The organism is Aestuariimicrobium sp. p3-SID1156, from assembly GCF_025144225.1.
Taxonomy (GTDB): Bacteria; Actinomycetota; Actinomycetes; order Propionibacteriales; family Propionibacteriaceae; genus Aestuariimicrobium.
In genome coordinates, this window is the sequence record NZ_JALXXB010000001.1 from 339995 (window position 1) to 452749 (window position 112755).

Below are 112755 nucleotides of genomic sequence, written 5' to 3' on the forward strand. Positions count from 1 at the left end.
GCGAGTCCGCACGGCATTGATGGGGCCATCACCCCGGAGCTGCTGGAAGAACGGGTTCACTTCCCCCCAAGGCAAGCGAACCTCACTAGACCCGGCCGCGGCGACAGAACGAGTGGGGTTCCCGTCCCGACAAGCGCGGACAGGGCCCAACGAAGGGTGGTACCGCGGGGTTCGCCTCGTCCCTTCAACCGACCGAGTTGAAGGATGCATCGATGACCACCCAGCCTCCCGCTTCCGCGCCGTCCGGCTACCGCGCTGTCCCCGCGCAGGTCTCGCTCCCGGACGTGGACCACGAGGTGCTCGAGCTCTGGGCGTCCCAGAAGACCTTTGAGCGCTCACTCGAGCAGACCAGGGACGCCGAGCCCTGGACCTTCTACGAGGGCCCGCCGACCGCCAACGGGCAGCCCGGCACCCACCACGTCGAGGCGCGCGTGTTCAAGGACGTCTTCCCCCGGTTCAAGACGATGCAGGGCTTCCGCGTCGATCGCAAGGCCGGCTGGGACTGCCACGGACTGCCGGTCGAGCTCGCCGTCGAGAAGGAACTCGGCTTCAACGGCAAGCCTGACATCGAGGCCTACGGCATCGAGGCCTTCAACGCGCGCTGCCGCGAATCGGTGACCCGCCACGTCGGCGCCTTCGCCGAGCTGACCACCCGCATGGGCTACTGGGTGAACATGGACCAGGCCTACTGGACCATGGACCCCAACTACGTCCAGGCGGTGTGGTGGGCGCTGAAGCAGGTCTTCGACAAGGGCCTGCTGGTGGAGGACTACCGCGTCGCGCCCTACTGCCCGCGCTGCGGTACCACCCTGAGCGACCACGAGCTCGCCCAGGGTTATGAGGACGTTGTCGACCCCTCGGTCTATGTGCGGATGCCGCTGACCTCCGGGCCGTTGGCCGGCACGGCGTCCCTGCTGGTGTGGACCACCACCCCCTGGACGCTGGTCTCGAACACCGCCGTCGCCGCGCACCCCGATGTCACCTACGTCGCGGTCACCAATGGCACCGAGACCCTGGTGGTCGCCGAGCCGCTGGTCGAGCAGGCGCTGGCCCCCACGAAGGTGGAGAAGGGCGAGGACGCCCCCCAGTGGCAGGTCGTCGAGCGCTTCACCGGCGCCCAGATGGAGAACTGGACCTACCAGCGTCCGTTCGACTTCGTCGAGTTCCCCGACGCGCAGCCGGCACGTCCGGAGACCGGCACCCGCTCTCACTTCATCGTGCTCGCCGACTACGTCACCACCGAGGACGGCACCGGTCTGGTGCACCAGTCCCCGGCCTTCGGCGCCGACGACATGGCGGTCTGCCGCCGCTACGGCCTGCCGATGGTCAACCCGGTGCGCCCCGATGGCACCTTCGAGGAGTCGGTGCCGCTGGTGGGAGGGCACTTCTTCAAGTCCGCCGACCCGCTGCTGGTCGCCGACCTGAAGGCCCGCGGCATCCTGTTCCACAAACTGGACTACGAGCACTCCTACCCGCACTGCTGGCGCTGCCACACCGCGCTGCTCTACTACGCGCAGCCGTCCTGGTACATCCGCACCACCCAGATCAAGGACGCGCTGCTCCGCGAGAACGAGAACACCACCTGGTTCCCCGAGAACATCAAGCACGGCCGCTACGGCGACTGGCTGGAGAACAACATCGACTGGGCGCTCTCGCGCAACCGCTACTGGGGGACGCCGCTACCGATCTGGCGCAACGACCTCGACCCCGCGCAGATGGTCTGTGTCGGGTCGCTGGCTGAGCTGTCCGAGCTGGCCGGACGCGACCTGTCCGCGCTGGATCCGCATCGTCCGTTCGTCGATGACATCACCTTCACCCGCGAGGGTGTCGAGGGGACCTTCCGTCGGGTGCCGGAGGTGATCGACGCCTGGTTCGACTCGGGGTCGATGCCGTTTGCGCAGTGGGGCTACCCGCTGGCCGAAGGGTCGGTGGAGGCCTTCCAGCGCGCCTACCCGGCCGACTTCATCTGCGAGGCGATCGACCAGACGCGCGGCTGGTTCTACACGCTGATGGCCATCGGCACGCTGGTCTTCGACCAGAGCTCGTACAAGACGGTGCTCTGCCTGGGCCACATCCTGGCCGAGGACGGCCGCAAGATGTCCAAGCACCTGGGCAACATCCTGCTGCCGATCCCACTGATGGACAAGCACGGGGCGGACGCGGTGCGCTGGTTCATGGCGGCGTCCGGATCACCGTGGAGCGCGCGTCGCGTCGGTGACACCGCGCTGCAGGAGGTCGTCCGCAAGGTGATGCTGACCTACTGGAACACGGTCAGTTTCCAGGCGCTGTATGCCCGCGCGAATTCCTGGACCCCGGCCGAGTTGAGGGCCCCGACCCACGTCCTGGACCGCTGGCTCACCAGCACCACCCAACAGCTCGTGCTGGACGTCACCTCGGCCCTGGAGGCCTTCGACACCCAGGCCGCCGGCCAGCTGCTCGCGGAGTTCATCGACAACCTGTCCAACTGGTATGTGCGCCGCTCCCGGCGCCGCTTCTGGGAGGGGGACCCCGGGGCGTTGTCGACCCTGCACACCACCCTGGTCACACTCACCCAGCTGATGGCCCCCATGGCGCCGTTCGTCACTGAACGCGTCTGGCAGGACCTGGTTGTTGCGACGGATTCTGACGCCCCGGAGTCGGTGCACCTGTCGCGCTGGCCGGTGCCCGATGAGTCTCTCGTCGACGCCGACCTCGCCCAGGCGATGGCCGTCACCCGTCGACTGGTGGAACTGGGCCGCTCGGCACGCGCCGAGTCGAGGATGAAGACCCGTCAGCGACTGGCCCGCATCCTGGTGCCCTCCCAGGCCTACAGCCGCCTGGATGAGAGCCTCCTGGCAGAGCTGCGTCAGGAGCTCAATGTCATGGAGGTCGGGTCCTTCGCCTCCGCTGGTGACCTGGTCGACTACACCGCCAAGGGCAATTTCCGCGCCCTGGGCAAGCGTTTCGGCAAGAAGACACCTCTGGTGGCCGGTGCCATCGCCAAGGCTGGCGCCGCCGCCCTTGCTGCGGCCCTGGCCGAGCACGGCCGGGCGACGATCGACTTCGACGGCGGCACCGAAGTCACCGCCGAGGAGGTCATCCTCTCCGAACGTCCCCGCGAGGGCTGGAGCGTGGTCAACGAGCAGGGCGAGACCGTCGCGCTGGACCTCGAGCTGACCCCCGAGCTGGTGGCCGCTGGCCTGGCTCGCGAGGTGGTTCGCTTCGTGCAGGACGCTCGCAAGTCCTCCGGGCTTGAGGTCTCCGATCGGATCACCCTGGAGTGGGCGGCCGAGGGTGAGCTGGCAGACGCGATCGAGGCGAACGAGGAGACCATCACCGAGGATGTGCTGGCCACCTCGATGTTCCGACTGGAGTCGACCGGCGAGGGCTGGTTCGAGGACCCCGACCTCGGGCTGGCGATCCGGATCGCGAAGGCCTGAGAGGTGAACCTGCTTCGTGTCGCTGAACCTGCTGCAACAGGTTCAGCTCCACGAAGCAGGTTCAGCTGTGTTCTGGGGGAGGAGAGGTCAGGCCAATAGGTCCTGGTACTCCTCATGCTTGTCGATGTAGCGGGCGATGAAGGGGCAGGTCGGCTTCACCTTCAGCCCGCGCCCGCGGGCGTCGTCGAGGGCGAAGCGGACCAGCTTGGTGCCGTAGCCGCGCCCCTCGAACTTCGGGTCGACGATGGTGTGGGGCATGTCGATGACGCGCCCGTCCTCGTGGAACTCGATGTAGCCGGCCTCGGTGCCGTCCTCAGTGCGGAGGATGTAGCGGTGGCGAGCGTCGTCGCGCTCGATGGTCTCAGTGTGCGAATCCATGGGTCAACGGTAGGACGCCGTCAGCACCCGCGTGGTGAAGTTCGGCACAACGCCCACCTCCGGGCGTCCCCCCAGGCGCGGCGCGCGCCCCCCACACTCGGCACCCCTTCTTGCTACTACGCACCGTAAAAGCAAACTCGGACCAGCGTTGTCGCTGGTCCGAGTTGCAATCTACGGCGCGTAGTAGCGGTGTGGGGTGCGTGTGTCGTGGGTCTCAGGCGCGCGCCAGGACCCCGGGGTCATCGGAGTCGATGACCAGCTGGCCGTCGCGCACGTGGACAGGCATGGGGTCGGTGATGCCGCCGACGAACTTCCCGTCCACCTCATTGCGGAACGCCATGAAGGTCCAGTTGCCGAGGCTGTCCTCCACGACCTTGCCGACGTAAAGGCTGCTGTCGGTGAGTTGCTGGGCACCCGCGACGTCCCATGGGCCGAGTGGGCCCTTTCCTCGCGCACACCAGACCCCGCCGGTCGTGCCGGTCGCCACCTTCTCAGCCGCCAAATCGGAGGCCAGACAGTCGAAGATCAGGAACCATTCACCATCGCGCTCCAGGACCTGCATGACCTCCAACTGGCCGAAGCCCTGGCCAGGCTCCGACAGCGGAGGCTGCACCTGCCAGGTCTGGAGGTCTTGCGAGGTGACATGCCCGATCACTCCACGATCGTCAGGTGCGCCATGGTTGGCGCGCGCCGTAACGTAGAGGTGCCAGCCGTCCTCCAGGCGCAGGAGCCACGGGTCGCGGAAGGCTTCGTCATGCCAGGTTCCATCGTCCAGCTTCTCGTACCAGCGGGGGTCTGCTTCGGCGATGGGTCCGGGAAGACGCCGCCAGTGGAGGAGATCCTGGCTGGTGGCCAGGCCCAACGACTGGACATTCTTGCCCTCGATCAGACGAGTGCCGGTGTAGGCCATGAGCCAGGATCCGCCGTCCAACCGCGCGACTGAGCCGGTCCAGATCGCCTGTTCGTCGAAGGCCGGCGGGTCGCTGTGGACCAGGGCGTCCTCAACGCGTTGCCAGTTGCGCAGGTCGGTGGACACGGCATGGCCGACGCCTGCCCTGTAGTGACGAGCGTGGGGATCGTGCAGGGCATTGGATGCGTACAGAAAGAAGAGATGGTGCTTCTCGTCGTCATGTGCCGTCCAGAAGTCCCAGACGTAGGCCTCAGGAAGGGAAAACACGCCCACCTCACCCCTTCACGCCGGACGAGGCGATCGAGCTGATGAAGGCTCGCTGGAAGGAGATGAAGACCGCCAGAACTGGCACGGTGATGATGGATGCGTAGGCCATGATCTGTCCCCAGGACACGTTGAGTTGCTTAAAGTAGTCGATGCCGACCATGGCGGGCCGCAGTTCCTCGGACTGGACGACCATGAGCGGCCACAGGTAGGAGTTCCAGGCCGGCAGGAAGGTGAGGATGGCGACGGTGGCGACGGCCGGACCGGCCAGCGGCATGACGACCTTCCAGTAGATCTGGAACCAGTTCGCCCCGTCGACGGTCGCGGCCTCGTCCAGCTCACGGGGGATCGAGTCAAAGTACTGGTAGAAGAGGAAGATCGAGAACGCGTTGGCGATGAACGGCACGATCTGAACCTGGTAGGTGTCGAGCCAGCCCTGCGACAGGCCATTGGCGTCCAGCCAGGGGAGCTGGTTGCACCACCACAGCAAGGGCAGCGCCATGGTCTCGAAGGGCACGATCAGCGTCGCGATGATGATGCCCAACACGATCCCCTGCCCACGAAAACGGACGCGTGACAGTCCGAAGGCAGCCATGGAGTTGACCAGCAGTCCGAGGACAACGGTGACCACGGACACGATCACCGAGTTGAGCAGGAATCGCGCGAACGGTACTCGTTCGAAGACACCCACGTAGTTCTCCAGACTCAGCGACCCCACTGGCAGGAAGGCCTTGACGGAGTCGAGGTCGGCAAAGATCTGGGCGTCCGGCTTGAAGCTCGAGACGATCATGAAAACCAGCGGCAGGCCGAAGACCAGGGCCAGCAGGATTCGCAGGACCAGGAGCAGCGGACCGAGCCACTTCTTGGGGCGCTTGCCCACCGGTGCAACGGTTGAAACGCTCATCGTCGTGCCTCCTTGTTTCGGGTCAGGTAGCGCTGGAGCAGCGAGACCGTCAGGACGATGGCGAAGAAGACCAATGAAATGGCTGAGGCATAGCCGGTCTGCTGCTGCTGGAATCCTGTGCGCACGGCCTGGAAGACCACAGTCGAGGTGGAGTCCAGCGGACCACCCTGGGTCATGATGTTCACCTGCGTGAAGAGGCTGAACGCGGCGATCGTGATGGTGATGAGGATGAAGGTCGCCGTCTGGCGCAGGCCCGGCCAGGTCACGTTGCGGAACTGTTCCCAGGCGTTGGCGCCGTCAATGGCTGCCGCCTCGTAGAGCTCCCCGGGAATCGTCTGGAGGCCCGACAGCCAGATCACCATGTGCATGCCGACCGCCTGCCAGATCGACAGCACGATGATGGCGAACAGGGCGGTCTTGGGGTTACCCAGCCAGTCAGGGCCGGTGATGCCCACCTTGGCCAGCAGGACGTTGATCAGGCCATTGGGCTGGTACATGAACAGCCACAGCATCGAGACCACGACCATCGAGGTGACCACAGGCAGGAAGTAGACGGTGCGAAAGAAGTTGATGCCCCGCACCTTGGCGTTGATGAGCATCGCCAGTACGAGGGCGATGCCCGACTGCACCGGCACAATCACCGCCGCGAAAATCACGGTGTTCCGCAGGGACTTCCAGAAAGTGTCCGAGCCGAACAACCGGACGAAGTTGTCAAAGCCGATGAACTTTGCCGGTTCGGGGGAGATCAGCCGAGCGTTCGTGAAGGCAAGGCCGAAGGTGAGCAGGATTGGGATGATCAAGAAGACGATCATCAGGATCAGGGCGGGTGTCAGCATGACCCAGCCGACCTTGGCCGGCTGGTGGGCGAAACTTGCCCGCAGCCGGCGAGGTGCCGGGGTGGTGGCGCTGGTCATTGGAGTCTCCTCGGGGGATGCGGGCCCCTCATCGGGGCCCGCATCTGATGGATCACTGGAAGTAGTTGTTCGACTTCTGGTTGTCGTCGATGTTGCGCACGGCCTGGTCGAGCGCCTTCTTGGGATCAGCCCCGTTGAGGATGTCCTGGGCGGTCTTGGTGAACTCCGTGGCGATGAAGGGGTAGCCCGGGGTCTCGGGGCGAACCACGGCGTACTTCTTGGAGAACTGGCGGAAGATGTCGAACTCGCCGCCTGCCTCGTAGCCCTTCACCTTGGCAGCTGCCGCGTCCGTGGCCGGGATGGTGGCGGTCGCTTCAGCAACCGCTGCGACGTACTTGTCCTGGGCGGCGAACTTCATGTACTCCATAGCGCCTTCCTTGGCGCCGCAGGTGGCCGAGACCGCCCACTGCCAGGAACCGCCACCGATCTTGGGGCCCTTGCCGAGGTCGACCGGAGGCATCACGACGAGGTCTTCCTTGAAGGCCTTGCGTGCCTGGGACGCCGACCAGGAGCCGTTGTACAGCACCGCGCTCTTGCCGTTGATGAAGTCCTTGGTCGGATCGGCTCCGGACTTGGTGGCGATGTACTTGTTGGTGACCAGGCCGCGGAACCAGGTGGCCCACTCAACGGCAGCTGGTCCATTCAGCGCACCCTCGGCGCTCTTGAAGTCGCTGCGGTTGATCAGGTCTCCGCCGGCGCTCTGCAGCATGGGGGAGTAGGCATAGGGCCACCATTCACCGGTGGATCCGGTAGCGAAGTCGGCGGGGTAGGCGTACTTGCCGGTGGCCTTCAGCTTGGCCATGGCCTGGTTGAACTCGTCCTTGGTCCAGGGCTTGTCCATGGTCGGGACGCGAATGCCTGATGCTTCCAGAACGCTCTTCCTGCTGAACATGGCAAGTGCCACGTCGTAGTACCCGTAGGCGTAGGCCTTGTCCTTGTACTTGCCGACGACCGAGGGCAGGAACTTCGAAAGGGTCTCATCCATGCCCTCGAGTGGGGCGAGGTAGCCGGCCCATGCCCAGTTCGGCACGTTCGGGCCGTCGGTGTCGAGGATGCAGGGCAGCTTCTTCGACGAGGCTGCTGCGACGACTGACTGGTTGTAGGAGTCCTGTGGGAAGGCTTGGACCTTGACCTTGTACTTGGATTGGCTGGCGTTGTAGTCGGTCACGATCTTGGTGATCGCGGCGAGTTCTTCCTTGTTCCCGGCGTTGTGGGTCCACAAGGAGATCTCGGTCGTTCCGTCGGCTCCCTTGGTGGCGCCCTGCCCTGACCCGCCGCCCTTCGTGCACGCCGTTCCGCCGACGAGCAGCGCAGCGGCCACGCCCAATGTTGCAACCTTGCGAATGATGTTCATTTGACGTCCTCCGTCACGCTGGCTCCTCGCCTCAGTGCGAGGTGCTAAATGGTTTCAGCAGGACGACGGTAACTCGCCGGAACACCAGTCGTCAACCCTTTGCTAAAAGGTTTTTTCAACGACGTTCGTTGGGTTTCGCACCGGCTCGGGCTAGGATCGCCGCGAGAGAGGGAGGACCGTGTGAGCAAGCGAGTCACGCTGGCCGATGTTGCGGAGTTGAGCGGGATGTCGCCGACCTCGGTGAGCCTCGTGCTGAATGACCGACCCGGGTCACGCTTGTCCCAGGAAGCGCGCGACCGGATCCACTCTGCCGCTGCTGAGCTGGGGTACCGTCCCAACCCTTCTGCGCGAAGCCTCAGGCTGGGGAAGACAGCGACCGTGGGCTTCATCTCCGACGACGTCACCGTGACCCGCTACGCCTCGGCCATGATCCGAGGGGCCTTGGACGTCGCCGAGCAGCATGAGCACACCGTCCTGATGACGGAGGCAGGTTCGGACCCCCGACGTGTCCGCGAAGCCGTCGACGTCATGATGGGGCAGCGCCCTGATGGGCTGGTCCTCGCCCTGATGGGATCGAAGGAGATCGACGTGCCGCCCGGGGTGGGCAATGTGCCGGTGGTGGTATTGAACGGGGTCAGCGCCTCTGGGCACCCCTCAGTGCTGCGTGACGAGTACCGCGCTGGCTGTCAGGTGGCTGAGCACCTGCTGGGCAGGGGGCATCGGAGAATCGCCATGCTCGGCGACGCGGACGAACTGCGCTGGAATCGCCGACTGTCGGTGTCCATTGGCGATCGTCTCCGGGGCCTGGAGGAGACGATCGCGGGCGCCGGTGCCGAGATCGTCGATCGACACTTCACCGAGCGCTGGGAACCCGATGAAGGCTACGTGGGGATGTTGGCACTCCTGGATCGCTGGGAGAATGCCACCGCTGTGATCGCGCTCAACGACCGGCTGGCCTTCGGCGCCTACCAAGCGATGCAGGAACGAGGGCTCACCGTGGAGCGGGACATCTCGGTCATCTCCTTCGACGATGATGTCCTGGCGAGTTACCTGCGGCCGGGGCTCACGACCGTCCGGATCCCGTACATGGAGATGGGCCGGGAAGCTATGCGGATGCTGCTGGGCGAGGCACCCCCGGAGCATCGCCTGGTGCACATGCCCCTCGTGGAGCGAGGCTCGGTCGCGAACCTCAGATGACGCCCACCTCCGGGCGTCCCCCCGGCGCGGCGCGCGCCCCCACACTCGGCATCCCTTCTTGCTACTACGCACCGTAAAAGCAAACTCGGACCAGCGTTGTCGCTGGTCCGAGTTGCAATCTACGGCGCGTAGTAGCGGTGGGAGGTGCCTACGTCAGCGCTTGAGCTTCCGGTCGGCGTCGGTCTGGATGGTGGTCAGGTTCGGCTGAGCCGTCCCCTGGCCGATGGAGAAGACCGGGGAGTTCCAGGTTTCCCAGTGGGCCGGGTTCTTGGCGTCGCCGAGGGCCTTGAGGGCACGCAGCTCGATGATGTAGTTGCCCGCCGGGGCGTGGACCTCGGTGGCCTTCTTCTTCTTGCCCACGACGTAGGTGCCGTCCCACGCCAGGGCCGTGAACTGCTCGTCGCGGCCTTGCTCACCGGTACGAACCACCGGCTGGGTGCTCAGCAGCGCACCCTTCGAGCCATCAGCATTGGCCTTGTAGACCCACAACTGCAGGTCGCTGACCGGGTACTCCAGATGGAAGAGCACGTACGGGACGTCCTCGCCCTGCATGCTGAAGTTGTGGCCGGCACCCACCTTGGCGATGTCGTCCTCGCCCTCGACCGTGGCCAGCCAGGGGAAGCCGACGCCGATGTCCTGGATCGCCTGGAGCGACTGGTAGTCACCTGCCATGCCGGTGTAGGGGACGCGCAGGGTCGAGCCGTTGTCACCCTCGAGCACGACCCATCCGCCGTACACGTAGCCGTTCGGGGCATCAGCCGGCTGGGAGATGGTCACGTTCACCTTCGCCTTGCCACCGGCCTTGACAGTCACGGTCTTCGGAGCACGGAAGGTGGCGGGCAGCAGGTCGAACTCGGGGTCCGAGGGCTGCGAGGCGCCGACACCGTCGAGGTTGCTGATGGTGTAGGTCACCGGCACCTTGGCGGTGTTCTTGATCTCCAGGGTGATGGTCTTCGGCTTCCTGGCCTGCTCACCGAGGGTGATCTTGCCCGGGCTCACCGACTGCTTGGAGGTGATGGCCTGCACCACATCGGCGAGGCCTGCGCCTTGGCGGATCACCAAGTCCGGAAGACCGCTGCCGGGGTCGAAGCTGAACAGAGCCGGATCGGCCGTGTTCTGCAGCAGCTCGCGCACCAGGGTGGTCTTTCCCTTCAGTTCGGGACGCGCCTCGAGCATCAGCGCCACCAGGCCCGCCACGTGCGGGGAGGCCATCGAGGTGCCCGACTTGCTGCCGTGGCCGCCCTGCTCCAGCGGGATGGGGGCCCAGATGTTGCCACCGGGGGCGCCCAGGTCGGGCTTGGTGGTCAGGTCGGCGGCCAGACCCCAGGAGCTGAAGTCGGAGACGAGCCCGCCGGCGGGGTCCTGGGTGGTGTGGGTGAAGTCACCCCAGGTCATGGTGACCTCACCGGCCAGGGCTGCGTTGGCCAGGGCCGTGCCGTCGGCCTGGCTGATCATGACCACCGGGATGGTGATCGGGACATCGCCCTCGACGGTGGGGTTGATGACGCCGGGGGCGTTGTTGTACATGACCAGCGCGGCGGCACCGGCATTCTGGGCGGCGAGGGCCTTCTCGTAGAAGCTGCATCCGCCACGCTGGATCATCAGAGCGGTGCCGGGCCCCACCGGAGCCAGCGGGGCACAGCCCTGCGCCGGGGTGCCGGGCGCAGCCACGGGCTTGACTGCCAGCGTCCCACTCACCGGAGGTGTCGGGGCGCCGGTGGCGGCACCGTAGCCGATGGTCATGCCGTTGCTGGTCTTGAAGGCGTTCTGGGTGATGTGAGTGTTGTCGAAGCTGGCGACCGACAGTGCGTTGGGGGAGATGCCAGGGGCGCCACCGGAGAACATGCCGGAGTCACCGGAGTTCCCGGCCGAGGTCACGACGATGACGCCCCTGCGGGTCAGGGCGTCGGTGGCCTGGGCGGTGGGGTAGCTCGGCCAGGTCATGAAGGAGAAGCCCAGCGACATGTTGACCACGTCCATGCGGTCGTCGGCGCTCTTCTCCATGGCAGCCATGATGATGTCGGAGTCGGAGGATCCGGTGCAGCCGAAGACGCGGTAGGCGCCCAGGGTGGCCTTGGGTGCCACGCCACGGGTGCCCTGCTTGGCAGTGTTGCCGTCGGCGGCAGCGATGCCGGCGACGTGGGTGCCGTGGCCCTCGCAGTCGTCGGGGTCGGCGTCCGGCACGGGCCGGGAACCGTCCTTGCTGGCGTCGTAGGCGTCCCCGACGAAGTCGTAGCCGAAGGCAACCTTGGCGGTGGGGAACCTGGTGCTGTTGGGGCTTCCGTTGCCGCCGAAGTCGGGGTGGTCGTAGTCGATACCGGTGTCGATGACGCCGATCTTGATGCCCTTGCCGGTCAGGCCCAGCTCATTCTGGGCGACATTGGCCCCGGTCAGGTTGATGGCGGTGGCCATGTCCGGTCGGGCGGTCGCGGCGTTCGTCACTGGACGCTGCACCTGGACGACGGGGAAGACCTTCACCACGCCGGGAGTCGCTGCCAGTTCGGCCACTGAGGCGTCGGCGACGTCGACGGTCATGCCGTTGAAGGTGGTGGTGAAGGACCGGGTCATGGTGACCTTCAGTCCCTTGCCCTTGGCGGCGTTGATCACGTTCTTCTGGTTCTGCTTCGCGGCGTACGCCGAACCGCCCGCGCTCGTGGTCGCGCCCTCCACCTGGACGAACCACTTGTTGGGGACCGCAGAGGCGCCGGCCTGCTGCTTGACGGTCTTGACGTAGTCGGACAGGCGTCCGAGGTCGATCTCGGCCCGAGCCGGCGCCGCGAAAGCGGTGGCGACAAGGGCGGATGCTGCCGTGGCGGAAACCAGTCGGGTGGCCATCCGCTTGCGTGCAGGCGTCATGGAATCTCCTCACATCGTCGGGGGACGTGAGGGGAACCTATCCCCGGGGTTCGAGCGGCGCGAAGGAAACGCAGATGTCAGTTGTCGAATCGTTACGTTGCTGAAGGGTCAGCCCTGACGGGGGGTATTCAGAGCTGGACGTTGTCGTCCTCGACAACCGGGGAGCCGATCTGGTCCAGGGCAGCCTGCATCTGGCGCATGACTTCGAGGGTGTCATCCAGCGGCATGATCGGGCTCTCCGTGAGTCCCTCACGGATGCAGCGGTTGACCTCGAGGAACTCGTAGCCGTACCCACGTCCCTGCACCTCAGGACGGATCTCGCGGGATTCGCCGTCCAGAGGGTGGATCAGCGCGGCGGTGGGGTGGTGGAAGCGTGGGGGCACCTCGGCCCAGCCCTGCGTCCCCATGACGACCATGCGGCCAGGGCCGGGAGTGCGCAGGGCGGCCGCCAGCGTGGCGAAGCGTCCGTCATCGTAGGTGACCAGCATGCCCATCTCGGCGTCCGCGCCGTTCTCGTAGTGGGTGCCGTGGGCGATGACTGTGGTGGAGGTCCCGAGGAAGTCCTGGGCGAAGCTGATCGGGTAGACGCCCAGGTCGAGGACTGCTCCTCCGCCCAGCGAGATCTCGAAGAGACGGTCGGTGGGGTCGTAGCCGCGGAAGGCGCACAGGTCTCCCTGGACGCTGCGGATCTCGCCGAGCTCGCCAGAATTGACCACCTCGTGGAGGGCGCGGACGGCCGGTTGGAAACGGGTCCACATGGCCTCCATGCAGAAAACATTGGCGGCGCGGGCTGCGTCGATGACTTCCTGGGTGCCGGCGAGGGTGGCGGTGAAGGCCTTCTCGACCAGGATCGGCTTGCCGGCGGCGATGGCGGCGAGGGCCACCACCTTGTGCTGGGGGTGGGTGTTGGCGATGTAGATGGCATCCACGTCGGGGTCGTCGATGAGGTCGCCGTAGGAGCCGTGGCTCGTGGCGAAGCCGTACTTGCCGGCAGCCTCTTTGGCGCGCTCTGGGGTGCGGGAGGCGATGGCCTGGAGGGTGACCTCCTCAGGGATGAGGTGCAGGTCCCCGACCACGGAGTCGACGATGCGACCGGTGCCGATGACTCCCCAGCGGATGGGGGCAGAGGTGATGGTCATCGCAGTCCCTTTCGTTGCTGCTGGAGGCGCTGTGCCTCGATGTGCCGACGGCGGAAGCTGTCAGCGATGGCGCTCCCGGAGGGAGCGATGAAGATGGCGATGATCATCGGCCAGAACTCGCCGAAGATGATCAGGGCCGCGATGGCGATCGGGAAGGCCGCCCAGGAGATGAGGCGCAGGGCGTTGACCCAGAGGGGCTCGTCGGCGGGAAGGTCGAGCCCATGGGACTCCGTGCCCTTCTCGGTGCGTGCCTCCAGCGCTGTCTGCATCCGCTCCTCGAACTCCTGGGTCGTGAGCCGTCCGTCGGCGTCGTGTCCCTGGAGACGCTCAACCGAGGCGTCACGCTCAACGGACCCGATGCGACGAGGCGAGGGAGCGGTGGTCATGCGCTCAGACTACTCACCCCACTCGGTGGGCAGGCGCAGCTTCCTCGCAGGTCTCCCTGGCGTGACTGACCGCAGTCGATTCAGGTGCTGGACTTGAGGCTGCCTTGGTGGGAACCATCGAACCGGAGATCGAAGATGTCTCTGTGAAGCCCAAGTGAGAGCATGCGAGCATGGACGTGATCGCGTTGGCGCGGCAGGCGAAGCACCGGTTGTGGGTATTGAGAAAGAGATGGCGGCGAGCGAGAAGACGTGTGCCCCTGCACCTCGCCACGGCATTCGGCCCCCTCTGGAGCCGTCTTCATCCATACCGATTCGACCCGAACCGGTATCTGGGGGAGCGCACCAAGCGTTGGCCACACGATTTCTTGGCCGAAGAAGTCACTTCGCGTGGCGATCAGGAGGGGGCGCTCCCGCGTCGCGTCTTCGTCGTCTGGACGGGGACGAATGAGTTGACGCCAAATCGAGCCAGAAATTTGAGAGCGCTTCGGGACGTCATCGGCGTCCCGGTGGAGTTCATTACCCCTAAAAATCTGCGTGATTGGGTTGTTGACGATCATCCTCTGCATCCGGCATACAAGAACCTGTCGCTCGTGCACCAGTCCGACTATCTTCGCGCGTACCTTCTGCACCATTACGGCGGGGGTTATTGCGATCTGAAGCGTCCGTTGGCGTCGTGGGCCCCCGTTTTTGAAGCCATGCGGTCCCGGCCTGACGTGTGGCTCACGTCCTTTTCGGAAAGAAACGCGTTTGATCCGGCGCGCTTGAGCGGAAGGCTCGGGTTTGACGTGTCGATGAACTACACGCGGTTGGTGGGCTGCAGTGCGATGATCTGTCGCTCGGGCACCGCGTTCACGCGTGAATGGCTAAGCGAGGTAGAGCGCCGCCTCGATGTGCTCGAGCCTGAACTGGCGTTACATCCAGGAGGAATCCGCAACGAGGCTGCCGGATACCCGGTGTCATGGACGGACCTGCTGGGGAAGGTCTACCACCCCCTGCAGCTGAAGCACTTGGACCGCGTGCAAGCGGACGATCGCCTCCTTCTGGAGTTCCACGATTATCAGTGACTTGCGAGGACGAGGGGTCGGCCTAAGCCGTGCGCCACGCCTCACTGACGTCTCACTCCAGTCCTGGCTGCGACCAGGGAAAGTTCGTGATTTCGATCATGGCGCCCCTCGGAACCCAGCCCATGAACCGTGGGCCGAGCAGTAGCCTTCACGTCGCGGTAGGCGTCGCTGAGGTGATCGTCAGAAAGCCTGTCCAGGGCGAGCCAGCTGTGACTCGTGGCGCCGATCGGGTGATTGGCTAAATCCAAGGCCGCTGCTACGCGCCTGACTCTGTGGATTAGTTGTACTTCCGAGTATTAAGAGAAATCCAGTACATGCGGGTCGGCGGAAGTGGCTCCCTGGCCTCGCAATACCGTGGTTGGCATGGTCCAAGTGGCAAAGCGCTGCCTTCTAAGAGTCGCCTTGGCAGGATCAGCTTCGCTATCAACGAAGAACCGGCCATCGTTACGGATCGTCCAGACGCCTCACGCTCTGCGCGCGTGCCTTATGCTGTCCCGCGCCGAACGGGCCTTTTCGATTAACGCTTCGAGCTTTCCATAGCGTCTTGCCCAGTAAGTGGCCTGCTCCGTGGCTGCTTGGGCGATCGGCGACTGGTTCTGGCCAAGGAAGTATGCGACTTCGTAGTCACCGCACATTCCCTGTGCGATGGTAAGTGCGTGGTTGGGGTTCGCCTCCAGCATTACTTCACGCGTCGTGCGCATGACGTCAATCCCGGTATGGTTCTTCTTGTTGAGCGAGCTCGCCTTGATCCGGTAGTGCATAAGACTCGTCGGCACCCTCTGGGCGACCCCCCCGCGCTGCAGAAGCAACCGCACCCAGAACTCCCAGTCCTCGAAAATCTCGCGTGTCTGCTCGTGGAAGCCTCCGAGCATCTCCCAATCGCTCCGTCGGAACATGCTGGCAGCAGAAATGGTGCACTTTTTTGCCATGTCTGGGCCTGTGGTCTGTGGCGGGGGTATGACGAGCGAGTGCCCGCACTCGAACTCTTGGTAGGCGGCACATGCGATGGTTGTGTCCGGATGGAGCTGGAGTTGGAGTGCCAAAGGAGCGATATGCCCAGGGTCAAGGTAGTCGTCCGCCCCCATTGGCAGTACAAAATCGCCGGAGCCGGCGGCGATGGCTGAGTTGATGGCTGCTGCGGGGCCACGGTTCTCAGTCCGGATGAGGCGGACTCCTCGCAGCCCATCGAGTGCGCGGATGGTCTCGGGTCGCGTAGATCCGTCGTCGACTACGACCACTTCGACTGAGTCCTGGGCCAAAGCTGAATCCACCGCTCGCCGGACGTGCTCAGGCCTGTCATTGAAACACGGTATTGCGACGGTCGTCCTGCTCATGGAGACATTCTCTCATGACGGTCGGGCCGAGGGCTCCGCCGGTGAGCCTTCACTCACACGTACCCGGATGCTCTCTGGCGCAGCGTGATTGAATATCCTCCATGGTGAGCATTCTACGGCAGGCGAAGCATCAGGCGTTTGTGCTGTCCAAGCGGATCCGCTGGCTCTCGAGTGACGTGCGTCTGCGCATCGATGACAAGCGATGGGCACGCGCGCAGGTGAGGAAGCCTTTCGTTTACAACCCGGTCTACTATCCTCACACCTTCCTGTTGCGCCAAAGCATGCCCTTGGAAGATGTCCGACCCGTACCCAATAAGCTATGGGTCATTTGGCTCGGGGATGGAATGTCTCCAGCGTGGAAGCGCTCATTGGAGACCCTCCAGAAGCAACCGGGGCTTGACGTCCAACTGATCACGAGCTTCTCGGATGGGCTCATCGCTGGGCATCCGCCTCATCCAGCGTGCGCGGATCTCAACGTCATGCATCAGTCGGACTACCTGAGGGCCTACTTGATGCATCATGTGGGAGGGGTCTACGTCGACGTGAAACCGGTCCAGTCTCGACTGGCCGAGGTTGTCGATCGGCTGAATCAGAATAGCAACGCATGGGTTGCGGGCTATCGAGAAGTCACCTCCAACTATACGCCAGACTTGCCCCACAATCTAGGTGACCATATTCGCAGGAATTATCGGGCGGTGATGGGGCCCAGTGCGTTTGCGTGCCGGCCAGGGTCACCTTTCACCGGGGAGTGGATGCGGGAGCTCAATGCAAGGCTGGATTACTACGCGGGCGCGCTGCGTGAAGCTGGGTGCGGCAGCGGGAATGCCTACGATCGTCCTCCCAACTATCCCATCCGATGGAGTGAGATCCTCGGCGACATCATCCAGCCGCTGAGTATGAAGTACCAGTCCCACATGCTCTTCACCGACGACATCAAGCCGCAGTTGCACAACTACCGCTAGGTTCTGGCGCTGGCCAGGAGGGCCCGTTGGAGTGGGCTTCAACTAGACTCATGACGATCCGTGTGGGTCGGCTAGTCGGAGGAAGGTGCAGATGGCCAAGATCGTCATGAAGTTCGGTGGTTCTTCGGTGGCGGACGCCGAGTCGATCAAGCGGGTCGCCCGTCGCGTCATGCGCGCGAAGCAGGCCGGCAACGACGTCGTCATCGTCATCTCCGCCATGGGGGACACCACCGACGACCTCATGGACCTCGCCCTCCGCGTCTCCCCGCAGCCCGCGCCGCGCGAGCTTGACATGCTCCTCACCACTGGCGAGCGCCAGTCCGCCGCTCTCCTGGCCATGGCGCTCAGCGACTTGGGTCACGAGGCCCGCAGCTACACGGGCTCCCAGGCCGGCGTCATCACCACCAGCGCGCACGGCAACGCTCGCATCATCGACATCACGCCCGGTCGCGTCGAGAAGTCCTTGGACGAAGGAGCCATTGTCATCGTCGCTGGCTTCCAGGGAGTCGCGCAGGACACGAAGGACGTGACCACGCTGGGTCGCGGAGCGTCCGACACCACTGCCGTCGCACTCGCCGCCGCCCTCAACTCCGACTTCTGCGAGATCTACTCCGATGTGGATGGCGTCTTCACTGCCGACCCCCGCATCGTTCCCGGCGCCCGCCAGATCCCCGAGATCACCTACGAGGAGATGCTGGAGATGGCTGCCAACGGCGCCAAGATCCTCCACCTGCGCTGTGTCGAATACGCTCGACGGGAGAACGTTCCGGTGCACGTGCGCTCCTCCTTCTCCGAGAAGCCGGGCACCTGGGTCAAGGACATCAACGACATGGAAGGAACGGCCATGGAGCAGGCCATCATCTCCGGCATCGCACACGACCGCAGCGAGGCCAAGATCACTGTCGTGGGCGTCCCCGACGAAGCAGGTCGAGCGGCCCACATCTTCGAGACCATTGCCGGTGCCGACGTCAACATCGACATGATCGTGCAAAACGTCCCGGAGGTTGGCACCAACCGCACCGACATCTCCTTCACCCTCCCCATGACCGACGGCAAGAAGGCGATCGATGCCCTGCGTGCGGTGCAGGCCGAGATCGGTTTCGAGGACTTGCTCTACAACGACCAGATCGGCAAGGTCTCGGTGGTGGGCGTCGGGATGCGCTCCCACCCAGGCGTCACCGCCAAGTTCTTCAACGCCCTCGCCGGTGCCGGCATCAACATCGGCATGATCTCCACCTCCGAGATCCGCATCTCGGTGGTCGTGCCCGCTGAGGACGTCGACGATGCCGTTCGCGCCGCCCACACCGCCTTCGGCCTTGACGCCGAGGGTCAGGCGGTCGTCTACGCGGGGACGGGACGCTGACCGAGAACAAGGGACGCCCCGAGTCCGCCTCAAGGCAGTCCAACCCGTTCGACTCGGTCTGGTTCGACCTGTACAACCCTGCCGGAGGCTTCAACCCGCCGCCGCAGGAGGGAATGGCGACCCAGTACCACCCTCGTCCGCAGGCCAGCGATCCGCTGAGGGGACGCCCACCGGCGGCGCTGCGTCCGCAGCCTTCGTCCGGCGATTGGTCTGTGCTCCACCCACCTACGGCCACGCCACAGCCCGAGCCGAGCGAGGACCCCCAGGAGAACACGCTCTACGTCCCCCTCCATGACTTCTTCGGCGGTCGCCCGCCCGAGGATGATCCGGTTCTCGGGCCCTGGCGCGGGGAGGACGCCGACCCCTCCCAGCAGGAGACCACCGTCCTGCGGCGGGTGGAACCGGCTGCGCACACCGCCCCAGCCGAGCCGCAGGTGGTCGGGCCGACCGGCCCGACCGAATCCGGCGGTGAAACGCGCGGGCTGGTCCGCAGCTCGGCAGTCATGGCCGCAGGCACGATGGTTTCCCGGGTGCTCGGCATGGTTCGCACCGCGCTGATCGCCGCAGTGTTTGGTACTTCGCTGGCGGGCGATGCCTTCCAGATCGCGAACACGCTGCCGAACTATGTCTACATCCTGCTCTCGGCCGGCGTGTTGAACGCTGTCCTGGTGCCGCAGATCACCAAGGCGCTCAAGCGTGAGGATGGCGGGAAGGACTTCGTCGACCGCCTCGTCACGGCCGCCATCGGGGCCGTGGTGGTCGTCGCGATCCTCGCCACTCTTGCAGCGCCGCTGCTGGTCAAGCTCACCTCGGACCTGCCGCCGGACAGCCAGGGCGTGGCGATCTTCTTCGCCTACCTCTGCCTCCCTCAGATCGCCTTCTACGGCCTGTACACGCTGCTCGGCCAGGTGCTGAACGCACGGGGCCAGTTTGCTGCGTTCATGTGGGCTCCGGCGCTGGCCAACATCGTCCAGATCACCGGGCTGGTGTGGGTGCTGGTGGCGTGGGGCAAGGCTGGCCAACTCGCTGCGCCGCCCGCCACTCTGCTCTGGATCGTGGGCGTCTCGTCAACATTGGGCATCGCCGTACAGGGGCTGTCACTGGTCTACCCGCTCATCAAGGGCGGCTTCCGATGGACGCCCCGTTTCGACCTGCGTGGGCACGGCTTGGGGCAGGCGTCAAAGATCCTGGGCTGGACCTTCGCCGCTCTGGTCATCGCCCAGATCGGCGGCTTCATCGTCCAGCGGATCATGACGGCCATTCGAGGCAATGACCTCAACGTTCCCTCGGTGCTGGCCCGCGACCAGGCCTTCCAGATCTTCATGCTGCCGCACTCGTTCGTGACGGTGTCAATCCTGACGGCCCTGTACCCGGCGTTCAGCCGAGCGTTCCAGGACGGCGACGACAACCGCATGCGCCAGTTGATGACCCGCTCGCTGACGATGCCAGCGGTGGCAGTGATCCCCATGAGCGCCGCGATGATCGCCCTCAGCTACCCGATCGTGCGGGTGCTGCTGCCGGGGTCTGGCACCAACCATGCTGCCGTTGCCTGGATCCTTTCAGCAATGGCGCTGGGCACGATGGCGTTCGGAGTCACCACCCTGCAGCAGCGATTCTGCTTTGCCCGAGAAGATGGGCGCACCAACCTGTGGCTCCAGGCGCTGCTCACCGGGGTGCAAATCGCCATTGCTTTCACTGCCTTCCTTGTGCCCAAGGAATGGGCGGTTTTCACCATCGCGCTGGGTCAGACCATCGCGAACACGGTCGCCGCGGTCGCCTTCGTCCTCGTGGCGCGCAAGCAGATGGGCGGCTACGACCTGCGCCCGGTGATCAACCTCTACGTCAAGGTCGGTCTCTGCTCGCTTCTTGCCGCACTCGCGGGCGGGGTCGTGGTGTGGGCTCTCGGACTGGTCGGTGGGGGACTAGTGGTCGCGCTGCTGCAGCTGATGATCGGGGGTGGGCTTTTCCTGGTGGTGGCCTGGTTCACCCTTCGTCGGGCTGGCATTCCCGAGGTGGACGAGCTCCTGGCTCCAGTGCTGCGCCGTTTCGGACGCGCCTGAGTCCCTGCTCCTGCCGCCTGGGCTAGCCTCTTTCCATGAATCTCGAGAAGGTGGTCTTCTCCTTCGTGGTGTTGCTGGCCGGCACCCTGAACTTCGGTTTCTTCGTCGGTGACCTGGGTGACGTGAACCTCCACAGCCCATGGGAGTTGTACTCAGCAGTTGTCGTGAACATCATCGCTCTGGTGCTGAAGTTCGGCGACCGGACCCAGATCGGCGCCACCCATCTGGCGACCTCTCTGGTGGCCTCCCTGCAGCTCGTGGGCGCTGCCGCCTTCCTGATCTACTGGTCGGCCCAGTCCACACCGTTGGAGCCCGCCGAGATCTCCACGGTCGTCTCGCTCTCGGGTGGGGCCCTGCTGGCCAACGTGGTCTCGATCATCCTGCTCGTCATCGAGACAATCTCCTTCCAGCGCCGCTGAGGGCCGCATGGCCAACCCGCTGCTCCTGCTCCTGAGCCAGTCGCGCTATCGTCGTCGACGCGGACGCCTGCCCGTGCCGGTGCCGTACGAGACCCCCACATCCGATGCGATCTTCGTCATGTTGCGGCGCCTTCGGAAGCCGCTGGTGGTGCTGGTCATGATCCTCGTCGGCGCCTCGGTGGGCCTGTCCCAGATCCCCGGGACGGATGGCAGCAGGCTCACACTTTTCGAGTCGTTCTACTTCATGACCTACACCGCGGCCACCATCGGCTACGGCGAGATCGTGCAGCTGTCCACCGCCCAACGGATGTGGACGACCTTGGCGATCTACGTCACCGTGTTGGGCTGGGCCTACGCGATCGGCACCGCACTCACCCTCCTTCAGGACCCCACCGTGCGGGACGCCTTCGCCACCCACCGCTTCGCCCGCCACGTTCGTGGACTGCGCGAAGAGTTCATCATCGTCGTCGGGTACGGCAAAACCGGCCGCCAGGTGGTGCTGGGGCTCGATGCCCATGGGCGACGAGTCGTCGTGGTTGACGAGGACGAGAACGCCATCAATCGCCTCGAGACCGAGAGCCTCTTTGCAGACGTCCCGGGCCTGTCCGCTGATGGGGGAATGCCGGGCGTCCTCGGCTTGGCCGGGCTCGGTAGCCCATTGTGTGCCGGCGTCCTCGCGCTCACCAACGATGACGACACGAATCTCGCGGTCGTCATGGCGGCCTCACTCCTGCGCGACGAGGTTCCCGTCATTGCGCGGGCGCACCACCGCGTCACTGCGGAGCGGATGCGAGCGTTCGACACCGGCGCTGTGATCGAGCCGTCGGACAAGTTCGGAAGCTATTTGATGCTGGCCATGCAGCGTCCCGCCACCTACGAACTGGTCACCACGCTGATGGCGGACGAGCGCCCCACCACGACGCTCGTTCCCCACATCCCCACAGATGGCCGCTGGGTTGTCGCCGGGGAAGGCCCATTCACGGACGAGGTCTGCCGCGATCTTCGCGCAGCGGGCCTTGAGGTGGACGTCGTGGACCCGAGGCGGGATCACCCGGATGTGTCAGGCGCTGTGGGCTTCATCGCGGGAAGCGATACCGACACCGTGAACGTCGCCCTCGCCGAGCAGGCGCGTGACGACAACCCGGATCTCTTCGTGGCGGTCCGACAGCACTCGTACGCCTACCGAGCCCTTCTCGAAGCCATGCAGGTTGACGCTGTCTATTGCGCCAGCGATCTGATGGCCAATGAGGTGCTCGGTCGCATGGTGACCCCCCTGCTGTGGGAGTTCGTCGAGTACGCGATTCAGCAAGATGAAGCGTGGGCATCCGGACTCAATAGGCGCCTCAGAGCATGCTGGGGAGACCAGGCTCCCATGCGACGGGCCTTCACCCTTGACCGATCCGGGGCTCCGGCGGCTGTTCGCTGGATGCAGCATTCACCGTTGACGGTGGGAGATCTGGGGAAGCATCCAGAGGACCGCGATTCCCCGCTGGGGGCAGTGGTTCTGATGATCATCCGGAGCAACGAACGCATCTTCGCGCCCGAGGACGAGGTCGCGCTCAAGCGCAATGATCGTCTGCTGGTGGCGGGAACGCGGCGGGCGCTCGACGAACAATGCCAGATCCTCGACTACGACTCGGTGGTCGAATACGTTTCCACTGGGCGAAGTGTTCCGGACGGGTGGCTGTGGCGGCGTTTGACGCGCAGTAGAGGACGCAGCGACGCCCACACCGAGAGCCTTCGCCGTCGCTGACGTCATGAGCTTGGCCGGGGGTTGTCGAGTCGCAGGGAGCCCAGTTCCACGAGGCGAGCAAACTCCGGTTCTTGGTGCCGCAGCTCCGCCATCGTGCCACGTCCCTTCAGGCGGCCGTGCGAGAAGAACAGAATCTCGTCTGCATGCTGCACTGTTGAGAGTCGATGGGCGATCACGATGACAGTGATCTGGCCATGCAATGACTTGATGGTCTCGGTGATCTCGTGCTCGGTCTGATTGTCGAGGGCACTGGTGGCCTCGTCGAGGATGAGGACCGAGGGTCTCGCATAGAGGGCGCGCGCAATTCCGACGCGCTGGACCTGGCCGCCGGACAGTCGGGCGCCGCCCTCACCGATGCGGGTTTCCAGGCCGTGAGGCAGAGAGGCAACCACCTGGGCGAGGCCTGCACGCCGGACGGTTTCGTGGAGATGCGTCTCATCGACCGTCTCAGGAGATTCACCGAAGGTGATGAGGTCGCGAAGTGAGGCATCCCACACGTAGACCTTTTGTGAGACGACGGCGACATTGGCCAGCCATGAGCGGGGGTGCTCCGTGATGTCGACCCCATGCACGGTGATGGAGCCGGTGGTGGGTTCGAAAAGCCCGGAGAGGATGTCGGCGAAGGTTGTCTTTCCAGCGCCCGATGAGCCCACCAGCGCCACCGTGCTACCGGCCTCAATGCGCACGTCCACTCCGGACAGAACATCGGAGCCTCCATCCGGGAAACGAAAACTCAGGTCCTTGACCACGATGTCATCCGGCGGAATTTGGACGATCACTTCCCCAGTGCTTCGCGCGAGGCCCATGTCCACGCTGAGCTCGTGAACTTCCTTGCACACCAGTTCCAGTGAGGAGCGCCCCGCGCGAACCCCGTTGAGGGTGGCGACCAGTCGATTCAGGGCGGGGACGATACGGATTGTCGCAGCTGCGAACATCGCCAGCATGCCAAAAGCCGTGGATTCGTCGTGTGTCAGGAAGAGGACGACAGCGATGAGGATGATCCCCAGGATCATGACGACCTCGAAGATGTACTTGGGAAGTTCGCCCAGAATCACGCTGTCCCGGTTGAGGGATGCGGCGTTCTGTCGATTCTCGTCGTAGGCCTCCGTGAAGAGCTGCTGCTTCCCGAAGATGCGACTCTCCCGGAACCCCTCGATGGCCGGATTGACGTAGCCCCACGCAGCCGTGTTCAGCTCCAGGCTTCGCAGCGCCACCCGTAGGGCCCACGGCTTGAGGACCCTGGCGACGAGGAGAGCAGCACCACCGAAGACCGCCAGGGCGGCCACCGATGCGAGGGGTGCGATGAGAAGGAGGGTGAGAAACAACATCACCATGGTGAGACCGTCAACCAGAATTGTGATGTACCCCAGGAGTACCGACCCGAAGGAGGTGGGAACAGCGGAAGTCACCACCTGGAGAATGGTTGCCTTGGAGCGCATTCGGTGCGCCAAGTAGGGGCTCGCCACATATCGACGGAGCATCTCACTCTGCGCGGCCGCCGACGCCTTCTGCGTCACGCCGATGCTCCACCAGCGCAGCACGATGGTCAGCAGGTTCTTGATGATGAAGGCCAGACCGACCCCAGTCGCCAGAACCAGCAATAGCTCCTGCCGGTCGGACGTGCGAACCATGGGGACCAAGTAGCGCTGAACCAGGGGCGGAACGTCTTGTGTCGTGAGCATCTGGGTCAGAGGCAACATGGCGCCCACGGCAAAGATGTCCAGTGCAGCCACGAGCGCTGTCGCCACGACCAGCATGACCACCCTGCGGCGCATCGGCCAGGGGACCAGCGTGAACAACGTGCGGAGCAGCTGCGAGTCCTGTCTCAGCTCGGTAGCAGCGCCTTGGCGTCTCCTCGACACGAATCACCTTTCATTGACGTGTGAAGCTGGAACCGGGTGAGGCCGAACGGGCCTCAACTGTCAGCTGCCCTTGACGTACTCGGCCATCGTGTCCGTGCGCAGAGCCGCGGACATCTTCTTCAACTTGTCCCAGTCAGGCGAGACGTACCATTGCCCGTCCCTGCTCGTGCCAAAGGGCCCGATGGGCGCCTGAAGCGACTCGATCTGCTGGCTGCTGGTGATCCGCATCTGGGTACCAAGGTCAAAGATCTTCTTGTTGGTCAGTCCGGGATCCACAGTGAAATTGGGCCCCAGCGTGGTGATCGCGTCGCGGAACTTCTGCGGGTCCGCAAGAGTGCCCTTCGACAGGAGCTTCTCGATCACCGCCTTGATGACGTCCCGCTGCCGCTCGGCTCGATCGAAGTCGCCGTTGGGCAGGTCGTATCGGTTCCGGACAAAGAGCAGCCCCTTGGCGCCGTCCAATTCCACCATCCCCTTGGGGAAGTGGACGCCGTCGATGGTGGAGTCGTATCGGTTGTAGACGGACACTCCGCCCAAGGAGTCGATCACCTTCATGAAGCCGTCGAAGTTGAGCCAGACGGTGTGGTCGATCCGAACATCGGTGAGCTCCTCCACCGTCCTCACAGCCAGAGGCGGCCCACCCCATGAATACGCTGCATTGATCTTTGCGGTTCCGTGGCCAGGGATCGGTACCCAGTAGTCACGCGGAATCGAGGTCAGGTACATGCCCTTCCGGTTGCCCGGGATGTGCAGGACCATGAGCACGTCGGAACGTCCACGCTCATTGGGCGTGCGCGCATCGGCTCCCATCAGGAGAATGTTGAGCGGCGCATATTTCTCGCCCTCTTTGACCTGCGTCTCGTCCGGCCGTCCGCTGTACACCGGGGGGGCCAACTTCTGCTCTCTCTTGACGGAGTTCATCCCGTCCACGATCGACTTCCCGTACCAACCCGCCACAACGGCCAGCCCTGCAAGGATTGCGCCCAAAACGACCAGGATCGTGAGCAGTAGCCAACGGTCACGGAGACGCTTGCGTGGCTTGATGCCGCGTTGAGGAGGTGGGGCTGAGGTGGCCTCGGCTTCCTCCTTGAAAAGGCTCAAGTCGTCATTGCTCATGGGACAGATCTCCCTAGCTCGGAACGCTGTATTCGATCCAGTATCTCACCGAGCATGGCATCGAGCCTGGCCGCGCACTCGGCGGCGGCCTGGTCTCCTCGTCCGAAGGGATCCCTGATCGAGTCTCCTGATTGTCTGGTGCGATTCCTCCACAGGTGCTCCGTGGCTGCGCTGAGGGGGACCTCCAACGGCATCGTGCGCATCTCGCGCGCCACCTGCCCGATCAGGAAGGTGCGGCGAGCCAGGACCGGCCACTCATCCAGCACGTACTCGCGGTGGCGCTCCGACATGGCGATGATCAGGTCGGCCCGTTCCGCGATCCCTTGGGTGAGCTGTCTCGCGCGGTGCCCAGCCCAGTCGACGCCTCGTGGCAGTCGTGCCGCCATCGGTGGATCGATCGGGTGCCCCACCAATGCGTGGGTCCCCGCTGAGGTGAACTGAGCTCCAGAGATCCCCGAGGAGTTGGCAAGGAGATCCGCGTAGGCAGAACGACAGATGTTGGCGGTGCACACGAAGAGGACTTGGAGTGGCCGCGTGCCGCGACCTGAACGCGGTCTGGGCGGTGTTGCCGCTGACCGCGGGTAATCTCCCTCGAACCGACGAGGCGATATGTGGTCTGCCGGCATCCGGTTGTCATGGTTGGGGCTCTCCGTCATGGTGCACTCCCTCCAGAGTCACGATGCCCATGGTGTGTAGCTGGTCCAGGAAATCCACGACGCCCGTGACCGCTTCTTCGGCCTCCGCCGGCCAGCGCTCCCGGGCCTGGACGAGCGGGTCCACATGTTCGGCAACATCGTGGAAGATGACTGCGGCGACCTCATCAAGAACGACGATCTCGCCATCGGGCAGGTTCATGGCATGGATCCTCCCGGACCCATCCTCGAGCCAGGCCACATTGGGGTGCAGGGTCCACATCACCGTTCTCCGCTGTCTCGACCCAGCAATTCCCGCGCGGCCCGCCTGAACCGCGCCACGTAGGCCGCGCGGAGCTCTTGTCGGGTGGGTCGATGCCCCAGCTCGAGCGCCAGGCGATCCGCATTGACCCGGAGCGCTCGGGTTGCCACCGCCAACTTGCCGAGGGGCGTGGGCGCTGCGCGCAGTCGGGCGGCCCATTCAGCAATGCGGCTGTGCTGCGAATGACGTGAGAACTGGTCCCACAAGCTGTAGCTGGAGGAGAGTCGATGTCGGTCGAGTTCACCAATCGCAGCCGCCAGAGCCACCTCCGCCTTGAGGTCATGGGCGCGCGCGCGTACTGCACTTCGCTGGTCGTCGGTGGCCTCGTCCCACGCACGCCGCTTGTCGCTGTTGTCCGGAACACCCGACCGGGCCGCGTGGAGCAGAATGAGGAGCCGTTGGTCGAGGACGCTGGGCACCGCGATGGGGCGATGGGCCACCTCGATGGTCTCTCGACGTGTCCACAGGTCGTCGAAGGCCTGCTCCGGACCGGTGCCGATGCCCGGAAAGAACCGATGGATGTCCGCGTAGCCCAGATGCTCAGACCACATGGTGGCGGCATGCTCGAAGGGGGAACCAGTGGCGAAACTGGTGTGCATCATGCATCCCCGGGCTTCCAAGGACTTCAGAAAGCGCCGCGCATCCTGAGGTCGTACCAACACGTCCGCATCCGTGGAAGAGCGAGCAACAGGCTGCCCGTCGGCGTCCCGCTGCAGGAGGTCAGGGTGAAGAGCAGGGCCCTTGACGTGCAGCAGGTCGATTCCCTCGGTGTCCGCCACGAACTGCAGGAAGGCGTGGGTGAAGTGCACACGCAAGTGCAGGGGAAGCGTCGACGGACTACTCATCAGCAATCCACCACGTGCAGGAGCTGGGCAGCTTCAAGGTGCTCAAGGGCCTGCCGCACACGTTCCGAAGCGCTCCCGGACCCGGGTGCTCCGAACTCGTCGACACAGGCCCGGGTGAGCCGTTCGGCGGATTGGGGAGTGCGCTCGCACAACGTCATCACCAACTGGGACAGCGGGCTCAGATCCAGCAACTCGACGTCGGTGAGAACGAGTGCACCGTCCTCAGTCACCAGCATGTCTGCCACGGACGGGTGCCATGCGTAGCACCTCATGGCGTCCCCAACCATGATTCTGCTGCGCCCAGCAGCGTGGTGTGCTCCGAGTACGTCCAACGCTCGGCGCCCCCCGTCCCCTCCAGCAGTCCAGCAATGACGTGCAGCGCGGAGGGCAATTTGCTCAGCGACGAGGTCTCGTGGACCATCGCCCGGATCGCCTCGACGGTGTTGAGGCGTTCTACCTGGAAGTCCACTCCCTGGCGTCTGTCGAGCAGCACCAGATGGCGCAGTGTGGGCGTGGCGCCTGGCCTCGCGAGCCCCAGAGCATCCGGGGAAAGCTCCACTTTGGGGCCTGGAACCGCCGGCCGCGTGGACAACGGCTTCTGGTAGGGATGGATCCGGCCCCCGGGGTCCACGCCGACTGTTTCGTCGGTGAGGTATCCGTATCGGTGGGCGAGGGTTCGGGTGAGAGTGGACTTGCCTGTCCCGCCGGGAGCCACGAAGACCAGCGAATCGCCCGTGCGGGGGTTGCTCACCCCGCCCGCATGGAGCAGGAGGAGTTGACCGATCCGGGCATCAATGACGGCATGCGTGACCTCCTGGGTGAGCCTGGGCATCAACGTCTCGGCGGCGTCGCTGGTGACGACATCAGAGCTCGATTGCCCAAGCCGCAGACGAACCCATCGCAGAGCCGGATCGTCCCCATCGTGGCTGACCGTGGCGCGCGACCAGGCGTGGCGGATCTGGGCCCAGAGTGCAGCGTCAGCAGCGTCGCCGTACTGGCCCTCCTGCATCTCAAGGCCAATGCGGGCGCCCAGACCTTCCACGACAAGCCGACGGGTCACGACATCACCCTCACGTGCTCCTCGAGTCGCCCGGCGGCCGAGGGGGGCTCGAAGCCGGTCGCAGCAATCTTCGCGAGATCGAGGGTACTGTGCACCGGTCGCGGTGCCACCTGCTTGCCCCCGGAGTAGGCAGCGGTCGTCACCGGCGTGACGTCCTTGGCGGAGCGTCCGCGCAGTTCGAAGACTCGAGCCGCGATCTCCGCCCAGCTGTGAACGGGGCCCGAGTTCGTCAGGTTGTAGGTGCCATACTCAGCGCCGCTTCGGAGCAGGTGCAGCACGCCCGCCGCCAAATCTTCCGTGAACGTCAAACGACCGTACTGATCAGCGACGACCGAGGGCGACACTCCCTTGTCAGCCAAGGACGCCATCGTCCCCACGAAGTTGCGTCCCTCTCCGACCACCCAGCTGGTGCGCACGATGTAGTGCTGGGGCACCGTGGCCGCCAGCAGGTCCCCGGCCGCTTTCGTCTGTCCATAGACACCCAGCGGGCTGAATGGTTCGTCCTCGGTGTGCTCCGTCTTCACGCCGTCGAAGACGTAGTCGCTGGACACGTGGACCAGAGTCAGCCGGTGTGCTCGTGCTGCTGCTGCCAGGTTCGCCACCCCGGAGACGTTCACTGCCCAAGCATCTCGACGCCCTTGCGGAGTCTCCGCCAGGTCCACCGCGGTGTACGCGGCCGCATTGATGATCGTGTCGACGGTGGACCAGTCGTGGTTCGCGACAGCTTCAGAGTCGGTGATGTCGAACTGCTCGGACGTCAGCATCAGGGCGTCCGGAAGCTCTTTCGCGAGGGCTCGGGCCAATTGCCCTCCCGCCCCGGTGACGACGGTGCGCTTGCGCCCCATCGGCGTGACGTCGGCCAGGATCGGATGGTTCTGGTCAGCCGCCGAGATCTCGGCGTCCTCCCGAGCAATGGGCCAGTCGATACCGAGTGCCGGGTCGAAGAGGTTCACGTAGGTGTACCTCTCTCGGGCCTCGGCGCTCCAGTGGTCGTTGACCAAGTAGCAATAGGCGGTGCCGTCTTCCAGGGCCTGGTAGCTGTTCCCCACACCGCGCGGGACGAACACCGCAGTCTCTGGCCCCATCTCGACTGTCACCGTGGTGCCAAAGCCCTCACCCTCGCGCAGGTCAACCCACGCGCCCATCATCCGCCCGGTGGCGAGGGAGACGAGCTTGTCCCACGGTTCGGCATGGATGCCACGAGTGGCACCACGCGAGGCGTTGAAGGAGATGTTCTGCTGGACCGGGCCGAAGTCAGGAAGCCCGTGTGCCGTCATCTTGGCTCGCTGCCAGTTCTCCTTGAACCAGCCGCGGTTGTCCCCGTGGACTGGCAGGTGGACCACGAGCAGGCCCTCGATGGGGGTCTTCTCCACGCGAAGCTCGGCCATCACTGCCCCTTGGCCGCGTACTTGGCCTCGGTGGCCTGCTTCATGGGACGCCACCAGTCCTCGTTCTCCTGGTACCACTCGATGGTGGCGGCCAGGCCTTCACGGAAGTTGGTGTACTGCGGGGCCCATCCGAGCTCTTCGCGCAGCTTGGTGGCGTCGATGGCGTAGCGCAGGTCGTGCCCGGCCCGGTCAGTGACATGGTCATAGGCGTCACGGGGCTGGCCCATCAGTTCCAGGATCATTTCGACGACGGCCTTGTTGTTCATCTCCCCATTCGCGCCGATGAGGTACGTCTCGCCTGGCCTGCCGGCGCCCAGAATGCGGTGCACCGCCGAATTGTGGTCGTCCACGTGGATCCAGTCGCGAACGTTCTGCCCGGCGCCGTAGAGCTTGGGCCGGACGCCGTCGATCACATTCGTGATCTGGCGTGGGATGAACTTCTCCACGTGCTGGCGAGGTCCGTAGTTGTTGGAACAGTTCGAAATGGTCGCGTTGACCCCGAAGGACCGCACCCAGGCCCGGACCAGATGGTCCGAACCCGCCTTGGATGCGGAGTAGGGACTCGACGGGTTGTAGGGAGTCGTCGCGGTGAACTTCGCCGGGTCATCCAGTTCGAGGTCGCCATACACCTCGTCAGTGCTGATGTGGTGCAGCCGCTTGCCGTGCTTGCGGACGGCTTCAAGGATGGTGAAGGTCCCGATCAAGTTGGTATGGATGAACGGATAGGGATCATTCAGCGAGTTGTCATTGTGACTTTCAGCGGCGAAATGGACGACGATGTCATGGTCACCGACCAGCTTGTCCACGAGACCAGCGTCGGTGATGTCGCCCTCCACCAGAGTGCACCTGTCCTGCGGTAGGCCCTGGAGCGAGGCTGGCTGCGCGGCGTAGGTGAGGGAGTCGAGCACGGTGAGGATGTCGTCCGTGCTCTCCAAGGTCTGGTGGACGAAGTTTGCGCCAATGAACCCTGCTCCACCGGTACACAAGATGGCAGTCACAACGTTCATCCTAGCCAGCAACCGCGTTCTCGGGTTGAGCGACGACTATGCCAACGCTGTTGTGACATGCTGGCCCCATGCGCGGAATCATTCTGGCCGGTGGTACCGGCTCACGTCTGCATCCGGTAACGCTGGGTTCCAGCAAGCAATTGGTGCCGGTGTATGACAAGCCGATGATCTATTACCCGCTTTCCACCCTGATTTTCGCGGGCATTCGCGAGGTGCTCGTCATCACCACCCCGCACGAGGCGAGCAATTTCAAGCATCTGCTCGGTGATGGATCACAGTTCGGGATCTCCATCCAGTACGCAGTCCAGCCCGAACCCAGGGGATTGGCGCAGGCCTTCACGATCGGCGCGGACTTCATCGGCGATGACAAGGTCTCCCTCGTCCTGGGTGACAACCTGTTCTACGGGCCGGGGCTGGGAACCCAGCTCAGGAGCCGAGCCGATGTGGACGGGGCTGCCGTGTTCGGCTACTGGGTGGCAGATCCCACCGCGTACGGCGTGGTCGAGGTCGACGGGAACGGTTTCGCCGTCTCCATTGAGGAGAAGCCCGCGCACCCCAGGTCCAACTATGCAGTGCCCGGTCTGTACTTCTATGACAATGCAGTGGTTGAGATTGCTCGCAACCTCACGCCGTCGGCGCGCGGAGAGCTGGAGATCACCGACGTCAATCGCGTGTACATGGAACGGGGAAAGTTGCAGGTGACTCTGCTCCCGCGGGGCACCGCCTGGCTCGACACCGGCACCTTCGACTCGTTGAACGATGCGTCCAACTTCGTGAGGACGATCCAGGCGCGTCAGGGACTCCAGGTGGGCTGTCCGGAGGAGGCTGCCTGGCGTCGAGGTTTCCTGTCAGACGAAGAACTGCTTGAGCGCGCGGAGCGCTATGCCAAGTCCGGCTACGGTGCCTACCTGAGGCATTTGGTGGATCTCGGCCGCTGAGCCTAGTAGGCCCCGTCAGATCGAAAGACCGCCGACACCGTCTTGCCAAGGATTGCCAGGTCCTGAACAAAGGACCAGTTGTCGACGTAGTACAGGTCAAGCCGGACGGTGTCATCCCAGGACAGATTCGATCGACCCGAGACCTGCCACAGCCCTGTGATTCCCGGGCGCACGTCGAGACGGCGGACCACATGGGCCTTGTACTGGTCCACTTCCCGCTGTAGGGCTGGGCGCGGCCCCACCAGGCTCATGTCCCCACGGACCACGTTCCAGAGCTGTGGGAGCTCGTCGATCGAGTAGCGCCTGATGAAGCGACCCACCGTGGTCACGCGAGGGTCGTTCTTCATCTTGAAGAGCGGGCCGGCACCGTCGTTCTCTGCCGGCAACGATTCCTGGACCTCATCGGCACCGACCACCATGGAACGGAATTTGAGGCAGTTGAAGGGCTGACCGCGACGACCCACTCGGGGCTGTCGGAACAGAATGGGGCCACCATCGCCCGCCTTCACGGCGATGGCAGTGAGCAGAAGGATCGGGCTCAGGAGCAGCAGAAGCACAACGGATGCGGAGAGGTCGAACACACGCTTGAGGCCGCGTCCTGCCCGCTCAGCCTGTGGCTTGGCGATGCGGAGCAGCGGTACGCCCGCAACAGCGTGGAGGTTGACGCGTTCCGAGGCGATCTCAGTCAGTGACGGAATGACGATGAGCTGGGCGTCTTCCTGCTCGAGCTCACGGGCCAGCTGGTTGAAGTGATGGGGGCGTCGAAAGGAGCCTTCGGTGAAGACGACGGCGTCCACCCTGGACTGCCGTGTGGCGAGCACGACATCGTCCGGAGTGCCCATCACCGGAACGTCGAAAGCCCCCTCGTCACGGTCATAGGTCAGGGCGCCGACCAAGTCATATCCCACCCAGCGCTCGCGCCTCATCACCCGGTTCAGTTCGTTGACATGGACGCGGTCACCCACGATGAGCATCGGCACGCGGAGGTACCCATGGCGACGCATCCAGTGAAGGGTCTTGCGCACCAGATAGCGGGTCCCCACCAGTGCCGGGATCCCCACGACGAAGAAGAGAAAATAGAAGGCTCGCGAGAGCGGATATTGGAACAGATAGGCGCTGGCTGCCAGGAGCCCCGCAGTCATCAGTGAACCGCGAACAACGGCTCGATACTCCGTGGTTCCGGCTCCAACATGCTGGTGACGATAGCCGCCCGCGAGATGGATCATGAACAGCCAGCCGACCACGATGGCCGCCACCAGAGGGTTGACCAGCGCAGCCACATCCGGGGCCCCACCGAGGATGGGCATTCGGGTGCGGAGCTGAATTGCCACCTGCGACGTGAGAATGATCACCCACGTGTCATTGACCACAAGTGCACTGACAATCAGTGAACGTCTCCAAGGGGAACTGAGATGCTTGACCGTTGCCAGCCCGCGTACATCGGACGCCGTCAACAGATGCCTCCTCGACCAGCAGCGTCCCCCTTCAGTGACACTGTCTCCAAGCCATTATGGCATCATGGCGGATGATCCGTTTGGGTCCGAAGTGCTGCCGTTCATTGGCTGGAAATAGCTGGAGGAATCCTTCATGACCCTGCTTGACCTCGTCCGGTTACTCAGGAAGAACGCGTTGGTCCTGTTGATCGGTGGGCTCCTGGGTGGTGGTCTCGCGGCGGCGTGGACGTTGACCAGACCCACCGTCTTCCGAGCACAGGCGGTCGGTCTGGTGGTGGCCGGAGACTCCATGTCGGTGGCGAACGCAGCGCAGAGCGACCTCACGGCACAGGCAAGGGCGGGCGTGTATTCCAGCCTCATCACCACCCGCGCCGTGGCGGTGCGCGTCAATCAGGAGATGAAGACCGTGGGCGTCGCGCCAGGTAGTTACACGGCCTCTGTGCGGCCCGGCACGGGGTTCATCCAGATCTCTGCGGCCGCGCCCTCGGCTCGCTCAGCACAGGCGACAGCTGACGCAGCCTTGAAGGCGCTGACAGCAGAGGCACTCCGGATGGAAACCTACGCCCAGGCGGAGCAGCGGGGAGCAGCTGCCAAGGATTTGTCGAAGCTGACGAGCATCCACATCCTCCCCTATGAGCAGGCTCTGGCGCCCGCAGCGCCAGAGCGCCCCGACCTCATCCGCAATCTGATTCTTGGGTTTCTCGCGGGGCTCTTGCTCGGTCTGACCTACGCGTTGGTCAAGCGTCAGCTCGACGTGAGGGTGCGCACGAAGAAGGATGTCGAGGAACTGACCGGGAGGCCAGTACTGGGGCTCATTCCTGACTCCAAGGACTTCCGTAAGCAGCGTCAGGGGAAGGGTGTGATGGAAGTGGGCGGGGTTGCCGGCGAGGCGCTGCGGAAGCTTCGCACGAACCTGCGCTTCGTCCACGTCGACAACCCGCTCACCAGCATCGTCGTGTCCAGCGCCAATCCGGGCGAAGGCAAGTCCACGGTGGCCTCCAACATCGCTCGACTGCTGGCGCTTTCTGGGCAGCAAGTCACTGTTGTCGACTGCGATCTTCGGCGCCCCACGCAATCAACGATCTTCGGGGTGGACCCAGGGATCGGCCTTTCCCAGGTGCTGGTAGGCGATGTGAACCTGGAGGACGCGGTCGTCGAGACCGGGGTTTCTGGCCTTCGCCTCCTTCCCGCGGGTCGGATCCCGCCCAATCCCAGCGAGCTCCTCGGGTCCCAACGAATGGTTGACCTGCTCGAGGAGTTGCGCCGGACACAGATGGTGATCATTGACGCACCACCGATGCTGGCGGTCACGGACGCCTCTGTCCTGTCGGCGGTGACTGACGGAGTGCTCTTGGTGGCCGTGGGTGGTAGGACTGAGCGGGAACATGTCAGGGTCTGTGCTGAGCAACTCGGGATGGTTGGCGGAGCGCTCTTGGGGACTGTGCTGAACCGCCTCACGCGCGGTAGCTTCGGTGACGCGAGCTATGGCTACGGCTATGGGTACGGAAAGGGTTACGGCACGAAGGGTGGGTATTACGCTGCTGCAGCACCCGAGATCGGCATGGTGATCCCAGCTGCCATCGCTCAGCGGCCGTCAGGACGCACGGATCTTGCGGTCGATGACGAGCCGAGCGGCGGGTTTACCAGAGTGGCCGCACGGATGTCCCCTCGCGATGCTGACGGGCGCAGGCAGTGAGTTCCTCCGGCGTGGGCAATCCCACGCGTGTGGGGAGGCCGTCAGATGTCGACGGACAGCCGATGACCCGCGCGCTGGCCAGTCTGGTCGCGATGGACTTCCTGCTGGGATTGGCTCTCACGTGGGATCGCTACCCACTGCCGGGGGTCAACCAACCGACAGGCATCCTCGTCATGGCCCTGGTGATCGCCCTGGGGGTCACCCGACGACCGACGCGACGCGTCGCGGGCCTTGGGAGCATCGCCCTGGTGTACTCATTCATGGTGGCGTGGGCCATTGCTGTATCGGCGCTCAACGGGTTCCCATGGCAGATTCGCGCCACGAAGATGATGATCCTGCTTGCGTTCGGAGCAACGATCGCAGTGGGCCGGATCCATGCCCAGTCCCTGATCACCGGCTATCTGGTGGGGGCGCTCCTGAATGCTGGCTTGTTCTATGCTGGGTTTGCCCCGAACAATTACCCGCCCTACCTGACAGGTTTCATGACGGACAAGAATGTCGCAGGCCTGGTGTATGCGGTTCTGCTGATCGTGGGGCTGGTTCTTTTCACCCGCCGTCGCGGGCAGCTCATGCATGTCGCCGTATTCGCAGTTCTGCTCTTCCTGACGGGTTCGCGTACATCCATGGCGGCAGCAGCCGTCGCTCTTCTCTGGGTAGCTGTTCGAAACAAGTTCAGCGTGGTTCCGCGCCTGGTGCTGGCTGGCGGGATCATCTGGTTCCTTCAGTTCGTCGAAGCCCGCTTTGCTCGAATCGGGGTCTTCGCCAACCGGGAGGGCACAGATTGGTTCAGGGAGCAGGTGGATCTCGCCACGGAGGCAAAGTTGGCGCGATCCCCGTGGTGGGGGGATGGCCTCGGCACGGCATGGGTCGACGTGGGCAGCGCCGACTTCATGTTCTTCCACAACTCCTATTCCGCCCTTCGCATCGAAGGAGGATGGGTCATGGTCGCCATCATGCTCTATCTCGTTGCGTACAAGGGGATGGGGCTGCTGTCCACTGCGCAGGTGCCGCGCAACCTCGCCCTTGTGGAGGGGGGTCTGCTGGTTCTCCTGGTGACGGCCTCCCGACTCGGAGAAGTGTTCTTCACGACACCAGCTCTCCTCCTCCTCGGCCTTGCCTGGGGCTGGAGATTCGGCGTGGAGGAGGTATCCGACACCAAGCCTTCACTGTCCGAACAGCGTGTCGACTTCTCGTCCCAGGGCTTCAGCAAAGCGTGATTCGCTGAAACCCTGTGCGTGGAGCTCGATGCTCGCGGGGTCCCATTCCCTACCCCGACTCTCTCGCACCGCTGTGGCGATTGCCTCAGGAGTGGGGTCTGCGAAGAACAGCCCAGAGATACCCTCTTTCACCGTGTCCAGATAGCCCCCAGCTCCGAGGGCGATCGTGGGGACGCCAAAGGCTGCGGCTTCCAGTGGGGTCAGCCCGTAGTCCTCGAAACTTGGAGCGACCAAGGCGGATGCGTGCTGGTAGACCCAGGAGAGTTCAGCGTCGCTGATTCCTTGGAGCATTCGGGCGTTCGTCGGCAGCTGGCGCCGAAGTTCGGCTTCCAGGGGGCCTTTGCCAACAACCACCAGCCGTTCGGTGGGTAGCTCGCGGAAGGCATCCAGGACGTGCGAGACATTCTTGTAGGGAAGAAGTCTGGAGACGACCAGGAAGTACCCGGGGCCCCAGTCAGACAGCGCAGTCGGCCGAACACCTTCCGCCGCGGAGGTGAGGGCTGGCGGCGCTGGCACGACCTGTGCCTCGATTCCGTAAACGTGTCGAATGCGTTGACGAATGACTGTGGAGTTGGCCAGATACTTGTCGGCGCTGGCTGCAGCCTGCTGGTCCCAGCGGATGAGCGCCGGACGAATGGCAGCCAGTGCCCACCCGATGGGAGACCGCCAGGTGGGCTTCCCCAAGTACTCGTCGGCGAGGTACAGGAACCGGGCAGGGGAATGGCAATAGACGAGCTTCTTTCCATTTGTTGAGAAGCCGTGGGCATACCCAGTGGTGGAGACCAGGAGAACATCGGCATCGATGGTTGGGGTGCGGTCAATGCCCCAGGGATAGAGGGGCAGACCGAGCCGGTGATCGCGTTGAAGCAAACGGATCCGCGAGAGTGTCTCAGAGGTGAAGATCTTCGCCTCCGCGAACTCCGGAAAGGTGGTTTCCGGGGTGTAGATCGTCGTGTAGATGGGTGCCTCTGGGAAGGCCCGATGCATGGCCAGGACTACGCGCTCGGCTCCCCCCCGCTGGGTGAGGTAATCATGCGCAATGGCGATCCTTGGTCGGGGCATCAAAAGTCAGCCCGCGTCTCGTGTGGGCGCTGATAACCGCTGACAGCCGCGCTCTCGACCAGAAGCGCGACAAGCTTGTGGCCAACGTAGGTGGGCAGTATGGGCGCAAAGAATTGTACCGTTGCGGACGCCGCGCGAAGACGACCTCGGTCGAGGTGTGCGGCACTGAACGATACTACTTGGTTCCAGATTCCCCTTCGGCCAGCCTGGGGCGACAGGATGGCTGACCCATGCACTTCTTCAAATGTTCTTCGCGCCGCTCCGGAGTGAAATGCTCGCTTCACTCGCGACCAGACATCCGCCGCTGCTCCGGTATGCAAAACCTCTGCTCCTCTGACCAAGCGAATCGTCACCCCTTCGCGCGCCAGCCGGTAACCCCAGTCGACGTCCTCCCAGCCATAGGTGCGATAGGAGGCGTCATATGGCCCGACCTTGCTCCACAGGTCGCGGGTGGTGGAGACGTTCCCTCCCCACAGGCGCCAGAGCTCCGAGGAGGGTGTTTCATATGCGCCCGATTGGAACCGCCGGTCTGCTTCTCTCCCGTAGATCCGTGCGTAGGCGTTGTCCGGCAGAACGTTGAGGCACAGACCGATGGATCCGCCGGGCTCCGCTGCATGGCTCATCTTGTGCTGACGCACATAGTCGGGCTGTGGCACCAGATCGTCATCACAACGGATCAAGACATCCCCCCTGGCCTCCGCGAAGCCGGTGTTCAAGGCAGCGACGCGGCCGCGGTTCTCGGGAAACACGATGCTGCGAACGGCGAGGTGGGAGTATTTGGCCACCACGCTGGCCGAGTCGTCGATGTCACCGTCGATGACGACAATCGCTTCCCACTCGGGGTCGTCCTGGGCGGCGAGAGCCGACAGCAAGGCAGGGAGTCGAGCGGCTCCCCCACGGCTCGGTACGACGATGCTTGCGAGCGCCATCAGATCTCCCTACTCAGCGCGGACATGAGCTTTGCGATCCTTCGTGCTCCACCTTCGGGGGAGTAGTGCTCCCTCCATCTGGCAAGGGATCGGGCCCTCAGATCCGGAGCACCGGGATCCGTCGCCGCGCGCACGATCACGTCCGCCAGTTCATCGGGCCGGCCAGCTCGGGCCACCCACGGGTACTCGGCTCCAGCGACCTCGGGAAGAGCCCCGGCGTCGGAGATCACGAAGGGTACTTCGGCGGCCATGGCTTCTGCGACCACGAGCCCGAAGGACTCCGGCGCGATGGACGGTACGACCAGCAGATCCACCGAGTTGAAGAAGTCCTCGCGGTTCACCCAACCCGGACGATCCACCAGGTGCCTTACCGGCGCCAGCGCCATTTCGACCTCGTGCTCGGCCTTGGGAGATACGAAGCGTGGCTCCCCTGCGAGTAGGAGCCGGTACATTTCTGGATGCCGCTGTTCGATTAGGGTGAGCGCTTGCGCCAGGGCGACCACGCCCTTGTCCACCGAGGGACGCCCCAGGAATCCAAGCACGAACGGTTCTCCCGGCTGCCGAGTCCGCTGTGAGGAGGGCAGCGGTTCGGTCCAGTTCTCCAGTGCGGTGCTGCCCGGGACCTTGCCACTCAGGCTGTGTGATGGCACCAACACTCGCCGCGCCCTCCACGAGGCCAGGCGTGCGGCGAACACCTGTGACCCGTGTGGTTCCTGATGCAGGTGTACGATGCGATTGCCGTGCCCAGCAGTGGCCAGCGCAGGACGCAAGCCGTTACACCACAGCAACCCGTGGCGTTGCCTGCTGTCCCAGCGTCGCAAACCCCGAAGGTAGTCGACGGTACCCCGTCCGTGGATGGTGGTAGCCGGAAGGCCCTCGCTCATTGCCGCCCGAGCCACCTCGTCGGGTTCCGCTGGGGTGACAACTGAGACCTCGTGCCCGCCCTCACGCAGGGCACGCGCGATTGCCAGCAGCATGACCTCGCCGCCGCCGATCTCGCCATGGTTGGCAGCCAGGGTGACCTTCATCGCCACACCTGCTCGTAGACGTCCACGATCCCTCGCTTCATCCCCGCGACGGTCGGCCAGTTCTCAGGCAAGGAGGGGCGCCGCCAGAGGTCCTTAGCCTGATTCATCATCAGGTTCGACACCCGCGTGGGGTCCCGGGCTTCCGTGAGGCAGTCCCGAGCGAGAAACTCCGGATTTCCACCGACCGGTGTGGCCACCACGCCGAGCCCGTGCGCAGCTGCGTCCAGCAGCGTGTAGGAGGCGTTCTCCCACGCGGAGAGCTGTACCACCACGTCGTGCGATGCGAGAGCCTCGCTAGCGCAGACATGTCCGGGGAAGGTCACATTCTGCAGGCGGGCCGAGGCTGCCTGCTGCTCCAGGGGTTCCCGCAGGGGCCCGTCGCCAGCGATTGTGAGGCTTATCTGGGGAAGTGACGCCTGGACGTGTCCGAAGGCTTCCAGGACGAGATGGATGTTCTTCTCATGAGACAGCCTCGACAGGGAAAGGAACCGCGTCCCGGGTTCGCCCTTGCGCTCGACTGGGCGGTCGATGCCATTGGGGATCAGCACCACTCGGGCGCGTGGGCGCCACGTGGACTGGACCAGTTCACACGTCGACCGGCTCACTCCGATGATGGCGTCCGTTCGCTGGCACCGGGCCCAGTGCAGGGCGCGTTTGAGGGTGGCCTTGACTGCATTGGCGTTGTAGAGGGTCCGATCCGCTGCGATTCCATGCTCTGTGGAGACCAGCTTGGTTGGGAGACCGGCGCTGGCCGCTGCAGACAGGAGATCCGCGCGGGCGAGGTGGGAGTGCACCACCTGCGGCTTCACCTTGTTGATGGCTGCCCTGAGCCGCCGCACCGCCGTCCAGGTGCTGACGCCTTCCCCCATCTCGGTGGGCAGGACCGCTACACCCCGGTCGTGGAGCGCGTCCAACAGGGCCCCCTCGGGTGCCGCCACGACGACGTCCCAGCCCGGAAGCCCGCCTGTGGTGGCATCCAGCACGTGCCTGGCCACCCCAGCCAGGTTACTGACCGGCGTGACCCACAGGGCGGTGCTCATGTCAGAACCACTTTTCCAAACGGTCAAGTGCTGTCCAGAAGCCCTGTCCGTTGTTGGTGTGGCCCATCCAGATCTCGGGGATGAACGAAACCCCGGGGGAGAGCTCCTCCAGCTGTCGGGCGAGCACTGGCCAGTCCACCTCACCCTCACCGATCTGCGGGCCCTCCCCGTCGACGCCCTCGGCGTCCACGATGTGCAGATGGTCGCTCAGCGGGGCGAGCTTCTCCACGTACTCGCTGAAGGGACGCTTGTGGAAGTTGGCCGCCAGCTTCGAGTGCGAGACATCGAAGGTGAGGCGCTGGCCGTACTGCTCACAGAACTCGACCGTGTCCTCCAGGCCCATGAACAGGTTGTGGTACTGCTGGCCACCCATCAACCAGGGGTAGGGCGGGAGGGTCTGGGCAGTGAGGCGCACGTCGGTGGTGTCGAGGCGCTCGATGGCCTGGGCGATGCGGGCATACATCGCGGGGCGCTCTGACGGGTCCACGAAGCCGTCAGCGGTGAAGCCGCCCATGGTAGCGATGAACACCGGCGGCGCGTCGAGGGTGAAGTACTTGGTCAGATTGCGGGTGATGTCGAGGCATTTCTGCGTCTCAGCGATCGACCGCTCCCAGACCGCGTCATCCGGGCTGGCCAGGTTGACGATGAAGTCGCCCGCATAGAGGTCGGGCAGGTGGACCGTGAAACCCATTGGCAGGCGCCCGTGGAAGATTTCGTCAATGTCCAGCTCCACGTCCTTGTAGGACATGTGGAACTCGATGAAGTCGGGGTTGGTGCCCTCGATGAGCTTGGCGAAGTCGTGGTAGCGCACCGGCAGGCCCCAGGGCCGACGGAAGTGGTAGTTCCGCCCCTTCGACACGGTGTCGGTGAGATCGCCGGGGTAGAAGAAGTCGCCGGCCTCGACGGTGCGCTGCGCGATGCGGCCCAGCAGCTCGTCCAGCTTGTTGGGTTGCAGGCCGCGTCCGGGGGACCTCACATCCACCATCCCGCGGGTGATGGTGGTGCCTGCCTCAATGCGCTGGGAGGCGACCAAGGACTTGGCCAGATTCACCCGATTCATCGATTCACCAGTGGAGACCACGCGGGCCTCCCCGTCTCCGAGGGATTCCTCGAGTTCGCGGATGCGGGCGACCATGTCGCCGAATTCGTGGGGGAGCAGGGAGACCTTGTGGTCGTTGCCCTCCAGCGTCCGGTCGGTGGTGAAGTGCTTCTCGATGATGCGGGCGCCCAGGGCGACAGCCGCCAGCGGGATGTGGTAGCCCCGCTCGTGGCCGGAGTAACCGACTGGACCGCCAGAGATCTTCGCCAGCCGCGTCAGGTAGCGCAGGTTGATGTCCTTGAAGGGCGCCGGGTAGGTCGACTGGCAGTGCAGCATGGCGAATGGTGACCCGGAGTTTCGAAGCAGCTCGGCGGACTCCTTGATCTCCTCCTCGGTGCTCATGCCGGTGGACACGATCAGCGGCAGCCCCGTGGCAAACATGTCCTCGAGCAGGGCGTGGTTGGTCATGTCCGCGCTGGCGACCTTGAGACCGGGCACGCCATAGTCAGCGAGGACTCTCACACTTGGCGTGTCCCATGGCGTGCAGAGAATGTCCAGGTCGCGGACCTTGCAGTGATCGAAGACCTCCACCATCTGGTCGGCGTTGAGGGAATACTTGCCGAGCAGGTTGAGCGTGTACTGGGCGCCGAGGTCCTCGCCGCCGCTGGCTGCGCCGGACTGGCGGTAGAGCGCGTCCATGTCGCGGAGCTGGAACTTGACGATGTCGGCCCCAGCATCGGCAGCGAGATCGACCAGGTCCTTGGCGAAGGCCACGTCGCCCTGGTGGTTGTTCCCGATCTCGGCGATGATCAGGGTCGGATCCTCGGCCGAGACACGGTGGCGTCCGATCTGGAAGGCGCGGCGGTCGTTGGAGGCCACCGCCACGAATCGGCCGGAGGCGTCCACCAGCGGTACGTGGCTGATCGCGCCGGCGATCAGCTGGTCAATGTCCCCATGCGGAGCATCAATGGACGCTCGGACGCAACGGTTGTTGGCAGCCTTGCCCGCAGCAGACTCGAGCGAGGCATCAGGGGAGGCGAGTAGCCACCGCCGGATGTCACCGTCGGAGAGTGAGCCGACCAGGTGGCCGTGGTGGTCGGTGACGAATGCGATGCGGGACTTGTTCGTGTCGATCCTGCCAAGGGCGGTGCGGACGCTGTCGTCCTCAAGGATGGTGAAGGCTCCGATGTGGCGGTCGATGATCATGCGTTGTCCTTACGATCGCCCGTGGCTGCCTGCAGCCCGAGCAGGATCTGTTCGGCGGTCGCGAAATCGTGGCGGGTGTCGATGTCGGTTCCCTCGACATCGTTCATGACGAACAGGGCAACCTGGCCCCCGAGGCGGTTGTCGCACTGTTCGTAGATGTCCGTTCGGGTCAGGTAGACCGAGCCTGTCTCGCGATATCTAAGTTGCTCTGGGGTCATGTCCTGCCGGCGTGGGCGGTGTTCATAGTCATACTCGGCGGCGACGTGAGGGGCATTTCGCCAGATGAATGGCGGAGCGGACACCACGCCGACCATGGAATCGGCGCCTGCGCGGGTGAACTCGTCGACGGCGCGGGCCAGCGTCCCGGGGAGGCGAACGGGCGATGTGGCCTGAAGCAGCATCACCGTGTCTGGCCGTTCTGCCTGCTGGGTCAAGGTGTCGATGACATGTCGGACGACCGGTTCCGTGGCGGTCGCATCTTGTGCGAGCTCGACGGGTCGCTTGATGACCTCCGCGCCGTACAGAGTCGCAACCTCCGCGATCTCATCGTCCTCGGTCGAGACGATGACTCGTAGGTTGAGCACCTCGAGTGCTGACTCAATGGTCCAGGCAATGAGCGGTTTTCCTGCGATTTCCAACAGGTTCTTGCGCGGGATGCCCTTGGAACCACCCCTGGCCGGGATGACGGCGACGAGTCGGCTCACGGACGCCCTCCAATCGAGTCGCTGCCCCTTGCGCGACGGTGTCACTCTTTACACAATACCTTGCCGAAACCGGCGTGCCCCCCATCAGCGGCCGATCGTTACGCTCCCACCAAGAGTGCTACTGCTGGGCCGGAAGGGTTTCGTTTCCCACGAGCCAGCGGACCCAACTGGCAACTATGTTGTCAGCGCTCACGGTTCAATCCACAGCTCACCAATGCGTCGCGCTGGCTCCCGGTCCGGCTCTCGATACCGCGTGGGCTCTGGATCGCCCCAACGGGAAAGTTCGTACCTGTCCCACAGCTCTTCCAGCCATCGCGGCGGCTGGGAATGGAAGACCCACGAGGGCACACCGCGAGCGGCTGCCTCCAACACCCCCGTGGAAAAGGCCGCAACGACCGGGCGGTCGATAGTGGTCAGCGCTCCGCCCTCTGCAAATTCCATGCCCATTCGCTTCCAGACACGGTGTTGAAACCTGGACAGCTTGTCCTCCTCTCGCGGATGAGGCCGGTACAGAGCGCGGGTCTCCCGCCAGAACTGTGTTGTCGATTGCGTCATGGAGAGCCGCGAGAGCTCCGCGCCGTGGAGCTGGCCGAGGTAGACGGGAGTCATGAACCGGCTGATGTGCTCTGCCGGGTTGGCAGCCGCAGCGTTGAGCATCGCCGAGCCGGTGACCTGGATATCCAGATCCGATCTTCCTTCGCGAACAAAACTGGCATCGGCCTCCGACCACGCGAGGTAGCGAGCTCCGAAAGGTGGCGGGGGAGCGAAGGGGGTGAGGACCCCATGTTGCACTACCCATTCGACCAAACCACGGGACGTGGCCAGTTCATGAGCCCACGCCCCGACCGCCAAGTGATCGCCAATGGAAGCGACGGAGGTCAACGCCGCCAGAGCGGCCTGCTGATCGGATTCCGGGAGGCGCCTCCACCCCTTGCCGGGAAGTGTTAGCTGCAAGTGCGCTGGCGTCGCGACAATGACATCCACGTCGCCGGCCTCAAGCGGTGCGAGGAGCGAATGGTGGTTCGTCGGGGACGTCGAGTCGCAGGCCACCAGCAGCCGAGGCCTAGGTCCCCTGCTCCAGAGGTGGAGTCGGAGTGTCTGCGGGGAGGGAGCGCTGAGGCGGTCCTTCAGGCCATGAAGGCGACGGCGGGACTGCTGCCACCGCTGCCAGGAATCCTTGTCGGTGAACGTCAGGCCCACAACTGTTCCACCTGTCGCGCGCGGTGGACGAAGGTGTGGTGGGCGAGGGTGCGCTGCTGTGCCCGACGGCGAATCGCGTCGCCCCATCGATCGTCGCTGATGCATCGGCCTGAGAGGTCGATGAGTTCCTCAGGAGAGTCGTAAACGAGTACCTCACTCCCGGGTTCATACAAGTCAGAGACGTCAGCGCGGTCGATCAGCTGGACACCTCCAACCCCCGGCACCTCGAAGGTCTTCATGGTGAAGCCGTCCTGGTCAAAATGAATGTTGAGTGCCGCCGGCGCCCCAGCCGTCATCGCATAACCCTCTTCACGTGGCACGTCGCGCAAGGAGTGGACCTTGGGGCGAGACCATTCCCACGTGCGGGCGCGGTCGAAGGGGTGGTGGCTCCAGGAACGGCCCACTGCGGTGACGGGGACCCGCGCTTCGCACAGTGCTTCAACCAACTGCTGTCGGCGGGGGTATCGAGCACCGACGAACAGGATGCCTGGAACGTAGCGGGCATGCCGGGGAGTCATCGAGTCATCAAACGCATTGTGAACGTGAATGCAGAGGCGTCCCTCTGTGACCAGTTGCTGAGTGTCCAGCGTGGAATAGCTGATCAACTGCGGGAATCGGTCCAACGATTCGGAAGTGTGACGTGTTCGCCGCACCTCGTCCCACAGCCACAGGATGGGTCGCGCCCCCACCCCCTGAACCGCATCAAAGACGGGGTCGGCGATATTGTCTCCCCGCAAGAAGAGTACGACGTCCGGTCTGGTCTCACGGATGAGGGTCGCGGTGGGTTCGTTGGCCTCGGCTCCTGCATGGGGGGCCCGCGCCAGCCGCGCCGGGAGCTCCACCCTCAGTTTGTGGCGGAATTTTGCACCGGCCGTATCCAGCCGGTCGAACTCATCAACCATGACCTGATAGCCGAGCCGGCGGAATCCGCGGGCGATCGACTGCCCGTACCCATGAAAGGTGGGGGTGACGAGAAGCAGCTTGAGATCTCTCAATTGATTCCTAATCGTCGTCTCGCACTGAATTTGGGTCAGGCAGCCTTGCCTACGGGCCACATGCCGGGCTACTAAGATCATGCCATGACACGCGTGGCGTTGGTGACTCCTTGGAACGTCAACGACCCCCGTGCTTGGTCTGGCGTCGTACAACCGATGACCCAGTCGCTGGCCCAACATTGCGAGCTAGTGCCCGTCAGTACTCAGGCGGTCCCGGATGCGCTGTTGGATCGGGCTCTAGCCCGTCTGCTGGATCGTCGTTGGGGGCGCAGTTATCTGGTCGGCCACGCACTCGCCACCAGTCTCAAGCGCGGTGCTGCACTGGATCGACGACTCAAGCAGGTGAGTCCCGATGTCGTAGTGGCAGTGGCGGCCTCACAAGACATCGCCTTCTCCCGGTCGGGTATTCCCGTGATCCAGGTGTCCGACACCACCCTGGAAGCCATCTCCGGCTACTACGGCTTGTTCACCGATGTGCACAGCATCTCTCAATGGCAAGCCCAGGTCATCGCAGCGTTCTCCTCTCGCCGAGCTAGTCACACCCTGGCAGCGACGGACTGGGCTCGCGAGGCTCTGGTGCGCGACGACAAGATTCCGCCCCACGCTGTTTCAGTGGCCCCTTTTGGTCCAGCTATTCGCCCAGGTGGCAAGCTGGGTCCACGGCCCTCGAGGGGTCCGACAAAGGTGCTCTCGGTCGTCAGCGATTGGGATCGCAAGGGCGGGGATCGAGTGGTGAGGGTATTCGAGGCGCTGCGAGCTCGCAATGTGCCCTGCGAATTCACGATTGTGGGACGAACCCCCCAACTCCCTTCGGGGATCCATGCCCCTGGGGTCATTGGACGCGATGAGCTGGCCGCGATGTACAGGAGCCACGACGTGCTGCTTGAACTCGCCAGAAGCAACGCCGCCGGGGTGACGCTGACGGACGCGGCAGGCTTCGGACTCCCGGCGATCGCCACAAGGACGGGGGGAGTGCCGACCATCGTTGCCGATGGCGTGAGCGGAATACTGGTGGACAACACTGATGAGGCAGCGATCACGGCGGCCGTGGACGCGATTGCCCAAGGTCGCTCAGAGCTGAACCATCTGTCGCGCGGAGCCGAGGAGAGAGCGGCAACGGTCCTCAACTGGGACGCCTGGTCCGCGACGGCTCTTCGCGTGGCGGAAAGCGTGGTAGGAGGGCCTGACGCATGACAACGTGTCTCGTGCTGACAAGCGGTAAAGCCTCCGACGGACCGTATGGCGTGGATCAGCTGGAAAGGTGTGGGGTTCGCCTCACCGAGGTGAGCACCGCGAGGACGCGCATTCATCGGAAGATCGCCGACGTGCTGCACCACCGTTCCGGAGCACCAATTGACAAGGCGGTTCGGTCCCTCGGCCTGGCCGCCCGGGCAGACATTGTGCTCGCCTTTCTCGAGGCGCAGGCCGTCGCTCCGTCGTGGGCAAGCGCCCATGGGCTGCCACCCTACTCGTCCACCCCCCTCACGATGATGGCCTGCTGGCTCGCTGACGAGTTGCGCGCCGCAAGTCGGGAAAAGCGCCGGGCAGTCGTGCGGAAGTATCGTGGGGTCGACCTCACGCTCGTCTGGAGTGCCAACCAGCTGGACATCCTGCACGATTGTGGGTTTCCTCGCGAGAAGATCGAATCCATTCCATTCGGGTTTGCGCCGGGTCTGTTCCCGCCGCGGAGCGATTTCAGCGTCCATGGGCCCCTCGTGGCGGTCGGATCGGATCGAGGACGCGACTATCCCACCCTATTGGCCGCCATGCAGGGATCAGGGCTCGAGCTGGACTTGATCTGCAAGGAAAGCAACCTGGAAGGGGCCACCGTCCCTTCGGGGGTCAACTTTCGGGGCACGATCCCCTACGGCGACTACCGCGCGGCTCTCGCCAACGCCGCTGTGGTGGCAGTCCCCACCAAGGTGATGGCCTACCCCACGGGGCAGACCGTCGCACTGGAGGCGGCAGGAAGCGGCGCTTGCGTTGTGGTCACCGATACACCAGCGATGAGGGAGTACTTCAGCGATGAGACAGCGGTGATGGTTCCGCCCCATGACCCCGCGGCTTGGCGTGCGGCACTGGTCGAGCTGTCACGCAATGACACGATGCGCGCGCGAATCGCATCGGCAGGCAGTCAGCATGTTCACTCACGATTCACCTATCTACAGATGTGGCGGCACGTAGTCGAGCTGTGGCGCGAGCGGTCATGGATCTAGGTCGGGGGCCTGGCCGCGGGGGTGGGGTCGTCCGCTCCGGGCCTTCCAGCCGCGGTACACGAGTCGACACTCCTGCTCGAGGGTCGCGAGGGGTCTCACGTCAGCGCCGCGAAGCCTCCTCATGCAGTTCCATCCAAAGTTGATGAGGGACGCTGTCAGCAGCGCGAGGGCCAGCGGGGCGGCATGTCCCCACTTTGCCTCGTAGACGAACTGGCCGTCGGTCACCCACTGCCGGCGTCGTTCGGGATCGCTGGAGCCACCACCCTCATGATCAACAACGATGGAGGGGAGGACTACTGACTTCACGCCTTGGGCCAGCAGCCGTCGCTGGAGGTCTATTTCCTCTGAGTTCATGAAGTAGCGCTCGTCAAAGCCACCGATGCGGCGGAACTCCTCCGCGGGGATAAGCATGCAGGCGCCGACAACCCAGTCCACGGATGTGCCTTCTGGAGAAAGCTGTTTCGGGTTCACGTGGCCAACCAGCGTGTTCCACAGAGACGTGTCCCGCAGGCGTGCCAGCGGCGTCAACCAGGCGAAGAAGGCTTGGCGGCTTCGCGGCCAGAACTTGCCCACGGCTCGCGGGCGGCATGATTCCCTGATGCTGGGGCTCGCCACGGCGGGTTGCCAGGGCTCCGCGCTCTTCACGAGTGCCGCCACGAAACCAGGATGGATGGTCAGGTCGCTGTTCAACACCAGAAGGAGGTCCCCGCTCGCCTGCGAGGCGCCCAGATTCACAGTGCTTCCGAACCCCCGGTTCGCCGACGCGCGAACAACCTCGACCCCCTCGACGGGGGGAAAGGGGATGGGTGAGCAATCATCAGCCACGATGATCTGGGTCACGGGTTCGTCCCGTAGGGAGTTGACCAATGGCAGGGTCTCAGCTGGGTCACCGTAGAAGGGGATGATCGCGCTGATTGTGCTCATAGCGGGCTCCGGGTGCCATGTCGGAGGGACTCCAACACTCTGCTGAGCTGAAACGTGGCCCCTCTGACGGCGACACGGAGACGGCCTTCGCGTGTTGCCTTGGGGAGCTGTTTCGCCCAATGCCAGAACCAACGTGCGGACGTCTTCCAGCTCGCCACGGGCGGGGTATTGGGCCGATGCTTGAGATACAGCCGCACGTGAGCCTTGCCATAGCGGTATTGCTGGCGAAGCAATGGCTTCCAGCCTGGACGCAATCGGTAGTCAATGCCTGCTTCTGGCACGTGGGCCATGCGGAATCCCGCGTCATGCATGCGCCAGCCAAAGTCGACGTCCTCTTGGCCCAGGTGTAGTTCTTCATCGAACGGTCCGATGCAGCGGATCACCTCGCGATGGAAACCCATGTTGCCGCCGGGCAGGAATGGCTTGAAATTCATGGAGAGCGGCAACCCATCGGGGAACCATACTGGTTCTGGGTCCGAGGAGCCGGGAGTGAAGGCGTGGAGGGGTCCGCTGGCGGCGTCGGTTCGTGCAAGGGCATTGCGCATCGCGGCGACCCAGGTGGGATGGACGCGATCATCACCATCGCAAATGAGGATCAGCTCCTCCTGGGTTGCTTCTATGGCGGCATTCCGCGCGCCGGCGACGCCCGGCCTATGCGATGAGTCAGTGATAAAGATGCCACCATGACGGGCAGTCCACTCCTCAGCAATTTTCCGCGTGTCGTCACTGGACCCGTTGTCGCTCACGACCACGCGAAAATCGAGGTCAGTCTGGGCGTCCAGTGCCGCGAGCTGCTCTCCCAGAGTCGAGGCCACGTTCTTCGCCGGGATGATCACCACTACTCGCTGGTTCAATGTGGCCCTCCTGATCTTCGACGGGATCTCGAGTCGTGAACGATGCCAGTAGCGCGGGTGAGCACGGCGTCCAGAGCGAGCCCAGCCGCATCGCTGGAGTGCTCACGAAGGATCGCCTCGCGCAAAGTATCAGCGCGTCGTTGGGAGACGCTCGGATCTGAAAGGTTCTCCCGGATTGCCTTCGCGAAGACTTCTGCGTCGTCTGTCACCCAGGAGTTGCTCTCAAGAGCAGGGATTCCCTCTGCGCCAACAGTTGTCGAGACAACCGGAACACGGTGTAGCGCAGCTTCAATCGTTTTGAACTTGACTCCAGCGCCGATCCACAGCGGCACGACAGCGAGGGAGGCCTGCTCGTATTCGGCGGACAGGTCCTCGACGAAACCCCTGACATCGTAACCCTTGGCAGACAGCTGCTGAGCCAAACCGTCAGCCATGCTGCCGACCAACCTGATCTCCAGATCTGGAACATCAACGAGTAGCGGGCGGACGTGCTCGTCGAACCATTCCAAGCCGTGCACATTCTCGTAGCGCCAGCTGGAGACGAGCAGCAGACGGCTCCGGGCCGGACGACGGGAAGGATTCGAGGGCGCTCGCACCGGAGCCGGGACGACCATGGCTTTGAGTCGGCCCTCCAAAGAGAGGAGTCGCGCGTCCTTCTCGCTGAGTACCACCACCACATCCGCGATCCTGCATATGCGTCTTTCGACGATGCGGGAAACCCAGACCGCAACATGATGGCGCACTCGTTGTTTTCTGGAGGTCGCGTGGCGCGCATACCGGCGATGCGACTGGGACATCACGTCGTGGAGGACGATGACTCGCGCAGCGTGGCCGTTCAAGCGTTTTAGCAGTCCTACTTGGTCAGCAGTGTGTTGCCACTGAAGAACGATCACGTTGGCGGATTCGATGAGGGCCCGCGCCCGGCCATCCGCCCGCAGTGAGTCCGACACCTCCAGGTCTCGGAGGGTGGGGAACCACGCGCGAAGCCTCCACCACACCCTCGACGCCAGGCGCGGAGCCCGACGCGGAACGCGGTTCAGGGCGACCGATGGGATGATCGCCTTCCCCAACTCGCTGGTTAGTGACCGGCCGGGGATCACCAGACACGTGACATCCGCATCTCGGGCCCATCGGCGCAACTGGGCCGTCGCGAAGTTCTGGCCCGCATTACCTGCGTGCAAAACCGGCACCACGTGCATGATGTTCAGCAGGCGCGGCCGATCCACCGCCGTGGCATCACGTTCTGTCTCGGTTATGCCCATAACCCTTCTGCGTCGGTCCGTGCGCGGCACTGTCAATGTCCAGCACCCTAGTCCTCGCTTGCCAGACCGGACCTGGGGGTGACGTTGTCAAGAGATCCACTTGTTTCCGTCATCATCCCATGCTTCAACATGGGCCGCTGCCTTGATGAAGCGGTCAGCAGCGTGACTGCACAGACCTACCCGGCGATAGAGATCGTGATCACCGATGACGGGGCCACCGACGGTGAGACACTCGCCAGCCTCCGGAGACAGGAGGAAGCCGGCATCACTGTGCTTCGCCAAGCCAACGCGGGACCCGCAGCCGCGCGCAACGCAGCCCTTCGGGTTGCTCGCGGCGAATTCTTCATGCCGCTCGACGACGACTTGATCGAGCCGCCATACATCGAGGAGGCTGTTCGGGCGATGGCGGAGGATCCCGAACTGGGCATCGTCTATTGTCGCGCGGAGATGTTCGGCTCCGTCTCGGGTGAGTGGCGGTTGCCGCACTTCAACTATCCATACCATCTCCTGTGGAATGCGATCTTCGCGTGTGCCCTGTTCCGACGCGAAGACTGGCAGACGGTGGGCGGCTACAACGAAGACCTCAAGGGACGCGAGGACCACGACTTCAGCCTCAGAATCCTTGGATTGGGAAGGACTGTCCACAGGTTGGAGGGTGTCTACTTCCGTTATCGGCGAGGCCGGCCGCATAGCGTCAACGACGCCATTCACGCCCGCAGCGCTCGAGACCGCATGATCAGCACCTATGCCACGATGTTCCGGACGAACAGGCGGGTCTACCTCGACCACGCCGAGGATTTCTTCACCGGAATCTTCGCGGTCGTGGACGAGCGGAACGAGCTGTACCAGAGGTACAGGCATCTTGAAAAGCTGCGTCGTTCACGTCTCGGTTCCGCAGGGCTGGCGCTATTGAAGAGCTTCTACCGTCACCCCCGCCTCTCCCGCAGGAGTTCCGCGGAGGCCGGCCGCGGCCAGTGATGAATTTGGGCGAGTAGCCTCTATAATCGGCCCGTCAAGCGCCCATGAGGGGCGCGCCCTGTCTCATGAGGTGAACACCGGTGACCCTGCTCGACATCGTGCGTCTTCTCCGTCGGCGTTGGATGACGCTCTTGCTTGGAGGGCTCATTGGGCTGGCGCTTGCCGCGGCCTACTCCTTCGTCCAACCCGTTGAGTACACCGCCTCCGCAAGCGGCTACATCGTGAGTGGCTCCTCCACGCGAACCATCAACACCGACCCCACGAAGGCCCAAGGGATCGCCGATTCCTACCTTCCCCTGGCCAACACCAAGGCCGTGCGGCAACGCATTCAGAACCATCTCAAGAACGATCCCTCGGGGGCCCGAGAGGGCAGCATCCGTGCCTCGATGCTCCCGGGGACCAACGTCGTGTTGATCACTGCCGGTGGGGATACCCCGCAGAAGGCGCAGGCTGTTGCCAACGCAGGGCTACGTGCCTTCGCAGAAGAGGTCAATCGGCTGGAGAGTCTCAACCCGGCGGCAGCCTCGGTGGGGCCCGATGGAAAGCTGGAAGACATCCCCACCACCGCGCGTCCCCGGATTGCCTTGGTGGGGTTCGAGCCGGCCGAGCTACCCAGCACCCCCTCGTCGCCCAACTGGCTGCGGAACCTTGCCGGTGGGCTGGTCGCCGGCCTCGCTCTTGCGCTCGTGTGGATCTACCTGCGCAAGGCCCTGGACGCCCGGGCCCGCGTCGGGGATGAGGTTGAGCAGCTGGCCGATGCAAGCGTCCTGGGCGTCATCCCCCAGAGTCCCGAGCTGGGCAAGCAACGCAAGAAGGGCAAGGACGTCGCGGCCATGGGTGTGGCAGGCGAAGCCCTCCGATCGCTTCGCACCAACCTTCGCTTCGTGAAGGTCGACTCCCCCCCGAAGGCCATCGTGGTAACGAGTGCGAACCCGGGGGAGGGCAAGTCAACGGTGGCAGCCAACCTCGCGCGCGTCTTGGCCGAGTCCGGCCAGCAGACGGTCATCGTTGACGCGGACTTGCGGCGTCCCATGCAGGCAACCGCCTTTGCCCGCGATGGGAAGGTTGGTCTCACTCAGCTCCTGGCGGGCCAGGTGCGCCTGGCCGATGCGCTCCAGGAGACTGATACGGCCAATCTCAAGCTGCTCCCCGCTGGTCGGATCCCCCCAAATCCCAGTGAGCTATTGGGGTCACGCCACATGAGCGAACTGCTCAAGACCCTGGGGCAGCGCTACACGGTGATCATCGACGCCCCGCCGGTGCTGCCGGTCACCGACGCTGGTCTGCTCACCGCCTCCAGCGACGGTGCGCTGCTGGTGGTGCGGGTGGGCAAGACGTACAAGGACCAGGTGTCGCTGGCCGCCAAGATCATCCGAAAGGCGGGCGGGGACCTGCTGGGCACGGTGATGAACGGCGCCTCCAAGCGCGAGCTCGGGGAAGTCATGTACGGTCACGGCGGCTACGGTTCCACCTCCTACGCTTACCAGGAAACCGAGCAGCCCAAGAGGCGCGGCAAGAGGGTTCGAGAAGAGCCGCTGGATGATGACACCAGGACGCATCCTGTCGTGACCGACGAGGACCCCATTCGGCCCAGCCGCTCACTGCCGGAGTTCTAGCCCCAGCTCGGAGGAATGTGCGAAACCTCACGCCGTGATCTCGAGACTTGCCTTGAGCCCGTCCATGGGCTACTGTCCTCAACAGCGCCCACTTAGGGCTGAGTCTTTATAAATCAGGGGAGACCATGTCGAACACCACCAGCGGCCTGTCCCGCCGCACCCTTGCCAAGGGCGCTGCTTGGAGCGTGCCCGTCGTTGCCGTCGCCGGCGCCGCGCCTGCGTATGCGAGCTCGCCCACCAAGCCCGTTATCGAGGTCTCGGTGGTGCCAGGCAGCGGCTACAAGCAGCCCGGCAACAAGTGCAAACCCATCTTCAAGGGTTATCGAGTGAGCTTCAACCTCAAGAACACGGGGAACACCCAAGCAACGCTGACCCTGACCGGCGTGGACGCAACCGCCGATGGTCAGGACATCACCGGAGAATCGACCTTCGCTTACGGTTTCGTCGTGGGTGGAAAGTTGGTGAAGTCTGTCACGCTCGAGCCGGGCGAGGTGGTCGAGTTGAAGCTCGGATTCAGCAATGCGCCGACCAGCGAGGGCAGGACTCTCGAGGGAACGATCTACTACACTGTCGAAGGGGTAGCAGGTTCCGCCAGCTTCAATGAGGAAGCGAAGGAGCCCCTCTGCTGAGGCTGCGGATTATCGCGCTGAGCGACGGACCATCTTTGGGTGTCCGTCGCTCGGTTTTTGTTCGCAATCTGCTGGAGAGCGCCGCGGGGCTAGAATCGCTCCGTGTTGCATCCTTTCCACCTGCTCGCGCCGCTGCTGCTTGCGACGGTGTTGGCGACGAGTGCTCTGAGCAAGTTCCGCAGTCCCGGTTCGGCTCGGCAAGCCTTCCGCTCTTTGCGTCTCCCTGAATGGCTGCTCAAGGTTGGTGCCGCTGACGCCTTGCCGTGGGGGGAGTTGGTGCTCGCGGTGGGTCTGATGGTGCTGCCAGGCGGTGTGGGGGTCGTGGCCAGCGTCGCCGCCCTCCTACTCATGGTGGTCTACCTGGTCATCATCGTGCGAGCACTTGGGTTTGACGAGGCTGTGACGTGCGGATGCTTCGGAGAGCTCGGGCTGGGTGACGTGACGTGGCGCACCGCCGTCAGAAACGTGTTGCTCGTGGGGTTTGGGGTGTTTGCAGTTCTCGCGTCCATTCGGGATGACCAATCACCAGTCGAGCGTTGGATGCGTGCCTCCTCCGAGGACTGGGGGTGGTTGTCCCTGATCGTGGTCGTACTTGCCCTCGGGTGGCTCATTACGGCAGGCTCCCGCAAGGTGGAGCGCGCCGAGCCGAGCGTGTCCGACGCTGGCGCACAAGAGCTGGAGTATGTGCGCGTGCCCACGCCTTATGCAACTGTCGCGCGGCCAGATGGGACGAAGGTGACCCTCCGAGAACTCTCAGGCTCACAAGCGCAGCTTCTGATATTCGTGAGCAGCACGTGCGGATCATGTGTGGAAGTGCTGCAGTCCATCCCGGCGTGGACGGATCAGCTCGCGCCGGCCGTGGCAGTACGCGCCGTATTCGCGGCCTCGGGCCCTGACGGTTTGGGAAGTCGCGACGAGTCTCTGATCAAGATCCTGCCTGAAGCGCTCTTCGACGTAGATCACTCAGCCTCTCACGTTTTGAACATCGAAGGTACGCCTTCAGCAGTGCTTCTGGGGACTGACCTCCTGCTGGCGGGCGGGCCGGTCGCGGGCCAGAGCGACGTCAGGCAGCTGGTGGATGACGTGTCTGTCGAGCTGGAAGCGGCGTACGCGATCTAGTCCATCGGGATCGGCACTCGGCCGCCAGTACGGCGCCCGCGGCGCCCCCGAGCGCGTTGGCGGCGACGTCCCAGATACTCCCCTCGCGGCCGAGAGGGAGTGCCGCCTGCGCAATCTCGATAGCCCCCGAAAGAACGAGAATGGCCGCCGCGAGTTGCCACCACCTGGCGTGAGGCAGGGCGAACATGGCCGTGAAGGCGACCGGCACCATGAGCAGGACATTGAGAATGACGGCCAGAGTGTCCATGGAGATATCGCGGAGAACCGGGAAGCGCCACAACTGCAGGCCGCTGTAGTAGAGCCACACCACGAAGCGGTTGAGTTGCCAGCCGATGGGAAGCAGTGTCAAGGCGGCGACACCGAGGAGGGACAGCGCCAACAACGGCCAGGAGATGCGATGGACATGGGCTGGCGTCGCATCCGGCATGGGTCCATCATGCCAGTCGGGAGGAAAACCAGATCCTGTGCCAAGTCCTAGAGTTCAGGGGCCGGTCAGCTTCCCGTGTGCGGTCTGATGGAACGCCACGCTGAACGTATCCCCCACTCCGCATCGGCGGGAAGCACCAAGGAACCTCATAGCCCTGCTCACCCTCGACCCCACGGGGGACCGCCAGCCGCACAACACAAAAGAAAACCGGTGAACCCTCAGCCTAGGGGTTCACCGGTTTCCTACGTCCTGAGCCAGGACAACCGTGCGCGAGAGAGGATTTGAACCTCCACGTCCCAAGGGACACTGGCACCTGAAGCCAGCGCGTCTGCCGTTCCGCCACTCGCGCATTGCTGGTTTCCCAGCCGCTGGATTTTTCCAACCCGAGAAGACTAGCACAGGCCCCACGACCTAAAAAATCGTGGTCACCCCTGCTCCACGGGTCACCGGTGCCCCTCTGGTCGGGCATAGCGCCCGGTCCCACCCTGCTGCCACAGGTGGGGGCCGTCCAATGGGCGGTACTCGACACCAGCGGCGTCCAGACGCTGCAGATGGCGGCGCAGTCGCGGCTCCATCTCGCGCGGCGTCGGCCAGACCGTGTTCCACGCGATCTCGGCCAGGACGCTGGCACGGGGGAACATCATGTATTCCAGGCGGCGGGAGTTGGGGATGTACTCGGTCCACAGTTGCCCCTGGAGGCCCAGGACCAGCGCGCGCTGCTCCTCGGAGAGGTCCCCCAGCGGTTCGAAGGCGGCCACCGCCTGCCACGGGTTGTGTCCGTTGAAGGCGTACGGCTCGAGGTCGGAACGGGACTGGTAGTGGTCGAAGTAGAGCGGGAACGTGGGCGCCACGATGGTTTCGTGGCCTTTCTCGACCGCGCGATGGACCGCGGCCATGCCACGCCAGGCCATCACCACGGCGCCGGGGACGTCACCGTCGTCCATGATCTCGTCCCAGCCGATCATGGTGCGTCCGCGCTCGGCGAGCCACCTGCGCAGGTGCTCGGTGAACCAGGGCTGCAGTTGCTCGACCCCATCCAGGCCTCGTTCGCGGGCCAGGTTGGCGGACGCTTCCGAGGCCTGCCACTGAGTGCGGGGGCACTCGTCGCCGCCGATGTGGATCCAGGGTGAGGGGAAGACGTCCAGCAGTTCGGTGAAGATGTCCTCCACCATCGCCACGGTCTCGTCGCTGAGGTGCAGGACCTCCTGGAAGACTCCCCAGGTGGTGGCGACGTTCTCGCGGTCGCCGAGATTGCGGCGGGTCTCGTTGTTGTCGGGGATGTCGACCAGCTCACCGAACTGCGGGTAGGCGGCCAACAGGGCTCGGACGTGCCCGGGAAGGTCGATCTCGGGGACGATCGTGATGCCACGGGTCGCGGCGTAGCCGACCAGGGCGCGCAGCTGGTCCTGGGTGTAGAAGCCGCCGTGAGGGGTGCCGTCGGTGTCCTTCCACAGTGGATTGAAGGTGTGGGTGCGTCCGGCGCCGATGGTGGTGAGTAGGGGGTACTTCTTCACCTCGAAACGCCAGCCCTGGTCCTCGGTGAGGTGCAGGTGGAAGCGGTTGAACTTGTGCAGCGCCAGCAGGTCCACGAAACGGTAGAGGACCGGAAGCGGCATGAAGTGGCGAGCCACGTCCAGGTGCATACCCCGCCAGCTGAAGCTCGGGGCGTCCTCGACCTCGACGCAGGGCACCTCAATCGCAGCCCCCGGCAGTGGAGCCGGCCCGTGGACCCAGTCGGGCATCAGCTGGCGAAGGGTGGCGATGGCATTGACCAGCCCCTCGGCGTCCGTTGTCTGAATGCGGACGCCCCCGTTGTTGGTTGTCAGGGAGTAGCTGCCGGGTTTGCCCTCGCGGGTGTTCACGGTGATGAAGGCGCCGTCCTCGGCGGGATGAAGGCGCAGGCCGGTGCCGACTGACAGCAGATCAACCACGGTGTCGACCTGGTCGGGGGTTGCGCGGACGCCCACCCGGGTGGGGAAGCGAAGCAGGCCCTCATGCAGGGCCAGTGAGCTGGGGGAAGGGATGAGCTGCGGGCCGGTTCCGTCGGGGTGGGGAGACAAGGTGATCCTCCGGGAGTCCTGAGCGATCGGCCCAGGGGCGAATACGTCCTTCGACGCTATTGGCCGCGTTCGGGACGGTCAACGAATCGATCACCGAGTGTGCGTTGTTGTGCGTTGGTGAGGCGTCCGTCAGATGGGGGGAACTAACGTTGCTGGCATGGCTGTGGCGAGGGTCCAGATCGTACGCACGTCTGTCCGCGCCGCGGGGCTCGACCGGGACCCGGGCCTGCCGATCCTGCACAACGGTGGGGCGCGCCCGGCCACCCCGGAGGAGGAAGAGCTCCTCGGCGTCGGCTCGGAGCACATGGCCCGCCCCGCCACGGTGCTGCCGTACCGGCAGCAGGGCGCCTACGACCGCACCCCCGTCGACGTGGAGATGCGCGTCGCGGTGCTGGAGAACGAGCACCTGCGCGCGGAGTTCCTGCTCGACCTCGGCGGACGCCTGTGGTCCCTCTTCGACAAGGACCCCGGACGCGAGCTGCTGCACCAGCCCGACTGGATCCAGCACGGCAACCTCGCCCTGCGCAATGCCTGGTTCGCGGGCGGGGTGGAGTGGAACCTGGGCGTCACCGGTCACTGGGCGCTCACCTCCGAGCCGATCTCGGCTGCTGTCGTCGAGGCTGACGGCGTCCAGGTGCTCAGGATGTGGGCCTACGAGCGAATGCTGGAACTGGTCTGGCGCCTTGACGTCCACCTCCCCCAAGGCTCGGAGGCGCTGTTCACCCACGTCACCCTGCACAACCCGCACGACACCGATCGGCCCGTCTACTGGTGGTCGAACATCGCCGTTCCCCAGACGCAGGCCAGCCGGGTCCTGGTGGACGCCCACCACGCCTACCACTTCGGTTACGTCGGCAAGCTGCACGTCGTTCCGGTGCCCGAGCACGGGGGACGCGACATCTCGCGACCCGTCCAGGCTGCCGCCTCGGGCGACTTCTTCTTCCAGACCGACGCCGAGCATCCGTGGATCGCTGCCGTTGAAGGCGACGGGTATGGGCTCGGGCAGGCGTCCACCGCGAGGCTGCGTAGCCGAAAGCTGTTCGTCTGGGGCAACTCGCCGGGTGGGAGCGCTTGGCAGCGGTGGCTGAGTGGTGAAGGCTCCTACATCGAGATCCAGGCCGGGCTCGCCCCGACCCAGCTGGAGCACCTGCGGCTGCCGGCGGGGGACACCTGGTCGTGGACGGAGAGCTACCGTGCGGTGCAGCTTGATCCGGCGACTGCCGGTGGGCCGTGGGGTGATGCGGTCGCGGCGGCCGGCAGTCTGGCCGCGCATGCCGAGGAGCTGGATGCATCTCATGAGCTGTTGGTCTCCCTGGCCTCGCTCCCGGTGGGGCAGTTCGACGCCTTCGGGGCAGAGGAGAACCAAGCCTGGGGAGCCCTCGCGGTGGCGGTGGGTGACCTGCCCGAGGACCCGGCGACGCCCTTTGACCCCTCGACCATGACGGCCGAACAGCGGGGCTGGCTGGAGCTTGCCCGCACCGGAGCCGTTGCGCCCGAGCTGGTGGGGTCCGTGCTCGTGGGCGAACACTGGCTGGGACGCCTCCGCTCGGCCGAGACGTCACCGGTGCAGCAGTTGCTTCGTGGCTACGCCGAACACGCGGTCGGCGACACGGTGCTGGCTCGGGAACTCTGGCAGCAGAGCGCCGACGCCGAGCCCACGGCTGAGGCTCTCCACGCGCTGGCCGCCACCACGCACGACGCAGGCGCAGCGGCGGACCTGCTCACCCGAGCACTGCCGTTGGCGTTCCACTGGGAGGAGCCGGCCCTGGACGGTCTGCTCGTCGCGACCCTGGCGGCGCTGCAACGGGCTGGCCAGTCGCACGAAGTTCTCGATGTGATCTCGAGGCTGTCCGAGCGGCAGCGCGTCCTCCCGCGCGTCGCGTTCGCCGAATGTCGTGCGCTGGTCGATGTCGGGGAACTGGAGGCGGCCGAAGCGCTGCTCGCGCGTCCCCTCGTGCTGCCGGACCTGCGTGAGGGCGACCGATCGCTGGACGAGCTCTGGTTCGACTACCAGCGAGCACGAGGCACCGTGGAGCCGCTGCCGCCGCACTACGACTTCCGGATGTTCGGCGGCCACGTCGAAGAAGGCTGAGCGACTAGGACTTTTCCAGGCGGCGAGAACGCCTGCCGGGGTGGCGGTTCGCGCGTCCCACGAGCAGGCCGGCGATGAACCCGGTGACCGCAGCACCAAGACCCACCTCGGCGGTCAGTTTCCAGTTCGGACGCCCGGGCAGCCGCTCGATCCGGACCCTGGCCGGACCCGCTGCCGGCTTCGGATCCTCGATCGGCTCCGCCGCGTTGATGGCCGCACCCACCGCGTCCAGGGTGTGCCTGATGCTGTTGCTCTTGTAGTTGAGGTGGATCGGGCGGGTCCTGTTCATCTCGTCCTGCATGGTAGTGGCGGCGACGAGGATATTGCTCATCGGTTCCGCCGAGTCGCACACCATGTCGCCAGCCAGGCAGACCGAGTAGGTGATGGGGTAGGCCTCCGGCGGGATCTGGTCGCCGCTGCGAGTCATCGCCTCCCGCATCCTGGTGCGATCAGCCTTCCCCTCGGTGACATCGAAGGTCTGCTGCAGGACCGCTTCGACAGCGTCCTGGCGAGTGGACTTCGCGGCGGCGGTCTCCCGGGTCACGGTCAGGAACGCGCCCATGCCGATCGCAGTGTCGTCCGCGGACCCGTCGAGCTCGCGGACATTCTGGCCGGGGTAGTGGCTGGGGTTCCCCAGCAGGATCGCAGCGAGCAGCCGATCGCCGGGTCGCGTTTCAGCCAGCGCACGTGTGATGACCTGGGCGCCCTGGCTGAAGCCGGCCAGGATGATGCGCTCGCGGGGGCAGCGCTTCTGGGCGTCCCGGATGATGGTGGTCAGCTTCTCGCCGCCGCTTGTCGCAGAGTCGAAGTACTCGGTTGATGGCATCGGCTGGTCGAACAGCAGCGACTCCATCGGCACCTTCTCCAGCGTCTGCGGTGCCACAGCGGGGTAGTCCAGCCAGACTTGCCGGACGGTGCCGTCGCGCTTCCACTGCTTCTTCAGTCCATCGCGGACGCCGGTGATCGTCGCCCCGAACCCATCTGGTTCGCCTGACCCGCGGACGCCCACGAACAGGAAGTCAGCGCAATTCTGTCTGGAGGCTGCGCTGGAGATGACCGGCGCGGAACTCCACCCGTCGGCGGCGTGGGCCGGAGTTGCAACCAGCCCCCAGCTGGCGAGGCTGAGGGCGAGGGCAGCGATGGGAAGACGCATGCTCACGGCGTCCATTGAACCAAACCCGCTACTACGCGCCGTAAACCCGCACTTGGACCACCGACGTCGCTGGTCCAAGTGCAGAACTACGGCGCGTAGTAGCGGGGGTTTGGGGTCAGCTGGTGGGGTTGGCGAAGGTGGCGACGAAGCTGGCCTTGCCCAGCGCCTCACCCATCAGCACCATCCGGGTCCACGCGCTCGAGGCGTCGTCCTCCACGTCGAGCTTCTCGCTGGGCAGCGCCCACACGGTGAACTCGTAGTGGTGCGCCGGGCCGGGCGGCGGGTAGGGACCACCCCAGCCGTCGTAGCCGTAATCATTGACCCATTCGCGCGTCGGGTCCGGCAGCGGTTCGCCCTCGCCGATCGAGGTCACGTCCGCGGGAATGTCGATCGCGAGCCAGTGCCACCAGCCCGAGCCGGTGGGGGCGTCGGGGTCGTAACAGGTGATGGCGAATGACTTGGTGCCCTCGGGGGCGTCCGACCAGGTCAGGTCGGGGGTGACATTGCGGCCGCCGACGCCGGGCTCGGCGAAGCGGAGGTCGATCTCGCTGTCGGCGGGAATACCGGTGCTCTCAAGCTTCATTGCATGCTCCTTCCGTTGCCCTCCACCCTACGATCAGCAAGCTGGTCTGGGGGAGCTCCGGCGTCAGCCCAACTGACCGAACCCCCTGGTCGCCATCACCAGCGCCTCCGCCTCATCGGAGGCATCAAGGTCCACAACGGCATGGATCTGCCAGTCATGATTCCCCTCCGGGTCACTGACGATCTGCCGGCACACCCACTTCCGCGGATTCGTCTTGTCGATCATCAACCGTTTCGGCGACCTCGCGTCGGCGTCCATCAGGACGTCGTCGTGCTCGTCCCAGTAGTCGCCGAGCGCCTCGTCCCAGTCGTCGCCGGTCCAGTCCTTGTTCGCCGGCTCCAGCGCTTCCAGGGCGTCCACATTGTCGGCTGCGATCAGCGCGACCCGCTGCCACAAGGCGTTGCGCACCAGCGCGGTGAACGAACGCTCGTTCGTGGTCAGGTGGTGCTCGCGCGCCACGACCTGGGGACGCTCGGAGTCCCCGTCCCACTGGGTCAACGCCTCCCACTCGTCGAGCAGTGAGGAGTCCGTCAACCGCACCATGTCGCCGAGCCAGTCCAGCAGCACCTCGAAGTCCTCGGTGCGCAGGTGCTCGGGAACCGTCTGGCGCAGCGCGCGGAAGGCGTCAGAGAGGTAGCGCAGCAGCAGGCCCTCGACGCGTTCGATCTTGAGCCAGGCCACGTACTCACCGAAGCTCATGGCGCGTTCGTACATGTCACGGACGATCGACTTGGGCGAGAGCGCGGCCTCCGCGATCCAGGGGTGACGCGGCTGGAAAAGGGAGAAGGTGTGCTGCAGCAGCTCGTCGAGCGGCTTGTCCCAGCCGACGTCCTCGAGGGCGTCCATCCGCTCCTCGTAGTCCATGCCGTCGGCCTTCATCTCGGCAACTGCCTCACCACGCGCCTTGAACTGTTGGGCGAGCAGGACCTGCATCGGGTCCTCCAGCGTCGCCTCGATGACACTGACCAGGTCCAGCGCATGGGTGGGCGATTCAGGGTCGAGCACCTCCAGCACCTCGGTCGCGAAGGCCGACAGCGGCTGGTTCAGTGCGAAGTCCTGCTGCAGGTCAGGCGACAGCGCATACTTCCGCCCCCCGGGCGTCGGCTGCTCCAGCTTCACCACGGTGCCGGAGTTGATCAAGGAACGGCCCAGCGCCAGCGCCCGCCGGTACAGCTTCCTTCGCGCCTTTTCCTCACCGGTGGAGTTCTCGACCAGGTGCACCACGGCCTCGACGGTGTCCTGGTCACGTTCGAGCAGGTTCAGCAGCATGGCGTGGGTGATCCGCATGCGTCCGTGCAGGGTCTCCGGCACCGAGTTCTGCAGCCGGGTGAAGCCCTCCTCGGTCCAGTTCACGAACCCCTCGGGCGGCTTCTTGCGGACGAACTTCCTGCGCTTCTTCGGGTCGTCTCCGACCTTCGCCAACCCACGCTCGTTCTCGATCACATGCTCGGGTGCCTGCGCGACCACGTAACCAATGGTGTCGAAACCGGCCCGGCCCGCACGGCCGGCGATCTGGTGGAACTCGCGCGACCGCAGCACCCGCGAGCGCTGCCCATCGAACTTGGTGAGCGTGTTGAACAGCACCGTCCGGATCGGGACGTTGATGCCCACCCCGAGGGTGTCGGTGCCGCAGATCACCCGGAGCAACCCCTGTTGCGCGAGCGTCTCGACCACGCGCCGGTAGCGGGGCAGCATCCCCGCGTGATGGACGCCGATGCCCGCACGCACCATCTGCGAGAGGGTCGTCCCGAAGCCCTTGCCGAATCGGAAACCGCCCAGCGCCTCGACGATGCGGGCGCGACCCTCTTTGTCGACCAGGGGAGTGGACAGCATCGCCTGGGCCCGCTGGAAGGCCAGGTTCTGGGTCGCATGGACGATGTAGACCGGGGCCTGCTGGGCCGCGACGAGCTCGTCAACCGTCTCGTTGATGGGCGTCATTGCCCAGCGATAGGCCAACGGCACCGGACGCGTGGCGCCGCTGACCACCGACGTCTCGCGTCCGGTCAGGTCTTCGAGCTGGGACGACAGCTCGCTCACGTCACCCAGCGTGGCGGACATGATCACGAACTGTGCCCGGGGCAGTTCGGTCAGCCCGACCTGCCAGGCCCACCCGCGATCATGGTCAGCGATGAAGTGGAACTCATCCATCACCACCTGGTCGATCGGAGCCTCCGCCCCCTGGCGCAGCGCCATGTTCGCGACGATCTCAGCCGTGCAGCAGATGATGGGGGCGTCCGCGTTCACCTGGGAATCGCCGGTGATCATGCCCACATTCGCGGCACCGAAGACGTCACACAGCGCGAAGAACTTCTCGCTCACCAGCGCCTTGATCGGCGCGGTGTACCAGGAGCGTCCGCCGCTGGCGAGGCAGGCCGCGTGAGCGGCGATCGCGATCAGCGACTTGCCCGACCCGGTCGGAGTGGTGACGATCGTGTTCGCCCCGGTCAGGATCGCCAGCGCCGCCTCCTCCTGGTGCGGGTACAGCGCAATCCCGTCCTCCAGGGCAGCGTTGCTGACCTGCTCGAAGACATTGTCGGGGGACGCGCCGCGCAGTGCGCTGAGGTCGAGTTTCATCCCTGCCAACCTAGCGGAGGGCCTCTGGCTGACTATCCTCATCGCATGTTCAGCACCGAAGCTCTGGAGCGGCCCCCTTCGGCTGAGGAGATGCGCGCCGCCAGGGAGCACCGCAAGGCGACCTCCCCCGGTGCCAAACCGCTGGTGATCGGACTCATCGCCGTCGTGGCAGCCCTGATCTTCGCCAATGTTGCCTTCAATGTGGGCCGGATTGTGCTGGAGATGTTCACCCCTGAGGGCGAGGGCCCGGGGCTGCTGGCCTGGGTGGTCTGGGGGCTTCCCGTGCTCCTGGCGGCGACCATCGTCACGGCTGCCGTACGGAATTTCCGAGGCCTGCGTCGCCGGGAGGCGCACCTGCTCGCTTTCGCGCGCGCGAATGGGCTGGATTACCTGCCTGAGCAGTCGGGCGTCCCGGAGGACCTGCACGCCACCGTGTTGCGGCAGGGCGATCGGCAGAAGGTGCTCGACCTGGTCCGCTCCAGTGGTCAGCTCAAGGCGCTGGGAACGCTGCGGTGGACCAGTGAGGGCAGCGGTGACAGCAGCGACAGCCACTATGAACTGGGCTTCATGACGTGGCGGCTGCCGCGTCGACTCCCACAGGTGGTCATTGACCAGCGTGACCGGCGGGCTGCCTCGACGGCGACGGCCACGCACCTGAACAAGAAGAGCCAGACGCTGAGCATGGGGGAGCCCTTCGATTCCCGGTTCACGATTTTCGTCCCAGCCGGCGTCGAGCAGGCTGCCTTCCAACTGTTCCCGCCGAACGTGTTGGAGAAGCTGATGCAGCTTTCCCCGGGGTGGGATGTGGAGATCCTGGGTGACGAATTGAGCCTGTTCGCGTCCCAGCCCTTCGAGTTGGAGTCGCCCCGGTTCTGGCGCTCAGTGGAGGAGGTGGGGCAGGGCCTGGTCTCCGACATTTCGCGGATCAGCCAGCGCATGATCGACTCGAAGGTGCGCGAGCACGCCGACGTGGTGGCCTTCGGATCGCAGGTGCTGGCTCGGCGGCGGTTCAGCGGCGCCGGAATCGGCTGCCTGGTCGTCTTCGGCGTCTTCTTCCTGTCAGTTCTCGCCTTCGTGGTCTACATGTGGTCGCAGATGGGCCGTTGAGTGGTGGGAGGATGGGGACATGCTTCCTGAGTGCATCCAGCAGTCCCGCCTGATTGTCCTGCTCGACCGGCGACGCAGTGAGGACGCCGACCGCGACGCGCGTCTGGGCGTCCTGGTGCCGGTGCTGGAAGTGATGGTGCAGGAGGGCCTGCGGACCTTCGGGCTGGATTCAGGCGACCTGGACGTGTTCGCGGAGGTGCGCGAGATCTTCGATGAGCGCGCCGACTTCGGGCTGTACAACGTCGACGACCACGACCGGATGGCCCGGATGGTGGAGCAACGGCCGGCGTTCATCCTGCTGAACAATGACGACCCGGACCTGGTCTGGCACGGTCAGGGGCAGGGGATTGCGACGCTCCCGGCGGCGCTGACGCCCAATGAGATCGGACGCGCCGCCAAGCTGGGTGCCCCGGCGGTGCAGGTGATGCCGGCGGACCTGTTCGGCAGTTCCTTCCCCGACCAGCTGAACCAGGTGCTGCCCGGCGTGGTGACGATTCCGCGCGGCGGGCTTGGGGGTTGGGCGATCGGGCGCTGGTTCGAGGCCGGGGCGCAGGCCTGCATTGCCGACACCAACCTGATCGGGGATTCCCTCAACGGCGGCAACCTGAGCCACCTGCGTGACCGCGCGCGGAGCTTCCGCGACGTCATTCCCAGCGCTGAGGCGGGAGAGTAATCCACAGGTCCGGGGGTGCGGGGTTGCTATTCCTGAGAATTAACCTAAGATCTTCTCAGTCAGAAGCCTGCCCCCAACTGTTGAGGCCTTGATACCCATGACCGGACACCGGTTCACCACTGAGAACGACTCCGCCACCCTCGATGAGCAGCTGCGCACCCCTACGCGAATGCAGCCTGTGGTGGAGACCGACGATGTGGAAGTCGAGGAGGCAACGGTGATCGGTGGCTTCAGTGCGTTCATCACCCCTCGTCGGAAGCGCTTTGGGCTGGTGCTCGCCCCGGTGCTGGCGGTCGGTATCGCGGCCACCTCGTTCGCGGTGACCCGTCCCGGCGACCAGCCCCTGGAGGCGGCCCCGGTCGTCGAGGTGCAGCAGTCGGTGGCCGCGCGTGCCAAGGCCCCCAACCGCGAGGCCTCGCGTCCTGCCCTCACCCCGTCGGCCAGCCCCGCTGAGTCCGCGGCGCTGTCCGGTGGTGTGAAGTTCAGCACACTGCCGTCGACCAAGGCTGCCCCATCGAAGAAGGTTGCGACCACCAAGAAGGCTGCGACCACCAAGAAGGTTGTGACCACCAAGAAGGTTGTGACCACCAAGAAGCCCGTGGCCATGAAGAAGCCCGTGGCCATGAAGAAGGCGACCGCCGCGAGCTCGGCGCGTCCCACCACGAAGGCGGCGCCCACCCGCGCCAACAACGCCAAGCCGCAGAACGCCGGGCCTGCGATCCCACGCCTGGGCGAGGTGATCGGTTCCCGCTACGCCACCGGGAAGGTGCGCGTCCGCGCCATCCCCTCGACCGGTGGCGAGGTGCTGTCGACCCTGAAGGTCGGCCAGAAGGTGTCGGTCACTGCTGTCAGCAGCAACGGCTTCCGCCAGATCTCCTGGAATGGACGCGCTGCCTGGGTGTCGAGTGAGTTCCTGTCGAAGTCCCAGCCTGCTGCGCCGAAGACCACTGCTCCCAAGACTACCTCGGGTGGTTCCTCGAGCGGTTCGGCACCGGCTGCGGGGGCCTGCAGCGACGCTCCTCCGCGCGGTGTGAATGCGAACGCCATGGGTGTCTACCGTGCCGTGTGCGCTCGCTGGCCACAGGTCAGCTCCTACGGTGGCTACCGTCCCAGCTCTGACTTCCACGGACAGGGGCGGGCAGTCGACATCATGATCTCCGGGGCGACCGGTTGGGAGATCGCCAACTACCTGCGCGCGAACGCCTCCCGCCTCGGGATCAGCGAGCTCATCTACGCCCAGAAGATCTGGACCGTCCAGCGCTCTGGTGAGGGCTGGCGCTCCATGTCCGACCGTGGTGGGGCGACTGCCAACCACTACGACCACGTGCACGTCTCGGTCTACTGATCGGACGCCGCAGGCGGCTGCCTGCTCCCGTTCCTCTCGGACCCCATCGCCTGCGGGCGGTGGGGTCCGTTCCTTCTCCGGGGAAAGCGGCCGCGCGGGGATCGGAAGCTTTCGCCGAGGTGCGGAAGATTCCGGGTGATCGGCCCGCGAGGGCGGACCCTGCCGCTCTCGTGCGAAAGTTTCCGGGCAGGACTTCACTGAAGCGTGGCTACGAGCGTCCCGGAAGGGCCCACGGGCACACTGGACACTCATCCCCAACCCTCAGGAGGCGCCGTGGCGGAGCAGCGCAGTGAACACGTGAGCACCGTGGGCAGTTGAAGCGCCTGCTCCGTGAGCTTGGGGTGCGAGGCTGAAGCGGTCGCGACCCTGGCCACCGAGGAGTGCGGCCGACAGGCGATGGTCCGCACGCTGTCGCCCGATGAGCGCGAGGAGCTGCAACGAACCCGCGAACAACGGCTGGGTGAGGTCATCGAGCGCTCGCGCGGTGCCAGCGCCCGACGAGCCGTTGGCCGGCCCATTGACCGTGGAAGGCCGCGAACCTAGCATGGGGGCGACTCGCCGGTCGCACCTGATGATCGGACCGCCCCTGCACTGTGGGAGGGGCATGCGAGCAGCGAGCGATGCACTGTCCCGGTTGAGAAAGCACAACGATTTGCCACGCTTGGGGCGTTGGTCATCCATGGCGTGATACCTCTCCATCAAACGAAAGGCGCTGACATGAAGAAACTCCGCAACGTCGCGGCAGCTCTGCTCTGCAGTGTGCTGGCCCTGACCGCATGCTCCCCGGGTGAGAAGGAAGCCGACCCCGGGGATGCGAACACCAATGCCCGCGAGGGTGTCCAGGAACTGACCTACCTCTACTTCACCGACGGCCCCGACGAGCAGGCCACCCGCAACCTGATCACGAAGTACGAGAAGGAGAAGGGCGTCAAGGTCAAGCTTGAGATCGTCCCCTACGCCAACCTGGAGCAGACCCTGCAGGCGCGGCTGGCCGGTGGCAACGCCCCCGACGTGGCGCGGCTCTCCGACCTGACCAACTTCCGCGAGGACCTCCTCGACCTGAACAAGTTCCAGAAGGAGGCTCTGGACGGCAAGTTCATCGACGGCTTCGACAAGGCCGCGATGGGGCCGGACGGGCAGCGGCTGGCGGTGCCGTCGGACCTGACGATCAACGGCGTCTTCGTCAATGCCGACCAGTTCAAGAAGGCTGGCGTCCCGGTCCCCTCCGAAGGCAAGGGCTGGAAGAGCTGGCAGGAGATGGTCGACGCGGCCAACAAGGTGAAGGCAGCCAACAAGACCGAGTACGGCGTGGCGGTCGACGTTTCCGGGCACCGCTTCTCCACGATGCTCAGCCAGTACGGCACGACGCTGATCGGTGGCGACGGCAAGACGGTTGCCGCTGACCCTGCCAAGACGCAGAAGATGCTGAGCGACCTGCAGAAGTGGAACAAGGACGGCACCATGCCGCGCGACCTCGTCCTGCAGGCGGGATCGAAGTACAAGGCGGCCAACGAGATCTTCCTGGGCGAGCAGGTGCCGGTCTATGTTTCGGGCAACTGGCAGGTGGCGGCGCTGGCCAAGAATGCGAAGTTCACCTGGCAGGCCGTCCCCAACCCCTGCGAGGAGCGTTGCGGCGGATTCCCCGGCGGCAAGCTGATGGCTGCCTTCAAGAAGTCGAAGAACCCGGCGCTGGCCGCAGAGTTCATTGCATGGATGAACTCTGCTGACAACCAGAAGCAGATGGACGCCGAGGCCAACTTCCTGCCCACCCGCAAGGACCTGGTCGACGCCGACATCCCCTTCGCCCAGCGACCCGAGGACATGAAGGTCTTCCTCTCCGAGATCAGCAAGACCCCGGAGGACACCTACACCTCGGCCTACGCGCCCGCATTCGGCAACTCCGCCAAGGCCTTCGTGGAGGCGGTCGCGAGCGTACTGGCCGGCAAGGACACCCCCGAGGGGGCGACGACCAAGCTCCGCACGGGAGTGGAAAAGGCGATCAAGGATGCTGGCTGACACCCAGCCCGACATCGCTGAGGGCGCCCGATCCATGGGGTCGGGCGCCCCTGCCCGTCGGCGACGGCCGCGATTGAACCGCCAGAAAATCGCGCCCTACCTGTTCATCCTCCCGAACATGCTGGTGTTCGCCATCTTCACGATCTACCCGGCGATCAACATGTTCAACATGTCGCTGTACGACTCGCGGAATGGGCGGACATTCCGCTGGGTGGGGTTCGACAACTTCACCGAGATCGCCACCGACAGCGAATTCCTGCAGGTGTTGACCCAGACGGTCGTGTTCACGATTGGTTTCGTTGGCTTCACCGTGCTGTTCGCGACATTGTTCGCATTGCTGCTCAATGATTCCTTTCGGGGACGCACATTCTTTCGCGCCGTGATCTTTCTGCCCTCGCTGCTGTCGGCGGTGGTGATCGGCCTGCTTTGGGGCTGGATGTTCGAGCGCACCAACGGGTTGGTGAACGTCGCCCTGGGGAGCCTCGGGATCACGGGCCCGGGCTGGCTGGTGCAGGACCACCTCGCCATGGGCGTCGTGATCTTCGTCGGCCTGTGGATGCACACCGGCTTCTACACCCTGATCATGCTGGCCGGGCTGCAGGGGATCGACCCGAATGTGCATGAGGCCGCGAAGGTGGACGGGGCAACCACGTGGCAGCGGTTCACCAAGATCACCTGGCCCCTGCTGCGGCCGACCACCTTGGTGGTGCTGATCCTGTCCACGATCTCCGGATTCCAGGCCTTTGACTTCATCTGGACCCTGACCGGTGGTGGGCCGGTGGGCAGCACCACCCTGCTGGTCCAGTACATCTACGAGCGAGGGTTCAGCACCCCGACCCGCTACGGACTGGCGGCGGCTGGCGGCGTGGTGCTCTTCGGCTTCGTGTTCGTCCTGACCGCCATCAACTTCGCCTACGGGCGCCGCAAGGAGGCAGCGTGAGCACCGTCGGGCAGGAATCCGTCGTCGCGCAGGAGACCGTCGCCGGGTCGGGGACGGGGGGAGGGCGGGGCCGCGGGCGTCCCAAGGGCACCTGGACCTCGGTCGCAGCGACCCGTACCCCCACGACCCTGGTGGTGTTGCGATACGCCGTGCTGGTCACCGCAGCGCTCGGCGTGCTGGTACCGCTGACCTGGACGGTGTTGTCGAGCTTCAAGAGCCAGTCGGAACTGGCACAGCGGCCTCCGTCGCTGATGCCGAAGAGCTTCGCCCCCACCAACTACACCGAGGCGATGAGTCGCTTCGATTTCGGGACGTATTTGAGCAACTCCGTGATCGTCACCGTGGGGGCAACGATTCTCACCGTGGTCATCAACACCATGTGCGCCTACGGGCTGGCGAAATACAACTTCCGTGGACGCAATGCGCTGTTTCTGCTCGTGCTGGCCATGATCATGGTGCCGCTGCAGGTGATCCTGATCTCGGTGTACAAGGTCGCCAGTGACCTGGGGCTGGTGAATTCGCTGTGGGGCCTGATCATCCCGCCGGCGGCGACCCCAACCGGAGTATTCCTGATCCGGCAGTACATGTTGTCGATCCCCGATGAGCTGATCGAGGGGTCGCGCGTGGACGGGGCAGGGGAGTTCGCCACCTTCCTGCGGATCATCGTTCCCCTGTGTGGTGCCCCGATCGCCGTCGTCACCGTGTTCTCGGTGATGTGGCGCTGGAACGACTTCCTCTGGCCGCTGATCATCAGCCAGGACCAGAGCAAGTACACGCTCCCGGTCGCACTCGCGCAGTTCAGCGCGGAGGAAGTGGTGCCGTTCAACTACATCCTCGCCATGAGCGTGGTCGCGATGCTGCCGGTGGTCCTGATCTTCCTGTTCCTGCAGCGCTACATCGTCACGGGGATCGCGAACACCGGGATCAAGTAGCTGGCGGGGGACGGGCGGGGCTCATGACCGGAATCTGTCGCCTTGGAGCAGGGCCTTCCGGAGGGCGCGTCCACCTGACCGGACACTCTCTCCCCAGTGCGAAGCCTTCCACTCGCCGGTTCCCGGCGTCCACACCGATCACTGCAGATAACTCCTCCGACCCGACCGCGCGGGACCGGCCCAAAGTAGGGTGGGGGACATGCAGACCCCGGTTGATTGCACCTCCACCCGAGCCTGGTCCGAGCTGACCACCCTCGCCGCCAACCTCCACCCCGACCTGCGGTCCTGGTTCGAGAAGGACCCCGACCGAGCGGCCCGTTTCAGCCTGACGGCCGGTGACCTGTTCGCCGACCTGTCCAAGAACTGGATCACCGATGACGTCGAGGCGGCGCTGATTGCGCTCGCCGAGGAGTGCGGCGTCCCGGAGCGTCGTGAGGCGATGTTCACCGGCGAGAAGATCAACGTCACCGAGAACCGCGCCGTCCTGCACACCGCCCTGCGTGCACCGCGCGGCAGCCACGTGATGGTCGAGGGCGTGGACGTCGTCGACGACGTCCACGCCACCCTCGACAAGGTCTACGACTTCGCCGAGAAGGTGCGCTCGGGGCAGTGGACCGGTGTCACCGGCAAGTCGATCAAGACCGTGGTCAACATCGGCATCGGTGGATCTGATCTTGGTCCGGTGATGGTCTACGAGGCGTTGCGCCCCTACAAGACCGACGCGCTGGACTGCCGTTTCGTCTCCAACATCGACCCGGCCGACATCGCGGAGAAGACCGCCGACCTCGACCCTGAGACGACGCTGTTCATCGTGGCCTCCAAGACCTTCACCACCCTGGAGACCCTCACCAACGCCCGTCTCGCCCGTGCCTGGCTGCTGGAGACGCTGCAGCAGCAGGGAGCGATCGACGGCAGCGACTCCAAGGCGTCCGAGGCGGTGGCGGCGCACTTCGTGGCCGTCTCGACCGCACTGGACAAGGTGGCGGCCTTCGGTATCGACCCCCAGAATGCCTTCGGCTTCTGGGACTGGGTCGGCGGACGCTACTCGGTGGACTCCGCTGTCGGTACCGCCGTGGCCGTCGCGATCGGGCGCGAGAACTTCCAGGACCTGCTGGCCGGTTTCCACACCATGGACCAGCACTTCCGCAACGCTCCATTGGCGCAGAACCTGCCGGTGCTGATGGCCATGCTGAACATCTGGTACGTGAACTTCTACGACGCCCACAGCCACGCGGTGCTGCCCTACGCGCAATACCTGCACCGCTTCGCCGCCTACCTGCAGCAGTTGACCATGGAATCCAACGGCAAGTCGGTTCGGTGGGATGGCTCCCCGGTCACCTGTGACACCGGCGAGATCTTCTGGGGCGAGCCCGGCACCAATGGCCAGCACGCCTTCTACCAGCTGATCCACCAGGGGACGCGCTTGATTCCCTGCGACTTCATCGCCGTCGCCACCCCGGCGCATCCGCTGAAGGACAACGGCACGGACGTCCACGAGCTGTTCCTGAGCAACTTCTTCGCCCAGACCGCCGCCCTGGCCTTCGGCAAGACCGCCGACGAGGTCCGCGCCGAGGGCACCGCGGAGGAGATCGTGCCGGCTCGAGTTTTCGAGGGCAACAAGCCGACCACCTCGATCATGGCCCCGGCGCTGACCCCCTCGGTGGTGGGTCAGCTGATCGCGCTCTACGAGCACATCACCTTCGTCCAGGGCGTCATCTGGGGCATCGACTCCTTCGACCAGTGGGGCGTGGAGCTGGGCAAGAAGCTCGCCACCCAGATCGCTCCCGCTGTCCAGGGGGACGCGGACGCCCTGCACGAGCAGGACGCCTCCACCCAGCAGCTGGTGCGCTACTACCGGGAGCACCGCCGCTGATTTGAGCGTCATACTGGTCACGTGAGTTCCGACGAGAAGCCCCGCCGCCACCTGCTGCGCTACGTCCTGCGCGTGTGCGGCGGGTTCGTTGCGCTCTCGCTTCTGGCCGTCTTCGGGCCGACGCTGTTCGTGCTCACCCTCAGCCTGGGACGCACGCACGACAGTGTCGGGGAGACTCCTGTGCGTGATGTCGCAATGGTTCTGGGCGCCGGTCTCAACCCCGACGGGACGCCCAGCCCCTTCCTCAGGGCACGTCTGGACCTGGGCGCTGACCTGTACGACGCGGGCAAGGCGAAGGTGATCATCGTTTCCGGGGCGGTCGACGGCTACTACAACGAACCACGCGCGATGAAGCGCTATCTGGTGAACCAGCGCGGGATCCCCGAAGCGCGCATCGTCACCGACAACGCTGGCTACAACACGTGGAGCTCCTGCGTCCGGGCGAAGAAGATCTTCGGCGTCGACTCACTGACCGTGGTCACCCAGGGCTACCACCTGCCACGGTCGGTGGCCGCCTGCCGGTTGGCGAAGGTGGACGCCCAGGGCCTGGGCGACACATCAGTCAAGACCCATTCCCGTCCGTGGCGCTTCGGACAGGTTCGCGAGATCGGCGCCAACATCAAGTTGGTCTACGACTGGGCCCGGAATGCCCAACCGGCGCTGGGTGCACCGCGGGACGACGTCCAGGTGGCGCTGCGGGGGGCCTGACCGCTGGCGGGAGTGGCCGGGTCAGTCCGAGCCGAAGAGGTCGCGAGTGTAGACCTTGTCCGCGACATCCTCCAGCTCGGCCGAGTGCCGGTTCGCGATGATCACGTCGGCGCGCTGCTTGAACTCCTCCAGGTCCCGCACGACCTCTGAGCGGTAGAACTCCTCGTCCTCCAGCGTCGGCTCGTAGACGATCACCGGGATGCCCTTGGCCTTGATCCGCTTCATGATTCCCTGCACCGAGGAGGAGCGGAAGTTGTCCGAGCCGGTCTTCATGGTCAGCCGGTAGACCCCCACCACCGCCGGGTTCTTGTCGATGATGTCGAAGGCGATGAAGTCCTTGCGGGTGGTGTTGGAGTCCACGATCGCCCGGATCAGGGTCTGCGGCACCTGGTCGTAGTTGGCCAGCAGCTGCTTGGTGTCCTTGGGCAGGCAGTAACCGCCGTAGCCGAAGGAGGGGTTGTTGTAGTGCTGCCCGATGCGCGGGTCGAGGCCGACGCCGTCGATGATCTGGCGGGTGTCCAGCCCGTGCTTCGAGGCATAGGTGTCCAGCTCGTTGAAGTAGGCGACGCGCATCGCCAGGTAGGTGTTGGCGAACAGCTTGATCGCCTCGGCCTCGGTGGCGCCGGTGAACAGCACCGGGGTGTCCGAATCGAGCGAGCCCTCCTTGAGTAGTTGGGCGAACTTCTTGGCCCGCTCGCTGCTGGACCCGACCACGATGCGGGAGGGGTGCAGGTTGTCCCACAGCGCCTTGCCCTCGCGGAGGAATTCGGGGCTGAAGATGATCTCCTGGTCGGGGAACAGCGCCCGCTGGGTCTCGGTGTAGCCGACCGGAATGGTCGACTTGATCACGATCGTTGCTTGCGGGTTCACGCTCGCGACCAGCTCGATCACCGAGTCCACGCTGGAGGTGTCGAAGAAGTTGAGCACCTCGTCGTAGTTGGTCGGGGTTGCGATGATCACGAAATCGGCCCCCTCGTAGGCAGCCTCCGCGTCCGTGGTGGCCGTCAGGTCGAGCGTGTGCTGGGACAGGTACTCCTCCAGCAGCGCGTCAACGATGGGCGACTCACGCCGGTTGACCTGCTCGACGCGCTCGGGGTTCAGGTCGACGGCCACCACCTCGTGGTGCTGGGCGAGGATGACGGCATTGGCGAGGCCCACGTACCCGAGGCCGGCGACGGCGATCTTCATGGATGTCAGCCTAGAGGCCACCAGCGCCAGCCCTCGATCTGGGGACTCCTCGGCGTGCTTGACCGGCGCATCGTTCCGCGCGGTCGCTACGGTGGACACATGCCCGCGACCGTCACCCCCGCCACCGTCCTGGTGCTCCATCGGTTCACGGTGAAACCGGGGCACCTGGGGGCCTGGGAGCCGCTGTTCGAGCAGCGTCGTGCCCTGTGGGACGCCCAGGGGTGGCATACGCACCGAGTCTTCGTCGAGACCGACGCCGAGCCCAAGGTGACCTGGCTCTACTCAGGTGCCGCGGGAACGTCCACCCCCGTGGAATGGGCCGAGCTGGAGCAGCAGACGCGTCCCCATGTCTTCGGCAATGCGCTGGTGCGGATGGTCAACGTGGAGTTCCTCACCGAGGCGGTGCCGGGGGAGGCCGGCCCGCTGGGCGCCGAGCTGGACCGGATCGCGATCATGCGTCGCTACTCGATCGTCGGCGACTGGGACGACTTCCTGGGCATCTGGCGGCGCATCGTCCCGCTGCGGGAGCGCCACGGCTTCCACTGCCTGTTCGCGGTTGCCGACCGCGAGAAGGACATGTTCACCTGGGCGTTCGACTTCGCGGGCCAGTGGGAGGATTTCGGCTCGGGGCAGCGCGAGTACTACCGGGACCCGGAGCGGGTGGCATTGCGCGGGGTGTTCGACCACATGGCCGACTACAGCATCCACCCCGCGCACTGCCTGGTGTGAAGCCTCGCGTCAGAAGTCGGCGGTCTCCGGATCGGCACCCTGGCGATGACCCGAGTCCAGCCCACTCAGGGCGTCCACCTGCGCGGGGGTGAGTTCGGCGCCGAAGACGTCGAAGTTCTCCTCGATGCGCTTCGGGGTCACCGACTTGGGGATCACGATGTTGCCGATCTGCAGGTGCCAGCGGATGATCACCTGCGCCGGGGACAAACCGGTCTGCTCGGCGATGCCCTTGACTGCCGGCAGCTCCAGGTCGGAGGGCTCCTTCTGGTTGCCCAGCGGGGAATAGGCCTCGGGCGTGATGCCGCGAGCCCTGAGCTCCTCGCGGAAGGTCAGCTGCGGGAAGGAGGGGTGCATCTCGATCTGGTTGATGCTGGGGGTCTCGCCGTTCAGCGTGTCCAGGTTCGCGAGGGTGAAGTTGGAGACGCCGACCGAGCGTGTCAGGCCCTCGGCCTTGAACTCCTGCAGCGCATCCCAGGCCTCGATGTACTCCTCGCCGTACTTGACGGTCGCCGGCCAATGGATCAGGTAGAGGTCGAGCTGGTCGAGACCGAGCTTCTTCAGGGTCTCCTCGATGCCGCGGCGGGCGTCAGCCTTCTTGTGGCTGTCATTCCACAGCTTGGAGGTGACGAACAGCTGGTCACGGGCGACGCCCGACTCGGCGATGGCCTTGCCCACACCGCGCTCGTTGCCGTAGATGGCGGCAGTGTCGATGTGGCGGTAGCCGACCTCAAGGGCCTTGAGGACCGGGTCGACGACCTCCGCATCATCCACCTGCCACACGCCGAAACCGAGCTGGGGGATCGTCACACCGTCGTTCAGCGTGATCAAGGGAACAGTCATGGGACACCTTTCTTTGTCTGCCCTGCCAGCCTAGTCGCGGGAAAACAGCGGGGGTGGGCGTGGAAGAATGGACGCCATGCCCTCTGCGTCCCTCTTGTCCCAGCTCACCGATCGCGTCCAGGCTGTCACAGGCATTGACCCGGAGATGCGTCCGGCGACCAAGCCCCAGTTCGGCCACTTCCAGTCGAACGTGGCGATGCGCCTGGCCAAGAGTGAGGGACGCCCACCGCGCGAAGTGGCCGCCCAGCTCGTCGAGAAGCTCGAGCTGGACGACCTGTGCGAGCCGCTGGAGATCGCCGGCCCCGGCTTCATCAACTTCCGGATGAAGCAGGAAGTGCTGGCCGCTGCTGCCGAGCAGATCCTCGAGGATCCGCGCATCGGCATCCCCGAGACCGACCAGCCCCAGCGCGTGGTCATCGACTACTCCGCGCCGAATGTCGCCAAGCAGATGCACGTCGGCCACCTGCGCACCACGATCATCGGCGACGCGTTCAACCGCGTCCTGGCCGCGACCGGCCACACGGTCATCCCGCAGAACCACATCGGTGACTGGGGAACGCCTTTCGGCATGCTGATCGAACAGATCCTCGATGAGGGTCTGGACGCGTCCACGTTGACGCTGGCTGACGCGGACGCCCTCTACAAGCGCGCCGCCGCGCACTTCAAGGACGACGAGGAGTTCGCCACGCGCGCCCGCGCCCGGGTGGAGGTCTTCCAGTCCGGTGACGAGGAGTCCCTCGCCATCTGGCGCCAGCTCATCGCGATCAGTCTGACCGGCTTCAACGAGGCCTACCGACGCCTGAACGTGCTGCTGACCGATGCCGACCTGGCGGGGGAGTCGACCTACAACGACGACCTGCCCGTGCTGGTGAAGGAGCTCGAGGAGTCCGGGGTCGCGGTGATCGACGACGGCGCTCTCTGCGTCTTCGTCGACGGCTTCGACGCCCCGCTGATCGTGCGCAAGCGTGACGGCGGCTACGGCTACGCGACCACTGACCTGGCCGCCATCAGGCGGCGCGTGCGGGAGCTGAGGGCTGACCGGATCATCTACGTCACCGACGCCCGCCAGTCGGGCCACTTCGCGCAGGTCTTCGCCGTCGCGAAGAAGGCCGGCTACCTGCCCGAGAACGTCCAGGTGCAGCACATCGGCTACGGCATGGTGCTCGGCGATGATGGACGCCCGCTGAAGTCGCGCGACGGGTCTGCCGCGAAGCTGTCCGACCTGCTCGACCTGGCCGAGGAGAACGCCGCCCCCTCGATCGCCCTGGCCGCGATCAAGTATGCCGACCTGTCCTCGGGCCTGCAGAAGGACTACACCTTCGACCCGCAGCGGATGACCCAGACCACCGGCGACACCGGCCCCTACCTGCAGTACGCGCATGCTCGTTGCTGCCAGATCCTGCGCAAGGCCGAGGCTGAGGAGCTCCCGGTCGGTCCGATCACGGTGTTGACCGAGCCCGGGGAGCAGCAGCTCGCGCTGCTGCTGTCACGCTTCGGGGAGGTGGTGGAGGACGTCGCCCGCACCCTCGCCCCCCACAAGCTGAGCAACTACCTCTACGAACTCGCCGGCCAGTTCGCGTCCTTCTACGAACAGTGCCCCGTTCTCAAGAGCGAGGGGGACGTTCGCGCGAGCCGCCTGGGCCTGGTGCTGGCGACCCGGCGAGTGATGTCCAAGGGACTCTACCTGCTCGGGATCGACGCCCCTGAGCGGATGTGAACGCCCGCCCCCAGACGCCCCCAGCGCACTGAGGTGAGGGCCCGAGGAAGGGAAGGCGGGGGGACTACTTCTTCTTGGAGTGCTTGCCCTTGACGGTGTCCTCCGCGCCGGGGCCACCGGCGAAGCTCTCAAGGATGACCGGGTCCGGGTCCGGGTGCACGACTCGATCCTGGGCGAGCCAGGCGGCGCCGATGATGCCGGCCTTGTTGCGCAGCTGCGCGGGAACCATGGGGGTCTTCAGGCTGAGCAGCGGCATGAACTTCGCGTGGTCTCGGCTGACACCACCTCCGACGACAAACAGGTCCGGGCTGAACAGCATCTCCACGTGGGAGTAGTAGCGCTGCAGCCGCGGTGCCCACTCCTTGTAGGACAGGCCGAGACGGTCCTTGACCGAGGAGGCCGCCTCCTTCTCGGCGTCCTTGCCGTCGATCTCGAGGTGACCCAGCTCGGAGTTCGGCACCAGCAGCCCGTTGAGGATCAGCGCCGAGCCGATGCCCGTGCCGAGCGTGGTCAGGATGACCAGACCGTTGACGCCTTTGGCGGCACCAAAATGGGTTTCAGCGACGCCCGCGGCGTCCGCGTCGTTGACGATGGTGACCGGACGCCCCAACTTGTCCTGGAAGTACTTTTCCGCCTCCAGACCCTTCCACTCCTGGTCCAGGTTGGCGATGAAGGGCACCTTGCCGTGCACGACGGGGGCAGGCAAGGTGATGCCGACCGGACCGTCGCCGACCTGGTCGGCGAAGTTCTCGATGATCTCGGCGCAGACCTTGACGACGTTCTTGGGAGTGGACTTCGACGGGGTTTCGATCCGCAGCCGATCCGCAGCGAAGTCACCTGCCTCCAGGTCAACCGGGGCACCCTTGATGCCCGAACCGCCGATGTCGATGCCCAGCACGTTGCTCATGGGCACCACACTAGGGCACGCGCGCGACCAATCTGGTGCCGAGGGCACGACGACGTTCCCGGACGCCACGAGCCAGCGCCGGATGGTCTCGCACCACCGCCTGGGCATCGCGCAGGTCCAGCCAGGTGAATGCGACCGACACCGGGCTCTGGATCAGGTGGAATTGGACCGAGGCCAGGCCCAGCCGACGATCCAAGGGGTCCTGAGTGAGCGACAGGGACTGGGCGCGGGAGTGGTCGATCACGTTCACGGTGCGGCCGAAGCGCCCGTAACGGGTGACCGCGACCTCCTGGTCCATGCCCCACAAGTGCTGACGCCAGCCCCACCACAGGAACCACCGCGCGCGGCGAGGTACTCCACACATCGGAACCCGGTCAAGGTCCACGCCGGGCCACAATGCGTGGGCAACTCGCATGGCCTCCTCCCAGGTGCCCAGGGGCAGGACTGTGTCGCTGATGGAGTCCTCGTCGTCGCTCTCATTGCCCAGGATGGCCGCGCGCACGCTCCACAAACCGAGCGGACGCCACAACAAGGGCTGGTGCAGTCGCAAACCCTGGACTCGAGCAGTGGGGGTGGTGGACGTCGCGAGATCGGTCAGTCCGCAACTGATGCGCAGACCATGCCGGGTCTCCTCGACCCGGAACCGCCATTCCTTCACGACCTGGCGGACGTACACCACGCCCATCGAGAGCCACAACGGGATCACCAGGCCAAGGCTGAGTTCGCTTCCTGTCCACAGGGCGAAGACCACCATGCCGGCGGTGATGAGCAGTGGCCAGATCCACGCCCGATCCGCCAGGTGCCCCAGGATCAGGGTGCGGGGCTGCACCTGCACGATCAGGCGCCCCGGTTCGGTCAGGTCCGGCAGGCTCGCAGAGTGCTGCCCCTGCGGCAGCACATCGCGAGGGGGTGGGCCATCCCCCTGGTGCGAGGACTGGGTGACGTTCTCCACCGTCGTCGCAGGCGCCTGTGGGGCGCGTGCCCGTACGGCGCGGGCGAGGAGGTCCTGGCGCAACTGCTCGGCCGCGCCCCGTGTCAAGTAGCGAAGCTGGCTCGACCCGTCGCCGCCCACCTCCACGCGCAGCTCGCACAGGCCGAGGAGACGCGCGGAGAACGGCTGGCGGATGTCGACTGACTGCACCTTGCGGTACGGCGTCTGGGTGGAGGTCTGGGTAATGAACCGCTGTTCGATCACCAGACCGTCCGACTCCAGCCGATAGCGAGTCGTCAGCCAGCGGACAAACCCCCAGCCGATCGAGAGAACCAGCCCGAGGCCGAGGATGATGGGAGTCGCGGGGTCGGTGATGACCTTGAGCAGCGAGTCCAGACTGACTCCCTCATCCAGCGTCTCGCGGCCGATCAGGAAGGCCGCCCCCACCAGGCCCGCCCACACCGACACCAGCGGGGTGAGCGGGTGGGTTCGATGGGCAGGGGCTGCACTGGAGGGTTCCGCAGCGTTGTCGCCGATGGGCGCCACGGTCTCGTCCGGGGGCTCTTCGCCGGTGGCGTCCGCAGGGGGACGCGGCGGAGTCGGGATCGAACTCACAGTTCGGCCGCCTGCTCCTCGCCGAGGCGGGAGAGTTCCTCGCGCAACCGGTCGGCTTCGTCCGCAGCGAGACCGGGGATCATGGCGCTGTTGGCGTCCGTGGCGGTCTTCATGGTGACGGTGGCCAGGCCGAAACTGCGCAGGATGGGACCGGCGCTGACCTCAACTGTCTGCATGCGGCCGTAGGGGATGACCTGGAGTTCCTTGAACATCAGGCCGTGGCTGATCATCAGGTCGTGCTCTGTCTGCGCGTAGTGCCAGGCCCGTGCTCGACGTCCGGCGGTGATGGTACGCCACAGGATGATCAACACCCAGAAGGCTCCGAGCGCGAGGGCTGCCCAGCGTGGCGCCCAGATCACCGTTGGAACGAGGGTGATGGCTGCCAGGACGAGCCACCCGATGGGCGTGTTGATCAGCTCGACGGTGGCGTACTTCGGGTCGAGCGGCTTCCAGTCGTAGCCGGCCGGGAGGAAGACCGGATCGGTGGTCACCGTAGCGGTCGTCGCCGCGTGAGGACCCATGCCTTCGGCGCTCATGCGGTGGGCGCCTGACGCTGGAGTTCGCCCACGAAGGCGCGGTAGAGCTCGATCCTGGGCTCGTCGTTCATCAGCGACACCCAGCGCAACTCGGCGGCCGGATCGACCATCCCGACCACAGAGAGCATCCGCACCGAGTTGGGGAACTCGAGGAAGGCCTGCGCCTCGTGCAGGGCGGCCATGGCCAGGGCGGCGGCCTCCCAGGCGACGCGTGGCCAGTAACTCTCGTCCTCAGCTCGGACGCGGGAAGCCAGCGTCCCGAACTCCTCCCACATGGCGTACAGGTCGGCGGTGGCCGGGATCTGGGTCGTGCGGGTGCTGTGGGGCCACTGGGCGGGCGCCCAGCTGAGCAGGAGATCCCAGTCCATGGCGGCGCCCCGGGAGTAGGCCGGGTCCCGGCGCAGGGCCAGCGCTTCCTGGTGGTCCTCGCGACGGTAGACCGCTGCCTCCAGTTCTGTCCCCTCACGGTTGCTCAGCAGGGCGAAACCAAGGATGTCGTCATCAGGAGTCTCGCCGATGAGCTGGTCAAAGACGTGGCCGATGACCTCGGCGAAGTCCTCGATGCGGGAGTTGAACAGGGCAGCAGTGGCGGGGTCCAGGGGCACGGACCCAAGGGTAGCCGGGCGGAGGACTGGAACCCCGCGGGCTCAGGCGCGTCCGAACAGCTTGTCAGCGAAGGAGACGTGGTCGGGGCCGATCACCTTCACATCACCCATCAGCGAGAACCCGGTCAGGGTGATGGTGATCGGGTTGGGGCCGGGGCGAAGACCCTTGAGTGTCACGTCAGCCAGCAGTGAGGACACGTGGTTCGAGACCGCCACCCCGGCTGGCACCCGCAGGATCACATCACCCATCACACAGTTCACGTGAACTCTGGGCTGCGGGCTCTCCAGCACTGCCTGGGTGAGGTCGAGCTTGATGGTGCCCATGACGGTGGTCGCGTTGGTGTCCTGGCGCATCCGCCATTCTGCGGTGCGCTTGTGGTCACCCAGGATCGCGGTGATCGTGTCGGTGGCCTGGGTGGTGTTGTGGGTGTCGATGCGGGCCACCGGTGCGTCCGCGGCGGGCGTGGAGTACTGCGTCGCATGGGTCAGCTGGTGCCCGACCGGGACGAGATCCTCGGTCAGGGGGGCAAGGTCGTTGAAGGTGCGCGCCCTCCACAGGTTGCCCAGACGCTCGTCCAGCTCGTCGCGGGTCAGGCGTCCGTCGACGTAGGCGTTGTTGAGGACTTCTTCGACCAGGGTGCGATCGGCGTCGGACGCGCGCAGGTCTCCACGAGCGGGCTGGGTCATGCTCCCCATGGTGCCACTGAGGTGATAGCTGGACCATGGTGCAAGCCCCAGTTCAGGGTCGGGTCAGGGCGCGGGTACCGCTGCCCGGACGGCCTGCTTGCCGGACAGTGTTCTGACCGCCGGGTGCAAATAAGTTACGCTACCGTAGGTTACGCAACCGTAGTTTGTGGACCTTTGGAGGACCCGGATGAACGAGCATTCGCTTCCCACCGTGATCCAGGGCGGCATGGGCGTGGCGGTCTCATCGTGGAGGCTTGCCCGTGAAGTCAGCCTGGCCGGTGAGCTCGGAGTGGTGTCCGGCACCGCCCTCGACACCGTGCTCGCACGGACGCTGCAGGATGGCGATGTCGGCGGGCACTACCGCCGTGCGCTGGCGCAGTTCCCAAACCAGTTGGTTGTCGAGCGCGTCCTGAAGCGGTACTTCAAGCCCGAGGGACGCCAGGGGGCGCCCTATCGCCCGTCTCCCACGCTGACGGTCGACCCTGCCCAGGACACCATCGAACTCTGCGCGCTGGCGAACTTCGCCGAGGTCTGGCTGGCCAAGGAGGGCCACGACGGCATCATCGGAGTGAACTTCCTGGAGAAGATCCAGATGGGGACACCCAGCGCCGCCCTCGGGGCCGTCATCGCCGGCGTGGACTACGTGCTGATGGGAGCGGGTATTCCGCGTGAGATCCCGCAGCTGCTGCGTGACCTGTCGGCCGGGCGCGTGGGAGGCGTCCACATCGACGTCGCCGGCGGGGCCCCGTACTGGTCCACCGTCGACCCGGCCTCGGTGCTCGGACCGAACCCGCCCACCTTCGAGACCCCGCGCTTCCTGGCGATCATCTCGGTGCATTCGCTGGCCGGCTTCCTCAACCGCGACGAGAAAATCAAGCCCTTCGGCTTCGTGGTGGAGGGCCCGATCGCCGGCGGCCATTCCGCGCCGCCGCGAGGCAAGCTGACCCTCGACGAGGTCGGGGACCCGATCTACGCCGACAAGGACATGGCTGACCTGGAGAAGATGCGCGGCTTCGGTTCGCCCTTCTGGCTGGCCGGTGCCTACGCCACTCCGGAGGCCGTGCAGGCCGCTCGCGACGCCGGAGCTGAGGGCGTCCAGTGCGGAACGATCTTCGCCTTTGCGCAGGAGTCGGGGCTGACTGACGAGGTGCGCGGGCAACTGCTGGCCCAGCTCGGGGCGGGGGAGTTGCAGGTGCGCAATGACCCGCGCGCCTCCCCGACTGGCTTCCCGTTCAAGATCGCCCAGATGCCCGGCACGCTCAGCGACGAGGAGGTCTACCAGGCGCGTCCGCGGCTGTGTGACCTGTCCTACCTGCGCCAGGCCTACCTCCGTGAAAACGGACGCATCGGCTACCGCTGTGCGTCCGAACCCGTCGACGCCTACCTGCGCAAGGGCGGCAGGATCGAGGACACCGTCGGGAGAAAGTGCCTGTGCAACTGCCTGACCGCCAACATCGGGCTCGGTCAAGAACGCAAGGACGGCTACGTCGAGGCCTTCGGCGTCACCCTCGGGCAGGACCTCGAGGGCCCGAAGCGGATGCTGGAGACCCACCCGAGTGGGTGGCGCGCCAGGGATGCTGTGGACTTCCTGCTGGGGCGCTGAGCTCAGACGTTCCAGCGCACGATGGCTGGTGACTCCTTCTCAAAGCCCAGGATGCTGACGGTGCCCGTCTTGAGGGGGATCTGGGCGCCCAATTCGAGGCCCCAGCCCAGCCAGACGCAGGCCAACGCACGGGACGCATGTCCGTGGCTGAACACAATGGCCTTGTCGACGCCGGACTCCTGCACCCGCTTCACGACCCGACCGAGTCGCTCCACGACCTGCTCACGAGTCTCGCCGTTCTTGGGATCAGTCGTCCAGATGCGCCAGTCCGGGTTCTCCTTGCGGATGTCGGCGGAGGTCCTGCCCTCGTAGTCGCCGTAGAACCACTCGACCAGGTCCTCGGTGACCTCGGCGTCCCCGAAACCGGCCAGCTCAGCGGTGCGTCGGGCCCGCAACCGCGGACTGGTGAGCACCAGGCCGAAATCCCCCCGGGTGAGTTCCTCACCGACCTTGCGGGCCTCGTCCTTGCCCGTGGGGGTCAGGTCCAGGTCGGTGACGGAGGTGTGCTGACCCGACTTGGACCAGATCGTTTCGCCATGCCGGACGATGTACAGGTCGGTCATGGTCCGAGCCTACGTGTGACCTTCCGCATGGCGCGTCCCTCGTGGTCTACTGGGCAGCATGATCGAGCCGGGCAGCACCTCAACATTCACCTACACCGTTCCCCTGGAACGCACGGTTCCCTACCTCTATCCCGAGTCCGAGGAGTTCCAGACGGTCCCGAACGTCTTCGCGACCGGCTACATGGTCGGCCTGCTGGAGTGGGCCTGCATGCGGCATCTGGAGGAATCCGGCCACCTCGAGGACGGCCAGATCTCGGTGGGCACCCACATCAACGTGAGCCACACCGCCGCGACCCTTCCGGGGCAGGTCGTCACGGTGGACGTGACCTGCACGGCAGTCGGCGCCCGCTCGGTCGACTGGGAGGTCACGGCACGCGATGAGCGCGACGAGATCACCTCGGGCACCCACCAGCGCGCTGTCCTTGACAAGGAGCGCTTCCTCTCCGGCCTGCGCAAGAAGTCCGATCAGGTGCGGCAGTCGGAGTCCTGAGGCTCAGAGCGCCACGGTGCCCGACTCGCCCGAACCCGGCTTGTCGCCGGTCACCGCAGCCTTGAGCATGCTCACCAGAGCGACGGGAGCCGCTGGCGAATCCCAGTAGCGCGCTGAATCGCAGTGCACGGCCAGGATCACATTGTTCGGGTTCTCGGGCCCGCCCTCGGTGAAGGCCTCGTTGGCGGGGTTCCAGAGTTCCGTCTTCTTCTCCACGTCATCGCGGATCTCGCCGGTGCCGGTGATGGAGACGAAATCCATGCCGTCGACGAATGCCAGGTTGACCGCCCTGCCCTCGGACTGCACGGCGACCTCTTCCGAGCGCTGGGTGACGAACAAGATCGTCCAGTCATCCGACACCTCTTGGGGCGTCATCGGGCGCGACACGATCTGCCCCTCCTCGTTCAGCGTGCTGAACATGGCGAACTTGGCGCCGTCCACGAGCTTGCGGATCTTCTTCTGGTCATCGGCCATGGTGCTCTCCTCCGTGGTGGGTGTGCTGTCACCCTGTCACGGGGACGCAGGCCGCGAGGCAGAACGGAGAAGTTCTCAGCTCAGGGGGCATGAATGGAGCGGGCGACGGGAATCGAACCCGCGTGTCCAGCTTGGGAAGCTGGCGCTCTACCATTGAGCTACGCCCGCATGTCAACGACGACTGGATGAGTCTAGCGCACCCTTCACCGCGCTCAACATCTGCCCCACGGCGTCGGTGATCAGGAGCGGCGGCGTCGACGGACCTCGACCGCCACCTGGTTGAAGATCTCGTCAGGGACCGCAACCCCCTCGCGCCGCACCTGCCGGGGATCCACCCGCACGATGCGGTCCACGCGAGCCTCCGACTCGCGTCCTCGTGGGTCCCATGCGCCTCGCCCGATGTCGACCCAGTAGCGCCCGGCGCCGGCCTCCTGGGCGGCGTCGCGATCATGGTCCTTGCTGGTGAGGGGGAGCCCGAGCAGCCACTCGCCATCGCGTCCGATGAGCAGCACCGGACGGTCCTTGCCGTTGCGATGGTCTTCCTCATAGGGCACCCAGGTCCACACCACTTCGCCGGGGTCGGGCAGGTTCCCAGGGTGCGGCGCGTAGGTGATCTCCAGCGGGCCCGAGAAGTCGCCGGGGTACGTCTCAGCCAGCACCGGTGGCTGCCTTCGTGGGCTGCGCGCCTTCTTCCTCGGACGCGGCAGCACGTCGCGACGCGGCTTCTGCTCGCGCAACGAGTCGTTGATCGTGTTCTTCAGCGCGGTCCCCACGACCTGCTTGAAGATTCCGGCGGCGGTCGACCAGGCGCTCATGCCTCGACCCTAGCCCGTCGCGGCCGCAAACGCCTCCATCGTGGACGCCAGGTAGCCACCGCCGAAACAGGCCACGTGCACCAGCAAGTGGTGCAGCTGGTGCACCGGGACGCGCTGGCGCCATCCGTCGGCCAGCGGATACTCCTCCTGGTATGCGGCCAGAACCCGCTCCAGCTGGGGGAGTCCGAACAGCTGCAGCAGTGCCAGGTCGAGCTCGCGATGCCCGCCATGCGCAGAAGGATCGATCAGCGTCGCACCCTCCGGCGTCCAGAGGACATTGCCCGACCACAGGTCGCCGTGCACGGGGGAGGCCGGGTCCGCGGTCTCGAAACGGTCGATCATCCGACCAAGATCATCAACCCGTGCCAGGAGGCTTTCGTCTGCACGTCCACGATCGACGCAGACCTTCGCCGTGGGACGCAGGCAGTCCTCGACCCAGTGTTCTGCCCAGGAGTCGCGACTGCGCAGGGCCAGCGGCAGCAGGTCCTCGTTGGGGCCGAGCCAGCCGTCCCCCTCCCAGCCCTCGGGCGGGGAGCCGAAGCCTGCAGCGGACTCACGGTGGAGCGCGGCCAGGTGGCGTCCGAAGGTTTCGGCGGACCCTGGGGTCGCGCGATCGGACGTGAGCTGATCAAGGTCGAGGTGAAGGCCCTCGACGGCAACGACCCCGACCACTGGAACCCGGTCGAACGACGACAGCCAGCGCAACCCGGCCGCCTCCCACTGGGCAGCCTCGACGAAGGGTGCAGTCTTGCGGAAAGTCGCCATGTGGTCAGGAGGTGACGTAGCGGTCCAGCGGTCCGTACCTGACGCGATCGAAGTACTGCGGGTGGCGGATGTCCTCCGCGCGGAAGGCGGCCCAGTGGTCAAAGTAGCGCTTGACCGGGGGCAGCCACAGCACCCCGGCGCCGACCATCGCCAGAGGAATCGCGACCAGGGCGATCGGGTGCAGCAGGAAGGCGAGCAGGCTCAGCCCCGCAGCGATGAGTGCCACCGGGCGACTCCAGCGCCAGCCGTTCCACGCCTGGAAAGCGGCGATGGAGGGGCCTGCGGCGACCGCCAGGGCGACCAGCGCGATCACGCACACCCATACCACCGACTGCCACGACCCCGGTCGCGGAGTCGTCCACGACAACAGCCGAGCAGACTCGTGGAAGCGGATGATGTTGATGGCCTCCCACCAGAAGAAGCCGAAGCCGACCGCAGTGGCCACCGTTGAGGCGTACAGGAAACCGGCTCCCACCAGCATCACCGGATCGCGCCTGGGCTGGCCCGTCGCCGGGCTGACCCGCATCGCCTCGGCTGGCTCCGGCAGGGGAGGGAAGGTCTGGATGGTCTTGGTCCCGGCGGGGCCGGTCTCCGCCGGCCGCGAGAGCATCGCCTCCTGTGGGGGGATCGGTGCCGTCGGCTGCGGGTAGGGCGCAGTGGGCTGGCTGTGCGGGATCTGCTGCTCGCCCATGCCCCTGGTGTCCTTTCGTGCCGTCGACGTCCCGTCCACCCTAGCGCGGCGGGTACCCACACCAATGGCGCGTGTCATCGCCCACGGTGGACTCCTTCCATCACTCGAAGCGGGATTCGTTAGCCTGAGGGAGTGATTTCTGACGAGCCCCTCCGCCAGCCGCGCTGGACGACCGCGATCTTCGACCTCGACGGCACGCTGGTGAACACCGTGGAGCTCATCGTGGAATCCTTCCGGCACGCCGAGCGGGAGGTCCGCGCCGGTGACGTCGACCCCGACATCGCGCGGTCCTGGATGGGCCGCAGCCTGGTGGACATCTACGGGGACGCACCCGATGCCGGGACCATGATCGAGGCCTACCTGCGGTTCAACCACGCGAACCTCGAGGTCCTGCAGACCAGCTATGAGGGCGTGGTCGACCTACTCCAGGACCTCTCCCGTGCCGGCGTCAAGGTCGGTGTCGCCACCTCCAAGGGACGCGAGTCCGCCCGCCGCAGCGTGGCTTCTGCGGGCCTGGACGACCTGGTGGAACTCACCACCACCGCCGACGAGACGGTCCTGCACAAGCCCCACCCCGACCCCATCCTGCACGCCCAGCGCATGCTTGACGCCGGCGATGAGCAGTGCGTCTACATCGGCGACGCGATCTGGGACATTCGTGCGGGCAGGGCCGCGGGCATCGACCAGATCGGCGTCACCTGGGGTGCCGGCGACACCGCCGACCTGGAGGCCGAGACACCCTCCGCCGGCGTCGCCCACTCCGTGGACGAGCTCCGCGACCTGCTGCTGGCCTGAGCCCTTCTGATCACGGTCCACTGATCCGCACCGACGCGGGCAGAGAGGGACGCATCGGCCGCCAAGGCCGAGCCGCGTCCACCTCTGCCCGGCGTGCGCCGCAACACGCCGTGCCCAGAACGCGCATCCCCCACGTGCGCGGGCAGGTGGGGGATGGCGAGGTGGGGAGGGAGCCGGTCAGCTCACTTCATGGAGCCGTCCTCGAGGAACTTCACGTGCCAGCTGAGGGCGGTCGACAGGTCATGCGGGGTGTGCATGCCGTTGGCCTTCTTGGCAGCGCGCTCGACGTACTCCTCCAGCAGGGGGCGGTAGTCGGGGTGCGCGCAGTTCTCGATGACCTTCTTGGCGCGCTGGCGGGGAGCCAGGCCACGCAGGTCGGCGAGGCCCTGCTCGGTGATGATGACCGACACGTCGTGCTCGGTGTGGTCGACGTGGTTGACCATCGGGACGATCGCCGAGATGGCGCCACCCTTGGCGGTCGAGGGGGACACGAAGCAGCTGAAGCGGGAGTTGCGGGTGAAGTCGCCCGAACCGCCGATGCCGTTCATCATGCGGGAGCCCATGACATGGGTGGAGTTCACGTTGCCGTAGATGTCGGCCTCGATCATGCCGTTGCAGGCGATGACACCCATGCGTCGGATGGCCTCGGGGCTGTTCGAGACGTCCTGGGGCCGCAGGATGATCTTCTTCGCGTACTCGGACGCGTTGTCGTTCATCTTGGCGGCGTACTCCGGCGACAGCGAGAAGGCGGTGGCCGAGGCGACGGTCAGCTTGCCCGAGTCGAGCAGGTCGACCATGCCGTCCTGGATGACCTCGGTGTAGGAGGTCATGTTCTCGTACTTGCTGTCGAGCAGACCGGCCAGCACCGCGTTGGCGATGTTGCCGACACCGGACTGCAGCGGGGCCAGGTTCTCCTCGAGGCGGCCGGCCTTGATCTCGGACTCGAAGAAGTCGAGCAGGTAGCCGGCGATCTTCTTGGAGTCCTCGTCCAGCGGCTTGAACGGGGAGTTGCGGTCGGGGTCGCTGGTCTCGACGATGGCGATCACCTTGGCCGGGTCGATCTTGTAGACCTTGTCACCGATGCGGTCGCTGGGCTTGTTGATCGGCAGCGCACGACGGTTCGGCGGCATCACGGCGATGTCGTAGTAGATGTCATGCATGCCGTAGAGGCCCTCGGACTGCCATGAGTTGACCTCGATGATGATCTTGTCGGCCATCTCGAGGTAGGTGCGGTTCATGCCGACCGAGCTGGAGGGGACGACACCCTCCTCGGTGATGGCAGAGGCCTCGATCACTGCCACGTCCAGCCCCCCGAAGAAGCCGTAGGCCATCTGGTTGTGCAGGTGCGACAGGTGGATGTCGGTGTAGTAGGTGACGCCCTCGTTGATCTTGTTGCGCAGGATCGGGTCGGACTGGTAAGGGGTGCGGAACTCCATGCCGTCCGTCGCTGCCAGCTCGCCGTCGAGCTCGGGGGCGGTCGAGGCGCCGGTGAAGGCGCTGATCTTGAAGTCCTGGCCCTTCTCGCGCTCAGCCTTGATGCGATTGGCGAGGGCGACGGGCACCTCCTTGGGGTAGCCCGATCCGGTGAATCCTGCGAATCCGATCTTCGCGCCGTTGGGGATCAGTGCGGCAGCCTCGTCGGCCGACATGACCTTCGAGCGGTAGGCCTCGTTGGCAATCCTCATTCTTGCTTTCCTCCTTGAAAGGTCCGGTCGCAACGCGCACGCTGGTCCGGCGTCATCGCTGGGCACAACCGTACCCTTTACGGGCACCAAAGACACCCCCCGTCCGCCTATCAATCTTGACGTCAACAGATCGTGGGGACGCCCGGAGCTGCTCGCTCGGCTGGGTCCAGCACGAGGGTGCAGGTCAGTCCATGACCAGGTAGCCGAGGGCGGCGTCCAGGCGGGGGAAGGAGATGGTGGCGTCGGCCTGTTCGGCAGTGACCGGCTTGGCGCAGTAGGCGATTCCGAGGCCGGCGCGCGAGAGCATCAGCAGGTCGTTGGCGCCATCCCCGATCGCCACCGACTCCTCCACGGCGCAGCCAGCCAACTCGCAGTAGTGCTGCAGCGTGGCGGCCTTGGCCTCGCGGTCGATCACAGGCCCTGTGATGCGTCCGGTCAGCGCCCCCTCGGGGGAGATCTCGAGGGTGTTGGCGGTGGCGTAGTCGATACCGAGCTGGTCGACCAGGGGCTGGACGATCTCGATGAACCCGCCCGAGACCACGCCCACCTTGCCACCGGCGGCATGGATCGCCTCGACCAGGGCCGCGGCCCCGGGCTGGAAGGCGATCTGTTCGCGCACCTCGTCCAGGACGCTGACGGGCAGCCCCTCCAGGCAGGCGACCCGCTCGATGAGGCTCTGGGCGAAGTCCAGCTCACCCTGCATGGCGCGTTCGGTGATCTCGGCGACCTTCTCGCCCAGGCCGGCGTGCTCGGCGAGCAGGTCGATGGCCTCGGAGGTGGTCAGGGTCGAGTCGACATCCAGCACCAACAGCTTCGGGGGGCGCAGGCTGAGCGGCTCACGCACCCGTCCGCGATCAACCATGGGCAACTCGACATCGCCCTGAACCTGGTCCACCGACCAGCCCCAGTCGTGGCGCCGGGCGTGGTCGAGGCCGGCAGGCGGCAGTCCCTCACCGATGAGGATGGTGCGGGCGGGTGGCTCGAGCTGGTCGAGGGCCTGGTCCAGAGCGCTCATGGGCCAGAGACTATCGGCCTCCTCCACGTCCGGGGCGCAGTCGCGCCACGGTGTACCCGCGGTTCTGCGCGACCACCTCGGCCTGGCCGTGGCGTCGCATCCGGGCCAGCCAGGGCAGGTGGGAGTTGAAGGTCAGCCACACCTCACCGCCGGGAAGGAGCTGTTCTGCCGCCAGGTCGATCATGGTGAGCGTGGCGCTGGAGTCCTTGGCGGCACCCGCGTGGAAGGGCGGGTTGCTCACCACCAGGTCCCAGTGCCGTTCGCGCAGAACACGGTTGGCATCGTCCCAGTGGGCGTCCACCGTCAGTGTGTTGGACGCGACGGTGTCGCGGGTGGCCGCCCACCCCGCCCAGCTCAGGTCCGCGGCCACCACCGATGCGTCGGGGAGCGCACGGGACAGGGTGCTGGCGATGATGCCCGCGCCCGACCCCCAGTCCAGGACCTGACCGGGCTCGGAGTTGATCATGGTGTCGAAGCGATCCAACAACAGGGCGGTGGCCGGGTCGAGGCGGCCGGAGGCGAAGGTGGCGCCGTGTTGGACAATCTCCAGCGGACTGGCGCCCCCGCCGGCGGTCGGGAGGTCAATCTCGCGGCGACGCGGCCAGGGCCGGTTGCCCCCGGTCCGCGGGTGCAAGGCCCTCAGGACGCGTGACTTCTCGCGTCCCAAACTGGCCTCGACGGTGGCGAAATGTCTGGCCAACACGGAGTTCATCGTGGGCGACATGTGCTTGGTGCGTCCACCGAGGGCCAGGGCGGCGCCGGTGGGCGCGACCCAGCTGCAGAGCTGGTCGAGGGCGTCCAGGTCGCGGGGGAGCCGACCCCAGACCAGATCGAGCGCGTCCAGTTCTTCGTCGGGGGTGACCCGCTCCACGCCCTCGACGAGCCGGTGGTGTTCACTGGCAGAGTCGCAGAAGGCCAGCGTTCGAGCGCCCGTGGAGAGGGTGTGGGCGGCGAGCTCGGGGGAGTCCAGCACCAGAACCGTGTGCGAGGCGCCCGGGTGGATCGGGGACTCCTCAAGGAGGAGGCGGTCGGCGGGCTCAGGCAGGGGTGGCACGGCCCGAGCCTACGGCGCCACCAGGGGGTCGGCACGGGGAGTGGGGAGTCTCAGGTGCGGGTGGAGGGATTGTGGTGCTTCTTCCCCCATGCCCCTCGCTCAGGCAAGAATGGGCAGAGTCCGCATCGACGCAGCCCCCGGAAGGACATCTGATGCAGCAGTACGCAGCGTGGCGCGCCACCTACACCCCCGGATCCTGGATCGTGATGGCCGGGCCGAGTTCCCTGGTCGTCATGCCGCCCGCCCCCGCGAGCGTTTCCCCCCTCCTGAACAACATGTGGGAGGCCGTGGTCGAGTCCGGCTCGCCGCAGGACCTGCTGCAGCGGCTGACGGCCTTCGGTGTTGACCGGGTGCCGAACTTCGGCGCCTTTTTCTGGGACGCCAGCGGCATGCACTCGCTGGCCCGCGGTGTTGTGACCGTCAAGGACGCCGCCACTGGTGAGACCGTCAACAGCGGCCAGGGCGTGCTGTCGTGGCGCGAGGCCCATGTCGAGAGCCGCCACGTGCGCGTGGAGATGGAAGAGGTCGGCGGCGAGCAACTGCAGCTGCCGCTGATGGTGGGTGCCGTGCAGGCCGCGAGCCTGGTGCTGGACGCCACCGGCACCACCCAGACCACATTCCCCGCGGCCCGCGCGGATGGCGGCCAGGACGAGCAGCGCAGCGACGACGGGCCCCAGGACGAGCAGGTCGGACGGTACGCGGGTGCAACCCTCGCTGGCGCCTCCGTGGCCGGTGGTTCGCGGAGCGGTGCCGACGCGCCGGAGGAGGAGCGCCAGTTCGAGGCGGGCTCGGAGGGTGTGGAGGCCGTCGCAGTGGGCGAGGTGCAGGACGATGCTCCGGCGCATGTCCCACCGGCGCCTGATCTGGAGCCGGACCCCGAGGAAGAAGCTGCCGAGGAGCTCGACCGCACCGAGGTGCTGGGCACCGAGGAGGACCTGGGTGACACCGAGCGCATGGACGTCCCCCTGTTCGAGCGGCCCGCCGAGCAGCCGCCCGCAGAACACCAGCAGTACCAGCGTCCCCAGCAGTACGGTCAGCCCCAGCAGTTCGGCCAGCCCCAGCAGTTCGGCCAGCCCCAGCAGTTCGGCCAGCCCCAGCAGTTCGGCCAGCCCCAGCAGTACGGTCAGCCCCAGCAGTACGGCCAGCCCCAGCAGTACGGTCAGCCCCAGTTCGACCAGGGTCAGTTCGGGCAGCCCTTCCCTCGCCGCTCGGCGACCTCCGCCCCCTCGGCTGCCCCGATGTCCTCGGCTGCCCCGATGCCCTCCGCGTCCAGCCAGCCCTCGGCCGCTGATGGCTACGGTCAGCCCTCCTATGGGCAGGCCGGCTACGGACAGCAGCCCGGCTACGGCCAGCAGCCCGGCTACGGCCAGCCGCAGGGCGGCTATCGTCAGCCCCAGCAGTTTGGTCAGCCCCAGGGCTCGCCGGCGGTCGTGCTCCGGGCCTCCACCGGCGAGAGTGTCTCGCTGGAGAACCCGGTGATCGTCGGTCGCGCGCCTTCGGCCGAGGGCCGTGGTCACGGTACGCAGACTCTGCGTGTCCCCAGCCCGAGCCTGGACATCTCCCGCAACCATCTGTTCATCGAGCTCCGCGATGGGGCGGTCCAGGTCACCGACGAGTCCACCAACGGTACCCTCGTCCGACGCCCCGGCCAGGATCCCCAGCCCATCGGACACGGTCGCGCCGTGACCGTGGAGCCGGGGTCGGTCCTCGACCTCGGCGATGGCGTCACCATCGACGTCACCAACGCCTGACGTCTGGCCTCAACCGCCTCTGCTGACACCTGGCCCGAGGCCCCGGTTCACTGCTGAGTGAACCGGGGCTTCGGCATTCTGGTGTCCATTGTTTCCTGAGGGGGACCCGGTGAAAAGTTGACCCGTCAAGGACTAGGCTCGGACGGGCGCCATGGGCAGGAGAGGGAGGTGGGCTGGTGGTCTCGAAGCATCATGCGGCACGGCTCCTCCCGAGACTGGCTGGCTGGGTGATCGACAGCACGATCCCTGCCACCCTGGCCGGTCTGGCACTGCTGCTGAACGCCACCATCGAGAACCGGATGGCGCTGGCCGCCTTCATCGCCGCCATCGCGTTCGCACAGCTCGGCTGGGAGCTGCTGTTGTGGTGGGGTTACGCCACCCGCGGCGCGGGCGTGGGCTTCCGTGTGATGCACCTGCGCCTGGTCGACGCCGAGGACGCACGCCCCATCGGCTGGGGCCGCTACCTGCTCCGCCAGGTGGTGTGGACGCTGCTCGCGATTCCCGTGCTGCCCCTGCTGCTCATGCTGGTCTTCCTGGTGGCGGACCCGGCCCGCCGCGGCTGGCATGACCTCGCCAGCGGCGCCGTCGCAGTGGAGGCCTCGACCTCCGAGCCGGCGGCCGAGGACGCCCCTTCTCCACTCTTCGGCCAGCCCCGCACATCCCACGACTGGCAGGCCCACGGCACCCCCGAACTGACCGACACCCGGCGTTCTGGCCGGGTGCACCCGAGCACCCGACGCGGAGTCACCGGGCTGGAAAACCCGACGGTGCCCACCACGCGTCGACAGCCCGCCCAGTGGGAGTCCGCGCCGGAGGAGGCCGCAACCCGGCTACGTGCGCGTGGGGCACCCAGCGCCGAACGCCTGACCACCCCGCAGTCCGGGGGCCGCTCCGGCGCCGAGGGCTGGTACATCGCCCTCGACGACGGCCGTGAGTTCGACGTCACCGGCCTGATCGTGCTGGGTCGCAAGCCCAGCCAGCCCCCCGGTTGTACGGACTCCGTGCTCATCACCGCCGGCGAGGGCGACTATGCCGTCTCCAAGAGCCACCTGACCCTGGGCGTTGACGAACGAGGGGTATGGGTCAAGGACAACAACTCCACCAACGGCACTGCCGTGGTGAACCGCCACGGGGAGTTCGAACCCTGTCCCAAGGGCGCCCAGGTGCGGCTGCGCGAGGGTCAGCTGGTGGCCTACGGTGACCGAGGGTTGACGCTGCGCCGGAGGCCGATAGCGCTGACGACGAGCTGAGGGCGTCCCCGGTGAAAGGAAAGGTCAGATCGGGGTGCGGTGGAAGTTCAGGTGGCTGCGACTGGCGGTCGGGCCGCGCTGGCCCTGGTAGCGGGACTTGTTCCTCTCCAGGCCGTAGGGGTGTTCGGCGGGGGAGCTGAGCTGGAAGAAGCACAGCTGGCCGATCTTCATCCCCGGGTGCAGGGCGATGGGCAGGGTGGCCATGTTCGACAGCTCCAGGGTGATGTGGCCGGTGAAGCCGGGGTCGATGAAGCCTGCCGTGGAGTGGGTCAGCAGGCCGAGGCGACCCAGTGAGGACTTGCCCTCCAGCCGGGCGGCAATGTCGTCGGGCAGTGTCACCTTCTCGTAGGTGGCGCCCAGCACGAACTCCCCGGGGTGAAGGACGAAGGGCTCATCCCCCTCGGGCTCGACGAGGCGGGTCAGTTCGGGCTGCTCCTGGGCGGGGTCGATCACGGGGTAGCGGTGGTTCTCGAAGGTGCGGAAGAACCGGTCCAGACGCACGTCGATGCTGGACGGCTGGACCATCTCGGGGGCCCACGGGTCGAGCTGGACGCGTCCGGCCTCGACCTGGGCGCGGATGTCGCGATCGGAGAGCAGCATGCTCCACAGGCTAGTGCCGTCATGGCTCCCGCCGGTAGCCGGAGGCTAGCGTGGGCACATGAGCAGGATCATGGTGTTCTCCGGTGCCGCCCCCTACTCCGACCCGTGGCATCCCTTCGGTGAGACCTCTTCCGCCATCGCCCGGACGCTGTCGGCGCGCGGTCATGAGGTCGTCGTGCGCGAGGCGAGTCCGGCGGCGCTCCGGGAGCTGGGCGACGTGCAGCTGGTGGTGGTCAACAGCGGCAACGGTGGCCCGGGTGCAGAACCTGTGGACGCCTCGGTCTGGCGTCCGGCCTGGGAGGCTTTCGGGGCGTGGCATGCGGGAGGGGGAGCGATCCTGGGGGTCCACACCGCGGCGAACACCTTCCGCGGGTGGGAGGAATGGCCCACCATCCTGGGCGGTCGCTGGGAGGTCGGCGTCTCCGGGCACCCGGAACGCAGCGTGGCGGTCTTCGAGCCGGTCCCCGGGGCGGAGGGCCATCCGATCGTCGCCGGCCTGGCGCAGGTGCAGGCCTATGACGAACGCTACAGCGACCTGGAGATCGCCCCGGGGTCGAGGATCCTGCTGCAGCACGAGACGGCCGACCGCTTCCAACCGGTGGTCTGGGCCCGTGAGGCATTCGAAGGATGCGGGCGCGTGGTCTACGACGCGCTGGGCCACGACGGGCGCTCCTACGAGTCCTCGAGCCGTCGTCAGCTGCTGGAGCGGGAGGTCGACTGGCTGCTGCGGGGCTCCACACCGGTTCGAACACACAGGTGAACCGGCTTTGTGGAGCTGAACCTACTGCAGCAGGTTCAGCCGTACGAAACAGGTTCTCCTGTGAGGGAGATCAGTAGGAGCCCGTGGCGGTCGATCCGTCCAGCACCGCGCGCGAGCTCGAGATCCCCAGTCGGGTGGCGCCGGCGTCGACCATGGCCTGGGCTGTCGCCGCGTCACGAATGCCCCCGGACGCCTTGATCCCCAGGCGTCCACCGACGGTCTTGTTCATCAACTCGACCGCATGGACGCTGGCACCGCCGGCCGCGTGGAAACCGGTGGAGGTCTTCACGAAGTCTGCCCCGGCGGCCTCGGCGGCCTCGCAGGCCTGCACGATCTCCTCATCGGTCAGGGCGGCGGACTCGATGATCACCTTGAGCACCGCCGGAGCCGGGATGGCCTGGCGGACGGCGGCGATCTCCTCGCGCACCGCCTCGGGGCGTTCATCCTTGAGCAGGCCGATGTCGATGACCATGTCGACCTCGTCGGCGCCGTTCGCGACGGCCTCCGCGGCTTCGGCAGCCTTGGTGGCCGCCGTGTGCTTCCCGGAAGGGAATCCGCAGACGGTGGCCACCAGCACGTCACCGAGGTCGACCGTGATCGGCAGCATGGTGGGGGAGACGCACACCGAGTAGGTGCCCAGCTCCCGGGCCTCCGCGACCAGGTCAGCCACCTGGGCCGGGGTCGCATCGGTCTTGAGCAGGGTGTGGTCGATCAGCTTGGCCAGTTCGGGACGCGAGAGTGCCTGGGTCATGCATCCGATCCTAGCCAGCGGCTCAGTGCCCGGTACTGGGAAGTGCGCGTCCGCCGACGGGTGCTGAACTCGCTGGCAGCGAGGTGGACCCGGTGGACTCGCTCATCGCCGTCGTGGTGGTCTCGGTGGGCTCCGCGGTGCTCTCGGTGGGCTCCGCGGTGCTGCCGCCCGACCCGGAGGAGTCGTCCTGGCTGGGCTCCGGCTTCAGCGAGGTGGGAGTACTGGAAGCCGACTCTGCCGTCGGCTCGGCGTCGGATTCGGGAGCAGTGGACTCGGGCAGGGTCGACCCAGGAGCCGACGAGCTCGGCGCCTGGGAGGCGGGGAGCCCGGACGACGGAGCCGAGCTGGCCGGAGCCGAGCTGGCCGGAGCCGAGCTGGCCGGGGCCGAGCTTGACGGCGCAGAAGAGCTGGCTGGGGCGGAAGAGCTGGCCGGGGCCGAGCTCGACGGAACCGCGGACGAGGGGGCCGACGGGGTCGGGAGCTCCGGCAGCACGACCTTGCCCGGGTTCTTCACCGTGGCGTCGTCCTCGAGTTCCTTGACCGGTGTGTCGGGGACCTTGGGGTCATTCACCGGAGGCGTGACCTGGGGAATGTCCTCCTGCTTGGGTTCCTCGGTGACCTGCACGTCGTACTTGGTCAGCTTCAGCGGGACGATCATCCGGTTGTAGACGTAGTTCGCGTAGTCCGGGTCAGTGGCGTACCCGCCCTTGTGGACCTCGATGATGAACTTTTCGGGGTCGTGGTTGACCAGGAAGGCCTTGTCGTACAGGCCGCGGTTCTTCAGGTAGTACCCGTGGTCGAGCATCGACATCGCGGGGGAGGAGTAGGTGCGGAAGCGGTCCACGATCTTGTAGCTGGACCCGTCACGGCGGTACTCGGTGGTCAGCATGTCGACGCAGCCGCTCACATAGGGGGAATAGCCGCCGCACTTGATGCCGAAGTAGTTGTTGTGGTCGGCCGCCAGCGAGGACTTGCCCCAGCCGGACTCGAGCGCGGCCTGCGCCAGGGTGACCGAAGCGGGGACTCCGAAACGGTGCCAGCTGTCCTTGGCGCCCGGCGCGAGCCGGGCGAGGAAGCTCTCCACTTCTGCAGCGGTCGCGCCCTCGGCGCGCGGTGCGGAGACGATCGCGGTGATGGTCAGGGCAGCGGCCACGGCCGTCGGCACCAGGGTGCGCATGAATCCCAGCTTCATGGCGCCCATTCTTGGGGCGTCCTCAGATTCGGTGCCAGAAGATGGGGTCAACCTCAACTCGACGGTTCAGCTTGCCGAAGTCGCAGCGCAAACTGCGTGCGGCCCGGTTCACTCGACAACCGGACGCTGCCACCCATCGCCTCGACCAACGCCTTCACGATGGAGAGTCCCAGCCCGGTGCTGGGCTCATCGGCGTGCGCGCGAGCCGCGTCCGCGCGGGCGAAACGCTCGAAGACCCGGTCCCTGATCTCGACCGGGACACCGGGGCCGTCGTCGGTGATGGAGACCTCCGCCCACCCCGGTTCGGCGACCCGCGCCTCGACCTGCACGGTCGTGCCGGGCGGTGTGTGCTTGCGGGCATTCGAGGCCACGTTGGCCAGCACCTGGGCGAGGCGCATCGGGTCGGCCATCACCTCCACCGGTTGGTCGGGCAGGTTGAGGAGCCATTGGTGGTGAGGGGCGCTGGCCCGGGCATCGGTGACTGCGTCCAGCGTGGCCGCCACCGCGTCGACGGGCTTGAGGTCCAGTTCCTGGTCGGCGTCCAGTCGGGCGAGCAGCAGCAGCTCATCAACGAGGACGCCCATGCGCGCTGATTCGGCGTCGATGCGTTCGAGGGCGCGGGCTGTGGTGGGTGGCAGGTCCTCGCGACCGTGGCGGGTGAGTTCGGCCCAGCCCCGGATCGAGGCGAGCGGGTTGCGCAACTCGTGGCTGGCGTCCGCGACGAAGCGCCGGACCCGGGATTCGGACTGCTGCCGGGCCATGAGGGCCGATTCGACGGTGGTGAGGAGGTGGTTGAGGGCGTGGCCGACTTGCCCCACCTCGCTTGTCGGTTCAGCGTCCCGGGCGGCGACACGTTGGGGGAGTTGGACCTCGCCGTGCTCGAGGTTGAGGGTCGAGACCTGGGTGGCGGTGGCGCTGACCCGGTGTAGTGGTTGGAGGGCGCGGACGACCACCCAGCGGGTGATGAGGACGGCTGCCAGGACTGCCAGCAGCACCAGTCCGAGGGAGACCAGCGCCAGGGTCCGGAGCAGGGAACCGGCATTGTGCAGGGGTAGTGCGGTGATGCCGAGGCGATCGGCGTCCTGGCGGACGAGCACGCGATAGTCGCCCAGGTCGTCGAGGTGGATGGTGCGCGGACGGCCATCGGCGGGCACGGCCAGCAGCGTCTGGACGGCGTCGGGGGAAAGACTGTCCAGTCCGCCCTCCCGGACGACCCCGGCACGCACCGAGCCGCTGTCGCTCTGGACGAAGATCGTGCCGATGGGGTTGCCCAGTTCACCAGCCCCACGGGGGCCCTGGCCGGGGCTGCGGCTGGGGCGCAGCTGCCGGTCGGCGGCGGCGCGCACCTGGGTGTCCAGCTGGTCCATCACGATCTGACGGGTGGTCAGCCACGCGACCGAGGCGATCAGGGCCCCCACGATCGCCACCACCAGCGCCACTGATGTAGAGCTCGACCACGTTCGCCTGACCGCCAAAGTCGTAGTTCCAGACCCGGTCCAGGATCTGGGCCTTGCTGAGGACGCGGCGCGGGTTGCGCATCAGGTAGCGCAGCAGCTCGAACTCGGTGGCGGTGAGGTGGATCGGGTCGCCGCCGCGGCTGACTTCATGGGAGTCCTCGTTCAGGACGAGGTCGCCGACCGTGAGGAGGGATTCCTCGTGGAGGCTGGTGGCACCGGACCGTCGCAGAAGGGCGCGGGCGCGGGCGATCAGCTCCTCCAGGCTGAAGGGCTTGGTGACGTAGTCGTCACCCCCGGCGGTAAGTCCCTGGACGCGGTCGCTCACGGCGTCCTTCGCGGTGAGGAAGATGACCGGGACCGCGGGCCGGTCAGCGCGAATACGTCGCATGACCTCCAGGCCGTCGAAGTCGGGCAGCATCATGTCCAGCACGATCAGGTCGGGACGCCCGGATTTCGCCACACGCACCGCCTCCTGCCCGGCGGCGGCGGTGAGGACCTCCCAGCCCTCCAGACGCATCGCCATGCTGAGCAGCTCGGTGATGGCGGGCTGGTCGTCGACGGCGAGGACGGTGATCGGGGAGCCATCGGGCCTGCTCAATGGATCAGCGCTCATGGGTCAAGGGTGGCAGGTGTCGAGGTGTGTTGACTGTGGTTTCCCTGTGAGCAGGCTGTGAGGGGGGAGTGGTGACCCCGGCTCAGGCGGGGTCGGCGTCGTTGATGAGCCGTTGTTCGTTGCCGATGGGGTCGTTCATGAACAGGTGGTCCATGCCGGTGCGACCGGAGCCGAACACCATCAGCAGGGCGCCGACCGAAGCGAGAGCGAGCGAGTACTCGTAGCCGCCCTCGGTGACCAGGAACCCGTGCTCCCACTTCTCGATCGCGATCAGGGCGACCTGTTGGACGAGCAGCAGCAGGCCGATGATCGGGGTCCCGAGCCCGCAGAAGAGCAGCAGCCCGCCGAAGAGCTCGAAGGCCATCGTGCCCCAGGCGACAACCGTCGGGGCAGAGACGCCCAGGGCGTCCAGATGGTTGATGAGCTCCTCGGGCCCCTTCTGGTAGCGGGCCCACCCGTGCATCACCAGGATGAAGGCGGTGACCAGACGCACGAGCAGAAGCGCGATGTCACGACTGACCTGGATGAAGGAACGCATGCGTCCACGCTAGAGGGTCCTCCCCGAGGTCGAGAGCAGGTGAGGAAGTCTCAGGGGTGGCCAGCCATGCCCGCAGTCAGTGCCAGAATGGATGGGTGAGTGAAGAGCTGGCCGACCGCTACGAGTTGGTCGCGGTGGTCGGGCGGGGCTCGATGGGTGAGGTCTGGAAGGCCCGGGACCGCGTCCTGCAGCGGGACGTCGCGGTCAAGGTGGTGAGCGGGGCGAAGCAGCAGGACCCGGTGGCCCTGAAACGTTTCCAGCGCGAAGCCATCGCGATGGCGAACCTCTTCCACCCCAATGTGGTCTCGGTCTACGACGTTGGTTCGGACAGTGGACGTTCCTTCATGGTGATGGAGTTGCTCACCGGCCCGAGTGTCGCCCGGTCGCTGGCCGACAATGGTCCGATGCGTCTGGACAAGGCTGTCCGGATGGGGGCTGACGTTGCTCGGGGATTGTCTGCGGCGCACGCCATCGGTGTCACCCACCGCGACATCAAGCCGGGCAACGTCCTGGAGCACCACAAGGTCACCAAGATCGTTGATTTTGGTATCGCCCGGCTGGAGGCAAGCAACCAGGCCACGCTGACCAGCCCGGCGATGGCGATCGGCACGGCCGCCTACATGTCCCCCGAACAGGCGCGTGGCAAGGCAGTCCAGCCGCCGAGCGATGTGTATTCATTGGCCAGCCTGATGTTCGCCATGCTCACGGGCAAACCGCCGTTCGTGAATGCCGATCCGATCGAGGTGGCGCGAGCCCATGCGATGGACCAGCCCCCGCTGGTCACCTCCGCGCGTCCCGAGGTGCCACAAGAGCTGGCCGACCTGCTCGCACGCATGCTGGTGAAGCGACCCGAGGAGCGTCCGACCGGGCCACAGGTGGCGATGGAACTCTCGCGGATCGAGTCCTCCCTGCTGGGGCTGGAGGATCCGATGTCCCCGTACAGCCCGCTGGCGCCGGCCCCGGAGGAGCAGATCCCCACGCGGCGCCGGGCTCGTACCGCGCCGACCCCACCCGAGCCGCCGGCACGTCCGGATCCGGCCCAAGGGGTGCCGCGTTCGCAGGTGACCCCGGTGCAGCCACCGGAGAAGAAGCGGCGGCTCTGGCATCGGACGCGCTGACTCAACTCGCCTTGCGCAGCAACTCGGCCAGATGCTCCTGGCTGGGCTGTACCGGATTGAAGGGGGTGCAGGTGTCCTGCATCGCCGTGGCCGCAAGATCGGGAATGGCGGCGGCCAGTTCGTGACGGTCGATACCCAGCCCCGTCAGTGAATCCGGGATACCGATGGCAGTGCGCAGCCGACGAACTTCAGCGCACAATGCCAGGGCGAGGTTTCGACGGGTCGCGGCCTGAAGCCCCAGCAGGTGGGCGATGTGCGCATAGCGATCGGCGACTTCGCTGATCCCGTGCGGTCCGTACGTGACCGGTCCGGCGTTGAACTCCATCACCACCGGAAGCAGGACGGCGTTGAGCCGCCCGTGGGGCTTGTGGAAGGCCCCTCCCAGCGCGTGGGCCAGGCTGTGGGTGATGCCGAGCCCGCTGTTCTCGAAGGCCATGGCTGCCATGGTGGAGGCATTGTGCATCCTTTCCCGTGCGGCAAGGTCCTGACCGTCGTGGACGGCCGTCTCCAGGTTCTGGAAGATCAGCTGGCACGCCTTCTCGGCGAAGGCATCGGAGAAGTCGTTGCGGGCCGTGCAGACGTAGGCCTCCAGGGCGTGCGTGACGGCATCCATTCCAGTGTCCCCGGTGAGGGAGGGGGGCAGGGTACGTGTGACGACGGGGTCCAGGATGGCCATCGCGGGAGCCATGTCGTCGCTCACGAGGGCCACCTTGCGCTGGGGGTGTTCGGAGGTGACGACCGCGAAGGATGTGACCTCCGACCCGGAACCGGAGGTGCTGGGGATGGCCACGAGTCCGTGGGCGGGAGCATCGTTGTGCTGCTGGGCCACCTTGCAGATGGCCTTCGCAGTGTCGAGGGCGGAGCCGCCGCCCAGGGCCACGACGGTGTCCGGGTCTGCGTTCAGGTAGGCCTCCACCCCCCTGCTGATCTGGGTGACGGTGGGGTCGGGCTCGACTTCGCTGAAGACGGTCAGTCTGGCGCCGGCGAGGTACTTGCGCACGGAGTCCATGACGGGCGTTGTGGCGAGGAAGGGGTCGGTGACCACCAGGACGTCAGTGGCTCCGATCTCGGCGAGGTGGGCCAGCGAGTCCTTGCCCTGGTGGATGGTGGTGGCGATGCGGAAGCGGGTCATGCGGAGTCCTCGACAGATTCGGGCGTCTCCGTGTGCCCGCGCCGGAACTCCGAGGGGGTCAGGCCGATGTAGGCCTTGAACGATCGGGAGAAGTAGTTCGCGGGACGGAAACGCAGGTCGGCGGCGATGCGCAGCACCGGTTGGTCGGAGTACAGGAGCAGGTACTTCGCTCGGGCGATGCGCTTGGACGTGACGTAGTCGATGAAGGTTCGGCCCGTCTGCGCCTTGAAGGTTCGTGAGAGGTGGTGCTGGGAGAGGTTCATGAACTCGGCGGCCTGCTGCAGGGTCAGGAAGGCTACCGGGTTGCGTTCGATGTGGTTGATGAGGTCGTTGAGGGTGCGTGCTCGTCGCCCCTGGGAGTGTTCGAGGGAGGCGTGCATGCAGAAGAGCAGTCCGAGGAGGTGCTCCTCGGCTTCATAGCGGGTGACGTGGGTGCGACTGCGGGAGCGTTCCTGGTTGATGCGCCGGGAGACCTCGGCAGCGGCGTCGGCATCGAGCTCCTGGGCGATCGCCCAGATCCCGTCGGCGCTCTCGTGCAGCAGGTCGCGTCCGATGCGCTTCTGCTGGGGGCCGTCCTCGGGTTTGAAGAGGCGGTCCAGCTGCTGGCGCACGATGGCCACCGCTCGGGGCAGGTCGTCATCGTTGAAGGCGCGGCGCAGGGCGACGACGTCGAGTCGCCGGGACGAGGTCTCGATGCGGGAAGAGCGAGGGGGGACAGGGCGGACTTCGGCGCGCAGCGGGGTAGGAGAAGCCTCACCGGCGCTGGTGGCGCTGCTGATCAAGCCCTTCATCAGGGCATTGAGGGTGTCTGCCGCAGCACGCACCCGGCTGATCGACATCACCGGCACGGCGTCGCGCTGGCGACGCAGGTCGTCACTCAGCGTCGTCGGACCGTAAACCGCGACCGTCGGCAGGGAATGGGTCTCGTCAGTGGGCAGGCGCACCTGGCCGCACATCATCGCGCCGAGGTAGTCTTCACCCACCAGCAGCGGGATCGAGAAGTCCACTAGCCCGGCATGGCACAGGTAGATGTGCGGGCCGGCGCGCATCGCGCCCTGCAGGCCACCGTGGGCATCGCAACTCATGCAATCGGCGCGGCGTTTGTCGTCGGCGCGCATGCTGGAGCAGAAGTCGGTGAAGCCTGAGGCCGAGGTGACCGGCTTGCCGCGATAGTCCACCAGGATCGCGGCCAGGCCCATGGCCATCGCGAACTGGTCCTGCACCTGTTGCAATTGCTCCAGTGGCACGAGCTCAGTGATCAGCTTGCCCGGCATCAGGCCACCCCCTCGGCTGCGAGTCGGGCCATGGCGTCCCCCAGCTCCACGATTCCTTGACCAGTCACCGCACTGGTCTCGACGATCTCGGCCACTGCAGCGTTCTCCAGCCGTTCTCGGGCCATCCGGATGCCGTCATCGGGGGCGATGTCGACCTTGGTCACGACCCCGAGCACTGGGCAGGTGAACATGGTCGCGAAGCCCGGCGGCACCCGGGACTCCTCGCCGGCAGCTGACTCCAGGAGGAGGGCCAGGTCGGCCTCATGGCTGGTGAGCAGCAGGGCATGGTTGAACCGACCGTGTTCGACGTACTCGCCGGGGGTGTCGATGACGTCCCCCTCGGCGACGATCGCCTGGGTCTTGAGTTCGGTGCGCTCGTCGCCCCGCAGGGCCTGGGCGAGGGTGGTCTTGCCGCAGCCGATCGGACCCAGCAACATCGCCCTCGTCATGAGCGGGTCACCTCCGCAGGGGTAAAACCGAGGATGTCGCGCAGCGTCTCCACGACGGCCCTCACAGCCGATTCCACGTCGGCAAGGGCGCCCACCAGCAGCAGCGAGCCGGAGAAGCGGTCGATGAAGCCGACCTGGACGCTGGAGGCCTTGGTGGCCACGTCGGCGGCGATGATGGCGGCCTCGGCGGGCGTGATGGTGAGCACCCCGACGGCGCCGCGCAGTTCCCCGCGCAGGCCGAGCTTGGCGTACAACGCCTCGTCCGGGTTGGCGATCACATGGGCAATCGTGACCTGCTTCCCCGGGACGAATTCCTGGATGATCCGGGTCTTCGTCTCCTCCATGACAGTCACTCCTTCGGTCCGCGTCGGCGATGACACGGGCCCCTAGATTCCTTCCAGCCTACGTCTCAGACCTGGGGATGGGAACGGTGGGATATGGGCTTCGTCAACCCTCGAAAAGGTGCCTGGAGCATTGAAGGTGTGAACTTCGGACGGGATCTGGTTCCGGATGTACACAATCCGGACATTCCCGGGTGATGGAGGGCAATTTCCCGGCCCTCAACACGCCCTCGTGGTGAAAGGTATGGCCCGAACCCTGTCCTGGACTCCTGCCTACGATCACGCCAGCGCACCCCGCCGCAGAGATTCAAAGAGGAGTCACAGTCATGCAGGAAGCTCTCGGAATGGTCGAGACCAAGGGATTCGTCGGCGCGGTTGAAGCCGCTGACGCCATGGTCAAGTCGGCCAATGTCACCCTGATCGGCCACAAGTCGATCGGTGCCGGACTGGTCACCGTGCTCGTGCGCGGCGACGTCGGCGCCGTCAAGGCCGCCACCGATGCAGGCAGTACCGCTGCCCGTGCCGTCGGTGAGGTCGTCTCCACCCACGTCATTCCCCGCCCCCACTCCGACGTGGAGAAGATCCTCCCGTCGCAGGCTGACTGAATCCAAGGAGCAGAAGTATGTCCGAAGACGTGATGGCCAAGGTCATGGCTGAGGTCATGAAGCGGGTCGAGGGCCAGGCCGCCCCCGCAACCCCGGCGGCGACTGTGGGTCGCAAACCGCAGCTCACCGAGTTCGTCGGGGTCAATCCGCTGGGTGACACCATCGGGCTGGTGATCGCCAATGTGGACGAGCAGATCACCGAGCTGATGAGGATGGACAAGCCCTACCGCTCGATCGGCATCGTAGGTGGCCGCACCGGCGCGGGACCGCACATCTTCGCCGCCGACGAAGCGGTGAAGGCAACCAACTCCGAGATCGTGACGATCGAACTGGCCCGCGACACCAAGGGCGGGGCTGGTCACGGCTGCCTGATCGTGTTCGGTGCCGAGGACGTCTCCGACGCCCGCCGCGCCGTCGAGGTCACCCTCAAGGAGCTTGACCGCACCTTCGGCGACGTCTACGGCAATGACGCCGGCCACCTGGAGTTCCAGTACACCGCCCGCGCGAGCTACGCCCTCGAGAAGGCCTTCGGCGCCCCGATCGGGAAGGCCTTCGGCATCACCGTCGGCGCACCGGCTGCCATCGGCGTCGTGCTGGCCGACACCGCCGTCAAGGCCTCGACGATCGACGTCATCGCCTACTCCAGCCCGGCCCAGGGCACCAGCTTCTCCAACGAGGTCATTTCGGCCTTCCACGGTGATTCCGGTGCCGTGCGCCAGGCGATCATCGCTGCTCGCGAGGTTGGCAAGCAGTTGCTCGGAGCCCTGGGTGAAGCCCCCGGCTCCACGACCCGTCCCTACATCTGATCGAGGCACCCATGCGTTCCAAGAGATTTGAGGCGCTCGATGCGCGCCCAGTGAACCAGGACGGCTTCGTCACCGAATGGGCTGAAGTCGGTCTGATCGCGATGGAGTCACCCAATGACCCCAAGCCCTCGATCCGCATCGAGGGTGGCCGGGTCGTCGAGCTCGACGGCAAGGCCTTGAAGGACTTCGACATGCTCGACACCTTCATCGCCGAGTACGGCATCAACCTGGACCGGGCCGAGGAAGTCTGCCGGATGGACTCCACCGAATTGGCCAAGATGTTGGTGGACGTGAACGTGCCTCGTTCACACCTCATTGAGCTCTCCACGGCGATGACGCCTGCCAAGATCACTGAGGTCGTCGGCAGGATGAGCGTCCTGGAGATGATGATGGCGGTCTCCAAGATGCGTTCGCGCCAGTCCCCGGCCAACCAGTGCCATGTCACCAATGTGCGTGACAATCCGGTGCAGATCGCCGCAGACGCCGCCGAGGCGGCGATGCGCGGGTTCGCCGAGATGGAGACCACCGTCGGCATTGTCCGCTATGCCCCCTTCAATGCACTGTCATTGCTGGTGGGTGCCCAGGTGGGCCGTCCCGGCATCCTCACCCAGTGCGCGGTGGAGGAGGCCACTGAGCTCCAGATCGGCATGCGGGGCCTGACTGCCTACGCCGAGACGGTTTCGGTCTACGGCACCGAGCAGGTGTTCATGGATGGTGACGACACACCGTGGTCGAAGGCCTTCCTGGCCTCTTGTTACGCCTCGCGAGGCCTGAAGATGCGCTTCACCTCGGGCACTGGCTCGGAGGTCCAGATGGGCTCTGCGGAGGGCAAGTCGATGCTGTACCTGGAGGCCCGCTGCCTCTACGTGACCAAGGGGGCCGGCTCGCAGGGCAGCCAGAACGGTTCGGTGAGCTGCGTGGGTGTGCCCGCCGGTGTGCCCGGGGGCATTCGCGCCATCCTGGCCGAGAACCTCATCGCCATGATGCTCGACCTCGAGTGCGCCTCCTCCAACGACCAGACCTTCACCCACTCCGACCTGCGTCGCGTGGCCCGCTCCCTGATGCAGTTCGTGCCCGGCACTGACTACATCTGCTCGGGCTACTCCTCCATGCCGAACTACGACAACATGTTCGCCGGTTCGAACTGGGACGCCGAGGACTTCGACGACTGGACCACCATCCAGCGCGACCTCAAGGTCGATGGAGGCCTGCAGCCAGTCCTCGAGGAGGACGTGGTCAGGGTTCGCAACAAGGCAGCGCGTGCCATCCAGGCAGCGTTCAAGGGGCTCGGCCTGCCCGAGATCACCGATGCCGAGGTCGAGGCAGCCACCTACGCACACGGTTCCCATGACATGCCTGATCGCAATGTGGTCGATGACCTCAAGGCGGCCCAGGAGATGATGAACCGCAATGTCACCGGTGTGGACGTGGTCAAGGCACTGGCCGAGAACGGCTTCGAGGACGTTGCCCGTTCGGTGTTCAACGTGGTCCGCCAGCGTGTGGCCGGGGATTACCTGCACACCGCCTCGATGCTCGACTCCGACTTCAACGTCATCTCGGCAGTCAACCAGCCCAATGACTACGTCGGTCCCCAGACCGGCTACCAGATCTCGGATGAGCGGTGGGAACAGTTGAAGTTCCACCGCAGGGCCGTCAGCGCGGAAAGCATTTGAGGTGGGAGCATGAGCACCACGATTGACGAAGCAACCCTGAAGAGCATCATCGCCGAGGTGATGCGCGAACTGCAGCCGGACGTCCAGCCCAAGGCCTCCACGCCAACTGCCAAGCAGGACCCTCCCCAGGGTGGACGGATCTCCTTCGAGGAGAAGGGTGAGGCCCAGCGCGGCACTGACCCCACCGAGGTGGTCATCGCCCTGGCTCCCGGGTTCAGCACCCAGCAATTCGAAACCATCACCGGGCTGCCCCATGGCGATGTCATCAAGGAGGTGTGTGCAGGCATCGAGGAGGAGGGCCTGACCTACCGGTTCATCCGCGTGCTGCGCACCTCCGACGTCGGATTTATCGCCCACGACGCCGCCAAGCTGTCCGGCTCGGGCATCGGCATCGGCATCCAGTCCAAGGGCACCACGGTGATCCACCAGCGCGACCTTCCCCCGCTGTCCAACCTCGAGCTGTTCTCCCAGGCCCCCCTGATCGACCTGGAGACCTTCCGGGCCATCGGCAAGAACGCCGCCAAGTATGCCCAGGGTGAGTCGCCCCAGCCTGTCCCGGTGCGCAATGACCAGATGGCCCGTCCCAAGTACCAAGCCATCGCCGCGCTGCTGCACATCAAGGAGACCCAGCTGGTCCAGCAGGGCGCCAAGGCACGTGAACTCAAAGTCCAGGCTGTGAGGAGCTGACCATGGAATCCGAAGAACTCATCCGGACGATCATGGCTGAGGTCATGGCGAACCTGGACAAGGATGCGGTGACCTTCGCCAAGAAGGAACCCACCACCCAGCAGGCGCGTCAGCAGTCGCCACAGGCCGCTGCGGCTCCCTCGGCGACAGTGACCAAGGAGCAGTACCCCTTGGGCGAACATGTCGCTCATCGGATCAAGACCCCGACCGGAAAGTCGCTGGCCGAGTGCACCTTCGAGGGAGTCATGTCCGGCCAGATCAAGGCCGAGGACATGCGCATCTCCCCCGAAACCCTGGAGATGCAGGCCCAGGTCGCCGACTCAGTCGGCCGCACCACGCTGGCGACCAACTTCCGTCGGGCATCCGAGCTGATCGCGGTTCCCGACGACAAGCTGCTCGCCACCTACGACGCACTGCGTCCCTACCGCTCCACCAAGAAGGAGCTGTACGACCTCGCCGACGAGCTCGAGCGCGAGTACAAGTGCTCGGTCAACGCCGCCTTCATCCGTGAGGCTGCCGACGTCTACGAGGCACGCGGACGCCTTCGCGGCGACTGATATGTGGCATCGCCCGCCCCGGGCTCTCGGGGCGGGCGGGCCCACACCCGTGGGGGGCTCACCCGCAACCAGGCATCACCAGCAGCATCGAAAGGACAGGGCAATGGAGCTCGTCGCAGGGGTCGACATCGGCAACGCCACCACCGAGGTGGCGCTGGCGGACGTGTCCGCCGGCAAGCCCGAGTTCCTGTCCAGCTCGATCATCCCCACCACCGGCATCAAGGGCACCTCGGAGAACGTCAACGGTGTCTTCCAGGCGCTGACCGTTGCCTGTGAGCGTGCGGGGCACCGCATCGAGGACCTCTCCCGCATCCGCATCAACGAGGCTGCACCAGTCATCGGCGACGTGGCCATGGAGACCATCACCGAGACGATCATCACCGAGTCGACGATGATCGGTCACAACCCGAGTACGCCCGGCGGGCTGGGCATCGGCGTTGGCACCACCATCGACGTGGACGCGCTGGCCTCCGAACGCGGCCGCGGCCCCTGGATCGTGGTCGCTGACCGCAGCCACGACCATGACCAGATCGCCCGCCTCATCAACGAGGCCACCCACCTCGAGGTGACCGGTGCGGTCCTGCAGCGGGATGACGGCGTGCTGGTGCACAACCGCCTCGCCCACAAGATGCCGATCGTCGACGAGGTCAGCCTGATCGAGAAGGTGCCCCGCGGCATGCTGGCCGCCATCGAGGTGGCGTCCCCGGGCCACATCATCGAGACCCTGGCCAATCCCTTCGGCATCGCCACCCTGTTCGGGCTGGGCGCCGAGGACACCCGCTCCGTGGTGCCCATCGCCCGCTCCCTGGTCGGCAACCGCTCCGCAGTCGTCATCAAGACCCCGGCCGGCGACGTCAAGGAGCGCCGCATCCCCGCCGGCAAGCTCATCTTCGAGGGCCAGCCCCAGTCACTGGAGGTCGACGTCGACCGCGGCGCCGAGGAGATCATGACCACCTCGCGTCGGCTCACCGACGTCTCCGACATCCGCGGGGAACCAGGAACGAATGTCGGCGGCATGATGGAGAAGGTCCGGGTGGTGATGGGCAACCTCACCAACACCCAGCCGCGCGACATCCGCATCAACGACCTGCTGGCCGTCGACACCCAGGTTCCGCAGGTCGTCAGCGGTGGCCTCGCCAACGAATTCTCCATGGAGGCCGCCGTCGGCATCGCCGTCATGGTCAAGGCCGACCGCCTGCAGATGCAGAGCATCGCCACCCAGCTCACCGATCGCATCGGCATGCCGGTGGAGGTCGGCGGCGTCGAGGCCGACATGGCCATCCGTGGCGCCCTCACCACGCCGGGCACCGACGTGCCCATCGCCATCCTGGACATGGGGGCCGGGTCCACCGACGCCGCCGTGCTGCGCACCGACGGCCAGGGGCGTTCCATCCATCTGGCCGGGGCCGGCAACATGGTGACGCTGCTGATCCAGTCCGAACTCGGGCTGGAACTCTTCGACACCGCCGAGGACATCAAGCGTCATCCGCTCGCCAAGGTCGAGTCCCTGTTCAACATCCGCCACGAGGACGGCACCGTCGAGTTCTTCGACGAGCCCCTGCCGCCCTCGGTCTTCGCCCGCACCGTGGTGCTCAAGCCCGACGGCATGGTGCCCCTCGACCTCGACAAGCCGGTGGAGCACATCCGTCAGGTGCGCATCCGCGCCAAGGAGCGGGTGTTCGTCACCAATGCCATCCGAGCCCTGGAACGCGTCAGCCCCACCAACAACGTCCGCGACATCGCCTTCGTGGTGCTCGTGGGTGGCTCGGCCATGGACTTCGAGATCCCCCAGTTGGTCACCCGTGCGCTCGCCGACCACCGTGTCGTCGCCGGTCGGGCCAACATCCGCGGCACCGAGGGCCCCCGCAACGCGGTGGCCACCGGCCTGGTCCTCTCCTGGGGGCAGTGATGGCACGCCCGCGCAACGAGGAACTGCCCCGCCCCACCATCATGCTGGCGCGCAACGAGCGCATCAGCGACCACCAGCTGGTGCCGCTGCTGCTGGGTCTGGAGGAGCAGGGCGTGCCGGTGGAGCAGTTCAGCGCCGAGGAGCTCAACCCCCTGGCCCTGGCCCATGAGGCGAGCCTGCGGTCGGTGCTCGGCGTCGGCATCGGCGTCAGCCTCGACTACGTGGTCGTCACCACCGACAAGCTCCCGGCCGGCCGCCCCTACCTGGCCGAATGGTTCAACCGGTCCGCCGAGGTGGACCGCACCCTGGGCGGCAATGCCGCCCGCATCGTCAAGCGCCTGCCCCTGGCGCACGTCCCGATCGCCTTCCGTGACAGGAGAGAAGCATGAGCAAGCAGCAGTTGGCCCTGGGCCAGGTCGAGACCATCGGGCTGCCCACGGCCGTCGCCGCAGCCGATGCCGGTGCCAAGAGCGCCGACGTGGTGCTGCTGGGCTACGAGCTGGCCCGTGGCGGCGGGTACGTCGCGGTCAAGTTCGTCGGGCAGGTCGGCGCCGTCAAGGCAGCTGTGGCCGCGGCGAAGGTGGCCGCCACCCGGGTCGGCAAGGTCGCCCGGTCCTCGATCATCGCTCGCCCCAGTGACCAGATCGTGAAGCTGGTCTACTCCCGGGACACAGTGGGCCTCGACCCCCAACGCATCGCCCAGATCCTCGGTGAAGAGGCCCCGAACGAGCTGGCCACCTCCGATGCCGAGTCCACCCGTGACCCGGTGGCCGAGCCCGAGGTGCCCAGCCCTGATGACTCCCAAGCACGGCTTGATGAGCCCGCCACGTCGGCGGAGCCCGTCGATGACCAGGGAGAGGAGAAGTAGCCATCAGTGCAACGACGCGACGGTCACGGACCGTCAAGCATGCCCCACAGGCACCGGCGTCCTCGCCGGATGAAAGGCCCACTGAGGTCACCCCGCCCGTCGATGACCAACCGGTCGTCGACACCCAACGCAAGGAGCGAAAAGGAATGAGTGAAGCACTGGGTCTCGTCGAGACCAAGGGATACGTCGGGGCCGTCGAGGCCGCCGACGCGATGGTCAAGT

General features: G+C 65.8%; 104 protein-coding genes, 2 tRNA genes and 1 pseudogene (1 of these 107 running past the window's edge). 45 read left to right on the plus strand and 62 right to left on the minus strand.

The window, feature by feature from the left end:
- Positions 1-212 precede the first annotated feature (212 nt).
- Entirely contained in the window at positions 213-3419 is a 3207-nt protein-coding gene (ileS, locus tag M3G03_RS01580) for an isoleucine--tRNA ligase (protein ID WP_259807590.1), read from the plus strand.
- 87 nt (positions 3420-3506) lie between these two features.
- On the opposite strand, the gene M3G03_RS01585 is transcribed toward ileS, so the two are convergent.
- From M3G03_RS01585 to M3G03_RS01605, 5 genes are all read right to left on the minus strand, one after another.
- Positions 3507-3797: a GNAT family N-acetyltransferase gene (locus M3G03_RS01585; RefSeq protein WP_259807591.1), complete on the minus strand. Its 291-nt coding sequence runs from the start codon at positions 3795-3797 to the stop codon at positions 3507-3509.
- A 214-nt stretch (positions 3798-4011) separates the two neighbouring features.
- Positions 4012-4974: a family 43 glycosylhydrolase gene (locus M3G03_RS01590; RefSeq protein ID WP_259807592.1), complete on the minus strand. Its 963-nt coding sequence runs from the start codon at positions 4972-4974 to the stop codon at positions 4012-4014.
- 7 nt (positions 4975-4981) lie between these two features.
- Positions 4982-5875, minus strand: a complete 894-nt coding sequence (locus M3G03_RS01595) for a carbohydrate ABC transporter permease (RefSeq protein WP_259807594.1) — start codon at positions 5873-5875, stop codon at positions 4982-4984.
- Positions 5872-6789: a carbohydrate ABC transporter permease gene (locus tag M3G03_RS01600; protein ID WP_259807595.1), complete on the minus strand. Its 918-nt coding sequence runs from the start codon at positions 6787-6789 to the stop codon at positions 5872-5874. The genes M3G03_RS01595 and M3G03_RS01600 overlap by 4 nt, the downstream gene beginning before the upstream one ends.
- A gap of 52 nt (positions 6790-6841) precedes the next feature.
- Positions 6842-8143, minus strand: coding sequence for a sugar ABC transporter substrate-binding protein (locus tag M3G03_RS01605; RefSeq protein ID WP_259807596.1), 1302 nt, complete (start codon positions 8141-8143; stop codon positions 6842-6844).
- 180 nt (positions 8144-8323) lie between these two features.
- On the opposite strand from M3G03_RS01605, the gene M3G03_RS01610 reads away from it, so the two are divergent.
- Positions 8324-9340 (plus strand): LacI family DNA-binding transcriptional regulator, encoded by a 1017-nt coding sequence (locus M3G03_RS01610; protein ID WP_259807597.1) that lies wholly within the window; start codon positions 8324-8326, stop codon positions 9338-9340.
- 153 nt (positions 9341-9493) lie between these two features.
- Here the strand turns inward: M3G03_RS01610 and M3G03_RS01615 are convergent, their stop codons facing one another.
- From M3G03_RS01615 to M3G03_RS01625, 3 genes are all read right to left on the minus strand, one after another.
- Positions 9494-12196, minus strand: a complete 2703-nt coding sequence (locus M3G03_RS01615; protein ID WP_259807598.1) for a S8 family serine peptidase — start codon at positions 12194-12196, stop codon at positions 9494-9496.
- A 128-nt stretch (positions 12197-12324) separates the two neighbouring features.
- Complete coding sequence (locus tag M3G03_RS01620; protein ID WP_259807599.1) at positions 12325-13335, minus strand: Gfo/Idh/MocA family protein; 1011 nt, start codon at positions 13333-13335, stop codon at positions 12325-12327.
- Positions 13332-13721 (minus strand): DUF1707 domain-containing protein, encoded by a 390-nt coding sequence (locus M3G03_RS01625; protein ID WP_259807600.1) that lies wholly within the window; start codon positions 13719-13721, stop codon positions 13332-13334. The genes M3G03_RS01620 and M3G03_RS01625 overlap by 4 nt, the downstream gene beginning before the upstream one ends.
- Positions 13722-13891: 170 nt before the next feature.
- Here M3G03_RS01625 and M3G03_RS01630 point away from each other — a divergent pair, with 170 nt between their 5' ends.
- Entirely contained in the window at positions 13892-14785 is an 894-nt protein-coding gene (locus M3G03_RS01630; protein ID WP_259807601.1) for a glycosyltransferase, read from the plus strand.
- Between the two features lie 464 nt (positions 14786-15249).
- Here the strand turns inward: M3G03_RS01630 and M3G03_RS01635 are convergent, their stop codons facing one another.
- A complete protein-coding gene (locus M3G03_RS01635; protein ID WP_259807602.1) occupies positions 15250-16119 on the minus strand; it encodes a glycosyltransferase family A protein in 870 nt (289 codons plus the stop codon).
- 101 nt (positions 16120-16220) lie between these two features.
- On the opposite strand from M3G03_RS01635, the gene M3G03_RS01640 reads away from it, so the two are divergent.
- The 5 genes from M3G03_RS01640 (at position 16221) to M3G03_RS01660 (ending at position 22676) form a co-directional block, all read left to right on the plus strand.
- Entirely contained in the window at positions 16221-17081 is an 861-nt protein-coding gene (locus tag M3G03_RS01640; protein ID WP_259807606.1) for a hypothetical protein, read from the plus strand.
- Positions 17082-17172: 91 nt separating this feature from the next.
- The gene (locus M3G03_RS01645) at positions 17173-18444 is read left to right on the plus strand and encodes an aspartate kinase (RefSeq protein WP_259807607.1); all 1272 of its coding nucleotides are present in this window, start codon (positions 17173-17175) and stop codon (positions 18442-18444) included.
- Between the two features lie 113 nt (positions 18445-18557).
- Positions 18558-20504 (plus strand): murein biosynthesis integral membrane protein MurJ, encoded by a 1947-nt coding sequence (gene murJ, locus M3G03_RS01650; protein ID WP_259807610.1) that lies wholly within the window; start codon positions 18558-18560, stop codon positions 20502-20504.
- A 35-nt stretch (positions 20505-20539) separates the two neighbouring features.
- Complete coding sequence (locus M3G03_RS01655) at positions 20540-20923, plus strand: DUF6394 family protein (protein ID WP_259807612.1); 384 nt, start codon at positions 20540-20542, stop codon at positions 20921-20923.
- A gap of 7 nt (positions 20924-20930) precedes the next feature.
- The gene (locus M3G03_RS01660; protein ID WP_259807613.1) at positions 20931-22676 is read left to right on the plus strand and encodes a potassium channel protein; all 1746 of its coding nucleotides are present in this window, start codon (positions 20931-20933) and stop codon (positions 22674-22676) included.
- A gap of 2 nt (positions 22677-22678) precedes the next feature.
- Here the strand turns inward: M3G03_RS01660 and M3G03_RS01665 are convergent, their stop codons facing one another.
- The 9 genes from M3G03_RS01665 to rfbB are packed head-to-tail and all read right to left on the minus strand — an operon-like array spanning position 22679 to position 30908.
- Complete coding sequence (locus M3G03_RS01665) at positions 22679-24538, minus strand: ABC transporter ATP-binding protein (RefSeq protein WP_259807615.1); 1860 nt, start codon at positions 24536-24538, stop codon at positions 22679-22681.
- A gap of 60 nt (positions 24539-24598) precedes the next feature.
- A complete protein-coding gene (locus tag M3G03_RS01670) occupies positions 24599-25654 on the minus strand; it encodes an LCP family protein (protein WP_259807617.1) in 1056 nt (351 codons plus the stop codon).
- Entirely contained in the window at positions 25651-26310 is a 660-nt protein-coding gene (locus M3G03_RS01675; protein ID WP_311197437.1) for a hypothetical protein, read from the minus strand. Before M3G03_RS01675 ends, M3G03_RS01670 begins: the two co-directional genes overlap by 4 nt.
- Entirely contained in the window at positions 26288-26509 is a 222-nt protein-coding gene (locus tag M3G03_RS01680; RefSeq protein WP_259807619.1) for a PqqD family protein, read from the minus strand. Before M3G03_RS01680 ends, M3G03_RS01675 begins: the two co-directional genes overlap by 23 nt.
- A 59-nt stretch (positions 26510-26568) precedes the next feature.
- A complete protein-coding gene (locus tag M3G03_RS01685; RefSeq protein WP_259807620.1) occupies positions 26569-27453 on the minus strand; it encodes a nucleotidyltransferase family protein in 885 nt (294 codons plus the stop codon).
- Positions 27453-27698, minus strand: a complete 246-nt coding sequence (locus M3G03_RS01690) for a hypothetical protein (protein ID WP_259807622.1) — start codon at positions 27696-27698, stop codon at positions 27453-27455. Before M3G03_RS01690 ends, M3G03_RS01685 begins: the two co-directional genes overlap by 1 nt.
- 23 nt (positions 27699-27721) lie before the next feature.
- Entirely contained in the window at positions 27722-28513 is a 792-nt protein-coding gene (locus M3G03_RS01695; protein ID WP_259807624.1) for a hypothetical protein, read from the minus strand.
- A complete protein-coding gene (locus tag M3G03_RS01700; protein ID WP_259807626.1) occupies positions 28510-29901 on the minus strand; it encodes a sugar nucleotide-binding protein in 1392 nt (463 codons plus the stop codon). The genes M3G03_RS01695 and M3G03_RS01700 overlap by 4 nt, the downstream gene beginning before the upstream one ends.
- A complete protein-coding gene (gene rfbB / locus M3G03_RS01705) occupies positions 29901-30908 on the minus strand; it encodes a dTDP-glucose 4,6-dehydratase (protein ID WP_259807628.1) in 1008 nt (335 codons plus the stop codon). The genes M3G03_RS01700 and rfbB overlap by 1 nt, the downstream gene beginning before the upstream one ends.
- Positions 30909-30976: 68 nt before the next feature.
- Here rfbB and rfbA point away from each other — a divergent pair, with 68 nt between their 5' ends.
- Positions 30977-31846 (plus strand): glucose-1-phosphate thymidylyltransferase RfbA, encoded by an 870-nt coding sequence (gene rfbA / locus M3G03_RS01710; protein WP_259807630.1) that lies wholly within the window; start codon positions 30977-30979, stop codon positions 31844-31846.
- 2 nt (positions 31847-31848) lie between these two features.
- On the opposite strand, the gene M3G03_RS01715 is transcribed toward rfbA, so the two are convergent.
- Positions 31849-33177 carry a sugar transferase gene (locus M3G03_RS01715; protein ID WP_259807632.1) on the minus strand — a complete coding sequence of 443 codons (1329 nt, stop codon included), beginning with the start codon at positions 33175-33177 and terminating at the stop codon, positions 31849-31851.
- Positions 33178-33433: 256 nt separating this feature from the next.
- Between M3G03_RS01715 and M3G03_RS01720 the strand changes: the two genes are divergently transcribed.
- Positions 33434-34996: a polysaccharide biosynthesis tyrosine autokinase gene (locus tag M3G03_RS01720; RefSeq protein WP_259807633.1), complete on the plus strand. Its 1563-nt coding sequence runs from the start codon at positions 33434-33436 to the stop codon at positions 34994-34996.
- Positions 34997-35058: 62 nt separating this feature from the next.
- Positions 35059-36213, plus strand: coding sequence for a zinc ABC transporter permease (locus M3G03_RS01725; protein WP_259807634.1), 1155 nt, complete (start codon positions 35059-35061; stop codon positions 36211-36213).
- Here the strand turns inward: M3G03_RS01725 and M3G03_RS01730 are convergent.
- From M3G03_RS01730 to M3G03_RS01765, 8 genes are all read right to left on the minus strand, one after another.
- Positions 36160-37275 (minus strand): glycosyltransferase, encoded by a 1116-nt coding sequence (locus tag M3G03_RS01730; protein ID WP_259807636.1) that lies wholly within the window; start codon positions 37273-37275, stop codon positions 36160-36162. The genes M3G03_RS01725 and M3G03_RS01730 overlap by 54 nt on opposite strands.
- The gene (locus tag M3G03_RS01735; RefSeq protein WP_259807637.1) at positions 37275-38204 is read right to left on the minus strand and encodes a glycosyltransferase family 2 protein; all 930 of its coding nucleotides are present in this window, start codon (positions 38202-38204) and stop codon (positions 37275-37277) included. Before M3G03_RS01735 ends, M3G03_RS01730 begins: the two co-directional genes overlap by 1 nt.
- Positions 38204-39232: a glycosyltransferase family 4 protein gene (locus M3G03_RS01740; RefSeq protein WP_259807638.1), complete on the minus strand. Its 1029-nt coding sequence runs from the start codon at positions 39230-39232 to the stop codon at positions 38204-38206. Before M3G03_RS01740 ends, M3G03_RS01735 begins: the two co-directional genes overlap by 1 nt.
- The gene (locus M3G03_RS01745) at positions 39229-40272 is read right to left on the minus strand and encodes a glycosyltransferase family 4 protein (protein ID WP_259807640.1); all 1044 of its coding nucleotides are present in this window, start codon (positions 40270-40272) and stop codon (positions 39229-39231) included. The genes M3G03_RS01740 and M3G03_RS01745 overlap by 4 nt, the downstream gene beginning before the upstream one ends.
- 1 nt (position 40273) lies before the next feature.
- A complete protein-coding gene (locus M3G03_RS01750; protein WP_259807644.1) occupies positions 40274-42517 on the minus strand; it encodes an N-acetylneuraminate synthase family protein in 2244 nt (747 codons plus the stop codon).
- Positions 42514-43221, minus strand: coding sequence for a cytidylyltransferase domain-containing protein (locus M3G03_RS01755; protein WP_259807645.1), 708 nt, complete (start codon positions 43219-43221; stop codon positions 42514-42516). Before M3G03_RS01755 ends, M3G03_RS01750 begins: the two co-directional genes overlap by 4 nt.
- 189 nt (positions 43222-43410) lie before the next feature.
- A complete protein-coding gene (locus tag M3G03_RS01760; protein ID WP_259807647.1) occupies positions 43411-44205 on the minus strand; it encodes a hypothetical protein in 795 nt (264 codons plus the stop codon).
- Positions 44206-44411: 206 nt separating this feature from the next.
- The gene (locus M3G03_RS01765; RefSeq protein WP_259807648.1) at positions 44412-45416 is read right to left on the minus strand and encodes a glycosyltransferase; all 1005 of its coding nucleotides are present in this window, start codon (positions 45414-45416) and stop codon (positions 44412-44414) included.
- Between the two features lie 189 nt (positions 45417-45605).
- Here M3G03_RS01765 and M3G03_RS01770 point away from each other — a divergent pair, with 189 nt between their 5' ends.
- Together M3G03_RS01770 and M3G03_RS01775 are read left to right on the plus strand one after the other, a co-directional pair.
- Positions 45606-46610: a glycosyltransferase family 4 protein gene (locus M3G03_RS01770; RefSeq protein ID WP_259807649.1), complete on the plus strand. Its 1005-nt coding sequence runs from the start codon at positions 45606-45608 to the stop codon at positions 46608-46610.
- Positions 46611-46906: 296 nt separating this feature from the next.
- Positions 46907-47632 (plus strand): glycosyltransferase, encoded by a 726-nt coding sequence (locus tag M3G03_RS01775; RefSeq protein WP_259807650.1) that lies wholly within the window; start codon positions 46907-46909, stop codon positions 47630-47632.
- Here the strand turns inward: M3G03_RS01775 and M3G03_RS01780 are convergent.
- From M3G03_RS01780 to M3G03_RS01790, 3 genes are read right to left on the minus strand one after another with little or no spacing between them, the layout of a single operon-like run.
- Entirely contained in the window at positions 47621-48556 is a 936-nt protein-coding gene (locus tag M3G03_RS01780; RefSeq protein WP_259807651.1) for a glycosyltransferase family 2 protein, read from the minus strand. The genes M3G03_RS01775 and M3G03_RS01780 overlap by 12 nt on opposite strands.
- Positions 48553-49392 (minus strand): glycosyltransferase family 2 protein, encoded by an 840-nt coding sequence (locus M3G03_RS01785; RefSeq protein WP_259807652.1) that lies wholly within the window; start codon positions 49390-49392, stop codon positions 48553-48555. The genes M3G03_RS01780 and M3G03_RS01785 overlap by 4 nt, the downstream gene beginning before the upstream one ends.
- A 14-nt stretch (positions 49393-49406) precedes the next feature.
- Complete coding sequence (locus M3G03_RS01790) at positions 49407-50672, minus strand: glycosyltransferase family 4 protein (RefSeq protein WP_259807653.1); 1266 nt, start codon at positions 50670-50672, stop codon at positions 49407-49409.
- A gap of 78 nt (positions 50673-50750) precedes the next feature.
- On the opposite strand from M3G03_RS01790, the gene M3G03_RS01795 reads away from it, so the two are divergent.
- The 4 genes from M3G03_RS01795 to M3G03_RS01810 all read left to right on the plus strand — a co-directional run bounded on the left by M3G03_RS01795 (position 50751) and on the right by M3G03_RS01810 (position 55014).
- Positions 50751-51650, plus strand: coding sequence for a glycosyltransferase (locus tag M3G03_RS01795; RefSeq protein ID WP_259807655.1), 900 nt, complete (start codon positions 50751-50753; stop codon positions 51648-51650).
- Between the two features lie 80 nt (positions 51651-51730).
- Positions 51731-53266 (plus strand): polysaccharide biosynthesis tyrosine autokinase, encoded by a 1536-nt coding sequence (locus M3G03_RS01800; protein ID WP_259807657.1) that lies wholly within the window; start codon positions 51731-51733, stop codon positions 53264-53266.
- A 125-nt stretch (positions 53267-53391) separates the two neighbouring features.
- Complete coding sequence (locus M3G03_RS01805) at positions 53392-53895, plus strand: hypothetical protein (protein WP_259807658.1); 504 nt, start codon at positions 53392-53394, stop codon at positions 53893-53895.
- A gap of 102 nt (positions 53896-53997) precedes the next feature.
- The gene (locus tag M3G03_RS01810) at positions 53998-55014 is read left to right on the plus strand and encodes a MauE/DoxX family redox-associated membrane protein (RefSeq protein ID WP_259807660.1); all 1017 of its coding nucleotides are present in this window, start codon (positions 53998-54000) and stop codon (positions 55012-55014) included.
- Here M3G03_RS01810 and M3G03_RS01815 read toward each other — a convergent pair.
- The 3 genes from M3G03_RS01815 to M3G03_RS01825 form a co-directional block, all read right to left on the minus strand.
- On the minus strand, positions 54959-55441 hold the full coding sequence (locus tag M3G03_RS01815) for a VanZ family protein (RefSeq protein WP_259807662.1): 483 nt from the start codon (positions 55439-55441) through the stop codon (positions 54959-54961). The genes M3G03_RS01810 and M3G03_RS01815 overlap by 56 nt on opposite strands.
- Positions 55442-55707: 266 nt before the next feature.
- Positions 55708-55790: transfer RNA gene (locus tag M3G03_RS01820), tRNA-Leu, on the minus strand.
- A 94-nt stretch (positions 55791-55884) separates the two neighbouring features.
- Positions 55885-57501, minus strand: coding sequence for a beta-N-acetylhexosaminidase (locus M3G03_RS01825; protein ID WP_259807664.1), 1617 nt, complete (start codon positions 57499-57501; stop codon positions 55885-55887).
- 157 nt (positions 57502-57658) lie between these two features.
- On the opposite strand from M3G03_RS01825, the gene M3G03_RS01830 reads away from it, so the two are divergent.
- Complete coding sequence (locus M3G03_RS01830; RefSeq protein WP_259807666.1) at positions 57659-59593, plus strand: DUF5107 domain-containing protein; 1935 nt, start codon at positions 57659-57661, stop codon at positions 59591-59593.
- Between the two features lie 4 nt (positions 59594-59597).
- Here M3G03_RS01830 and M3G03_RS01835 read toward each other — a convergent pair whose 3' ends face one another.
- The 3 genes from M3G03_RS01835 to M3G03_RS01845 all read right to left on the minus strand — a co-directional run bounded on the left by M3G03_RS01835 (position 59598) and on the right by M3G03_RS01845 (position 63903).
- Positions 59598-60746, minus strand: coding sequence for a cutinase family protein (locus M3G03_RS01835; RefSeq protein WP_259807915.1), 1149 nt, complete (start codon positions 60744-60746; stop codon positions 59598-59600).
- Between the two features lie 115 nt (positions 60747-60861).
- The gene (locus M3G03_RS01840; RefSeq protein WP_259807667.1) at positions 60862-61329 is read right to left on the minus strand and encodes a YbhB/YbcL family Raf kinase inhibitor-like protein; all 468 of its coding nucleotides are present in this window, start codon (positions 61327-61329) and stop codon (positions 60862-60864) included.
- A gap of 63 nt (positions 61330-61392) precedes the next feature.
- Positions 61393-63903: an RNA helicase gene (locus M3G03_RS01845; protein WP_259807668.1), complete on the minus strand. Its 2511-nt coding sequence runs from the start codon at positions 63901-63903 to the stop codon at positions 61393-61395.
- A 45-nt stretch (positions 63904-63948) separates the two neighbouring features.
- Here M3G03_RS01845 and M3G03_RS01850 point away from each other — a divergent pair, with 45 nt between their 5' ends.
- The 9 genes from M3G03_RS01850 (at position 63949) to M3G03_RS01890 (ending at position 73497) form a co-directional block, all read left to right on the plus strand.
- Complete coding sequence (locus M3G03_RS01850) at positions 63949-65010, plus strand: hypothetical protein (protein WP_259807669.1); 1062 nt, start codon at positions 63949-63951, stop codon at positions 65008-65010.
- A 19-nt stretch (positions 65011-65029) separates the two neighbouring features.
- Positions 65030-65683 carry an aldolase gene (locus M3G03_RS01855; protein WP_259807670.1) on the plus strand — a complete coding sequence of 218 codons (654 nt, stop codon included), beginning with the start codon at positions 65030-65032 and terminating at the stop codon, positions 65681-65683.
- A 97-nt stretch (positions 65684-65780) separates the two neighbouring features.
- Positions 65781-67028 (plus strand): SH3 domain-containing protein, encoded by a 1248-nt coding sequence (locus tag M3G03_RS01860; protein ID WP_259807672.1) that lies wholly within the window; start codon positions 65781-65783, stop codon positions 67026-67028.
- 330 nt (positions 67029-67358) lie between these two features.
- Complete coding sequence (locus M3G03_RS01865) at positions 67359-67571, plus strand: hypothetical protein (RefSeq protein WP_259807674.1); 213 nt, start codon at positions 67359-67361, stop codon at positions 67569-67571.
- A 174-nt stretch (positions 67572-67745) separates the two neighbouring features.
- A complete protein-coding gene (locus tag M3G03_RS01870) occupies positions 67746-69044 on the plus strand; it encodes an ABC transporter substrate-binding protein (RefSeq protein ID WP_259807675.1) in 1299 nt (432 codons plus the stop codon).
- A complete protein-coding gene (locus M3G03_RS01875) occupies positions 69034-69984 on the plus strand; it encodes a carbohydrate ABC transporter permease (protein WP_259807676.1) in 951 nt (316 codons plus the stop codon). Before M3G03_RS01870 ends, M3G03_RS01875 begins: the two co-directional genes overlap by 11 nt.
- A complete protein-coding gene (locus tag M3G03_RS01880) occupies positions 69981-70916 on the plus strand; it encodes a carbohydrate ABC transporter permease (protein WP_259807678.1) in 936 nt (311 codons plus the stop codon). Before M3G03_RS01875 ends, M3G03_RS01880 begins: the two co-directional genes overlap by 4 nt.
- 199 nt (positions 70917-71115) lie before the next feature.
- Positions 71116-72789: a glucose-6-phosphate isomerase gene (pgi, locus tag M3G03_RS01885; protein ID WP_259807679.1), complete on the plus strand. Its 1674-nt coding sequence runs from the start codon at positions 71116-71118 to the stop codon at positions 72787-72789.
- 21 nt (positions 72790-72810) lie between these two features.
- Positions 72811-73497, plus strand: a complete 687-nt coding sequence (locus tag M3G03_RS01890; protein ID WP_259807680.1) for a vancomycin high temperature exclusion protein — start codon at positions 72811-72813, stop codon at positions 73495-73497.
- Between the two features lie 21 nt (positions 73498-73518).
- On the opposite strand, the gene M3G03_RS01895 is transcribed toward M3G03_RS01890, so the two are convergent.
- Positions 73519-74685 (minus strand): nucleotide sugar dehydrogenase, encoded by a 1167-nt coding sequence (locus tag M3G03_RS01895; RefSeq protein ID WP_259807681.1) that lies wholly within the window; start codon positions 74683-74685, stop codon positions 73519-73521.
- 99 nt (positions 74686-74784) lie between these two features.
- Between M3G03_RS01895 and M3G03_RS01900 the strand changes: the two genes are divergently transcribed.
- Entirely contained in the window at positions 74785-75414 is a 630-nt protein-coding gene (locus M3G03_RS01900; protein ID WP_259807682.1) for a hypothetical protein, read from the plus strand.
- Positions 75415-75423: 9 nt separating this feature from the next.
- Here M3G03_RS01900 and M3G03_RS01905 read toward each other — a convergent pair whose 3' ends face one another.
- Positions 75424-76254 carry an aldo/keto reductase gene (locus M3G03_RS01905; RefSeq protein ID WP_259807683.1) on the minus strand — a complete coding sequence of 277 codons (831 nt, stop codon included), beginning with the start codon at positions 76252-76254 and terminating at the stop codon, positions 75424-75426.
- A 67-nt stretch (positions 76255-76321) separates the two neighbouring features.
- On the opposite strand from M3G03_RS01905, the gene argS reads away from it, so the two are divergent.
- On the plus strand, positions 76322-77971 hold the full coding sequence (gene argS / locus M3G03_RS01910; RefSeq protein ID WP_396121847.1) for an arginine--tRNA ligase: 1650 nt from the start codon (positions 76322-76324) through the stop codon (positions 77969-77971).
- A gap of 64 nt (positions 77972-78035) precedes the next feature.
- Here argS and ppgK read toward each other — a convergent pair whose 3' ends face one another.
- The 5 genes from ppgK to M3G03_RS01935 are packed head-to-tail and all read right to left on the minus strand — an operon-like array spanning position 78036 to position 82252.
- Positions 78036-78878: a polyphosphate--glucose phosphotransferase gene (ppgK, locus tag M3G03_RS01915; RefSeq protein ID WP_259807685.1), complete on the minus strand. Its 843-nt coding sequence runs from the start codon at positions 78876-78878 to the stop codon at positions 78036-78038.
- A 10-nt stretch (positions 78879-78888) separates the two neighbouring features.
- Complete coding sequence (locus tag M3G03_RS01920; protein WP_259807686.1) at positions 78889-80424, minus strand: PH domain-containing protein; 1536 nt, start codon at positions 80422-80424, stop codon at positions 78889-78891.
- Positions 80421-80960 carry a PH domain-containing protein gene (locus M3G03_RS01925; protein WP_259807688.1) on the minus strand — a complete coding sequence of 180 codons (540 nt, stop codon included), beginning with the start codon at positions 80958-80960 and terminating at the stop codon, positions 80421-80423. The genes M3G03_RS01920 and M3G03_RS01925 overlap by 4 nt, the downstream gene beginning before the upstream one ends.
- Positions 80957-81565 (minus strand): DUF4303 domain-containing protein, encoded by a 609-nt coding sequence (locus M3G03_RS01930; RefSeq protein ID WP_259807690.1) that lies wholly within the window; start codon positions 81563-81565, stop codon positions 80957-80959. The genes M3G03_RS01925 and M3G03_RS01930 overlap by 4 nt, the downstream gene beginning before the upstream one ends.
- A gap of 42 nt (positions 81566-81607) precedes the next feature.
- The gene (locus M3G03_RS01935) at positions 81608-82252 is read right to left on the minus strand and encodes a DUF1707 domain-containing protein (protein ID WP_259807691.1); all 645 of its coding nucleotides are present in this window, start codon (positions 82250-82252) and stop codon (positions 81608-81610) included.
- A gap of 187 nt (positions 82253-82439) precedes the next feature.
- Here M3G03_RS01935 and M3G03_RS01940 point away from each other — a divergent pair, with 187 nt between their 5' ends.
- The gene (locus M3G03_RS01940) at positions 82440-83855 is read left to right on the plus strand and encodes a nitronate monooxygenase (protein ID WP_259807692.1); all 1416 of its coding nucleotides are present in this window, start codon (positions 82440-82442) and stop codon (positions 83853-83855) included.
- Between the two features lie 2 nt (positions 83856-83857).
- On the opposite strand, the gene M3G03_RS01945 is transcribed toward M3G03_RS01940, so the two are convergent.
- A complete protein-coding gene (locus M3G03_RS01945) occupies positions 83858-84418 on the minus strand; it encodes a histidine phosphatase family protein (protein ID WP_259807694.1) in 561 nt (186 codons plus the stop codon).
- A 58-nt stretch (positions 84419-84476) separates the two neighbouring features.
- Here M3G03_RS01945 and M3G03_RS01950 point away from each other — a divergent pair, with 58 nt between their 5' ends.
- A complete protein-coding gene (locus M3G03_RS01950; RefSeq protein ID WP_259807696.1) occupies positions 84477-84908 on the plus strand; it encodes a thioesterase family protein in 432 nt (143 codons plus the stop codon).
- A 3-nt stretch (positions 84909-84911) separates the two neighbouring features.
- Here M3G03_RS01950 and M3G03_RS01955 read toward each other — a convergent pair whose 3' ends face one another.
- The 5 genes from M3G03_RS01955 to M3G03_RS01975 all read right to left on the minus strand — a co-directional run bounded on the left by M3G03_RS01955 (position 84912) and on the right by M3G03_RS01975 (position 87653).
- Positions 84912-85382: a pyridoxamine 5'-phosphate oxidase family protein gene (locus M3G03_RS01955; protein WP_259807698.1), complete on the minus strand. Its 471-nt coding sequence runs from the start codon at positions 85380-85382 to the stop codon at positions 84912-84914.
- Positions 85383-85476: 94 nt separating this feature from the next.
- Positions 85477-85550 (minus strand) — tRNA-Gly (locus M3G03_RS01960).
- A 71-nt stretch (positions 85551-85621) separates the two neighbouring features.
- Positions 85622-86197: a type II toxin-antitoxin system PemK/MazF family toxin gene (locus M3G03_RS01965; protein WP_259807699.1), complete on the minus strand. Its 576-nt coding sequence runs from the start codon at positions 86195-86197 to the stop codon at positions 85622-85624.
- Between the two features lie 9 nt (positions 86198-86206).
- Positions 86207-86962, minus strand: coding sequence for a fructosamine kinase family protein (locus M3G03_RS01970; protein ID WP_259807701.1), 756 nt, complete (start codon positions 86960-86962; stop codon positions 86207-86209).
- A gap of 4 nt (positions 86963-86966) precedes the next feature.
- Positions 86967-87653, minus strand: coding sequence for a hypothetical protein (locus M3G03_RS01975; protein ID WP_259807703.1), 687 nt, complete (start codon positions 87651-87653; stop codon positions 86967-86969).
- Between the two features lie 132 nt (positions 87654-87785).
- Here M3G03_RS01975 and M3G03_RS01980 point away from each other — a divergent pair, with 132 nt between their 5' ends.
- Positions 87786-88448, plus strand: a complete 663-nt coding sequence (locus tag M3G03_RS01980) for an HAD family hydrolase (RefSeq protein WP_259807704.1) — start codon at positions 87786-87788, stop codon at positions 88446-88448.
- A 182-nt stretch (positions 88449-88630) separates the two neighbouring features.
- Here M3G03_RS01980 and M3G03_RS01985 read toward each other — a convergent pair whose 3' ends face one another.
- The 3 genes from M3G03_RS01985 to M3G03_RS01995 form a co-directional block, all read right to left on the minus strand.
- The gene (locus M3G03_RS01985; protein ID WP_259807705.1) at positions 88631-90133 is read right to left on the minus strand and encodes an acetyl-CoA hydrolase/transferase family protein; all 1503 of its coding nucleotides are present in this window, start codon (positions 90131-90133) and stop codon (positions 88631-88633) included.
- Positions 90134-90317: 184 nt separating this feature from the next.
- Positions 90318-91148, minus strand: a complete 831-nt coding sequence (serB, locus tag M3G03_RS01990; protein WP_259807706.1) for a phosphoserine phosphatase SerB — start codon at positions 91146-91148, stop codon at positions 90318-90320.
- A 10-nt stretch (positions 91149-91158) separates the two neighbouring features.
- Positions 91159-92202, minus strand: a complete 1044-nt coding sequence (locus M3G03_RS01995; RefSeq protein WP_259807707.1) for a class I SAM-dependent methyltransferase — start codon at positions 92200-92202, stop codon at positions 91159-91161.
- 152 nt (positions 92203-92354) lie between these two features.
- Here M3G03_RS01995 and M3G03_RS02000 point away from each other — a divergent pair, with 152 nt between their 5' ends.
- Together M3G03_RS02000 and M3G03_RS02005 are read left to right on the plus strand one after the other, a co-directional pair.
- Entirely contained in the window at positions 92355-93953 is a 1599-nt protein-coding gene (locus M3G03_RS02000; RefSeq protein ID WP_259807708.1) for an FHA domain-containing protein, read from the plus strand.
- A gap of 176 nt (positions 93954-94129) precedes the next feature.
- Positions 94130-95203, plus strand: coding sequence for an RDD family protein (locus M3G03_RS02005; RefSeq protein ID WP_259807709.1), 1074 nt, complete (start codon positions 94130-94132; stop codon positions 95201-95203).
- Between the two features lie 24 nt (positions 95204-95227).
- Here the strand turns inward: M3G03_RS02005 and dcd are convergent, their stop codons facing one another.
- Positions 95228-95803: a dCTP deaminase gene (gene dcd, locus M3G03_RS02010; protein WP_259807710.1), complete on the minus strand. Its 576-nt coding sequence runs from the start codon at positions 95801-95803 to the stop codon at positions 95228-95230.
- A gap of 58 nt (positions 95804-95861) precedes the next feature.
- Here dcd and M3G03_RS02015 point away from each other — a divergent pair, with 58 nt between their 5' ends.
- Positions 95862-96563, plus strand: a complete 702-nt coding sequence (locus M3G03_RS02015; RefSeq protein WP_259807712.1) for a ThuA domain-containing protein — start codon at positions 95862-95864, stop codon at positions 96561-96563.
- Between the two features lie 70 nt (positions 96564-96633).
- Here the strand turns inward: M3G03_RS02015 and deoC are convergent, their stop codons facing one another.
- The 5 genes and pseudogenes from deoC to M3G03_RS02040 form a co-directional block, all read right to left on the minus strand.
- Positions 96634-97314, minus strand: coding sequence for a deoxyribose-phosphate aldolase (gene deoC / locus M3G03_RS02020; protein WP_259807714.1), 681 nt, complete (start codon positions 97312-97314; stop codon positions 96634-96636).
- A 22-nt stretch (positions 97315-97336) separates the two neighbouring features.
- A complete protein-coding gene (locus M3G03_RS02025; RefSeq protein ID WP_259807716.1) occupies positions 97337-98506 on the minus strand; it encodes a glucosaminidase domain-containing protein in 1170 nt (389 codons plus the stop codon).
- Positions 98507-98559: 53 nt separating this feature from the next.
- On the minus strand, positions 98560-99933 hold the full coding sequence (locus M3G03_RS02030; protein WP_259807718.1) for a cell wall metabolism sensor histidine kinase WalK: 1374 nt from the start codon (positions 99931-99933) through the stop codon (positions 98560-98562).
- Between the two features lie 10 nt (positions 99934-99943).
- Positions 99944-100576 (minus strand): annotated as a pseudogene (locus M3G03_RS02035) (response regulator transcription factor); the annotation flags it as partial.
- An 82-nt stretch (positions 100577-100658) separates the two neighbouring features.
- Complete coding sequence (locus M3G03_RS02040; protein ID WP_259807720.1) at positions 100659-101114, minus strand: DoxX family protein; 456 nt, start codon at positions 101112-101114, stop codon at positions 100659-100661.
- 95 nt (positions 101115-101209) lie between these two features.
- Between M3G03_RS02040 and M3G03_RS02045 the strand changes: the two genes are divergently transcribed.
- On the plus strand, positions 101210-102232 hold the full coding sequence (locus tag M3G03_RS02045) for a serine/threonine-protein kinase (protein ID WP_259807722.1): 1023 nt from the start codon (positions 101210-101212) through the stop codon (positions 102230-102232).
- A 1-nt stretch (position 102233) separates the two neighbouring features.
- On the opposite strand, the gene M3G03_RS02050 is transcribed toward M3G03_RS02045, so the two are convergent.
- The 4 genes from M3G03_RS02050 to M3G03_RS02065 are packed head-to-tail and all read right to left on the minus strand — an operon-like array spanning position 102234 to position 105431.
- Complete coding sequence (locus tag M3G03_RS02050; protein WP_259807724.1) at positions 102234-103364, minus strand: 1-propanol dehydrogenase PduQ; 1131 nt, start codon at positions 103362-103364, stop codon at positions 102234-102236.
- Entirely contained in the window at positions 103361-104638 is a 1278-nt protein-coding gene (locus M3G03_RS02055; protein ID WP_259807726.1) for a PocR ligand-binding domain-containing protein, read from the minus strand. Before M3G03_RS02055 ends, M3G03_RS02050 begins: the two co-directional genes overlap by 4 nt.
- Entirely contained in the window at positions 104638-105087 is a 450-nt protein-coding gene (locus tag M3G03_RS02060) for a EutP/PduV family microcompartment system protein (protein WP_259807728.1), read from the minus strand. The genes M3G03_RS02055 and M3G03_RS02060 overlap by 1 nt, the downstream gene beginning before the upstream one ends.
- The gene (locus M3G03_RS02065) at positions 105084-105431 is read right to left on the minus strand and encodes a BMC domain-containing protein (protein WP_259807730.1); all 348 of its coding nucleotides are present in this window, start codon (positions 105429-105431) and stop codon (positions 105084-105086) included. Before M3G03_RS02065 ends, M3G03_RS02060 begins: the two co-directional genes overlap by 4 nt.
- Before the next feature lie 323 nt (positions 105432-105754).
- Here M3G03_RS02065 and M3G03_RS02070 point away from each other — a divergent pair, with 323 nt between their 5' ends.
- From M3G03_RS02070 to M3G03_RS02110, 9 genes are all read left to right on the plus strand, one after another.
- Positions 105755-106033: a BMC domain-containing protein gene (locus M3G03_RS02070; RefSeq protein WP_259807732.1), complete on the plus strand. Its 279-nt coding sequence runs from the start codon at positions 105755-105757 to the stop codon at positions 106031-106033.
- A 17-nt stretch (positions 106034-106050) separates the two neighbouring features.
- Entirely contained in the window at positions 106051-106839 is a 789-nt protein-coding gene (gene pduB / locus M3G03_RS02075; protein ID WP_259807734.1) for a propanediol utilization microcompartment protein PduB, read from the plus strand.
- Positions 106840-106850: 11 nt separating this feature from the next.
- Positions 106851-108512 carry a propanediol/glycerol family dehydratase large subunit gene (locus M3G03_RS02080; RefSeq protein WP_259807735.1) on the plus strand — a complete coding sequence of 554 codons (1662 nt, stop codon included), beginning with the start codon at positions 106851-106853 and terminating at the stop codon, positions 108510-108512.
- 9 nt (positions 108513-108521) lie between these two features.
- Positions 108522-109199 (plus strand): propanediol/glycerol family dehydratase medium subunit, encoded by a 678-nt coding sequence (locus M3G03_RS02085; RefSeq protein WP_259807736.1) that lies wholly within the window; start codon positions 108522-108524, stop codon positions 109197-109199.
- A 2-nt stretch (positions 109200-109201) separates the two neighbouring features.
- Positions 109202-109756: a diol dehydratase small subunit gene (locus M3G03_RS02090; RefSeq protein ID WP_259807737.1), complete on the plus strand. Its 555-nt coding sequence runs from the start codon at positions 109202-109204 to the stop codon at positions 109754-109756.
- A 103-nt stretch (positions 109757-109859) separates the two neighbouring features.
- Positions 109860-111665, plus strand: coding sequence for a diol dehydratase reactivase subunit alpha (locus tag M3G03_RS02095; RefSeq protein WP_259807738.1), 1806 nt, complete (start codon positions 109860-109862; stop codon positions 111663-111665).
- Positions 111665-112054 carry a glycerol dehydratase reactivase beta/small subunit family protein gene (locus M3G03_RS02100; RefSeq protein ID WP_259807739.1) on the plus strand — a complete coding sequence of 130 codons (390 nt, stop codon included), beginning with the start codon at positions 111665-111667 and terminating at the stop codon, positions 112052-112054. The genes M3G03_RS02095 and M3G03_RS02100 overlap by 1 nt, the downstream gene beginning before the upstream one ends.
- Positions 112051-112533: a BMC domain-containing protein gene (locus tag M3G03_RS02105; RefSeq protein WP_259807740.1), complete on the plus strand. Its 483-nt coding sequence runs from the start codon at positions 112051-112053 to the stop codon at positions 112531-112533. The genes M3G03_RS02100 and M3G03_RS02105 overlap by 4 nt, the downstream gene beginning before the upstream one ends.
- A 146-nt stretch (positions 112534-112679) precedes the next feature.
- Positions 112680-112755, plus strand: the 5' portion of a protein-coding gene (locus M3G03_RS02110) for a BMC domain-containing protein (protein ID WP_259807741.1). The gene runs 197 nt beyond the window's last position; 76 of the gene's 273 nt are visible here — the first part of the coding sequence; it begins with the start codon at positions 112680-112682; its stop codon lies beyond the right edge, outside the window.

Coding starts and splice junctions, on each gene's coding strand:
- ileS (WP_259807590.1), top strand. CDS start 213: ATGACCACCCAGCCTCCCGCTTCCGCGCCGTCCGGCTACCGCGCTGTC.
- M3G03_RS01585 (WP_259807591.1), bottom strand. CDS start 3,797: ATGGATTCGCACACTGAGACCATCGAGCGCGACGACGCTCGCCACCGC.
- M3G03_RS01595 (WP_259807594.1), bottom strand. CDS start 5,875: ATGAGCGTTTCAACCGTTGCACCGGTGGGCAAGCGCCCCAAGAAGTGG.
- M3G03_RS01600 (WP_259807595.1), bottom strand. CDS start 6,789: ATGACCAGCGCCACCACCCCGGCACCTCGCCGGCTGCGGGCAAGTTTC.
- M3G03_RS01605 (WP_259807596.1), bottom strand. CDS start 8,143: ATGAACATCATTCGCAAGGTTGCAACATTGGGCGTGGCCGCTGCGCTG.
- M3G03_RS01615 (WP_259807598.1), bottom strand. CDS start 12,196: ATGACGCCTGCACGCAAGCGGATGGCCACCCGACTGGTTTCCGCCACG.
- M3G03_RS01620 (WP_259807599.1), bottom strand. CDS start 13,335: ATGACCATCACCTCTGCCCCCATCCGCTGGGGAGTCATCGGCACCGGT.
- M3G03_RS01625 (WP_259807600.1), bottom strand. CDS start 13,721: ATGACCACCGCTCCCTCGCCTCGTCGCATCGGGTCCGTTGAGCGTGAC.
- M3G03_RS01630 (WP_259807601.1), top strand. CDS start 13,892: ATGGACGTGATCGCGTTGGCGCGGCAGGCGAAGCACCGGTTGTGGGTA.
- M3G03_RS01635 (WP_259807602.1), bottom strand. CDS start 16,119: ATGAGCAGGACGACCGTCGCAATACCGTGTTTCAATGACAGGCCTGAG.
- M3G03_RS01640 (WP_259807606.1), top strand. CDS start 16,221: ATGGTGAGCATTCTACGGCAGGCGAAGCATCAGGCGTTTGTGCTGTCC.
- M3G03_RS01645 (WP_259807607.1), top strand. CDS start 17,173: ATGGCCAAGATCGTCATGAAGTTCGGTGGTTCTTCGGTGGCGGACGCC.
- murJ (WP_259807610.1), top strand. CDS start 18,558: ATGGCGACCCAGTACCACCCTCGTCCGCAGGCCAGCGATCCGCTGAGG.
- M3G03_RS01655 (WP_259807612.1), top strand. CDS start 20,540: ATGAATCTCGAGAAGGTGGTCTTCTCCTTCGTGGTGTTGCTGGCCGGC.
- M3G03_RS01660 (WP_259807613.1), top strand. CDS start 20,931: ATGGCCAACCCGCTGCTCCTGCTCCTGAGCCAGTCGCGCTATCGTCGT.
- M3G03_RS01670 (WP_259807617.1), bottom strand. CDS start 25,654: ATGAGCAATGACGACTTGAGCCTTTTCAAGGAGGAAGCCGAGGCCACC.
- M3G03_RS01675 (WP_311197437.1), bottom strand. CDS start 26,310: ATGACGGAGAGCCCCAACCATGACAACCGGATGCCGGCAGACCACATA.
- M3G03_RS01680 (WP_259807619.1), bottom strand. CDS start 26,509: ATGAACCTGCCCGATGGCGAGATCGTCGTTCTTGATGAGGTCGCCGCA.
- M3G03_RS01685 (WP_259807620.1), bottom strand. CDS start 27,453: ATGAGTAGTCCGTCGACGCTTCCCCTGCACTTGCGTGTGCACTTCACC.
- M3G03_RS01700 (WP_259807626.1), bottom strand. CDS start 29,901: ATGGCCGAGCTTCGCGTGGAGAAGACCCCCATCGAGGGCCTGCTCGTG.
- rfbB (WP_259807628.1), bottom strand. CDS start 30,908: ATGAACGTTGTGACTGCCATCTTGTGTACCGGTGGAGCAGGGTTCATT.
- rfbA (WP_259807630.1), top strand. CDS start 30,977: ATGCGCGGAATCATTCTGGCCGGTGGTACCGGCTCACGTCTGCATCCG.
- M3G03_RS01720 (WP_259807633.1), top strand. CDS start 33,434: ATGACCCTGCTTGACCTCGTCCGGTTACTCAGGAAGAACGCGTTGGTC.
- M3G03_RS01725 (WP_259807634.1), top strand. CDS start 35,059: ATGACCCGCGCGCTGGCCAGTCTGGTCGCGATGGACTTCCTGCTGGGA.
- M3G03_RS01730 (WP_259807636.1), bottom strand. CDS start 37,275: ATGCCCCGACCAAGGATCGCCATTGCGCATGATTACCTCACCCAGCGG.
- M3G03_RS01735 (WP_259807637.1), bottom strand. CDS start 38,204: ATGGCGCTCGCAAGCATCGTCGTACCGAGCCGTGGGGGAGCCGCTCGA.
- M3G03_RS01740 (WP_259807638.1), bottom strand. CDS start 39,232: ATGAAGGTCACCCTGGCTGCCAACCATGGCGAGATCGGCGGCGGCGAG.
- M3G03_RS01745 (WP_259807640.1), bottom strand. CDS start 40,272: ATGAGCACCGCCCTGTGGGTCACGCCGGTCAGTAACCTGGCTGGGGTG.
- M3G03_RS01750 (WP_259807644.1), bottom strand. CDS start 42,517: ATGATCATCGACCGCCACATCGGAGCCTTCACCATCCTTGAGGACGAC.
- M3G03_RS01775 (WP_259807650.1), top strand. CDS start 46,907: ATGGCCTGCTGGCTCGCTGACGAGTTGCGCGCCGCAAGTCGGGAAAAG.
- M3G03_RS01780 (WP_259807651.1), bottom strand. CDS start 48,556: ATGAGCACAATCAGCGCGATCATCCCCTTCTACGGTGACCCAGCTGAG.
- M3G03_RS01790 (WP_259807653.1), bottom strand. CDS start 50,672: ATGGGCATAACCGAGACAGAACGTGATGCCACGGCGGTGGATCGGCCG.
- M3G03_RS01805 (WP_259807658.1), top strand. CDS start 53,392: ATGTCGAACACCACCAGCGGCCTGTCCCGCCGCACCCTTGCCAAGGGC.
- M3G03_RS01815 (WP_259807662.1), bottom strand. CDS start 55,441: ATGCCGGATGCGACGCCAGCCCATGTCCATCGCATCTCCTGGCCGTTG.
- M3G03_RS01830 (WP_259807666.1), top strand. CDS start 57,659: ATGGCTGTGGCGAGGGTCCAGATCGTACGCACGTCTGTCCGCGCCGCG.
- M3G03_RS01835 (WP_259807915.1), bottom strand. CDS start 60,746: ATGCGTCTTCCCATCGCTGCCCTCGCCCTCAGCCTCGCCAGCTGGGGG.
- M3G03_RS01840 (WP_259807667.1), bottom strand. CDS start 61,329: ATGAAGCTTGAGAGCACCGGTATTCCCGCCGACAGCGAGATCGACCTC.
- M3G03_RS01845 (WP_259807668.1), bottom strand. CDS start 63,903: ATGAAACTCGACCTCAGCGCACTGCGCGGCGCGTCCCCCGACAATGTC.
- M3G03_RS01850 (WP_259807669.1), top strand. CDS start 63,949: ATGTTCAGCACCGAAGCTCTGGAGCGGCCCCCTTCGGCTGAGGAGATG.
- M3G03_RS01855 (WP_259807670.1), top strand. CDS start 65,030: ATGCTTCCTGAGTGCATCCAGCAGTCCCGCCTGATTGTCCTGCTCGAC.
- M3G03_RS01860 (WP_259807672.1), top strand. CDS start 65,781: ATGACCGGACACCGGTTCACCACTGAGAACGACTCCGCCACCCTCGAT.
- M3G03_RS01870 (WP_259807675.1), top strand. CDS start 67,746: ATGAAGAAACTCCGCAACGTCGCGGCAGCTCTGCTCTGCAGTGTGCTG.
- M3G03_RS01875 (WP_259807676.1), top strand. CDS start 69,034: ATGCTGGCTGACACCCAGCCCGACATCGCTGAGGGCGCCCGATCCATG.
- pgi (WP_259807679.1), top strand. CDS start 71,116: ATGCAGACCCCGGTTGATTGCACCTCCACCCGAGCCTGGTCCGAGCTG.
- M3G03_RS01895 (WP_259807681.1), bottom strand. CDS start 74,685: ATGAAGATCGCCGTCGCCGGCCTCGGGTACGTGGGCCTCGCCAATGCC.
- M3G03_RS01900 (WP_259807682.1), top strand. CDS start 74,785: ATGCCCGCGACCGTCACCCCCGCCACCGTCCTGGTGCTCCATCGGTTC.
- M3G03_RS01905 (WP_259807683.1), bottom strand. CDS start 76,254: ATGACTGTTCCCTTGATCACGCTGAACGACGGTGTGACGATCCCCCAG.
- argS (WP_396121847.1), top strand. CDS start 76,322: ATGGACGCCATGCCCTCTGCGTCCCTCTTGTCCCAGCTCACCGATCGC.
- ppgK (WP_259807685.1), bottom strand. CDS start 78,878: ATGAGCAACGTGCTGGGCATCGACATCGGCGGTTCGGGCATCAAGGGT.
- M3G03_RS01925 (WP_259807688.1), bottom strand. CDS start 80,960: ATGAGCGCCGAAGGCATGGGTCCTCACGCGGCGACGACCGCTACGGTG.
- M3G03_RS01935 (WP_259807691.1), bottom strand. CDS start 82,252: ATGACCCAGCCCGCTCGTGGAGACCTGCGCGCGTCCGACGCCGATCGC.
- M3G03_RS01940 (WP_259807692.1), top strand. CDS start 82,440: ATGAACGAGCATTCGCTTCCCACCGTGATCCAGGGCGGCATGGGCGTG.
- M3G03_RS01945 (WP_259807694.1), bottom strand. CDS start 84,418: ATGACCGACCTGTACATCGTCCGGCATGGCGAAACGATCTGGTCCAAG.
- M3G03_RS01950 (WP_259807696.1), top strand. CDS start 84,477: ATGATCGAGCCGGGCAGCACCTCAACATTCACCTACACCGTTCCCCTG.
- M3G03_RS01955 (WP_259807698.1), bottom strand. CDS start 85,382: ATGGCCGATGACCAGAAGAAGATCCGCAAGCTCGTGGACGGCGCCAAG.
- M3G03_RS01965 (WP_259807699.1), bottom strand. CDS start 86,197: ATGAGCGCCTGGTCGACCGCCGCCGGAATCTTCAAGCAGGTCGTGGGG.
- M3G03_RS01970 (WP_259807701.1), bottom strand. CDS start 86,962: ATGGCGACTTTCCGCAAGACTGCACCCTTCGTCGAGGCTGCCCAGTGG.
- M3G03_RS01975 (WP_259807703.1), bottom strand. CDS start 87,653: ATGGGCGAGCAGCAGATCCCGCACAGCCAGCCCACTGCGCCCTACCCG.
- M3G03_RS01985 (WP_259807705.1), bottom strand. CDS start 90,133: ATGAGGATTGCCAACGAGGCCTACCGCTCGAAGGTCATGTCGGCCGAC.
- serB (WP_259807706.1), bottom strand. CDS start 91,148: ATGAGCGCTCTGGACCAGGCCCTCGACCAGCTCGAGCCACCCGCCCGC.
- M3G03_RS02000 (WP_259807708.1), top strand. CDS start 92,355: ATGCAGCAGTACGCAGCGTGGCGCGCCACCTACACCCCCGGATCCTGG.
- dcd (WP_259807710.1), bottom strand. CDS start 95,803: ATGCTGCTCTCCGATCGCGACATCCGCGCCCAGGTCGAGGCCGGACGC.
- M3G03_RS02015 (WP_259807712.1), top strand. CDS start 95,862: ATGAGCAGGATCATGGTGTTCTCCGGTGCCGCCCCCTACTCCGACCCG.
- deoC (WP_259807714.1), bottom strand. CDS start 97,314: ATGACCCAGGCACTCTCGCGTCCCGAACTGGCCAAGCTGATCGACCAC.
- M3G03_RS02025 (WP_259807716.1), bottom strand. CDS start 98,506: ATGAAGCTGGGATTCATGCGCACCCTGGTGCCGACGGCCGTGGCCGCT.
- M3G03_RS02040 (WP_259807720.1), bottom strand. CDS start 101,114: ATGCGTTCCTTCATCCAGGTCAGTCGTGACATCGCGCTTCTGCTCGTG.
- M3G03_RS02050 (WP_259807724.1), bottom strand. CDS start 103,364: ATGACCCGCTTCCGCATCGCCACCACCATCCACCAGGGCAAGGACTCG.
- M3G03_RS02055 (WP_259807726.1), bottom strand. CDS start 104,638: ATGCCGGGCAAGCTGATCACTGAGCTCGTGCCACTGGAGCAATTGCAA.
- M3G03_RS02060 (WP_259807728.1), bottom strand. CDS start 105,087: ATGACGAGGGCGATGTTGCTGGGTCCGATCGGCTGCGGCAAGACCACC.
- M3G03_RS02065 (WP_259807730.1), bottom strand. CDS start 105,431: ATGGAGGAGACGAAGACCCGGATCATCCAGGAATTCGTCCCGGGGAAG.
- M3G03_RS02070 (WP_259807732.1), top strand. CDS start 105,755: ATGCAGGAAGCTCTCGGAATGGTCGAGACCAAGGGATTCGTCGGCGCG.
- pduB (WP_259807734.1), top strand. CDS start 106,051: ATGTCCGAAGACGTGATGGCCAAGGTCATGGCTGAGGTCATGAAGCGG.
- M3G03_RS02080 (WP_259807735.1), top strand. CDS start 106,851: ATGCGTTCCAAGAGATTTGAGGCGCTCGATGCGCGCCCAGTGAACCAG.
- M3G03_RS02085 (WP_259807736.1), top strand. CDS start 108,522: ATGAGCACCACGATTGACGAAGCAACCCTGAAGAGCATCATCGCCGAG.
- M3G03_RS02090 (WP_259807737.1), top strand. CDS start 109,202: ATGGAATCCGAAGAACTCATCCGGACGATCATGGCTGAGGTCATGGCG.
- M3G03_RS02095 (WP_259807738.1), top strand. CDS start 109,860: ATGGAGCTCGTCGCAGGGGTCGACATCGGCAACGCCACCACCGAGGTG.
- M3G03_RS02100 (WP_259807739.1), top strand. CDS start 111,665: ATGGCACGCCCGCGCAACGAGGAACTGCCCCGCCCCACCATCATGCTG.
- M3G03_RS02105 (WP_259807740.1), top strand. CDS start 112,051: ATGAGCAAGCAGCAGTTGGCCCTGGGCCAGGTCGAGACCATCGGGCTG.